Here is a 95052-nt window from a genome sequence, read left to right as displayed (position 1 = left end):
TTAAAAATTAAATAAAAACCAAATTCTCGTCATGCTGAATTTATTTCAGCATCGCATCAACAGGAGAACTACGGCAAATCAGGATGCGAACCTGAACTAAATTCAGGTTGACGGATTCGATTTTTCAACTATAAAATATTTTAAAATAAAAAAACAATAAAAACTTGCAATAATCAAAAAAAAGGTTGTAAATTTGCAACCGCTAACAACTAATACTTGTTTAGCAGGTCTGGAGAAATGGCAGAGTGGTCGAATGCGGCGGTCTTGAAAACCGTTGTACTGCAAGGTACCGGGGGTTCGAATCCCTCTTTCTCCGCAAAAACCGAAACATTTAGTTGTTTCGGTTTTTTTTTGTGCTTATTTTATATAGAATTTAAACCAAAAAAAAACGCTATCAATATAATTGACAACGTTTTGTTTTTCTTTTTCAAATTTCATGCGCTCTTTACATAGCAATATTCTCTTTTTACATAGCAATTTTTTTCTTCTTCAGAAATAGCAAATTTCCCCCGATTATTCGTGTATTCGTAATTTTCAGATTACTCTATTCCGTATAACCTTTTATACAAAAAAATATTCATTTTAATTCTCTTATTTTCTAACGCAAAATAATGAACAAGTGGTTTCAACAAAATGATTAAGTAAACGATAAAAATCCCTATTGTTAATTCTCCTTTCTGAATTTGCCCCAAAATAAACAACGTAAAGAATATTGCTAAAAAATAATTTATTCGATAAAACATACGTCTTGGCTTTTTTTCTTCCCAATCGTCAGGATTTTCTATAAATAATCGGTCTTCTTTACCTAAAAGAAATGCCTTTAAAACTTGGATTTTTGTTAAAAAATTTTCTTCTATAAATTTTTGTGTAAACATATTTTTAAAATTCTAAAGTGCCTCCATTAAGTAAATCATCAACGTCTTGACTGGTTACTTCTGTAGTAGCATTTGGGTTATGAAATTCATTTATTTGATTAGCCAATTGTCCTAAAGACATATTGTCAACATTATTTTTTAAGGCTAAAAAATCATCTTTATTTTTCTTAATTTCTTGCTTTAAATTTTCAAGTTTTTGGTCGTAATTTTTCAAAAACAAATCCATTACTTGTTTATTTTGTTTTTGAAGAAAATTCTTTTTTCTAGTTAAATCGTATGTTTTGATAACATCCGACAAACAAGCCAATCCTGTTAAAGCAATTTTTTGTTTTATATGAGCATCAATGGTATCAAAACGCTTGTCTTTATCCATTTTACCAACAAGCGATTTAATTATTTTTTGATGATTTTCAGCATTATTTAAAATTAATTCATCATAAATTGTATGAATATTTTCTGTTAAAAAAACCTTATTTACAACAGCGCTCATTTGATTCAGCCCTGCTTGTGTGATTAGTTGATTTTCCATATTTAAACAAGTTCTTTTGATATGTTTACTTCAAGAACTCCTTTTGATGAAATTGTAAAATCCCTAATTTGAGTTAATAAATCTTTTAAAACACTTTTATTTCCTGCTTGTTCGAAAACAGTTTTTATTTTTTTAGAATTTTGTTTTAACTCTTGTTCAACACTAGCTTGTCTGTTGGTTAATTGTTCAACAATGGTAATTTTATCTTCTTTTATTTTAGTTTCTTCAACAAGATTAGCTTGTAAATTTTTAAAATTTTCGATAAATGGCTTACAAAAAGCTGTCCAATTTTCTATTGTATGATTGTACAGTTTTTTTGATTTACTAGGAGATATTATTTTATAAACAGGATTTGGTTCAATAGGCTGTAAAGACATTAAAAAACTACGTTCTCCTTGTTGATTTCTAATGGTTTCTTTTAAATATTCTTCTTCCTGTTCGTGAAGTTCAATTTGTTCGTTTTGATCGGCTAATTCTGCTTGAATCGTTCGATGTTCTGTCATTAAATTTTGGTTGCTGTCTCTTAAATTTTTTATTTCTGTATTCGAAATAATTTGTTTGTATAAAGGAGCAATATCATTGGTTAATTTATTAACCGTTACCTGGCTGAATAATTGCAATTGAGGAATTAATTTATCTTTTAATTCTGAATAAAAATATCCTAATTTTAAAATATCATCTAAAATTATTTGAACATCGCCTTGCATTCCTTCTTTCAATTTTTCAATATCGAAATCTATTTGAGCAATTGTTTTTTTGGCTTCAGTTCTTGATTTTGCAATAGATAAACCACCTTCTATTAAAAACCCAACTGCGGCAACTCCAGCAGCAGCTTTTATATCTTGAGATTTTAAACTTCCTTTATTTGATAATTTAGTAGTTTGATCCATAAAACTATTAAATTGATTTTTCCCTGATTGAGAAATATCCGCCATATGTTGTTGATGAGAACCTTTAAAGGTTTCAACATTTTGGTCAATACAAGCAAAAAAAGTATCTAATTTAGCGTAGCTATCTTCAAAGTTTTCCCAATTAATACCAGAAACATCAAATAATTCAGGTTCTGTTACTTTTATTTGGTCTCCAAATAAATCAATTAAAAGATTTAATAAATCTTCTCGAACTAATTTTAATTTGTTTCTAGTTTTATCAAAATCATCAACTAAATTCAGATTGATGTCTTTTACAACTTCATGAGTTTCGATTATTTTAGCATATTCTTGCTTGATGTTGAAAGCGTGTTTTCTCTTCGCCTCAACTTTAGATTTCCCTGTTAAAGAAAATTCTTTTGTGGGTTTTAATGTTTCAATATTCGATTGAATAGCCTGAATATCAGAAGTTCCATCAAATTGTTTTACCAGTTGAGTTCCGTGTTCAATTAATTTAAAATCATCTAAATCTATTTCAGGATTTTGAATATCTAAAGCAGTTACACGTTGCGCGACACGGTTAGGATTAAAAACTTTATTTCGCCCATCGTTATCGTAAATATTATTTACAATCGCATTTTGAATACTAGAAGAATACGATGCTTTTACATACGCATCTTCTAAAAGTTGTTTAATATGAAGCCCTTCTTTTAAATTAATTTGTAATGTATAATTTAAATAATCAACAAGCATTCTTCTATTGATAACCTGTGAATCTACATGTAATTTCTGCGCTTTTTTTATAATCGCATCCACTATTTTAGCTTGTAGCTTATCAAGATTTGGTTTTATAATTTCTTTATGTGTCATCTATATTATATGTGTTTTAATTTTAATAAACGCCTATTTTAAACTAAAACAGGCGTTAAAATTGCTTTCATTTTAAAGATTAATTTACACTAAAAGTATTCATAGAAACATCTCCAGGTGAAATTGTAAGCCCATACATTCTACTAAAAGCGTTGATAATTTGTTGTTTTCCATCGGTTGTCCAAACCATTGTTCCAGGAGTTACCACGGTTACAGAAATTCCTGGTTCAACCCATTGCTGATCGATGTATAATTTTCTTTTTAATGTAATTTGAAATGTTGCCATAATATTTAGTTTTAATTAAGTTTATTGATTTTTAGATTTAAATTATATAATTCAGGTTTATACGTTGTTAATATTAAGTACGCACTTTTGTAGTTCTTTTTTTCCATATAATAATTATATGCTTGTCTGATAATCGTATTAATAGCCAATCCGCCAACAGTAATTTCCATATCAGTATTTTGATTTAGGAAAATTGTCAATGCTATTTTATCTGTTTTTTTCGATATCATAAGAATTGAATGACGCAATACGGCTTGATATACTTTTATCATCTTTTTTAATTTATTGGCTCACCAAATAAGTTTAGTTTTATATTTAAGTAGAATTTCCGAAAAAAGATATATTCAAAATTTTACACCGTTTTTCGGAATCTAACTCAACTTTTATTGTTTAGAACTTTTGAATAATTCAACTGCTCCCCAAATAGCTAATCCAACACCAGCTCCAATAGCTAGTGGTGCTGCTAAAGTTGTTCCTATCACAGCTGTTGCAACTGCTCCTACTGCTCCCGTAACTGCTACTCCATTGTTCATTTTGTTTTCTGCCATTTTTTTCAATTTAATTGTTTAACTTAAATTCATTACATCTTAATAACACTACAAAGATGCAACATACAAATACCTTAAAAACAATGTGTTCAGGGCTGAACAGAAAATAATTTTGTACTTAAATTTGAGGCATAAAAAAACTCCTAAGTGTATTACTTAGGAGTTTTTTTAAATAGACAATCGTCATGCTGAATTTAGTTCAGCATCGCATCAATAGGAGATCTATCGTAAATTAATGACTATATTTAAGTTCAATAATTTGATTATCAATCGTAAAATGACAATATTTATTAGAGTCCATTTTTAATTTTTTCAGATGATTTTCAGCTAATTTTGGAAATTGCAAATCATTAATAGTTAATACATTGTCTTTCACTTTAAAATAATTCGGATTTACAAAACAAGATAATTTCTTTTTAACATTATTATCAATAAAAACACTCGATTCCACTAAAGTGTTTTCAGTCAAGTATTTATTAGTGATACTTTTAATATAAACTTCTTTATCAAGGGCAGTTCTTAATGTTAAATAATAGTAATACTCTGAATTTTTAGCTAATTTTAAAGCGTTTGTTACAATACCGTCTTTGATAATAAAAGGATACGCACTTTTACCCGAAATTAAAATAAAAGCAATATTTTGTATTTCCTGATATTTATTTCCAGCAAATTTCCCAGCATCATTAACGCTTTCAACGCTTCTATTATTGATTAATAATTTAATATTTTCCGTTTCTTTTTTAAGAATAATATCCGATTTAATTTTATAATCTATTTTAAAAACTTTGTTACAAAAATCTTTTAAAAAATCACACGATTTACTACAACTAACTGATGGCAATATATTAATGTGTGAATTTGAAGAAATAATCATATTTATTTCCTTAAAATATTTATGAAAATACAAATCAACAATCGCTGAAGTATCGGCTTGTATTTTGAAGATAATTTCTTTGGTTTCTTCTTCAAAATAGAGTAAAAATTCACAATTATCATGTTCGATAAAACAGTAAATTCCGTTTACATATTTTGTAAAAGAAGGCATTTTTAAAAAATACTTAGAAAATTCATATTGAATCTGTTCAAGTATTATTTTTACAGGAAATTTATTTTCTTGCCATTTAATTTCGATAAAATCATTTAAATTACTTGAATTATTTATTTTTTTTAATTTTGATGCACTTAAAAACTCTTCATAATCATGCCCAACAAGAAGATCAATGCCTTCTAAAAAATGCTGTACGTTTTTCAAACAATTTGGATGTTCATAATCGCCAAAAAGCTCAGAAGGGATTCCTTTTTTTTCATTATCAAGTAATTCTAAACTCTCTAGATTCGGGAAAATCTCTAAAATTAAATGTAATATAGAGGCTGTAATAATTAGTTCATTATTATTTAACAGTAAATATTTTACTTTTTTATGTACTGCCTTTTGATTAAAAAAATCGTTAGTAATTAAATTATTTGACAGCTCTAAATATCCTAAGTTTTCAGGTAAATCACTAATATCAAAATATTTAATTAGATTATTACTTACATCTAAACCTTCAAGAGTGCTTGGTAAAGTATGTAAAGTATCTAATGTATTAAGTGCATTTCCGCTTACATTTAAGTCAATTAAATTTGGAAGATTAAGGTTTATTTCAGATAATTTTTGAATTGTAGTTCCAAATATTTGTAGATCCTTCAAGTTTTTTGGCAAGTATTTTATGGCATCATTATAACAATATAAAATACTTAAACTTTCCAATTGGTTTAATTTTGAAAGTATTTTAAAATCCAATTCTGAGAAATACGCCCAACCAATTGTAAACTCGGTAATGTTGGATACTTCTATTTTCTGAAATAATGTTGTCAGCCCAAAATCAGCAATATATGAGGGAAGCTTAGCGTATAGTTTTCTGATTTCATTTTCCATCAAAATCCTTTCTGAAATATTTTCATTAAAAGGATATAATCGGATATAATTCATTATCGTTTTCCATAAAGCATCGCCTTTGGGAGTTTTCCCCATTTGCAAAGGCATTAAATCTCCGCCTTGAAAGACTAAAGCGGTAACTTTTTCAGGAAGTTTTATGTTCGCAATTAACTCCATAGGAACGCCTGTAAAACTAACAACTTCTGCGGTAGTATCTATTTTAAAATTTTCAGGATTTAAATTTTTATCTAGTATTTTTTTATCTGATACATCATATAAATAATAATGATCTTTATCTTTTAGCGGATATATAAATTTTTCAGTAGATAAAATATCTTCTAATACATCTTGATTTTCTTCAATATCCATCTGAAAAGCATCATGAAATGTTGCTTTGTGAATAGAAATATTTTTTAACATGCAATGTTTTTTTTTATTGATAGCAATTATCCTTCAAATATAACTAAAATAAATTTTTGATAATTGAGTTTACTTTCTAACATCTTTTAAAATACTACGAGCGTTAAATAAAAAATCAAAACTATTTATTAACCCCTTATTTTCTTTACTTTAGAGATTCTAAACATTTATATTATGGAAATTTTATTGATTATTTTCTTATTATTTATAATATCTCTCTTTTTTGCTATTAAATTAAAAGCATCAGCAGCTAGTATTATTAGTGCTATCATTCATTTAATTACTTTTATTCCTTTTTTGTTTTGCTTGCTAGTTAGTGCTGAACATAACATAGCCATAGATCCAATGGACCAAGGCTACACTCCTCTTGGACAAAAACATATGCTCACTGTTTTTGTATTTTACATATTGTATATTATTTCTAAAATTTTAATTTGGAAGAAAAGTAAAACACTACCACCACTTACTTGGGCTATTACAAGTGTTTTTGTCGTTATTGGTATTATTTTAAATATTTTTATCATCCTTCAAACATCGTATTCAAATGATATGTTTGAATTCAATTCCGCCTCGCTTATTAATACCTCAACAAATAACAATACAATAACGTTGTTTTTATTTTATCCGCTAATATCTAGTATTAGTGCTATTTACATATTGGCTAAAAGCTTTAATATTGTTGCTAATCATTTTAAGGAGTATCAATACAAAAACTCCACGTTAAATTATTTACATAAAATACTCTTCAAAATAAAATCATATCCTTTACTAATACTAGTATTAATTTTTCCTGTTTTTTGTGTGATAACCATCATTTTAATGCTATTCGGACAAGACTCTGACAGCATGATAAAAGTATTTACTGATACTACAACTTGGCGTTTTTCTCAACAATCACATCCACCAGCACTAGACCATAAAGGGCACTATTTATGTACTGTTGCAGCGCGAGGAAATCCAACAATTGTAAAACCGATAAGAATAGGAAAAAGACACGGAAAACCAATTGTAATAAATAGGCAATTAATGATTGCCAATGCTTTTGAAGATTTAATTCAAGTTAATTACCCGAAAATACATCATTTTATTCGTAAAAATTATGATACTTACGGCTATAATTTATCCAAAGTTATAAATACGCCTTTCAAATCTGATGTAACATACATAATAATGAAACCGCTCGAATGGTTCTTTATTATTTTTCTATATCTATTTTGCACGAAACCTGAAAAATTAATCAAAAGACAATACAGATAACATTTTATAAAAACCCAGTACTTTTACATACTAATTATCAATAATTTAATATGAAAACATACCTGAAATTAATATGCTACATATCATTAATAACCGTTTTATATAGTTGTAAAACCACAAAACCCATAGTAAAAGAAGTAATAGAAAAAGAAGTAGAAGAAGTAGAAGAAGTAGAAACTAATATTACATTTAAAAACTCATTAAATATTTCGCTTAAAAACTCAAATAATGAATTTATAATAGAAAATAATCTTATAAATAAATTATCCGAAGAATTGATTTTTAAAGATATTGCCCCAAGTTATTATATGAATATTGAAGGTGTTTATACTATTCCTAAAAATATTAGGCAGATTACTTCTTCAACAAAATATGAGTTATACGATTACTATTTTGATAAAAAAGGCAGATTAGACTCTTTATATTCTAAAAGAAATGGCTCGTATAAAATTATTTATAATCGGAATGGTTTAATTGACTACATTAAAAAAACCAAAACATACAAAAATTCTAAAAGGATAAAATCAACAAAATATCTAACATACTTTGCTACAGATAAAAACACGATTACAAAATATGAAACTAATAATAAGAACTTAATAGTATCTAATAATACATTTAGTCATAAATTCAGTTATAATAATCAAGGCGAAATTATTAAAACAAATTATAATGAACTTCTTGAAGGTAACTTTATTGAATATTATACATTTAATAAAAATCTGTCAACTATAAAATTAATAAAAGCAAGAGCTGGTACATATTTCTTTATCAAAGGATATAAATTAGATAATAATGGTAAAATTATAAATACTTATTTTACCAATTATCGTATGGATTTAAATTCCAATTCGGTAAAATTAGATAAAATTTTATACAAAGATGACACTCCTCCTTTACTCACTAAATACGATAAAAATAAACGTGTTTTAGTAATCGAAAATGACAAAGTTAAACACATATATAAATATTATTAATCATTTATTCTTTCAAAAAACGCATAAAAAAAAGCTACATTACTTAGGTAATATAGCTTTTAAAATAAATGATATTTTTGGGTTACTGCTTACTTCTTAAAAAGTTTAGCCGCCCCTTTAAAACCTTTTAATTCTATTGTAGGTTCGCCATATATTGCTACTTCACTTTTACCTTCGGCATATAAAATTAAATTTTTTCCTGCATAGATAGAAGCATCTGCACTCCCTGAAGTATATACATCTAGCTCAGAAATTTTCATTTCCTTTGCTTTCATATCAGCAGCTTCTTTTAAACTAAAGCTTGCTTTTTTAGCTTCTCCTTCTAAACTTAAATCGACTGAATTCATTAATTTAGCGGTAACATTATCGGCTAAAACATGAGCCTCTAGCCTTGCTTTATCCGACATTAAAAAAGTGGTGTTCGTTGCTTTTATTTTTAACGTTCCTTTTGATTTTCCAAGCATATTTACAGTAACTTCTTCCGCTTTTAAATCTAATTCAAACTCACTTGAGTTATAGCAATCAATATGCATTACTTTTGAGTTGAATATTCCGTCTCCTTTTATTTTAGCACCATTTTTTAAGGTGATTTTTTCAAGTTTTACAAAATCTAATACTATTTTAAGTTTTTTACTCCTTGCTATTTTATGTGTTGTTGCAATTTTAAGAACACTGTCTATTACTACAAAATTAATAACTTCGTGTAAATTTTTATCCGTAGTTAATACATAACTGTTTTTAGCAGCCTGATTTATACTTAATTCTAAAGCATCGTCAATTTCAATTTTATAAAATGCTTTATCAATAGATTTACTCGTTGTTATTACTTGTTTATTTCCTTTAATTTTCTGTTTATCCTGAGCAAGTACTACGGTACTAATCATTACTGAAAATACGACTAAAATTATTTTTTTCATGGTATTAATTTTAAATTATAGTTAACGGTTATTAAACCATATTTAAGACCCCTAAACCATCAGTAAGTCACTAGTTATATATTAAACCTCACAAAAAAAACCTAGTGCTTTTACACACTAGGTTTATATTGACTTTAAATATTTTTTACGCTTTCAAAAACAAATTTACCTTCTCCTTTTTTTGTTTTTAGGAGCGCTGTATTTTTTAGTTTCTTTCGCTTCCGTTTTAGAACCACCGTTATTTTGGCTTTCTTTTGCGTTTACTCTAGGCGCTCTATAATTTTTATTTTTACGTTGATTAAAAGGCACTTTTTCATCCAATTGATTTTTAGTACTTTTTGTATCTCTTGTATTTTTTACAGCTGTTTTAGGCGATCGGTAATTTTTACTTTTTCGCTTGTTAAAAGGTACTGCATCATCAAAGGTGTTTTTAGCATCTGTTGCTGTCGTATTCTTTTTCCACGAATTATTTTCAGGCAATAATTTTTTAAGTAAATCTGTTCGCCCTACTTTATTCAGTGTATTGCGAATCCAATCTTTATTTTCTTTTTTATACCAAAAGAAAAATTTATGTTGATCTTCTTTTTCCTTCGCTGTTTTAGGTGTTTTTGTCGGTTTTAAAGTATAAGGATGAAATCCACTATAATAAATTACCGTAGCCACCGTCATTGGCGTAGGCGTAAACCCTTGCACTTGCTCTAGCTGAAACCCCATATCTTTTGTTTCGGCAGCCAAATTTGCCATATCTTCTTTTTCACAGGCTGGGTGATTCGAAATAAAATAAGGAATTAACTGAAGCTTTAATTTTTTCTTGATATTAATGCGGTCAAATCGTTCTTTAAACATGTGAAAATATTTAAATGACGGCTTACGCATTAACTTTAAAACAGGGTCAGAAGTATGTTCTGGCGCTACTTTTAAACGCCCTGAAATATGATTTGTCATCACCTCTTCGGTGTAGGCATCTAACTCTTTTGGGTCGGCATTTTTATTGAATTCTGGCACCAACATATCATGCCTGATACCACTTCCAATAAATGATTTTTTTATCTTCGGATGCGCATCAACAGCTTTATAAAGATCTGTTAATGGTTTGTGCGAAGTATCTAAATTACTACAAATTACTGGCGAAATACAAGAAGGCGCCACACATTTATCACAAATAGATTGGATTTTTCCTTTCATCTGATACATATTCGCAGAAGGTCCACCAATATCAGATAAATATCCTTTAAAATCGTCCATTTTAGTAACCGTATCGACTTCTTTTAATACCGATTCTTGACTACGACTAGCAATAAATTTTCCTTGATGTGCAGAAATTGTACAAAAACTACATCCTCCAAAACATCCACGGTGAATATTTATCGAAAATTTAATCATTTCAAACGCAGGAATTGGTCCACGTTTATCGTATTTTGGATGCGGTAATCGTGTAAAAGGCAAATCAAAAGAAGCATCAATTTCTCCTTCGGTCATTGTTGCACACGGTGGATTAATCATCAATTTTTTATTTCCTACCTTTTGAAAAATACGACGTGCATATAATTTATTCGACTCCTGCTCTATTACCTTAAAGTTCGATGCAAATGTTTTTTTATCCTTTAAACAAGCCTCGTGAGAATTAATTTCTACATCCTCCCAATTTTTATTCTTCGGAACATTTTCATGTTCATCAATAAGAACAGCGGTTTGTTTTATCGTTTTTAAACTCGAAAACGGCACCCCTTTTTGTAACAGCTCTACAATTTCTCGTAAAGGTTGTTCCCCCATTCCGTACACCAACATATCTGCTTTAGAAGTTTCTAAAATAGTTGGTAATAATTTATCTGACCAATAATCGTAATGGGTAACACGACGCAATGAAGCCTCAATACCACCAATTAAAACTGGAGTGTCAGGGAATTTTTCTTTTAATATTTTTGAATATACCGATGTTGCATAATCAGGTCGAAACCCTTTATCACCATTTGGTGTATATGCGTCTTTATCACGACGGCGTTTACTTGCCGTATAATTACTCACCATCGGATCCATACATCCGCCCGTTACTCCGAAGAATAAGCGGGGTTTTCCTAATTTCTCAAAATCTTGTAAATTATCATTTACACTAGGTTGTGGTACAATTGCTACTCGCAAACCATAACTTTCTAGTATTCGTCCTATTACTGCCGGACCAAATGATGGGTGATCTACATATGCATCTCCACTGAAGAGAATTACATCTAATTCTTCCCATCCTCTTAACTTAACCTCCTTATTTGTAGTCGGTAACCAATCTGAAACTCGTCTTATTCCCATGCCGCTGCAAAGGTACAACGTTTTAGTTGATATTACCAAGCTTAAAAAAAGATGTTAAATTTAGTAATAAAAAATGTAACTTATCCTATTTTTAGGATACTAATTATACCTAACAAAATATTCTCATGAAAAAAATTATACTTGGAATTGTTTCCTTAGCTTTATTCGCTAGCTGTTCTACCTATAAATCGGTGCAAAAAAACAACCAAACCATTGCGGTAAATATCGATTTAAATACGGTTGTTGATGATAAAATAATGGTCGCTATAAATCCACAGAAAATAAAAGAAGAAACTGTAATTTATAACATTCCTGCAATTGTTCCAGGAACCTATACCATGAGTAATTATGGGAAGTTTGTTTCAAATTTTAAAGCTTTTGATTATAACGGAAAAGAATTAGCGATTCAAAAATTATCAGAAAACTCTTGGCAAATTAACAATGCCAAAAACATGGATAAAATATCGTATTGGGTTGATGATACTTTCGATTCAAAAAAAGACCACAATATCTATGTAATGGCAGGTACAAATATTGAAGAAGACAAAAATTTCTTATTAAATTTACCTGGATTTATCGGTTATTTTAATGATAAAAAAGAGTTGCCGTATCAAATTTCAATAACGCATCCTACACATTTATATGAAACCTCATCATTAATCAATAAAAATACGTCAAAAACAGATAATAGTAAAGATGTGTTTTTAGCACCTCGATATGATGAAATTTCAGACAATCCGATTATGTATGCACCGCTTAATAACGTGAGTTTTACGGTGAACGGAATTGAAGTGAATTTAGCTATTTACTCGCCTAACAACGCACACAAAGCAACCGATTTAAAGGACGCTTTAAAAACCATGATGACGGCTCAAACCAACTTTTTAAAGGGTTTTGAAACTACAAACGAATACAATGTTTTAGTCTATTTATTTGATCCTGAAATGTATAAATTTCAAGGATATGGCGCTTTAGAACACCGTTCATCTACTACAGTAGTGTATCCTGAAACCATGAGCAAAGAACAATTTGCAAGTAATATGATTAACGGAACAGTATCCCACGAGTTTTTCCATATTGTATCGCCGTTATCGGTTCATTCTGAAGAAATTCATTCTTTTGATTTTAACCAAGCAAAAATGTCGGAGCATTTATGGATGTACGAAGGAATGACCGAATATTTTGCCAATCTTTTTCAGGTAAATCAAGGTTTAATTTCTGAGGATGAATTTATCAATGAAATGAATTCAAAAATTGCTGGGTCATTAAATTATAACGATGCCATGTCTTTTACCAAAATGAGTAAAAACATCTTAGAACCTAAATATGCTAAAAACTACAATAATGTATATCAAAAAGGCGCATTAATAGGTATGTGTTTAGATATTATTTTAAGAGAAGAAAGCAACGGAACCTACGGAGTTCGAAACTTAATGCTTGATTTATCTAAAAAATACGGAAAAAATAAGGCATTTAAAGATGAAAATATTATTGCTGAAATTGTAAAAATGACCTACCCTTCTGTTGGCGAATTTTTCAAAAACCATGTACAAGGCGCTACGCCAATTAACTACGCTACTTATTTTGAAAAAGTGGGGGTTAAAAACCAAACAAAAACAGAAAATTCAGCCTATTTTATCGACTCAAAAGGACAGCCTTTTATTTCTGTAAATAGTACTAAAAAAGTGTTTTTTACTATCAGAACAAACTCGGCATTAACTGCTTTAGGTATTAAAGCTGGCGATGTTTTAGAAAGTGTTAATAATGAAAAAATATCATTAGAAAACATCCGTTCTATTTTAGGAAAAACAATGCAATGGAAACAAGGCGATATTATAAAAATGGACGTTACTAGAAACGGAAAACTTTTAAAATTATCAGCAAATTACACACAACCAACTACTAAAAGTACTGGTTTAGTTCTTGAAAAATTATCTGCGGATAACAAAAAAGTAGTTTTAAGAAACGCTTGGTTAAAAAACTAAATTATTAGAACCTCTTTAAATTCTAAACAAAGTGTTTTTTAAAAGAAATAAACGTCCTGCTGAATTTATTTCAGCATCGCATCAATAAGTGAACTACAGCAAATCAGGATGCGATTTCTTATTTTTCTGCTATATTTTTTTTAGATAAAATTTAAACAGTTCACAAAAAAGACAGCCAATTAGCTGTCTTTTTTATTTAAAATACCATTTACTTTAACATTTAATTAATATTTTACAAATAGCAATTTAATAATTTCGATAAATTTTTTTAAAACCCTTTATTTATGATAAAAAAAATATTCTTCCAGCTACTTCTTGTAGTTTTTTGCATCAGCTTTTCATCCAAAGCAAATGCACAATGGTTCAAAAAGAAAAAAAACAAGAAAGAAATAAGCAAGGCAAAACCAAAGCCTGATAAAAATGCGATAAAACCCTATAGCAAAGTGGTTACTGAAAAATTCAGTACCGACAACGGGTTATTTAAAGTACATCAAAAAGAACAGCAATTTTTATTTGAAATTCCTGATTCGTTACTTAACCGTGAAATGCTAATGGTTACTAGAATTGCTAAAACAGCCAGTGGTGTTGGTTTTGGTGGCGGAAAACAAAACACACAAGTATTGCGTTGGCAAAAAAAGCAAAAAAATATTTTACTAAAAGTAGTTTCTTATAATGTGGTTGCCGACAGCCTGCTTCCTGTTCATAAAGCCGTGGTAAACTCTAATTTTGAGCCAATTTTATACTCTTTTCCTATAAAAGCATTTAGCAAAGATTCAACAGCTACAGTTATTGATGTTTCTTCTTTATTTAAAACCGATGTAAAAGCGATTGGCTTCCCTCAAAGAAGCAGAAAAGAATACAAAATTTCTAAAATGGATGCAAAGCGCTCTTATATTGAACGCATTAGCAGTTATCCTAAAAATATTGAAGTTCGACACGTAAAAACCTACGTTTCTAGCGCCGCACCTGCTAATAAAAGTGTTGGTGCTATTTCAATGGAATTGAGTAATTCAATGATTTTATTACCTAAAAAACCAATGAAACGCCGTTATTTTGATCAGCGTGTAGGATGGTTTGCCAGGTCGCAAACTGATTACGGTTTAGACGCTCAAAAAAGTAAATCTGTAAAATATCTTGACAGATGGCGTTTAGAAGTTAAAGAACAAGACCTTGAAAAATTTAACAACGGAGAATTGGTTGAACCTAAAAAACAAATTGTTTATTATATTGATGATGCCACTCCAAAACAATGGCGTAAATACATCAAACAAGGAATAAATGATTGGCAAGTAGCCTTTGAAGCCGCTGGTTTTAAAAATGCAATTATTGCAAAAGATGCGCCTACAAAGCAAGAAAACCCAGATTGGAGCCCTGAAGATGTACGTTATTCTGTAGTACGTTATTTAGCCTCGCCAATTCCGAATGCCAACGGTCCTCACGTAAGCGATCCTCGTTCTGGAGAAATTTTAGAATCGGATGTTAACTGGTATCATAATGTAATGACTTTACTGCACGATTGGTATTTTATTCAAACTGCCGCTATAAATCCTGATGCTAGAAGCATGGAATTTAAAGAAGAAACTATGGGACGTTTAATTCGTTTTGTTTCGTCTCACGAAGTTGGGCATACCCTTGGATTGCCTCATAATATGGGAAGTTCAGTAGCCTATCCTGTAGACTCTTTACGTTCGGCAACTTTTACTAAAAAATACGGAACAGCGCCATCAATTATGGATTATGCGCGTTTTAATTACATCGCACAGCCTGAAGATAAAGGCGTTGCTTTAATGCCAAATATTGGACTTTACGATAAATATGCTATCAGTTGGGGATACCGTCCGATAGTAAATACATCGGCTAAAGATGAAAAGAAAATCTTAAATAAATGGATTCTTGACAAAGCAGATAATCCTATTTATAGATTCGGACATCAGCAAGTTGTAAATGTTATCGACCCAAGTTCACAAACAGAAGATTTAGGTGATGATGCTATAAAAGCAAGTGCGTACGGAATTAAAAACCTTCAGCGTATTTTACCAAATTTAGAAAAATGGACGACTAAAGATGGCGAAAATTACGACGAATTAAAAACCATGTACGGGCAATTACTAGGGCAATTTAATCGCTATATGGGGCATGTAAGTTCTAATATTGGTGGTGTTTACGAAAATTACAAAACCGCAAATCAAAATGGCGCTGTATATACCCATGTTTCTAAAAATCATCAGAAAAATGCCTTGAAATTTGTAAACGAGCAATTATTTAAAACACCAAACTGGTTATTAGATAAAAATATTTTTGATAAAATACAATTTTCAGGTGCCGATCAGCGTATTAGAAAATTACAAACAAGAACCTTAAATCGTATTTTAAAAACCGGTAGAATGACGCGTTTAATTGAAAACGAAACCTTAAACGGTGCAAAAGCCTACACCCTTGTAAATATGATGCAAGATTTGCGCAAAGGAATTTGGAGCGAATTATACAGCCGTAAAACCATTGATGCGTACCGTAGAAATTTACAACGTGCCCATTTAGATCGCTTAGATTTTTTATTAAACAAAGCTAAAAATCAAAAAGGACATAATAACGGCGGATATTTTAAACAAACCGCGGTAAACATTAGCCAATCGGATATTAAATCGGTTGTTAGAGGCGAATTAAAACGTTTAAAAACAGATGCTAAAAGAGCGTTAAGTATTGCTAAAAACAATATTTCTCGTTATCATTTACAAGATGTTTTAGATAGAATAAATACTATTTTAGAACCTAAATAAGCTGTTTTTATCTTTTAAAATTATTTGAAGCTATTTCCCGCTTTCCGCACTCGCTTTTTTTATTTTTTGAAAAGAAAAAACAAAAAAGAGCTCAAACAATTGCTCAATCGGGGCTAGGGATTTTTAGATACTTTTAAAATATAGAAGATAATATATAAAGTTTTTAGAGCCTATTTTAATTTTATTGCAAAAACCAATAAAGAAACTGTCAGTTCGAGTGATTTTTTTCCTTCAAAAAAATTGTATCGAGAACTTTTTTAGTATAAAATTCATCAAAAAAAAGCTAAAAAACACGGCAAATCAGGATGCGAACCTGAACTAAATTCAGGTTGACGAATGCGATTCCTTATTTTTCTGTGATATTTTTTTCAGATGAATTAAACAGGTTCTAAAACCTTTCCTAGAAGTTGTATCGAAGCTGATTTTTAAAATCGGTTTCAATACAACTTCTTTTATTTATATTTACTCCCTAAATAACAAAACTGCATGAAACTACTCCTTAAATTCTCCATCATTTTAGTATTGCTAATTACTAGCTGTACACCAAAAAATGCTGTAAAAAAAGCAACATCCGAAGTAAAAACATCCGAAGCAAAAAAAGCGGTTAAAAATACTTACGTAAAAGACAACTTTACCAAAAAAGAAGTAAAAATTACCATGCGTGATGGTGCAAAATTACACACCACTATTTACACGCCAAAAGACAGCTCAAAAACATATCCTATTTTATTACAACGAACGCCGTATAGTTGTCGTCCTTACGGAAAAGACACTTTCAAAACCCGAATTGCCCCCAATCCTATTTTAATGAAACAAGGGAATATTGTGGTATATCAAGATGTTCGTGGTCGTTGGATGAGCGAAGGCGTTTACGACAATATGCGTGCGTACATTCCTAATAAAAAAGCCAAACAAACCGATGAAACCAGCGATACTTTTGATACAATTGATTGGTTAGTTAAAAACACGCCAAACAATAATGGAAATGTTGGAACTTGGGGAACTTCCTACCCTGGTCATTACGCCACTATTTCAGCAATTGATGCACATCCTGCTTTAAAAGCAGCATCTCCACAGGCTTGTATTGGCGATTTCTTTTTTGATGATTTTCATCATAATGGCGCATTTATGCTAAGTTATTTTAACGCAATTCCATTATTCGGAACGTATAAAGACCAACCTACAGATTCCTCTTGGTATTCTTTTCCGAAGATGAAAACAAAAGACCAATATCAGTTTTTTTTAGACAAAGGACCTTTAAAAAACTTAAACGAATATTTTCAATATGATACATTAGATGCTACAATTGCCTCTAAAATTACTGCGGATAAAAAAACCAATAAAGTAGCTGATTTTTTCTGGAAAGAAATCGTTGAACATCCTAATTACGATAGCGTTTGGCAAAGCAAAGGAATTATTCAACATTTAAACAAAGTTCCTTCAACAGTAGCCACGATGATTGTTGGTGGATTATTTGATGCCGAAGATTTATACGGTCCTTTAGAAACGTATAAAAATATTGAAAAACACCAACCTAACAATTACAATACTTTAGTTTTTGGTCCTTGGGATCACGGCGGATGGTCTCGAAATAAAGTAGCCAATAAAGTTGGGAATTACTATTTTGGAGATTCTATTTCACTTAATTTTCAGAAAAATATCGAAACGAAGTTTTTCAATCATTTCTTAAAAGGAAACGGTTCAAAAAATAGTGGATTACCAGAAGCTTATGTTTTTGATTCAGGAAAAAAACAATGGAAATCATACGATGTTTGGCCTCCAAAAAACACGAAAAAGCAGTCATTTTTCTTATCAGAAAATCAAGAATTAACTACCAATAAAAAGAAAACTAAAAAAGGGAATTCAAAAACAACATTTGTAAGTGATTTGAAACATCCTGTTCCGTATTCACAAGATATAAAAACTGTTTTCACACCAAGAAAATACATGACCGACGATCAGCGTTTTGCGGCACGAAGACCCGATGTATTGGTTTTTCAAACCGATATTTTATCCGAAGATTTTACTTTAGCGGGAGATATTTTAGCTAAACTAAAAGTAGCCACCACAGGTTCAGCAGCCGATTGGATTGTAAAAGTTATTGATGTGCATCCTTCGGATATCAAAAATGATAATAAAGATATGCAAACGCATTTAAAGCTGAGTAATTATCATATGATGGTTCGTAGTGAGGTGATGCGTGGGCGTTTTAGAAACAGTTTTTCGAAGCCTGAACCGTTTACTCCAAACAAAAAAACGGAAGTAAATATTAAATTACAAGATGTTTTTCACACCTTTAAAAAAGGGCATAAATTACAAATTCAAGTGCAAAGTACCTGGTTTCCTTTAATCGATTTGAATCCGCAAACCTATGTAGATAATATTTATAAAGCTGATAAAAAAGATTTCAAAAACCAAACACATACTGTTTTTTCAGATTCTAGTATTGAGTTTTCTGTGTTGGAATAATCTACTTTAAAACATTCATTTTATATAAACCTCGTGATGAAAATTATGGGGTTTTTGTGTTTAAATTAGCTTGATTATTGACTCAAAAACAGCTAAATACCTTGTCATAAGATATACATCATTAAAACAATGAAAATATTAACAGTTAGAAGTCTATATTCAACAACTTAAGAAACAAAACAGCTACTTAGACATAAAAAACACAACTAAAAACACTTTTAATATCTCATTATATGATATGTTTTTATATGTTTGCAGTAAGACTTGTAAGTAAATGAATCGAATTAAAGAGATATTAAAAGAAAAAGGCATTAAACAAACTTGGTTAGCTGAAAAATTAAACAAAAGCTACAATATGATTAATGCGTATGTTCAAAATAGGAGACAACCAAATTTAGAAGATTTGTTTAAAATTGCCAAAATTCTAGATGTTGATGTTAGACTATTAATTACATCTACAAAAAAACAATAAAATATGAAATTTGAAATTTATTGTGATGAAAGTGGCTTAGAAGCTCTTGTTGACAAACAAGCTCATGATTATACTGCAATTGGCGGAATATGGATGACTTCAAGTTATAGAGATATTTTTAAATATAAAATAAAAGAAATAAAAGAAAAACATAAAGTATATGGAGAATTAAAATGGAATAAAGTTTCTCCAAAATTCTATGACTTATATAAGGATATTTTAGATTATTTTTTTCAAACACCACAATTAAGATTTAGAACTATAATTATAGATATTTCGAAAGTTGATAATTATAACTTTAGTAATAATGATGTAGAATTAGGTTTTTATAAATTTTATTACCAACTTCTTCATCATTGGATATTTGACTTTAATGAATACTCTATATTTTTAGACCATAAAATTAATAGAGATAAAAACAGGTTAAAAGATTTAAAAAATGTTCTTGATTTATCTAATTTAACTTCAAGTATTCCTACTCTTCAAGCACTACCTTCAGATGAATCGGTAGCTATTCAACTTGCTGACATTTTAACAGGTTTGACAAATGCAAAATTCAACAATAAGACTACAAGTAAAGCAAAAATAGAATTAACAAAATACATTGAAGAAACATATTTAGGAAAAGAAATTAGGTCTACGCCTAAATTTCAAGAAAAATTTAATGTGTTTTTAATCAATTTAAATGGTGGTTGGTAATGTCGTACAAAAAACTAAAACCACATAAGATTGAAAAAGAAGAATTAGAGATCAAAATGAGAAACCAATGGAAAGATGTTTATTGTTTGTGTGGAATCAAAACTTTTGACGGAATTGTTGTTAAGTTTTATGAAGATATGTTCGACCATTGTTTTTATGAAAGTAGAGACAGAAAACATAAAGATAAATCTATTTTATCTTTAAATCGTCTTGAGAAAATGTTATGGATTAAAGACACCTTACAAGATGAGAATGCAATTTTAAAAAAAGGTTGGGATACTCAACGAAAAGAATACTATAAAAATAGACGTGTTGCAGTTGTAAAAGGAAACTATGTTGTTATTGTAATGTTTACGGCTTTACTCAAAGCTAAATTTATTACAGCATATGAAAAAAATGATATTGATAACATTTTGAATAGTCCAGATTTTGAGAAAAGTGAAAAATACTTTGGAAAAAATTAAGCACAAAAAAAACGTTGATTCGGGTTCAACGTTTAAGACCTTTGTAAATTCCATACCCAAGGTAAAGAACAATGCAAATCTACAACTTATTTTAAACAATGAAAATTTTCAAGCAGAAAACTTGCATATATGATAGCACAACAACAATGCCAGATACTGAACAAAGTGTATCGTTATTGGTATTTCTAGCTAAACCAAAAGTAAGTAGGTTTTTATAAAATACGATAACGAAACCCTACAACAACGCCAAAAAATCATTCCTATCAATTTCACGAGCACCTAAACTTTCTAGGTGTTCGTTATGAACTTGGCAATCTATTAATGTATATCCGCAGTTTTTAGCCAAATGAATAAACGCTACTTTACTCATATTACTTGCTTTGCTGAACATACTTTCGCCACAAAAAACACCATTTTTTAAATCGATACCGTATAAACCAGCGACTAAAATATCATCTTGCCAAACTTCTATCGATTTTGCAATTCCTTTATCATGTAAATTAATATAGGCATTTTCCATATCATCAGTAATCCACGTTCCTAATTGGTCGTTTCTGTCGATATGACGGCAATTAAAAATTACCTCTCGAAATGCTTTATTTTCTGTAATTACAAAATTTTCTTTGCGTAAAACTTGTTTCATCGATTTTGAAACTCTTACCTGATCAGGAAATAAAACCATACGTTCTGGTGGCGCATACCAAACAATTGGCTCGCCTTCATTAAACCATGGAAAAATTCCATTTTTGTAAGCAAACTCCAAACGCTCTGCCGATAAATCGCCTCCAAATGCCAAAACACCTTCTTCATTTGCAAATTCATAGGGCGGAAATACTATTTCTTCAGGTAACCAAATCATCTAAAAAAAATTATAACGATTAATAAACAGCACAAATATAGTGTAGTTATCAGCAGTAAAAATAAAAAAACAAGAACCTTAGGATGATTTTTTTTATTTTTTAAACAAGCCCTTATCAAAATAAGAAGCTATCTATTAAAATCTATATTATTTTGCATAATTTTGCAAAATGGTAAAAGAACTTCAACTACGCGTTAATTTAATAGAAGAAAAGAAAGCTGATATTTTAAAACAGAAAGCTTCTAGAAAATTAGGAATCGCGATTTCAGATATAACTACGGTAAAAGTATTGCGTAAATCAATCGATGCACGTAAAAAAGACGTGATTTTTAATTATAAAGTAGCCGTTTATGTAAACGAGCCTTTGCCTGATACGCCTGATTATGTTTTTGAATATCAAGATGTTTCTAACGCTAAGGAAATACATATTATTGGTTTTGGCCCTGCGGGAATGTACGCTGCGCTTCGTTGTATTGAATTAGGCTACAAGCCGATTGTGTTAGAACGTGGAAAAAATGTACAAGATCGTCGTAGAGATTTACGTGCTATTAATCAAGAGCATTTTGTAAATGAAGATTCTAATTACTGTTTTGGCGAAGGTGGTGCAGGAACGTATTCTGACGGAAAATTATATACCAGAAGTTTAAAACGTGGCGATGTTCGCCGAATATTTGAGAATTTAGTATATCATGGAGCTGCACAAGATATTTTAATTGATGCACATCCGCATATTGGAACCAATAAATTGCCTAAAATTATTGAAAACATCCGTGAGAATATTATAAAATACGGTGGCGAAGTTCATTTTGAAACTCGTGTTACCGATTTTGTGATTAAAAATAGTAAATTACAGGCTATTCGATTAAAAAACGGCAATGAAATGACGGTTAATTCGGTTATTTTAGCAACTGGTCATTCTGCAAGAGATATTTACGAGTTATTAGATAAAAAAGATATTTTATTAAAAGCAAAATCATTTGCTATGGGGGTTCGTGTTGAGCATCCGCAGGAAATTATTGACCAAATTCAATACAGTTGTGATGGTCAAAGAGATGAATTATTACCTGCTGCGGCTTATAGTTTGGTACACCAAGTAAACGAAAGAGGTGTGTATTCATTTTGTATGTGTCCTGGTGGATTTATTGTACCAGCAGCTACTGCAAATGGTGAAGTTGTTGTAAACGGAATGTCGCCATCTCGAAGAAATAATAAATTTGCAAACTCAGGAATTGTTGTTGAAATTAATATTGATAAAGACCTTTATAAATACGAAAAATTCGGTGCTTTAAAAGGTTTAGAATATCAAAAAGATTTAGAAAAATTAGCGTTTAATGCTGGTGGAAAAACACAGGCTGCCCCTGCACAACGTTTAACCGATTTTGTAGAAGGTAAATTATCATCAAGCTTAAATGAAACTTCGTATCAGCCAGGTTTAACCTCAGCGCCAATGCATTCATTACTTCCTAAATTTATCGGAAGCAGATTGCGTAAAGGTTTTGATGCTTTTGGTAGAAAAATGCACGGATATTATACAGCCGAAGCAAATATTATAGGGGTTGAGTCTCGTACTTCATCGCCTGTAAATATCCCTAGAAAAGAAAATTTAGAACATCCACAATTAGACGGTTTATATCCTTGTGGTGAAGGTGGTGGTTATGCTGGTGGAATTATCTCTGCGGCTATGGATGGCGAGCGTTGTGCTGAAGCTGCTATTGCTAACTTATAATTAACAATATTTCTGTTGATTTATCTGTAATTACCTTGTATTTTTGTAATCTAAAAAGGCTTAGAGAATTAAGGAACTATAAAGTGAAGAAAAAAAGAATCATAAAAAATAAAAAACCACACGTAAAGCGTTTGCATATTTATTATCAACGCACTGGTTTTTATATGTTTATTTGGGAAAGTTTAAAGGCAGCTTTTTTACCAATAGTACTTGCTGTTGTAGGCGTATTTTTATTTAATAAATATGTTTATAACATTAATGACGGCTTACAAATAGTAACCGAAACATTTTCTAGGATTGGTATTTTAACGACTTTTTTCATTTCTGAAACAATTTTAGGGTTAATTCCACCTGAAATTTTTATTGCTTGGTCAAAGAAAACAGCCGATCCGTTGTTAAACTTATCGCTATTAGCAACCTTGTCATATTTAGGAGGTTTAACGGCGTATTTTATAGGAAGATCAGCTTTAAAAATTAAGTCAATAAAAAATTATCTGGAAGTTAAAATGGCTAAAAACCTCAAAAACACCAGTAAATGGGGAGGTATTTTAATTTTAGTGGGCGCATTATTACCCTTGCCGTTTGCTATTAGCTGTTTAACAGCCGGTATGATTAAGTATCCGTTTAAAAAAGTAGTCTTTTTTGGGCTATTTCGTTTTTTACGTTTTGCTATTTATGCTTGGGCTATTTTCAGTATGGTTAATTAAATTAATATTATTAAAAACAACATTATGGGAGGCTTATCAAACAACGATATATTTAAAAAATTAAGAGTAGCACACAAATTACGTGATACTGATATTGTTGAAATTTGTGCTTTAGTAGATTTTAAAGTTTCTAAAGGAGAATTAGGGGCACTTTTCAGAAATGAAGAGCATCCTAAATATATGGAATGTGGTGATCAAATTCTTAGAAATTTTTTAAACGGATTGGTAATTCATTTAAGAGGACCGATGCCGGCAAAGAAAAAAGTAGAACCTGCTAAATAAATAGCAACATAATAAATCACAAAAAACCTTCTGAGAAATTAGAAGGTTTTTTGGTTTTGTAATATCTATTCTGATTATTTTTTTGCTAATTTTTTATTTTAATCAAAACAGTCGAATTATTTTGACATATTGTTTCAAAATCATTTTCGAAAGATTTAAACATCGAAATGAAATTTTTAAAACCATGTTTTTTTACATTAAAACCAGTATCTAAACGTCTGATTTCATTAGATATATGACTTAATTGAACTTTTCCATTTTCTTGATGCGCCATTAAAAAAGCTTTTCGAAGGAAATTAGCATCAATTTTATTATTCTTTTTTAATTTTGATTTTTTTTTATTCTTTTTTGATTTACCTTTCTCTCTATCTTTCTCTTTAACCTTGTCTTTTTTATCCTTTTTATCTACTGCTATTGAAGTTTCTTTTTCGGTACTTTTTATCGAAGTTGGTTTTTCTTCTAATAGTTTTTCAAGTTTTTCTATTGAAATTTCTTGTTTAAAATCTTCTGTAAAAATAAATGTATCACAGGCATTTACAAATGATTTTGGTGTTTGATTTTTACCAATTCCAAGAACTACTCGCCCACTTTCTCGCACTCTATTGGCTAATCCTGTAAAATCACTATCGCTTGAAACAATACAAAAAATAGCTATTTCTTGTTGATGTAAAATATCCATCGCATCAATAACAAGTGCAATATCAGTGGCATTTTTACCCGTTGTATATGCAAATTCTTGCATTGGTTTTATCGAAAAAGTACTCAGTTTTTTTTTCCAACTTTTCATAAACTCGCTAGACCAATCGCCGTAAATTCTCTTAATAATTATGCGACCGTGTTTAGATGTTTCTTCCATAATATTTTTTAAATATTTTGGTTGCGCATTATCACCATCAATTAACATCGCTATATTTTTATTTTGCATAAATAATTCTTATTAATTTTGAATCAATCTACAAATCAACACTTTAAAGTTCTTTAAGTTTAAATCATCATATTGTTAAAAATATGAATAAAAGATAAAAAATTTCCCACAAAAAAAGAGCACATATAGCGCTCTTTTATCATATTTATAAACCTTTGATTAAAAAGGTAAATCGTCTGGCTCGTTTGCAGATAAGTCTGGTGCTTGTTGAAAACTATCAACAGGTGGTATATTTTGAGGTGCCGCTTGTGCTAAACTCTCAATTCTCCATCCTTGAATAGCATTGAAATATTTCGCTACTCCTTCTGGGTTAATCCACTCTCTACCTCTTAAATTAATAGATACTTTTACTTCTTGCCCAACAGCATAACTATTTAAAAGATCACATTTATCCTGTACAAACTCAATAAGTATCATTTGTGGATACTGCTCATCTGTAGTTACCACTAAATCACGTTTTCTAAATCCGCTAGCTCCAAATGTTTGCGCTTCGTTAATTAATTTAATCTTTCCAATAATTTCCATATTCTTATCTATTTAATTAAAAGTACTTTCCAAGCACTTTCTACATCATTATTCTTTAAATACTGCTGTGCAAATGTATGTTTTTTTTCAATTGTAAGCGAAAAATATTTGGGATGTTCTTGCGCAAAGTTATTAACAGCTTCCTGATTAGGTAATTCTGCTACGTTGGCTAACATTCCTAAATTATTCCCTGTTAAAATGCTACTATTTCTAATTTCTGTAGGTATTTTATCAACCCCAATTCCTACTTCCGAAATTGGCTTTGGTATTTCAAAAAAACCATCTCTAGCACGGGTATAATAACCTCCTCCTGCCCTAGCCACTACATCTATTTTATGCTGATCTATACTTCCATCTTCGGCTAATACATTTTCGTTTATATGTAACTTAACGACTTCACAAATAATTAAATTCCCTGCACCTCCTTGCGTTCCTGTATAAATTATATCGGTTACTTTACATTCCAATTGTACGGGCGATTCAGCAACCCTAAAAGGCGCTATTTTATCCGAAGGTAACATCGTGAAACCTGCTTTTTCAAACTCATTTACACCTTTAGGATACATAGCACTACTTAATGACATTTGCTGTACCATATTGTAATTAACCACATTTATAACGACTTCTTTGGTTTGTTCAGCGTTTTCTAAAGTATGTTTTTTACTATTATCTCTTACGCTTCTTGCTGGCGAAAAAATTAACATCGGCGGATTTGCACCAAAAACATTAAAAAAACTAAAAGGCGATAAATTAGGGTTTCCATCGGCATCTACAGTACTTGCAAAAGCAATTGGTCGGGGTGCTATGGCACCTAATAAATAACTATGTAATTTTACTACAGGCAATTCTTTAGGATCTAATGACAACATATTTAAATTATTTTTTACTGTAAATATACTACGCTTTCACAAATGAAGTTATTCTCTTATAGTAATTTATGAATAGTTTATATTTGATCCATGATTTTTTTTAAAAACACCTATTGGGCAAAACGAATTAGCGTTTTCATATCTTTATTAATAGTCTCTTTTATTTTATGGAATACCTACGTGTTTTTTCAAAAATTTAAAGAAGAAGAACGTGGTAAAATTGAAATATTTGCAGCCGCTTTTAAAGAACTAGCAGCAAATATTGATTTAAACGAAAACACCAATTTAATCAATAAAATATATCAAACTATTGAAGATATTCCTACTATTTTGGTCAATGAAAATGGCGGTATTGATTTGTATCGAAATTTAGATACGCTAAAATCTAAAAACCCAAAATATCTGGAAGCACAATTGGCAATTATGAAAAGGCAAAACGCCCCTATTATGATTGAATATTTTGGAATTACCCAATATCTTTATTACCGAAATTCCGATTTATTATGCCAGTTAAAATACTATCCGCTTGCCTTGCTGTTAATTTTAGGACTTTTTTTAACCATCGTTTACATGATGTACACATCAAACAAAATAGCCGATCAAAACAAACTTTGGACAGGTATGGCAAAGGAAACAGCGCATCAAATTGGCACGCCATTATCATCCTTATTAGGGTGGATAGCTATTTTAAGATCTGAAGATGTAAATGAAGACTATATTCTTGAAATTGAAAAAGATGTTGACCGATTAAATACTATTGCCAATCGTTTTTCTAAAATTGGTTCTTTACCAAAATTAAAAATACACAATATTGTTTTAGAAACCCAAACGGCATTTAATTATTTAAAATCTCGAAGCTCTAAGAAGGTACATTTTTCTTTTTCTTCGGATAAAAAAAACATCTCAACCCTTTTAAATATTGAATTATACGGCTGGGTTATTGAAAACTTACTAAAAAATGCTATTGATGCCATGCAAGGAAAAGGCGATCTTTCATTAGCAATTACAGAAACGCCAAAACAGGTAAAAATCAGCATTACCGATTCAGGAAAAGGACTTCAAAAAAAGTTATTTAAACAAATTTTTGAACCTGGTTTTACCACAAAAAAACGTGGTTGGGGCTTGGGTTTATCACTTTCAAAACGTATTGTTGAAGAATACCATAACGGAAAAATAGTCGTTCAAAAATCAACCATTAATAAAGGAACAACTTTTGAAATTTCACTTGATAAAATTTAGATTCTAAATTTTATTTTCACTTAAAATACTAAAAACAAGGGATTAAAACCCCTTGTTAAAGCAAAATAAAAATAATAAATTACTCAAAATTACTTGATATCTTTTCTGTTAAAGCTAAAAACTCTTCTTCCGATAATTTTACTTTTTCTTTAAACTGAATATCTGCCATAGCATTTAAAGGAATCAAATGTACATGAACATGTGGCACTTCTAAACCAATTACACTCATTCCAACACGTTTACAAGGAACGGCTTTTTCAATAGCTTTTGCCACACGATACGAAAAATCCATTAACTCAGTATATTCTTGTTTCGATAAATCAAAAATTTTATTTTCTTCTTTTTTAGGAACAACTAAAGTATGCCCTTTTGCATTCGGATTGATATCTAAAAAAGCAATGAAATTATCATTTTCTGCTACTTTATAAGAAGGAATTTCTCCTGAAATTATTTTGGTAAAAATACTTGCCATGGTTTATTTAATTTAATGGTTATCATCTTTTTCATCAAAATGATGATTAAAAATATGCTTGTAAAAATAAAAAAAGCGCTGCTAGATGCAACGCTTTTATCAAAAAAAATAAGTTTTAAAATTTTATCTAGAAATTTCCATAATTTCAAACTTCATTATACCATTAGGCACTTTAATTTCGGCTATATCGCCTAATTTTTTCCCTAACAATCCTTTTCCGATAGGTGAATTTACTGATAATTTACCATTTTTAATATCCGTTTCAGAATCAGCAACTAACCTGTAAGAAAACTCCATATTATTGGTTGTGTTCTTTATTTTAACCACTGAATGAATTAATATTTTAGATAAATCTAACTGACTTTCATCAATAATACGAGCATTTGCAACTACATTTTTAAGCTTCGCAATCTTAGTTTCTAATAAAGACTGCTCTTCTTTTGCGGCATGATACTCTGCATTTTCACTTAAATCTCCTTTATCTATAGCTTCACCAATTTCTTGAGAAACTCTTGGTCTTTCAACATGCTCTAGCTGTGATAACTCGTCTTTTAATTTTTTTAATCCTTCTGCACTATAATATGATACTTCACTCATAATTTTTAATTTAAAAATCTCATACCGATAGGAATGAGATTGCTTTACAAATATACAAAATATTTGTAAATTCGTAACCTTGCTTAGGCAACTCAATTTTTAAATAATGAAAAATATTTTTTACCTATTAGTTTTAATAATCGGCATAAATACAACAATTAGTTGTACTGATAATGTGCCTGTAAACAACTGTTTTAGAAGTGTTGAAATAAATGCTATTATTGATTTAACATTGCCTGAATTTCAAGGATTATTAGTGCCTGGCGGACAATCTGAAAACACTATACAGGGGCGTAATCTTGTTATTTTTAGAACAGGAACCAACGGTTATAAAGCCTTTGACCAGCAGTGTCCTGAAAATACTTGTAACGCTTTAATGTATTTTGATGGAATTCATATTAACTGCCCCTGCGATGCTAAAAAGTATAATTATTTAGCCAATGGCGCTTCTATTGATAACCAAGGCTGCAATGCTTTACTGTATTTTGTAACGCCAATTAACAGCTCGCAATTAAGAGTATCTCGTTAAATACATGCTTTTTAAATATACGCTTATATATAATTATTCTATCCTTTAGAGTGTTATTTTTGTGCTAACAACATTTTAAACTATTTATCTTGACAAATTATTTTTCTTCAGACTTTAAATTAGGTGTTCTCGGTGGCGGACAATTAGGACGAATGCTACTTAGCGAAACCCAAAAATTTGATATTTACACCGTTATTTTAGGTGATAACCAACAAGCTCCTTGCGCACAAATTTGCAATGAATTTCATCAAGGCGATTTATTCGATTTTGATACCGTTTATAATTTCGGTAAAAAAGTTGATGTCTTAACTATTGAAATAGAAAATGTAAATATTGATGCCTTAGACAAATTAGAAGCAGAAGGATTGACCATTTATCCGAAGCCCGCTAGTTTAAGAATTATTCAAAACAAAGCGCATCAGAAATCATTTTATAAAGAACATCAAATTCCTACTGCTGATTTTTCTCATTTTGCTTTTTTAGACGAATTAAAACATTCGTATGAAAACAAGCTTATTGAATTTCCTTTTGTTTGGAAAGCGGCACAATTTGGCTATGATGGTACTGGTGTAAAGGTCGTTCGTAATTATAACGACTTACAATCTTTACCTGAAGGCGAATGTATTGCCGAAAAATTAATCCCATTTAAAAACGAATTAGCCGTAATTGTTGCTAGGAATGCTGATGGCGATATTAAAACGTATCCTGTAGTTGAAATGGAGTTTCATCCAGAAGCAAATCAGGTAGAATATGTTATTTGCCCTGCAAGAATTGAAGATTCTGTAGCTAAAAAAGCACAAGAAATTGCGTTAAAAATTGCAAAAACATTAGATTTTGTTGGTTTATTAGCTGTTGAAATGTTTCAAACTCAAAACGATGAAATTTTAGTAAATGAAGTTGCACCACGTACTCATAATTCTGGGCATTATTCAATTGAAGCAAGTTATACCAATCAATTTGAGCAGCATTTACGTAGTATTTTAAACCTTCCTTTAGGAAATACCGATAGTAAAGTTGCTGGAATTATGGTGAATTTAGTAGGCGAAGAAGGTTTTACTGGTGATGTTGTCTACGAAAACATGGATGCAATTTTAAAAATTGATGGTGTTACACCACATATCTACGGAAAAAAAATAACCAAACCTTTCCGAAAAATGGGACATGTAACTATTGTTAATCAAGATATTGATATCGCCAGAAAAGTTGCACAGCAAGTAAAAGAAACGATTAGAGTTATTAGTAAATAATATTTTTATTCAACTCCAAAAATGAAGATTTCAAAATTAAAAATAGCACAATATAAACACCTAGAAAACCTAGATTTTGATTTTACGTATCAAAGTGGAAAACGAAAAGGTGAGCCTTTAGATAAAATCTGTTTTATTGGGCAAAGTGCTACTGGAAAAACTAATTTATTGGAGTTGTTATTTTCGAAGATAAAAAAAGCTTTAAATCAAGAGGTAGTTGGTGAGATTCTTTATCCTAATAATAATTTCACAGAACAATTAAAAGGTGAATTAATTATAAATTTCAAAAATGATATTTATAAAATTAATAATGAAGTAACTACTTATAAAGAACTTGAATATAAACAGATTATGGGAGATGGAGGCGGAATGGTAGGTTCTTTAATTCCAAATGATAAAAAATCAAATCTCTTATTTTTCAAAGCTAATATTATTTCAGATGAAAATATTAAGGTGTTTACAGAGAATCCAATAGACTTAATTGAAAAACTTCCTAATATATTAAATGACAATGAAATCAGTAACGGAATAACAACCATTTTTGGCAGTAACGTACCAAAAGAAACATGGCTATTTCTTATAAAAGACATTCTTGATTATCGAAAGAAGTTTACTCAAAAAATGTCAGAATTGATTCATAAAGGTTTATTAAACGACCCAAAAAAATTACAAGCTGAATTTTCAAAATGGCAACAAGAAAATCCTAATAAATTAATGGATTTTGCTGATAAATTTAATCCGTTATTAGAAAAATTAAATTTAGAAGTTGATTTAGTAAATACAGAATATTCCATTCCTATCATCAATAAAAGAAACGAAGAAATAATTCCGATACAACACACAAGTACCGGAACGAAAGGATTATTGCTTTCTTTTTTGCCGTTATTCAAATTAAATACCAAAGATGCCATTATATTAATGGATGAACCTGAGCGTTCTTTATATCCTGATATGCAAATGTCTTTGATGGAAAATTATCAAAACCTTGCGCCCGATGCTCAATTTATTATAGCAACGCATTCTCCTTTTATTGCTGCTTCTTTTGAACCTGAAGAACGCTTTATTTTATATTTTGATACCGATGGTAAAGTTGCCGTTAAAAGAGGAAGTTCTCCAATTGGCGATGATCCAAACGACATGTTAAAAAATGATTTCGGTGTTAACTATTACAATAAACACGGACAAAACGCTTACAAAAAATACCTAAATTTAAAACAGGCTATTCCAAAGGAAAAAGATACTGAAAAGAAGAAAAAGATGCTTTTTGAATTTATGAAATTAGGAGATACTTATAATTTTTAGGTATGAAAAGAAGTATCAAAAAAGTAGACTCTAAAATTATAAAAGAAAACTTAAATTATATTGTTGGAAATTCTGCAAATAATAAAAAGATTTCGAAGATTCTATACAAAGAGCAAAAAGGATTTTGTGCTTATACCCAAGAATATATTAGCAGAACAGATGCGAAAGATATCGAACATTTTAATCCGACATTAAAAGGAAAAGAAGCGGATTCTTATCAAAATTGGTTTTTAGTAAAACATCAATGGAATAAAGAAAAATCTTCTAAATGGGAGAATTTTCAGCCTATTTTACATCCAACAGATGCCACTTTTGAAAATAGAGTTTTATACGAATATGGCGATTATTTTTTAGCTAATTCAAACGATATTGAAGCTAAAAATCTAATTAATTTACTCAAATTAGATGACCTTATGCTAGCTGATAATCGAAAAAAATATATCAAGAGGACAAAAAAATACATGAAACTTTCTGGTGAATCTGCTGATAATTTCTTTAAAACATTAATTAATGACCATATTAATGGAGTTCATTATTTAAGAGCGATTAACGAAGAATTTAACATCAATATTTGGGAGTTACTTCCTGAAATTCAATAAAATAATAACAACACACACAAATAATAAAACATAAAATTATGGTAGGTATTATAATGGGAAGCGATTCAGATCTTCCAATCATGCAAGAAGCAATTGATATTTTAGAGAGTTTTGATATCAAAATAGAAGTAGATATTGTTTCTGCTCACAGAACTCCTGAAAAATTAGTTGATTATTCTAAAAATGCTCACAAACGTGGTATTCAAGTAATTATTGCAGGTGCTGGTGGAGCAGCTCATTTACCAGGAATGGTAGCATCTATGAGTCCGTTGCCTATTATTGGAGTTCCTGTAAAAAGCAGAAATTCTATTGATGGTTGGGATTCTGTTTTATCAATATTACAAATGCCAGGAGGTGTTCCCGTGGCAACTGTAGCTTTAGATGGTGCAAAAAATGCAGGTATTTTAGCAGCCCAAATTATTGGTGCTTCGGATGCTACAATTTTAGATAAAATTATCGCCTACAAAGAAGAATTAAAACTAAAGGTTGAAAAAGCGTCTGAAAGAGTTCGTAAATAAAATTCTATTCTATAAAATTATCAAACCTCATCAATTTTAAAAATTGGTGAGGTTTTTTTATGAAGTACTTTTTTTAAACCTTATTTGCTACAAGTAATTTCGTTATTTTTACTTTTTATTCATTTTTATTATTCATTTTAAAACGCACCTATTTAATGAATCCTTTATTACACCATTTTAAAACACCTCCTTTTTCTCAAATAGAAGAAAAACACTATAAACCCGCTATTGAAAAAGCAATCGAATTAGCAAAAGAAGAAATTAAAAGTATTATTGAAAATTCTGATACGCCTTCTTTTGAAAATACAACTGTTGCCTTAGATTTTGCAGGGGAAAAATTAAATAGAATTACCTCAATTTTTTTCAACTTAAATTCTGCTGAAACGAATGATGAAATTCAAAAAATAGCCAAAGAACTTTCTCCATTGTTAAGTGAATTCAGAAATGACATCACTTTAAACGAAGCACTTTTTAATAGAGTAAAAGCAGTTTATCAAAAAAAAGATTCTTTAAATTTAACACCTGAACAGACTACTTTATTAGATAAACAATACAAAAGTTTTGCTAGAAATGGTGCGAATTTAAATGATGCTGATAAAACTGAATTACGTAAAATTGATACCGAATTATCAAAATTATCATTGCAATTTGGCGAAAATGTATTAGCAGAAACCAATGCTTTTGAAATGCATTTAACTGATGAAAATGAGTTGTCAGGATTACCAGAAAGTGTAAAAGAAGCGGCTAAAGAAATTGCTAAATCAAAAGAAAAAGAAGGTTGGATTTTTACCTTAGATTATCCGAGTTATATTCCTTTTATGACTTATGCTGATAATAGAGAATTACGTAAAAAATTCGCTATTTCGGCTGGTAAAAAAGCCTTTCAAGATAATAAATACAATAATGAACAAATCGTTTTAGATATTGTAAATCTTCGTTATAAAAGAGCTAATATTTTAGGATATAAAACCCACGCTCATTTTGTTTTAGAAGAACGAATGGCGGAAACCCCTGAAAAAGTATTGTCATTTTCTAACGATTTATTGAAAAAAGCAAAACCTGCCGCAAAACGTGAATTTGATAACTTAGAAGCCTACGCCAAAAAATTAGATGGTATCGACCAACTTCAAAAATGGGATGGCGCTTATTATTCTGAAAAATTAAAAAAAGAACTTTTTTCTTTAGATCAAGAATTATTGAAGCCATATTTTAAATTAGAAAATGTAATTGATGGTGCTTTTGAAATAGCCAATAAATTATTCGATTTAAAATTTGAAGAAATTACATCGATAGATACATATCATAAAGATGTAAAAACATACAACGTTACCGATACAAACGGAAATTTTGTATCGCATTTTTATGCTGATTTTCACCCAAGAAAAGGAAAAAGAAATGGTGCTTGGATGACTTCTTATAAATCGCAATATGTTAAAAATGATGTTAACGAGCGTCCGCAAGTTTCTATTGTTTGTAATTTTACCAAACCAACCGAAACAAAACCTTCTTTGTTAACTTTTAACGAGGTTACTACCCTATTCCATGAATTTGGGCACGCACTTCACGGAATGTTAGCAAACACAAGGTATACAAGCTTATCAGGAACTTCGGTTTCTTGGGATTTCGTAGAATTACCAAGTCAGGTTTTAGAAAATTGGTGTTACGAAAAAGAAGCTTTAGAGTTATTTGCAAAACACTATGAAACTGGGGAAACAATTCCAATGGAATATGTGGAGAAAATTAAAGAATCAGCTAGTTTTCACGAAGGAATGCAAACTTTACGTCAGTTAAGTTTTGGATTATTAGACATGCAATGGCATGGTAACGAATCGCCAGAAACAATTAAATCAGTTAAAGAATTTGAAAATAACGCCTTTGCGGATACTAAATTATATCCTGAAGTTGATGAAAATTGTATGAGTACTGCTTTTTCTCATATTTTTCAAGGAGGATATTCTGCTGGATATTATTCATATAAATGGGCGGAAGTTTTAGATGCCGATGCTTTTGAATATTTCTTAGAAAAAGGAATTTTCAACAAAGAAGTAGCTACGAAATTTAAAGAAAACGTACTTTCAAAAGGTGGAACTGAAAAACCAATGGAATTATACAAACGCTTCCGAGGAAAAGAACCAAAACCAGATGCGCTTTTAAAACGTGCTGGATTAATTTCATAAAAAGCAATTAATAATTACGGATTATAAAATTATAATCCGTAATTATTGATTTTACACATCTCCTAAAAAAACACAAATTTTAACAGAACTATTTACTCCATTTTTAATTTAAAACTTACCTTTGCTTTTTTTCAATAAATAAATGGTCGTAAAACAACATAGTTTCTTAAGTAAAATCACCGCTATATTTTTGGTGTTTCTTCTTATGCTTCCTAGTATTGTTAAAGCAAGCCATCATCATGAGAATGACCAGCACCATGATTGTAAAGAAAAATTAACACACTTACACGAGTCTGTAAATGATCATTGTGATGTATGTTACTTTGCGTTTTCTTCGTTTAATTTTTCATCGAATATTTTTACCGAAGCAGTAACTTTTACTGCTAATAAAATTGTTATTGAAAATTATAAATCAATAACCTTATCTTTTTGTTATTCTTCTATTAAAAGATTAAGAGCACCGCCTACTATTTCTTAAATATTTATGCTTTTTATTTAGCTATTATACAAACATCAACCTAAATTAAATTAGTTGATGCTGTTTTTTGTATGATTTATTTATCGGTATAAATAGCCATTCTTCAATCTGTTTTAGCATTAAATACCCGTTTAAAAAACCGTATTTAACTATAAAACAATCACTTACTTTTTATTATTTTTTAGATCATTATGACAAAACGAAGCTTCAGCGCTTTATTTTGTGTATTGTTTCATCTTCTATTTTTTAGTCAAAAAATGCTTTCTCAAAAAAAGCAGGATCTTACTATAACTATAATTGATAAAACAACACATAAAGTGCTACCTAATGCTCATGTGAGCATCGGGAGGAAACACGCCTACACAAACCTTAACGGAAATGCTATTTTTCATCAAATATTTAACCAAATATCTGAGGAAATATCCGAAGAAAAAAGCCCTAGAAAACTGCTTAAAATTACGCACATAGGCTATGTTAATTATCAGAAAACAGTTGATTTTTCTAAAAAAAATGCCCTACTAATCATTGCGATTACACCAGATAACGCCATATTAAACGAGGTTATTATTACACAAAAACCTGTAAAAAATTTTATTAAATACAGTGGTAATAAGCAAAAAATTAACACGGAATTTTTAGCTCAAAACAGGGATAATAGCCTAATGCAAACGCTTCAAAATATACCAGGGGTTAGTGCGATAACTATCGGTTCGGGGCAGTCAAAACCTACTATAAGAGGGCTTGGTTTTAACAGGGTTGTAGTGGTTGAAAATGGCATAAAACACGAAGCGCAACAATGGGGTGCCGATCATGGTTTAGAAATTGATCAATACAATGTTGAAAGTATTGAAATTACCAAAGGAGCAGCTTCGTTAATGTACGGTTCTGATGCTATTGCGGGGGTTATTAATATCAAAAATAATACCCTACCCAATGTAAATTCTTTAGCAGGAGAAATGAATATCACTCATAAAAACAACAATAATTTATATGGAATTTCATTCGGTGTAAAGCAACGCTACAAACATTGGTATTATAAAACTCGAATTACACATCAGCAATACGGCGATTACAAAGTGCCTGTTCGTAAGATAACCTACGACAATTATATTTTTGATTTACATCAAAATTATTTGCGAAATACCGCAGGAAAAAATCATAATATCGGTTTTAGTTTAGGATATACCGATGATGCCCTGAACTCCACCACTTACATTAGCAATGTTCATGCTAAAAATGGTTTTTTTGCCAATGCACACGGGTTAGAAGTGCGAACTTCTAAAATTAATTACGATAAAAGTAGCAACGATATTGATTTACCGCTTCATAAAGTAAATCATTTTAAAATAAATAACAATACTCATTTTTCGCTCAAAAACAACACGCTAGCTATCGAAATTGGTTTTCAAAAAAATGATAGAGAAGAACATTCTGAGCCTATTGCACACGGGTATATGTCAAAACCGACAGGCACTATGGAGCGTCGTTTTACTAAAAACACCTATAATTTTAACATCAAAAATGAGAATTATTATTTTGATGATTATAAAATAGCCACAGGAATTAATGTAGAATATCAGCATAATAAAATTGCGGGTTGGGGTTTTCTTATTCCTGAATATACCCGTTTTACTGTGGGAGCTTTTGTCTATAATCAACTAAAAGTTAATACCAATTTACATATTGATGCTGGTATTCGTTACGATTACGGAAACCTAAAAACACAACCCTATTACGAATCATTTGTATCGCCTGTTAATAAAAATGGTATTATTTCGATGCAAAAACTACAGCGTGCCACAAAAAACAACTTGCATTTTGATAATTTTAGTGCATCCGCAGGAATTAGTTATTCATTAAAAAACACGCTTTATAAAATAAATATTGGTAAAAGTTTTCGAATTCCGCTAGCCAATGAGCTTGCTTCTAATGGTGTAAATTATCATATGTACCGATATGAGCAAGGAAAAATTGATTTAAAACCCGAAAGTTCGTATCAAATAGATGCAGAATTTAAAGCTGATTTTTCTGAATTTAATAATTTTAAAAAAGCAAGTATTCAACTAACGCCTTTTGCTAATTATTTTGATAATTATATTTATTTAACCCCAACTTCTGGCTATTATGAAACGCTTCAGAAATATAAATATACTCAAAATAAGGTTTTTAGATATGGTGGCGAAATTACCTTAGAATATAATCCTATTAAAAAAATAGCCTTTACTGCTTCTTTAGAATACGTAAAATCGAGACAATTAAACGGCGAAAAAAAGAATTTTTCACTGCCGTTTTCGCCGCCATTAACAGGTGTTTTTTCTTTTGAATACACCTTTAACGATTGGGTGTTTTTTGAAAAAACCAAGTTTTTTTCGAACCTGAGAAGCACGGCAAATCAAAATGACATCGTGCCGCCCGAAAAACCAACCAACGGAGCTACGGTAATTAACGCAGGATTACACACTAATATTTCGGTGTTTTCGAAAAAAAATCCGATGAAAATTCAAGGGAAATTAAATAATATTTTCAATAAAACGGTTTTTAACCACACCAGTTTTTATCGGTTAATTGAAGTTCCTGAGCCTAATAGAAATTTTTCAATAAGTATTATACAAACATTTTAAACAACTTAATTATAATCACTTTTTTATTCAAACATTTTAATTTTTATACCATGAAAAACACGCTTTTTTTTATCACTTATTACAATAATAAAGATCCTATATTTTTTAGGATAAAAAACAATAATTAAAAACAATTTATTTACAATTACAAATAGCATAAAACCAATTAAAATGAATTACAAAAAAATTTTAAACATCTTTATTTTAGCAACTGTATTTGCAATAACCATGATTTCTTGTACAAAAGAAGAAATTATAGTAGCACCCGCTTTAGGAATTATTAATTTAGAATTTGGCGCTGGGCATAGTAGCGATAAAACCATAAAACAAGGAGGAAATATCCATATCGGAGCAGGAATTTTTGCCGATGAAAAAATTAAAAATATTCTTGTTGAAATTTATTTAAAAGATAGCGTAAAAGGCGATTGGAAACTAAAAGAACTATTTACAGAAGGTTATCAAGGCGCCAAAGAAGTAAATTTTCATAAACATGTCGATATTTCTTACGATGCCAAAGCTACCGATTATATTTTTTCAATAACTGTTGAAGATGAAAAAGGGAAAAAGAAAACAAGAGAAGATGTTTTAAAAGTAATGCCTTATGATATTTTACTAAAAGATATTACATACGGAACTGCTAGTAACAATGATAAAATAGCCATTATAGGTGAAAACTTAAACATTCAAGGGCTTATAAAATCAAGAGAATCTATAAAAAATGTAGTAGTATCAGTTTCAGAATTTATAGAAGGAGAAGGTTGGAAATATCATATCGAAAAAGAATTTAATTATTCTGATAAAAATATTAAAGAAATCAACCTAAACGAAAAATTAATGATTACCAATGCTTTAAAATCAAATAAAACATACGATTTAGATATTATTGTTCAAGATAAAAACAAGGAACGAGTAATTAAATCGTACGCATTAACAGTAAAATAAGCAGCAAGTAATAAACATTAAAAAAGCCTACTTGAATTTCTTTCTTGTAGGCTTTGTTATAATAATTATATAAAATGACTTTATTAAAATCAACCATCAAATCAACAGCGATTTTATTGTTTTTAAGCTTATTTCTGATAAGTTGTAACGATACATCTGAAGAAATTGACAAAGAAAAACCAAGTATTAGCATTAATTATACTGGTGGATTTCCACAATCGTGTAGCATATTAAAAAAAGGCGAAAAATACATTCTAAAAGTAAAGGTTTCCGACAACATCGGTTTGGCTTCCTATGCCATTGATATTCATAATAATTTCGATCATCATACACACGATGACCAAGGGAGTTTGTGCGATTTAAGCCCTATAAAAACGCCTGTTTCTCCGCTTATTTTTATGGAAAATTATGAGATTACAAACAATCCTAAAACCTATGAAATTTCACAAGAAATTTCAATTCCTACAAATATTGATTCAGGCGATTATCATTGTCAAATTTCAGTAATTGATATTACAGGTTGGCAAAGTAGAACATCGGTTGATATTAAAATTCTTTAAATTAACCCTATAAATTCAAAAAAACATGGCAATTATTAATTACGGATTATAAGGTTATAATTCGTAATTAATAATTTATGACTACACTTTGACAACATAACATACATTGTTTTTTTTTAGAAAACCATTATAATATTGTGTATAATAATAACTATTTTTATCAAATATTAATAAAAATAGTTATTATTATGAAAAATTTACTTTTAGGAAGTTTACTAGTTTTAACTTCTTTAACATTTGCAAACGAAAAAAAAGATACTAAGGTTGAAAAAAAGGAAATTGTAAAAAATATTATTAAGGAAACAAAAGATAATAATGTTAAACCTTTCTGTACTCTGAAAAGAAGAAGAACTTCTATGAGAGGAAAAGGAATATCAATAGTTACAATGGTAACCAATTGTACTACAGGAGAAGTATGGTTTCTTTAAAACAAAAATTTATGAATTCATCAATTAAAGTTTCGATATTATTATTTTTAGTTACATCATTTTGTAATGCTCAAGGTATCAATTATAAAATTACTTATAAAGAAACTATTGGAGAAAATGTTGTTTATGGCACAAAAGAAGGTGTTATTCATGATTCAATTATAGTACCTAAATCAACTCAAAATGGTTTTTTAATAGGTAATACTAAAAGAGCTACTTATCATTCAGATTTTCTGCTTATTTCTACTAAAAAAAATAAATTACCTAATGGTGCCACTTCTGTAGATACAAGATATAATTTAGCCGTATGTGTTTTTAAAGATTTTATCACTAAAAAACAAATTTTTGAATCATTAGGTCATCCCGATTTTGATGAACCTAATTATGTAGTATTTAGAGATTTAAATTATTACAAGTGGACATTAAAAAATGAAACACGAAAAATAGGAAAATTCAATTGTAAAAAAGCTGTAGGTATTAATCAACTTAATGAAAAAGCTACTTGTTGGTACACCGATGAATTAGGTATTATTGGAGCACCTAAGTGTTTTGATGGCATACCAGGCTTGGCTATACAAGTTAAAAGTGAGTATGAAAACACACTCTTTGAATTAATTAAAATTGAATATCCAAAAACAATTAAGTTTAAAAAAAGAAGTAAAGACTTTGAAATAGTTTCAGAGCAAAAGTATCGCAATCCTCCTATAATAATAAGTGAAGAAATTACACAAATGCATTAATATAATGAGCCTTATTTATTACATTTCAGGGCTTATAACTCAATAATAATTATGAGATTAGTGTACTTTTTTATAGTGTTTAACGCTATTCAACTTTACAGTCAAACAAAAATTAACGGCGTTGTTGTAAATAAAATCAACAACGCTATTAGTTTTGCTTCTGTTCAATTAGTAGATAAACAAACAGATTTAACTCAAAACTATACTACTACTAATGAAAAAGGTGTTTTTTCTTTAGAAATACCATCGATTAAAAAACAATATTATTTAAAAGTTAGGCTTCTAGGTTATCAGCCAAAAAACATACAACTTACAAACTTTAATAAACTTAATATAACACTTCAAGAAAATACTAATGAATTAGAGGAAGTTGTAGTTAAAGGGTACTTAAGTGATTTTAAAATATCAAAAGATAGTATTACTTATAACCTTTCTAAAATTATTGATAGTACAGAAATCAACCTAAAAGATATTATAGAAAAGCTTCCAGGTTTATCTATCGATGACCAAAAAAAAATAAAATTCCAAGGAAATAGAATAGAAAAAGTAACTATTGATGGGCAAGATTTTTTTGGTAAAAAGCACGAAATGGCTACTGAAAATTTAAGTGCAGAAGCAATTAAAGGGATACAGTTATTAAAGAATCATAAAGATTTTGATGATATTTCTACAAAAAAAACAGGTAAAATTGTATTAAATATTACACTTAATAAAAAATACAAAAATAAAATTGTTGGTAATATAGCAGGTAAATTAGGGGTACTTGAAAAACATCAAGCACATTTAAATCTTTTTAAATTTTTAAATAAAGGTAATTTTGCCCTTATTTCGGAAGCTAATAATATTGGTGAAACCGCTATAAATATGATTGATTATATTGAAATGAGAGGCGGTATAAAAAATTTCACTAAAAATAATTTATCAGATGGCTCAGGCATCCTCGAAATAGACCATTCTAAAACACCCCGTTTTGTATTTGTAAATAAAAATGTAGATGAAAGAAAAACACTTTTTAATTCGATAAATTTCACAAATACCTTATCAGAAAAAGCAAAAATTAATGGTTATATAACTGTCGATAAAACAAAAATAGAAGAGTTTCAGAGCGGTACAAAAAAATATATTTCCCAAGATGTTATTACGATTAATGAAGATAAAAAAAACAGTTCTAACAGTTATTTAGGTAATTCATTTTTTAATTTTTCATACAAAAAGAATAAAAAGGAAGTTATTTCTTACAACTTAAAATTTAATATAATTGATGACAAATCAATTAGCACTATTAATCAATTATTTAATATAAAATCAAGAAATAAAAATAAAGGATTTTCTATTGGTCATAATTTATCTTATAAAAAACAATTTAACTCTAAATATTATACAGAAATAGCTGTTTATCACGATATAAAAAACATCGAAAACAACCTATTTATAATTGCAAATAAACCTTTTTTAGGTTTGAATTTCACGAATAAATATTCACTAAAAAATGTAGAAAATGATAAATTAAATAGCTTAAATCTTGATTTTTTGAATTATTATAAATTTAGCAGAAAAACAAATTTAGCATCAAAAATATCTTATGTTTATAGTGATAAGAATATCTTAAATACATCTACACAAAATAATTTAAGCTTCCATTTAAAAAATACAAAGAAGCATTTTAGGCTAAAAAACACCATTAACCATCGAATTAATAGACACTTTTACACAAAACTTAGCCTAAATTATCTTATTAATGACATAACTGTAAACTCAAAAAATAAAAAACAATATTGGCTACTCCCCTACATATTATTAAAATACAAGCATAATAATCAGAAATCTATAAATTTTAGTTTTTTTCAAAACAAACAAAATATTCCTGTTTTTCAAACCAATACAAATCAAACTATACTTGATTTTCAAACAAAAATAAATTCAAATACTGCTGTTTTTACGCCAATTAGTAAGCAACATTTTAATTTAAACTATAATAACTATACCCCACTAACAAATAGTATGTTTAGTATAAAAGGTACATATTCTATTTCTAAAAATAATATCAGTTTCAACACATTGTTTAAAGATAATTATATTGAACAAAGTTATATTAGAGTTCCCGAAAAAGGTTTTGGGCTTGATTTTTCATATCATAAAACTATAAAATATTTAAAACTTAAATATAATTTATCAAGCATTTATAATCATATAAATACTATTTCATATTTTAATGGTGATAAAAACATAAAAAATAACACTTCTTACCAATTAAGATTAAACTTAAATTCAATTTTAAAAAAAAATAGTGTACAAGCTAAATGTAAACTACAATATACAACTATAATCGATAAAAATAATTTTTATGAATTAGATTATGCTATTCATAAAATAAATATTTCTCCTGAAATATATGGAAAACACCATGAAATTCGTTGGAATATTGGAAACTCATACACAAACACTATTTCTAATGATGAAAAACAGCATATTAATTCTTTAAACTTTTCTTTATCTTATAAACTCAATAAAAAAATTGAACTGTTTTGTAAAGGAAATAATATTTTGAATCTTAAAAGTAATCAAATTATCAGTTATCTTAACACAAGGTATTTTTATCAATTTACAAAATCTGAACAATTAGAAGGAAATATTTTAGCTGGTTTACGATATCATTTTTAAAAACCAAAAATAATTACACCTTATTCTTCGCCTCAATCCATTTGCTCATATATTTTGTGGCTTGCATCGTTTGATGCTGTAATAAACTTCCAAGGAAATTTTGTGTGCGATATTCCGCTAAATTTTCTTGGATTTTTTTTAGCTGATTTATAAAAGGAACTTCAATTTGTTGTTTATCATAAATAGTATTGATAATTTCTATGCCGTTTTCTTGGTGTTTTTTCCACAGATTTTCATCCGAATAAATTACTACCGCTTTATTGGCAAATTCTTCAAAATCATCTTCAACAAAACCATTCCAAGGCAAAGTATCGTGCATTCCTTCTGCGCCAATAGTTGTAGTAACACTTGGCGTTCCGCAAATCATCGCTTCGGTTAATTTCCCTTTTATTCCTGCTCCAAAACGTATCGGAGCTAAAACAACTTTTGCGTTTTTTACAACTTCTAGGGCATCCGTAGCAAAACCTTTTACCAAAAACCCTTCTTTTTTATTGTGTAATTGATTTATTTGCTGAGTTGCATACGCGCCATAAATATGAATTTCTGCTTTTGGTAATTGTTTGCGAATTTGTTTCCAAATATGATTTTTTAAGGTTAAAACTGCATCCACATTTGGAGCGTGAAAAAAGTTTCCGATAAATATAAAATGTGCTCGCTCATTAAAAGATTTCCAATTATTGATGATTTTATCATCAATTTTAGCTAATAAAAAAGGCAAATGATACAGTAAATTTTCATCAATTTTAAAAACATCTTGAAGCAATTTCATTTCATACGTAGAAATTATCAAACTCAAATCACATCTTAAAATTGAGGCTATTTCTCGTTTTGCATCCACAGATTTTAACAACGCATCCGTAGAAAAATTTTGACCTTTTTTTAATTGCTGATGACGGGTTTTACGCAAAAAATGTAAATCTTCGGTATCTAAAATACGTATCGCATCAGGGCAATTTTCGGCAACACGCCAACCAAATTGCTCTTCCATCATAAAACGATCAAAAAGCACAATTTCAGGATTTAATTCTTCAATAAAACCATCAAAAGAAGCCGAATTTAATGCAATTGACGCTTCATTTACACCAATTTCTGATAAATTAAACGCCTTTTCGCCTTTTTGTGCTGGCGATGCAAAGGTTATTTTGTAATTATTCTTTTTAAATAATTCAATTAATTGTAACATTCTGCTTCCTGCCGCAGAAGAATTTGGTTCTACCCAAACATATCCGATAATTAATAATTGCTTCATAAGCTCCAAAGTTAGGATATTTAATGTTATTTTTTGGTAAAAACTAATCGAATACATACTTCAGCAAATCAACTTTTATATGTAATTTTGCAAGTATTACTCTATAAAATTAAATATAAATTGATAAAATAAGCTTTTTTATCAGCTATACATAAATATTAAAAATACGACTTATGAAATATGATTTAATCGTTATTGGTTCTGGTCCTGGTGGATATATTGCAGCTATTAGAGCAGCACAATTAGGGTCAAAAGTAGCTATTATCGAAAAATACTCGACTTTAGGAGGAACTTGTTTAAATGTTGGATGTATTCCTTCAAAAGCATTGTTAGATTCTTCGCATCATTATTACGATGCTGTTCATCATTTTGATGCTCATGGAATTACCGTTGAAAAACCTTCTTTCGATTTCACAAAAATGGTAGACCGTAAAGCAAATATTGTGGAAACGACTACTGGTGGAATTAAATATTTAATGGACAAAAATCAAATTACTGTTCATGAAGGTTTGGGTTCTTTTGAAGATGCTACACACGTAAAAGTTACTAAAAATGATGGAACTTCTGAAGTAATTGAAGGAACAAATATCATTATTGCTACAGGTTCTAAGCCGAGTACATTGCCTTTTATCAAATTAGATAAAGAACGTGTTATTACTTCTACGGAAGCGTTGAAATTGAAAGAAGTTCCTAAGCATTTATTAGTTATCGGTGGTGGAGTTATTGGATTGGAATTAGGTTCTGTTTACAAGCGTTTAGGTGCTGATGTAACGGTAATTGAATATGCTCCAAAAATCACCCCTACTATGGATGCTGATGTTTCTAAAGAACTTACTAAAGTTTTAAAGAAACAAGGAATGAAAATTAACGCCAATCACGGTGTTACTTCTGTTGAAAGAAATGGCGATGAAGTTATCGTAAAAGCGACTAACAAAAAAGGCGAAGAAGTTACTTTTACTGGTGATTATTGTTTAGTTGCTGTTGGGCGTAAAGCGTTTACAAAAGGCTTAGATTTAGAAAAAGCAGGTGTAAAACTTACCGATAGAGGAATGATTGATGTAAACGATCATTTACAAACAAGTGCTTCGAATATTTATGCAATTGGTGATGTTGTTCGTGGAGCAATGTTAGCGCATAAAGCCGAAGAAGAAGGTGTTGTTGTTGCGGAGTTTTTAGCAGGGCAGAAACCTCATATTGATTATAATTTAATTCCTGGTATTGTTTATACTTGGCCAGAAGTTGCGGCTGTTGGTAAAACAGAACAAGAATTAAAAGATGCTGATGTTGCTTATAAAGTGGGTAAATTTTCAATGCGTGCTTTGGGTCGTTCTAGAGCAAGTGGCGATTTAGACGGTTTTGTAAAAGTTTTAGCCGATAAAAATACCGATGAAGTATTAGGAGTTCATATGGTTGGTGCACGTGTTGCCGATTTAATTATGGAAGCTGCCGTTGCTATGGAATTCAGAGCATCTGCTGAAGATTTAGCAAGAATTTGTCATGGTCACCCAACTTATTCGGAGGCTATAAAAGAAGCTGCAAAAGGTGCCTGGGATGGTAAGCCTTTAAATGCTTAGAATATTTTAAAATACATTTTTTTAAAAGGCAATCTCGTTTTGAGATTGTCTTTTTTTTTGGAGCTATTTCCCGCTTTCCGCACTCGCTTTTTTTATTTTTTTAAAGAAAAAAACAAAAAAGAGCTCAAACAATTGCTTCAATCGGGGCTAGGATTCGAGTTCGTCAATCTTAATTTAGCTAATTTGCCGTAGTTCTCCTTTTTTTTGATGATTTTTGTCAATTCGAGTGATTTTAATGACTAAAAGGAATTAAAATTGTATCGAGAATTTGAGTTCTTTGATGTTGATGAATTTTATACTAAAAAAGTTCTCGATACAACTTTTTTGAAGGAAAAAAATCACTCGAACTGACAGTTTATTTAATTTTTAAACAGGCTCTAAAAATAATTAGAAGAAAAAAAGCAACCTCATTTTGAGATTGCTTTTTGTATATATAAATTTTAATTTTATCTAAAATAATTTATTTTTTTAAAAAAATTATTCAATTCTAACCGTTACTAAAAGCACCTGTTCATTTTCAGGATTAGTTATCGATACATAATAATTACCCGACTTTAGTGTTTTTACGCTAAATTTAGCAGCATCGCCAGTAATCTCTCCACGGTCTGACCCATAACCTGAAGCATCTACGGTGCAATTATCAATAGTATTATTTAAAATTTCAAAATCAACAGTAGTACCTAATGCTACATAAACATCATAACTTTTTTCTTGATTTGCTGTAAAATAAGGTGTCGCCATACCATATTCTGAAGTTTCTTTCTGAATAACATCCACACCATTTATTTTTATAGCAGCTGATATTAGCGTTTTATATTTTACGGTAAAACTTTTTGAATCAGTAGCATCATCTTTTCTTGATACCGTAACAACTACCTCACCACCTTTTCTAACAGAAAAATTACGGTTTAATTTTAAATGATACTTGCTATCATCTAAAGGTGATTGTTGTATTTCATCAAAAGTTAAAATATTTTCTTTACTAAAAGTAACATTATATTCGCCAATACCTCCTTGAAGAACTAAACCTAAAGACCCTAACTCATAAACAGTTGTAGTGTTTACTTCAACATCATCATTAAAAATAGCTAACTGGCTTGGTGAAATAACAGTTACCGTTACTTTTTGTGTGGTAACCCCATCGGTAAAAGTTAATTCTGCCGAACCAACTTGAGCTGTTTTTATAATTACTGTACGACTGCTTGAACCGTATTCATCTTTTATTTCAGCAGTTGCAGCATCTGAATTTGTTGAACTTACTTCAATTGCATCTATTTTACCTTCTAAATTTATTTCAACTGATTTTCCTTTTGGAATTTCTAATGCGGTTTCCGATACACTTAATGCCTTAAATACCTTTACATCTAAATCTATTTCTTTTGATTTAGCATCGGTAATAACATAACTATCTGAAGCTGTTTTGGTACTATCAAAAACGATAATATTTCCATTAACATCTTCTTCACCCTCTTTATTTACAATTTTATAGGTTGATTCTGCTTTACTCCAAGTATATTTATCTGTTAAAATATAAGGAGCTGTTCCTGTTAAAATAGTTACGGTTCCTGTTTGCGTTAAAATAAACTCCACTTTTTCTTTATCAAGAGTTAATTCAGGTGCTGGTGTAATTTTAACGGTTATTACAGCGGTTTTTTTAGTTTTAACATCAGTTAAAGTTACTTCAGATTCTCCTAATACTTTCCCTGTAATTTTAATATCCATACCCACTATTTCGGCAGTTGCATTGCTATTATTTACACTTATTTCATACTCGCTAGAACCTGCTAAAATTTTAACAGTAGCAACTTCATCTATTAAAAGATTTACTAATGATTTTTCAATAGCCACATCAGGAGTTTTTACCAATACCGTAATTTCCGATTTTTTATCGGCAGCATCAACAAGCGTAATGGTCGCTGTTCCTGCGCTTACAGGTGTTACTGAAATTGTTGTTTTTTGGGTTTCTTTATCAGTAATTATACTAGCGGTCGCTATTTTTTTATCTGATGAAGTTACACTATAAGCTCCATTTCCTTTTAAAACATTGATAATTCCTGATGTTCCTTTTTCGGTAAGCGTTAATTCTTTACTGTTTAATTCGATATCTACTATAGGAATCGGATCGTCATCAGAACAAGAAACCATAGTGAATAGGGTTAAAAACCCTAGTAGTAGTACACTAAAAATTAAATTACTTTTTTTCATTTTCTTTGATTTTTACTTTACTTATTTTTATTAAATCTTAATAAGACGCGAAACTACTATTTTAATTATAATCAAGCAATAGTCAATCCTTTTAAATTTAAAAAAAATGCAAAAAAAAAGCCAAACGAAGTCGTTTGGCTTTTTAATATATTTTATTTAGTTTTTAGATTCCGTAAAAAGAAGTCATATTGTCTTCAATGTTTGATACTTTTTTAATCGCTTCATACATTTGGAATGTTTTATTTTTTCGTTCGTTTACTAAACGCTTTCTAAAAGAATCGTAATTTGGTAATGCTGTTGGTAATTTTTTAGCTGTTACCTGAAAAGCAAACACACCTTTGTCACCTACTACATTTTTAATTACCTTGTTTTGCTTAGCGTTAAGCATTGCACCTATTATTTTTGGCTCATATCCTACTCCTGAAATTGTTGGCGATTGTAAATTTACATCCGTAGCATTTTTAACTGTTACAGAAACTGATTTTGCTATTTCAGCTAAAGTAGTTCCAGTAATTTTAGCTTCAATTAATTTCGCTTTTTTAAAGTTTGTTAAAATAGGGCGTACTTGTGCTGTTGCTTTTTCAGCCGACATTAAACCTTTTGCTGTTTTACCAGTTAAAGTTGCCACGACATAACCACCTTCAATATCAAAACGTTTAGAAGCGCCTTTTTTAGTTTCTTTGTTAAAAGACCAGGTAATAATTTCTCTTTCTTTTCCAATACCTGCTACTGTTTCATCTAAAGGTTTTAAACCAATTGCTGGCTGAGAAGTTAATTTTTGTGCTTTTACTACTTCGTCAAAACTTTTACCGTTTGATAATGCTAAAGCAAATGTTTCGGCATTTTTAAAAACAGCATCTTCAGTTGCTTCAGAAGCTTCAATTTTACGAGAAAATGTTGCTAATTTAACCACTGGCTGAAAATTCTTTTGACCATCAATTTTAATTACATGGAATCCAAATTGAGATTTTACAACCCCTACAGCATCTTTTTTTCCTTCAAAAACGAAATCCCTAAAAGAAGGCACCATTCTGTTATAACCAAACCAGTCATAAAAACCACCTTTTTCAGCAGAACCTTTATCCGAAGAAAACTCTTTTGCTAAAGCAGCAAATTTAGCACTACTCCCTTTTACAATTGCCAATAAACTATCAGCAGTTTGTTTTGCTTGTTCTTCTGTTTGGGTAACCGTAGCATCTGCGCTTGCAGCTCCAACAAAAGGAATTAAAATATGACTTGCCTTAGCAGAGTCTGGTAATTGAGTTACCGTTGTTATTTTTGATAATTTAAAATAATTTGCATCTTTATAAGGACCAAAAACATCACCTTGTTTACCATTAAAAATAGCTTTTGCTACTGCTTGTGGTACTTGAGATTTGAATTTGTAATTGTTATCAAGTGTTGTGTCAGAATTATTTTCTGATAAAAATACTGCATAATCAGTCGTATTTTTTAATCCTTTTACAGCAACACTTCCTTTAGTTTCTGAATCTTCAATTAAGCTAGCAACTTGTGCTTTAATTAAAGTTTCGTCTTGAGTTGTTGCTTTAATATCAAACTTTACAAAGTTGATGTCTCTTGAAGCAGCCACTTGAAATTCTGCTGAATGCTTGCTAATGTAATTTTTAATATCGCTTGCAGCTATTTTTACCTGATCATCTTTAATTGAAGTATAAGGAACATATACATATTTACCTGAAATTTTTGTATTTGCAGTTAAATATTGCGCTTCACCTTCTTTTAACGATGCACCTAAACCTGCAGCAACAAGATTGTCGTACGCTGTTTTTTCAAGGTTGTTTTTTAAAGAAGACATATAATTTTGCCAATTTCTCCAATCAGCACCATTTTCTTCTTTAATTGTAGCTAAATAACTTTTTAGTTTATTTTTATCTAAAATATTTGAAGTTTGAAACCTTGGATCGTTTTGTATGAATTCTGTTTCATATAAACTATTCATAATATCAGCATCGCCCACAGTAATTCCTGCTTCTTCTAACTGAGTTTTATAAATTTTTTGTCTAACAATATTTCCCCAAACAGTTTTAGCTGCTTGCATTTCAGAAACACGGTTACCTGTTTGTGTTTTATATGCCTCTAAAGCTTCTGCAAATTCTTGACGAGAGATGACTTCTCCATTTACTTCGCCAATTTCATTTACTTTACTTGCATTAAAAAAGTCTGATATTGTAGAAGGGTCTAATACAAAAGCAAAAAGTGCTAAACCAATTACAAGAATTAAGAACATTGAACGTTCTCTAATTTTCGATAAGATTGCCATACGTTATTTATTTTATTAACAGTGAGCGAAAATACAATTTCACTTTAAATAAAACAATGTTTTTTGAAGCTGTTTTTTTTAAGCTTCTTTATCGGTAATTTTTAAATACAAATCATCAATTTTTGTAGCGCTTACTTTTAGTATTTTTATGTAGAGTTTATCTAGCTGTAAAATAGTGCCTTGCTCGGGTATTGTTTCGGTGTAATTTATAATAAAACCACCTAAAGTTTCGTAAGCTTCTTCTTTAGGAATGTTTAAATCGTATTCTTCATTTAAATAATCAACCTCTAAACGTGCCGAAAAATTAAATTCAGTAGCGTTTATTTTTTCTTCTAATAATTCTTGATTATCATGCTCATCCTCAATTTCACCAAACAATTCTTCTACCACGTCTTCTACAGTAATAATACCTGAAGTACCGCCATATTCATCAACAACCACCGCAATGCTTTTGCGCTTTTTCATTAAACTATTTAAAACATCGTTAATTATCATTGATTCTGGCACAAATTCAACAGGCAATAATATTGATTTAATAGATGTAGGATTTTTAAATAACTCAAAGGCATTTACATAGCCTAAAATATCGTCTAACGAGTTTTTATATACCAATATTTTAGACAAACCTGTTGTTATAAATATATTTTTTAGGTTTTCTACTGATTCGTGCATCTCAATAGCCATTATTTCGGTACGAGGCACCATTATTTCACGAGCTTTTACCTTGTGAAACTCTAAAGCATTTTGAAAAATTTGAATTTCCGAATCAATAGCATCGGCATCATTTCCTCTATCTAATTGTTCTACAATATAATTTCCTAGCTCTTCTTTGCTAAACTCTGTTTTAGTTTCGTTTTCTTTTATTTGGAAGATAAGAAAGAGGAAAAAATCTGAAATTTTGGTAATAACCCATGTAATTCCATAAAATAACAAGTAAAAAAAATAGGCAGGAACCACAAAAAATTTGAGCATTTCATTGGCATAAATCCGAAACATTGTTTTGGGTAAAAATTCTGCTGTTACTAAAATAACAATGGTCGATATTACTGTTTGGGTTAACAAACTTAAATCGTCTAACAAATAATTTACAAAGGTAATAGTACTTGGTAATGCTAATTGAAACCAGTGCATTAGCAAACGCCCCATAAAATAACTATAAATAACCAACGCTACATTATTACCAACCAACATTGTGGTGATAAATTTTGAAGATTTTTCGGTTAATATCGCTAAAATTTTAGGCAAAAAACCTACCCTATTTTTCTCTAATTCAATATGTAATTTATTCGCCGAAATAAAGGCGATTTCCATGCCTGAAAAAAAGGCTGAAAATAGTATTGAGGCAAAAATTACAATGATTTCAAATTCCATTATTGTTGTTGATTTCTCTTCGCTAGTTTTCTTCTAAAATGACGTTTAAAAAAGAAAATTAAAGTAATAAAGATACCAAAACCAAACATAATAAATGCTTCTTCTTTATCTGAATTAAATTTTAAAATCCCTTCAATAAAAAAAAGTGCGCCAATAACTAAGTACCCGTATTGTAAATATTTCCAAAAAGTGTTCATATTATTATCTTTCTATTTATACTTGTATGTTATTTTTCTGCTTTATTTTTGGTTGGCTTGTAAATTCCCTGTTATATCTTTGGCAATCCATTTGGTTAAGTTTTCTTTTGATTCAAAACCAAAACCATTAATCGTGTCTTGCAATGTTGTTAATCTAAAACCATCTTCGGTAAAAAAATAATGTTCTTTTTGATCCCAAAATAACTGATTGGTTTCTAATTTTGTATTTTCTTTATAATTTAAAATAACCACATTTCCTTTAATTTCAGAAATTGCAGTTTTGGTATATGTTATGGCATAATCCCCTGTAATACTTGTTGAATCACGTTGGGTTTTATCAATAGAAACAATTTTAATTCCTTTTGGAAACTCCGTATAAGGGTGGTCTTTACGGTTAGAAAAGTCATGAAAAATAGGCGCTTTTGTTTTCGAGGTTATTTTCCCTGAATCTTTTTTAACATGGTAGATATTTTTAGCCATTCCTACGGGCATATTTTTATCCGCTAAAAAATCTCGTACTTCTTTTTTAGAATTTACGCATGAAAAAAGCATTGTTACCATAAAAATGGCAACAATGCTTTTGTATGTATTTGTGATATTTTGTTTCATCAAAATTTATTATGGAATACGAACAGTTTCACCAATCCAACATCCAATTTTATGCGTTGCTCCTGAAGCAACCCCTTTTTGGAATACTAATTTTTTTGATGGCATATTTTTTCTATAACTAGCAATATATCTACCAGCACCACATCCCGGATCTACTTTACTTGCTTTTAAAGCTTTGTTTAAAGCAGCTACATATACCATTCTTTTTTCAAATTCATCAGCACCACAAGAATTGGCACTTCTTTGATATAAACTTGCGATAAATAAATATGCTTTCCCCATATTTGGGTTATATTTTAACGCTTCATATGCTAAAGCTCTTGCTCTGCTTCCTCCTGCACTTTGTGCTTCTCTTAATTTATACTTCGCCTTTTTAAACGGATCTGTTTCTAAATCAAAAGCTTTCTTTTTCATTTGAGTAGCACCACTTTTATCACCATTTTTAGCTAAAACTCCCGCTAAGAAATTGTATGCATCTGACGACTGTGTTGTTTCAGCATAGGCATTTGCTAACTTTTCAAATAAAGGGTCTGTTTGACATCCTTTATTATACATTCTTGAAACCGCTCTTTTTAACCAAACTCCGTCAGTTTTCTTTCCTTCAAAATCTCTAGTATAAATAGGAATTAATCGCTCACAAGTTGCTATTTTAGAAATCATCGCATCTAAACCTCCTTCTACTTGTCCTAAAGAAGTAGAGTTAATTGTATACGCTTTTAAATTTCTTTTTTCTCTAGCACCAATAGTACCTAAAGAATCTTTTAATTGCAGTTTAGCTACTTTCTTATTATAGTCTTCTAATTTTTCATTAACAGACTCCATTACATCATCATAAGTATCAAAAACTTTTTGAGGATTGCTATCTTTATTAGCATCTGCTGTTGATTGAAAATATCTGAAAATATTTTTAACACTCATATCTTTAGGTGAAATATCGTATGCCTTTTTTAAGTATACAAAAACCTCTTGATCGGTTGCTAATTTATTTTTCAGCAAATACGTTGCGTAGTTACTATGTGCTTTTGCAGCACCTTTTACAGGAAAATTAACAAATCTAGCTTCATAAATTCTTTTTGCTAAAACAGGGTCTTTTGTTTTTTGTGCAATTTTAGACCCATATTTATAAATGTTAACTGATAATTTTGGGCAGTTAGCTAATAAATACTCTAAGTTTATTTTGGCAGCATCATACTTACCTGTTTTTGTGTCTCCTTTAAAAAGATTGTACTTCATGTTACACTCTTGACTTGCTTGCGCCTTGACACCGTTTACTGCCACAAACAAAAATAATCCTGTTAGCAAATACGTAATTTTCTTCATCCTATTGATTGTTTTGTTGTTTTGTTAATCTATTTTTCTTTTATGAAACCACTTAGTACTATTCAAAGATAAACTTAATCGAACATTAAAATATTTTTCTTTTATTAAGTTATTACTAACCGTTCCTTTTTGCCCATACTCTAAGCCGATGTTTACATTCGATAATTGTCTTGGCAATGGCAATCCTAACCCAACATTTATGCCAAAGTCTTTTATTTCTGTAAAATCAGTACCCGTTTGTATTAACAATCCGGTATCTTCAAAACGCATACCAGCCCTATAGGTAACTCTTTTCCAATAATTTGAAATCGAATTTATTTTAGGAATATAATACCCTCCTATCGACAACCTATTTGAGTCATCATATTTATATCCGTTACCATTGACAGCTAAGTTACTATTGGTATTTAAAGCACTTTTGAATTCTTGATTAACCCCTAGGTACCATTTATTTTCTTTTCCGAAACCAAAACCAAAAACACTTTTCATTGGTATTGTTATATCTCCATTAACAGCCCTAGTAAAAAACTGCTTTTTTTCTGTTTCTTGCCCTGAAAGATTTAAAATAATTGAAGACATTTTTTTGTTTCCTTTAGTCGATAAATCATTTTTAAAACTAAAAGAAGCTCCTGTATATAAATTTATTTTATCATTCAAAAGAGTTTTATATTGTGCTCCAAATTTCAAAAGACCACCTCTTACATCTACTTTATCTTGATATTTTGTAGCTAAATGAATTCCGTTTTTTTGATGTATTACATTGTTTTCTAGGTTTCCAAAAATATACCCCGCTTCTAGCCCTACTGAAAGCCCTTTAACGATATAGGTACCAAAACTTGCATATATTTTATTTGTTCCTCCCTCACCTTTAAAAGAGGTTATTTCATCTTTAATTTGAGTATCTAACAAAGAATACCCTACAGATGTAAATGGCTGTAAACCGACCGACAACCCTGCTTTTTTACCTAAAGGAAACCCTAAAGAAACATATCTTAAACTTGTTGAACTCCCAGAATTAGACGTATTTTCTTTTTCTAATGTTAAAAAATTTGAACTAGCACCAATACCATAAGTAGCAACTCTTAAAGATGCGTTTGCTGCCGGATTTACAAAGTTTAAATGATGCGTATCATTTAAAGCAACTCCAATCCCTCCCATAGAAGCGTTCTCTACAGTCGCTGCTTCAAAAGTTTCACCAATTCCAAAATAAGAATAAGGCGAAGCACTATTTCTCTGTGCAAACGTTGTTATTGCACTTAATACAAGTAATACTAATATAAGTTTCTTAATCATTTGTTAAATTATATGTCAAAACGGTATGTAATCCTTCCAAAACAAAATTTGGATGGGCAAATATGCCACTTTTTAATTGTTTAGCCAAGAAAAAGGTGTCGCCTCCTGTTAAAACAACTGTTAAATCGCTAAACTTTTTTTGATATTGCTCAATAACGCCATTTATTTCATTGCAAACACCATTTACAATTCCTGAATGTATAGACGTATTTGTATTAACTCCAATAAAATTATCAACTTCTTTTGCTTCTAATAACGGTAATTTTGACGTAAAATGATGCAGGGCTTTGTAGCGCATGGCAATACCTGGCGAAATTGCACCTCCTAAATATTCTTTTTTATGATTGATAAAATCAAACGTAATACAAGTTCCGGCATCAATTACTAAAATATTTTTCTTCGGATAAATTTTCACGGCGGCAGCTGCGAGCGCAATTCTATCTACCCCTAAAGTTTTTGGCGTTCCATAAAGATTTTTAAAAGGCACTTTTGTTTGATTTGTTAGATAAATAGGATTTAATATTTTTTTTATTTCTTCGGATGTTTTTTCTGAAATACTAGCTACTGAAGCTATAATACTTGCTGAAACAAAATATTTTGAAATTATTTTTTCGATAACTTTTATAATTTCGGAAGCATTAAAAACAACAACTTCTACAATTATATCATCCTGAAAAACAGCTATTTTACCCCTTGTATTCCCGATATCGATACTCAAATTCATGCTTATATTTTTTTAGATTTCAAAGTTACATTAGATTTTTTTAATAAAAATATCATCAAAAAGTTTGGATAAGTAAAAAAGAGTTGTATATTTGCACCCGCTAAACGAAAGTAGCAAACTGGTGCCTTAGCTCAGTTGGTAGAGCAAAGGACTGAAAATCCTTGTGTCCCTGGTTCGATTCCTGGAGGCACCACAATAATTTTTTCAATTGCAAAATTGCTAAACTTATTTGTTACTTTTATATAAGCACAACGGTGCCTTAGCTCAGTTGGTAGAGCAAAGGACTGAAAATCCTTGTGTCCCTGGTTCGATTCCTGGAGGCACCACCGCTAAAACCTGAACATTTATTTGTTCAGGTTTTTTTGTTTTAAAGCGTTTATATATCTGAAAATAACTAACGCATTCTTAGCCAGCCTAAAATTTGATTATTTTCAATTTTCCATTTATTATTTTCTTTTTTCAAGCCAAATTCCACTCTTGATTTACCTAAAACACCTGGGTTTTGCTGTATGATTTCAATTTTACCTTTCGTTACTTTTGATACAATTGAAACATGCCCATACCGATTAAAAATAGTTCCTCCGTAAACTAGTAAATCGTTCGCTTTAGGTTTCGATTTACTCGCATTGGTATATTGTATTAAATTTCGGTCTTTATTTAATGTTCCGTCTTTTAAGTTCGTATTAAAAAAACTTTTTGCGTGCCCGTAACTATTAGGCATTTTATGTTTGAAATATTCATAGTAATACCGTTTTACAAATTCTACACATTGATATTTTAATCCAATATTATAGCCGTCTTTAGCTCGATTTCGCCCTTTTACAGTTCCTACCTGTCCGTTGTAATAGACCACAACGCCGTTTAAACTATCTATTTTATCGCCAAATACAGGAGCGAGTTGTGAACGAGGTGTTTTCATTGTGTAAAAAACACCAATAAACGCGGCTAAAACTGCTATAATTAGGATGTTAATTTTTGTCATTTTAGATTTTATTTTTAAAAATAGATAAACATCATACTAAATTTAGTTCAGCAATACATCAAAAGTAAAAACACCGTAAGGACGTGATTTCTTTTTTTAGATGAAGTTAAAACAGGCTTTTAATAGCTGAAAATATTATTAAATAGCACAAATGCCTAGCCCCGATTGTAGCAATTGTTTGAGCTCTTTTTTTTGATTTTTTTCAAAAAAAAAGCGAGTGCGGAAAGCGAGAAATTGCTTCTAATAATCATTTTTAAAAAATTACTTTAACTTAAATTTCATTTCTATCGGTAAATGATCGGAAGCTTGCCCAAAACTATTTAGTACTTTTCCGCTTATATATTCTATGGTTTTTTCGGTATAAAAAATATAATCGATGCGTTCGTATAAATCTTTGGTATCGAAAGTATTTGCGGGATTATTTGCCGTAAAAGCAGCGTTTCCAATTCCTTTCATTGTAATTAATTGCTGAATAATCGCCGTATTATCTCTTGCTTTCGAATTAAAATCGCCTAATAATATGGTTGGATATTTGTCTTTATAAGAATTAAAAACAGCTAAAACCTGTTCAAATTGTGCCATACGAGTTTTGGTGTCAAACGCCTCTAAATGCACATTTAAAACAACCACTTCTTTGCCGTTAATTAACACCTTTACAACTTGTAAAAGCCTGTCTAAATACAGGGCGTCTCTATAAAAAGGGCTATCAGGAACACGTGCTAAAACGATACGTTCATAATTTTTTAATTCATATTTACTAAGAATTGATTGCCCTGAAACAATCTGCCCAAAGTGCATGCTTGGCGGCCAATATGGAAACGGCACGTAGGTTTCGTCCCAATTAACGCCTCTTGCGGCATATTTATAGCCTAATTTCATAAATTCGGCTTCTTGATTTACTTTGTAAGACCTTGAAGCCTTGTAATCAATTTCTTGAAAAGCGATAATATCAGGGGTTATTTTTTGAAGCTCAGTTTTAACTTTATTAAAATTATCGTCAAATAATTTTTTTGATTTTGCTACGGGTAAATTATTGGTCATTCCGCTTAAATACCCAACATTATAAGTAATAATGCTATATATAGAGTCGTTATTTTGATTCGTATTTACATTATTATTTTCTAATCTGATCAATTTAGCATATTCTTCTTTATTAATTGTTGGGGATGATGCCCAGTAAAAAAACAAGAAAAAAGCGACTATTAATACCGATATTAGCTTAAAAAAAAGGGATATTATATTTTTCATAAAACGTTAAAGAATGTTAAAATTATAGTCAAATTTAAACTTTTTAAAAGAAGTGCAGTCATAGATATATAATTAAAAACTTAAATTTTTATGAAGATGAAAAAAATAATAACCGTATTGGTTTTAGCCCTTGGATTTACTTTAACAACTCAGGCTCAAAAAGGAAAGCATCATAATTTAGAACAATTCACCGTAGCACAACAAACAGAACTTGCAGTTAAAAAAATGACTTTAAAGCTAGATTTAACCACTACGCAGCAAGGTCAAATAAAGCCTTTATTAGCTGATAAGATTGCAAAACGTAAAGTTATGCATCAAAAGAGAAAAGCACTAAAAGAAGCTGGTAAAAAGAAAGGTAAATTATCAGCAAACGAACGTTTTGATAGAGAAATGAAAATACTAGATGCTAAAATTGCTTTTAAAGCCAACATGAAACGTATTTTAAATGAAAAACAATACGATCGATTTGAAAAAATGAGTGATAGAATGATGCAAAAAAAGCATAAAAAACATAGTAAAAATGGCAAAAAAGAAAAAAGAGACAAGAAAAGAAGAAAGTAAACAGCAAGGAAAATAATGGTTTTATATAAGAAAATCCTGATTCTAAAAATAGAATCAGGATTTTTTACGGCTATTATTTAGCGAAATATCTAGTATTTAAAATACGGATTAAAAGCTATAAATTAACTATTCATCCTCTTTAAACCAACTAGAATATTCTACATAATTATTAGCGATTCTATCAATTTCACCTGAAATTAATTCTTTCGAAATATCTTTTACTTTTTTAGCAGGAACACCCGCATAAATACTACCACTTTCTACACGAGTATTTTTAGTAACCACAGCACCCGCAGCAATAATTGAGTTTGATTCGACAACACAATCATCCATAATAATACTTCCCATACCGATTAAAACATTGTCGTGGATTGTACAGCCATGCACAATCGCATTATGCCCAACCGATACATTATTTCCTATGGTAGTTGGCGATTTTTGATATGTTGCATGAATTATTGCCCCATCTTGAATATTCACTTTATCGCCCATTTTAATATAATGTACATCGCCTCTAATAACGGCGTTAAACCACACACTACACTCTTTTCCCATTTGCACATCGCCCACAATTGTAGCATTTTCGGCAACATAACAATCCGCAGGGATTTGAGGTGTTTTTCCGTTTATCGTTTTTATAATTTTCATCTGTTTATCTTATTTTAAAAAACATAATTTTACAGCTTTTTGATTAAATAACAATCAAAAAAAGTCGTTATTCTGAGAAATATCCCGAATAACGACTTTTTAAAGCACTCTAAAATACTAAAAAACAGTATTTTTAATTCACTATTAATTTTTCACCAATACTAATGCTGTTGTTAATAAGGCTGTTAAATTTTTTCAAATCACCTACCGATATTTGATATTTTCTTGCAATTGAATACAAGGTATCGCCTTTTTGTACTTGGTGATGCAGCGTTTTAATACTTGTTTGTTTTTTAGGCTTAATTCGATCGTATTTCGTTAAATTGTATTTATTGATAATCGAAATTAATTTCTGCGGATAGCGTTTATCGGTTGCATAGCCTGCTTTTCTTAATCCGTACGCCCAACCTTTATAATTGGTATGTCCTAGTTTAAATAAACTTGCATAACGACTTCTCGAAATTAAAAACTGCGAATGATCTTCGTACGAGGTTTGCGGATATTTATATTTTCTGAAACACTCTCCTATTTCGTCATCGTCGTGGGTTACACTTTTTCCTTGCCAACCTTTATGGCATTTAATTCCGAAATGATTATTCGAACGAATAGCCAAGGCACTTCTTCCACTTCCAGATTCTAAAACACCTTGCGCCAAGGTAATACTAGCCGGAATTTTATGTTCGTGCATTTTTGTAACGGCAATAGGTGCAAATTTTTGAATATAGGCTTCGGTATGATTTTTAGTTGTTTTACTTGTTGTTTTTACCTGTTCTAACTGATAAACTTCAGGAGCAACTTCTTCTTCTTGCTCAAGAATTACTTTTTGTTTAACAAGCACTTTTTTTCGAGGCTTAGAAACGATATTTTTATTTGAACCACAACTTATTAAAAAAGTGGCACTTAGTACGATGTAAAAAACAGACTGTATTCTCATTAAAGTATAATTAATTCTTGGTTTTTATGTTTTAATTTTTTGTTAACCCCAGTAATTCCTTGTAAACCTCCGGTGTGAATTGCTAAAATACGGCTGTTTTTTTCAAAATAATCTTCTTGAATCATTGCTAAAATTCCAAACAACATTTTCCCGGTATAAATAGGATCTAACGGGATATTTGTTACGGCTTTAAACTCGTTTATAAAACGAATTAATTCTTGATTATATTTTGCGTAACCACCAAAATGATAATCAGTTATTAACTGCCATTTTTTGTTGGTATCAGCAATTAAATTTTCTATTTCTTTTTGTAAAAAATCACCTTTTAAGGCAGGGAAACCAAGTGTTTTTTGATGTTTTTCTGTTGAATTTATCAATCCTGAAATTGTTCCTCCCGTTCCTATAGCGCTGCAAATATAATCGAATTTATGGTCTTGTTCGCTTAGTATTTCTTGACAGCCTTTAATTGCCAAATTATTTGTGCCGCCTTCGGGGATTAAGTAAAAATTTCCAAACTCCTCTTTCAAGCTTTCTATAAATGCTTCGGATGTTTTATTTCGATAAACCTCTCTTGAAACAAACTTAAATTCCATGCCATTTTGATGGGCTTCTTTTAAACTTGAATTTCCTGCTAATGTTTTTTCAAAATCTTTTGCTAATTCATCGCCTCGGATAATTCCAATGGTTTTAAAACCTGTCAAATTACCTGCTACAGCAGTGGCTACAATATGATTTGAAAATGCACCTCCAAAAGTTAACAAAGTATTTTTTTGCTGATTTTTGGCTTCAATAATATTGTGTTTTAATTTTCTAAATTTATTTCCTGATACAAATGGATGAATTTTATCTTCTCGTTTAATATATAATTCAATATTTTTTTCCTTTAAAATAGGAAGCTGTATTTGTTGGTTTTCGGCAACAAAAACCTGATTAAAAAAAGAAGTATCTTTCGTATTCAAAACCGTAAAATTATTTCGGCAAAAATACTAGAATTATCTAGTAAGTAGCTTGTATTTTAAACTTGATTTTACAATTAAAAAACACGAACTTGTTTGCTTTATAATTCAAATTGCTAAAGATCTTAATATATGGAAAATAAATTTAATATTGCAGTACTAATAGATGGTGACAACGCGCAACCAAAGTTATTAAAAGAAATTATTGAAGAAGTTTCTAAATACGGGAAGGCGACTATCCGAAGAATTTATGGTGATTGGACAACGCCACAAATGAATAGCTGGAAGGCAATTATCAATCAACATTCGATCAGCCCGATTCAAAAATTTTCATACACCACAGGAAAAAATTCTACCGATGGCTCCTTAATTATTGATGCTATGGATATTTTACACGGAAAAAATACCCAAGGTTTTTGCATTGTTTCAAGTGATAGCGATTATACTGGGCTTGCAAAAAGAATTAGAGAAGAAGGGCTTTTTGTAATGGGAATTGGGGAGAAAAAAACACCCGAAGCTTTTGTAAAATCGTGCGAAGTTTTCACGTTTACCGAAAACTTAAGAAACGAGCAACTAAATCAAAACCAATCGAATAACCAAAACGAAACAGTGAAATCAAAATCTGTAAAACCATATCAGAATCAAAGAAATAAAGAGGTTGTTGAAAAAGTAAGATTATCAAGAGCAGATTTAAAAACAATTGATAAGGCTTTTGATATTTCTACAAACGAAGAAGAAAACGCCTATATTTCTACCTTAGGGTTAAATATTAGAAAAATTGATCCAAGTTTTGATCCTAGAAGTTACGGTTTTAAAAACCTTACCAGACTTTTTGAAAATATTGATAAATATGAAGTTATCAAAAATGAAGTTGGTGGCTTAAATCATCCGTTGTTGCGAATTAGGTAGGTTAGTTTTTATATTTTTAAACTAAAAAAAATCCTACATATTAAACTCATTGCTGATTTCAATACGTAGGATTTTTAATTATTTTTTATCTTCCGCTAAATTTACAAAATTTATAGACGGTAACATTATTGGTTCAAAACCAGATTGTAATGTTAAATTAGATATATATGCTCTCAAATAAGGAAAAGCAATTGCTGGAGCATTTATTTTAGGAAAATTTGATAATTTAAACTCTTCTGAAATATTTTTATCTAATTTAAACATAAAAACAGTTTCAATATTTAAATCAAACCTTTTATCATTTATTTCGATTTCAAAACCTATGCCAAAAGTATCAAGTTCATCTTCAGGATAAAAATGACCTGTCTTTAAATCAAAAGAATTTTCTTTTGTATTAACTTCTTCATTAGAAGTGAAATTCAATTTAAGGACTTTCCAATTTTCTAACTGTATTTTCATATTACGCAGCTAAAGATATTGAATTAATACTATTTACCTCCATACTATTATCATTACTAGAGGTATAGCTTATTTTTTAACTATATCAAAAGATTGATTATCAATATTTTCTTTAAATCCATATTTATTAACAACAACACGACAAAGCTCTTCAGCTGTAATGTTTTGAAAATAATTATCAATTTTATCTTTTATTTTTTTATTTAGTTTCATCTTTTATATCTCCTGTTATTATTATAGTAGAATCTACTATATTTTCATTAGGTTTAAAAACTGTACAAATAGTACAATTAGGAGTTCTTAAGTTAATTCTTTTTTTTCTTTCTTTTGCAAATTTAATGTAAAAATTACCTTTTACTACATCAATAGGTAAAATACCTTCTCCTCTAGCTAAATTAATCAATAAGCCATCAATAAAATCAAAATTTTTATTAAGTTTTTTAATTTTCTCTTCAAAACATTCAAGAAAATATGCTAAAATTTCAACGCCTTCCTCTTTTGTTAAGTCTAATAAATTATCTTCATTTACGTCAAAATTAGATTTTATAACACAATATTCTTTATATTTATGCTCCTGTTTTATATTATCCCAAGATTGTGTAATAGCCCAATTTTTAGCTTGCTCATTAGGTTTTGAACTGATACCTTCAATAAAAAAATAAACTCCGTTTCCCAACCATTCTTTATCTCCTATAGATAAATCATAATTCGATTTAATTATTTCTTTAGCTGAAGAAATACTTGTTCCGTGATATCCCTTAATTCTCATCAATAACTTTTAAATAAACTTAAAAAACAAAAACTACTATTAACTAAAATAGTAGTTTATAATAACTAATTTTTAAAAATTAGAAACCTGTTCTTCTATTTTTTCCCAATTAGCCATTAAAGTGTCTAATGATGCTTTTTTTGCTTTGTATTTTTCAAAGAAATTAGGACGCGCAGAAACTTCGTCATAATTATTTGCTAATTCTAAATCTATTTTAGCAATTTCAGTTTCTAAATCAGCAATTTCAGTTTCTGTTTTAGATAATTTATTTTTAAGTTTTTTCAACTCTTTTTCTTGCTCTCTCGATAATTGATGTGCTTCTTTTTTAGCTGTTGGTTTTTCAACTTTAACAACTGTTCTTTTTTCAGCTTCTCTAAGATTTTCCATCTTATGTTGTTCTAAGAAATAATCAATATCTCCTAAATACTCTTTAATTACCTTGTCTTTAAATCCGTAAACTGTTGATGTTAATCCTTGTAAGAAATCTCTATCGTGAGATACAACAATTAATGTTCCCTCAAAGTTTTTTAAAGCAGTTTTTAATACTGTTTTCGAAGCTATATCCAAGTGATTTGTAGGCTCATCCATTACCAACACGTTAAATGGTGATAATAATAATTTACATAACGCTAATCGGTTACGCTCTCCTCCTGATAATACTTTTGCTTTTTTATCAACAGCATCTCCGCCAAATAAGAAAGAACCTAACATATCTCTAACACGCATTCTGTTCGTGTCAGAAGCGGCATCTTCCATAATTTCTAACACTGTTTTTTCTGGAGGTAATTCTTCGGATTGATTTTGAGCAAAATATCCTATTTCAACATTATGCCCTAATTTTAGGTTTCCTTCAAACGGAATTTCACCAACCATCATTTTTGCCAACGTAGATTTCCCTTGTCCGTTCTGCCCAACAAAAGCAATTTTACTGTTACGTTCAATCATTAAATCAACGTCTTGTAAAACATGCTTATCGCCATAACTTTTACATAAACTATCCGCTTCAACAATAATTCTACCTGGTTCTTTTGATATGGCAAACTTTACATTCATTGCTGCGTTATCATCGCCATCAACCTCAATAAGTTGTACTTTATCAAGTTGCTTCATTAACGATTGCGCCATCGAAGCTTTACTTGCTTTTGCCTTAAATTTATTGATTAAGTGTTGTTTTTGCTTAATCTCTTTTTCTTGATTTTTCTGAGCTTGTAACTGCTTTTCCTTAATTTCGGCTCTTAAAACTAAAAATTGAGAATAGGGTTTTTTATAATCGTAAATCTGCCCTAATGAAATTTCAATAGTTCTGTTCGTTACGTTATCTAAAAACATTTTATCATGCGAAACCAATACAATTGCACCAGAATATGAACGTAAAAAATTCTCTAACCAAATAATAGATTCAATATCTAAGTGATTGGTAGGCTCATCTAACAGTAAAATATCGTTGTCTTGCAATAATAATTTAGCTAACTCGATACGCATTCTCCATCCTCCTGAAAACGTACTGGTTAATTTGTCGAAATCTTCACGCTGAAATCCTAAACCTTGTAAAATTTTCTCGGTATCACCTTGATAATTATATCCTCCTAAAAGCTCATAACGTTCGGTTAAATCGGTTAAATCAATAATTAATTGACTATATTCTTCACTTTCATAATCGGTTCTAGTAGCTAGTTGCTCGTTAATTTCATCTAACTTTACTTCAATTTCTTTAATTTCAACAAAAGCTTGATATGCTTCTTCTAAAATGGTTCTTCCTTCAACAAAATCGATATCTTGACGTAAAAATCCCATGCGGATATCTTTATCAAAAGCCATCGTACCTCCGCTGGTTTCAATATCTTTAGAAAGTACTTTTAATAAGGTTGATTTTCCTGCCCCATTTTTTCCTATCAGTCCAATTCTATCTCCCTTATTTAACTTAAAAGTAATTCCTGAAAACAAATCAGTTCCCATAAAAGAAACCGATAAATTGTGTACGTTTAACATATATGTAATAATTGTTACTTATGGTGAATGATAAAAAAATTATCTTTGCAAAAGTATATAAATTTATAATTGATTATGTTTAAAAAAGGAAGCAAATTATATAGTATTTTCAAAGGGAAATGTCCACAATGTCATCAAGGTGAATTCTTCAAATATAAAATGACACTTAATCCTAAAAAAATTACTAAATTACACGATAATTGCCCAAAATGTGATTTAAAATACATGATGGAACCTTCTTTTTTCTTTGGAGCGATGTATGTAAATTATGGCTTATCAGTTGCCTTATTTGTAGCTATTTTTATCATTTCAAAAGTATTTATCGGTTTAACTATTTTACAAAGTTTTATTGCAATTATAGTTGTTTCATTACTTCTTACGCCATTTACCTTGCGTTTATCTAGAATTATTTGGATAAATATTTTTATTGCTTATGATAAAAATATTAAGAAAATTTCAAAGAAATAATTACTCGTCAAATCGTTTAATATCAATATCAGCATCTAATTCACTTCCATTTTCTAGGTGATTAAATAAATTGTTAGCAATCGTTGGTCCAATCATAACGCCACGTGTTCCTAAACCGTTTAAAACCACTAATGATTTGTGCTTTGGATGTATTCCTACCATAGGTCTTCGGTCGTTTACTGTGGGTCTAATTCCTGCGGTGTGTCCTGTTATGGTGTAAGGAACTGTAAGTACTTTTTTTAGTTTTTCTACTAATTCTTGTTTTGCTTCTTCTGTTGGATTACAAGTTTTGTCTGTCCAATTAAAAGTAGCGCCTACTTTATAATAATCATTTCCTAAAGGCATTACAAAAGCACTTGATTTTAATAAAAAATCAATTTTTAAATCGGGTGCGTGTATTGTTATGGTTTCTCCTTTTGCTTCGTTTAATGGTAAGTGATTAAAAAATGGATTTTCAGTAATACCAAAACCTTCGCAAAAAACTATTTTTTTAGCCGTTATATTTTGATATTGAATCCCATCTTCTAAAATAGTTATTGCTGAATAATCAAAAGAAGCCGTTATTAATCTATTTGAATTTTGAATATAATCTCTATATGATTTTACTAGCAAAGCAGTATCTATACGCCCTGTTCCTGTTAACTCTCCAAAACCAAAATCACCAAGAAGCCCTGCAACTTTTGCTTTACTAATTGTAGGATTCATGTAATTTAATAATGTTGGTTTATCTAAAGCTAAAAACCAATTATTTTCATCACCAATACTGGTAAATGCTTTTTTAATAGAAAATTTATAATCTAATTTTATATTTAATTTCTCTTCTATATTCTTATAAAAAGGTAAAGCTGTTTGTATTTGTTGATGCCCATTCCAAACGGCATTAAAACGTTTTAAAATAACGGGATTATAAACCCCTCCTGCAACCAAAGAAGAAGTTTGTGAGTTGTCTTCAAAAATTACAAATGATTTATTTGCCTTTAACAATTCTTCTGTAAAAGCAATCCCTGCTAAGCCTAAACCTACTATAATATAATCTACATTAATATCCATACTACAAAAATAGTACTATTTATTGCAAAAAAAAAGAGCTTACAAATGTAAGCTCTTTTTAATTTTTATGAAATATGAATTTAATAATTCCACATATCCATTTCACGATTACGAATACCTTCTTTAATTCTGTCGGCTTCTAATAATTGAAATAATGAGTTTCCTCGAACATAGTCTTTAATATTTCTATCTCCGTAAATATTCTCTTCTTTTATTATTGTTGAATTAAACCTTCTAGCATTTAATAAGTTATCGTACGATAATGGTTTCGAGGAATTTACAGGATTAAATACCTTAGATTTATGCAATGTTTCTCTTGCATCTGGAAAAAACACCCAAAACAATTCATACGCAGTATCTTTGTCATCAATTCCTTCCACTCCAAGAACCTGAACATCAGGACCCATTGGCGCTAAAGCCAACATACGGTACTTTAATTCACCTCCTCGCTTATCGAAATACCAAATTCCTTTTAACATATATCCTTTAATATCAGCAGATTGCACTGAGTAAGGATCCATGTTTCCGTAACCATCGTCACGTTCGTTGAAGATCATTGATTTAATTTCCTCCATTCCTACTTTTGTTGTAAAGTAAGAATCACTATATACTTCTGTAATTTCGCCATTACTAATACCTTTTAGTAAGCTATCAAATAATGAACGTCTTGTTAAACCTGCATTTGTAGTATCAACCGGATAATAATAAGGTAAATTGATCTTTTGATTTATATCTACATATTCCCATACCACTTTAGACCACAATACATCTCTATCGCTAATATAACCATAAGGAAGTGGTTTGTCATCTTCCGAAGCAATTTGGGCTTCAGATTTAAATCCAATCTCTTCGACCTTTTTAGAATTTAAAAGGTTCGCCTGAGCAGCTACATAACTTGTAGTTGCAAGGGCAAATAAAACCATATAAAAACGCTTCCAATTCATACTTTAAATTTTTTACTTATTAATTAGTAATCTCAATACTTACAGGTAACACTTTTTTAAGCTTGTAATTAGACCCAGAAACAGATGCTTTAATGTCATAAATAACAATGATATCATTTCTTCGGGCTTTAGCAAGTGCCTTTTTTGCTCTAGCATTTAAGTTTCTACCGTTTACAGGAATAGTTACCTGTCCTGGAACTTTAACTTTAAAGCTAGATACATTTAATTTTAAATCGAATAAGAAGTCAGGTAAACCAGCAGCTACATTAATTCTAGCTAAACTTGCTTTTGGCATTTTTACCGTACCATATTGATTTCTTACCATACCAACAGCTGGTGGTATATCTTTAATTCTATATTTTTTAGGAGTACTAATTTTTCCTCCTCCTGGTAATGTTGCAGAAACTCTAATAGTTACTTCACTTCCTTTACCTGGGTTCATTACGTATTTATCTCCTTTAATTCTTCTTAAACCTGGTGCCGATGCAGAAACTTTATTTCCTGATACTCCTGGTACAGATATCGTTAATGGATTTGATAAACCACGGTACACAACATTCATTTTATCAGCAGAAACAACTGCTTCATTTGGTTTAGGAATTACTGAATACCCTCCTAAAATAGGAATAGTAACGATAGAATCTCCTTGTTTAAATTGAAATTCTCCTTTTAATTCTTTATCACCTACCGAACCTGCCGGCCCGTCTAAAATAACCTGTCCTGCTTGAATTTTATCAGCAGCCATTTCCTTACCGTTTAAGATAACTTTTTCAGCTGTTAAATTCGGATCATTTTTACCTAAAACGATTTTTCCTGATAATTTCTCACCTGGATAATATGCGTTTTTTTCAAAAACAATCATTGCATCATAATTACTCATAGATACAGCACTTTCTAACTGCCCTTGTAATAAAGCTGTTAAAGCATCTGCTTCTGTGTTTTTAATATCTGCCTGAATCTGTGTTAATTTAGTTAAAGATGCAATTAAAGGAAATCCTTCATAATTGTATTTTAACCAATTTTTAACCAATCCGTCTTTAGCACTTTTAACATCTTTTGTACTGAAACGAACTGCTATCACTTTAGATAAATCTGGTTCATTTTTCAATACAACTAATGATTCTTCTCTAAATTGGTTCATTTTATCCATGAACTCTTTTCCTTTTGGAGAAATTTTTCCACTAGCAAAAAAGTACTGATCTAAAAACCCTGATTTGTCCATAGACTCATAGTTTCTGATATCTTCTTTTTTTACCTCACTAGTCATCTTTGTTTTCAAATCTGAAATGTAAGTAAAAAGACCATCTGCCATTACTCTAAGCTTGTCAGTATCTTCCTTCGCTTTACCGTATTGCTTTGCTTGTTCCGTTGCTTTTTGAGCTAAGGTTGCATATGCTGCGGTATTTTTTTCGGTCGCTCTAACATTAGATTCCGAAAGTTTTTCATTCATTAACCCAAAGGCTGATAAAACTTCTTTACTCATATTCATCGCTAACATCGATATGAATACAAGGTACATTAAGTTTACCATCATTTGCCTTGGTGACTGTTTTCCTCCTGCCATTTTAATTAGTTTGTTTAGTTAATAAAATTAGTTAAACTAATTAATTATTTAGTTGACATTGCCGTTAACATTCCTCCATATACTCCATTTAAAGAAGATAAATTGGTTGCTAATGATTGCATTTGCTCTTGTAAACGTTGAGAATTTTCAACTAAAGAAGAGTTTAATTCCGATTGCTTTGCAGCGTTTTCAACTTGCGTAGTATATAATCCGTTTAAAGATTCTAATTTAGCAGCAGCCATTGACATTTGCTCATTATACTGATTTGTTGAAGATACTGTTGTTGAAGTAGCTGTTAAACCTTCGGCAGCTCCTTGAAAACCTTTAATACTATCTCCTAAGCTTGAAATTAAATTTGCATCTAACTTCGCTTCTTTTAAAATAGTATCTAATTTTTCAGATAACATACTTTGTGCTTGGTCAGGTGCAGCTTCAACATTCTTAGTCTTTTTACCTAAAGCTTGTCCTCCTGCTAATTCTGGATACACTTTTGACCAGTCTAATTCTTCTTCAATTGGTTCAAATGCCGACATTGCAAAAATAAGTGCCTCTACAACTAAACCAGCTGTTAACATTACTCCACCTGTTAATGGTCCGATTTTAAAGTGCATAATTTTGAATAAAGCTCCTAATATTACTACAGATGCTCCTAAACCATACGCCATGTTGGTTAATTTCTTTTTTGTTCTTGACTGTGCCATAATTGTTTGTTTGTTGGGGATTATTATATTTATTACTGTTATTAATTCTTGTTTACTTGCTTTTGTTTGTACCTAAATAATCTTGTACTGTTCTAAAGCCGATGTAACTTCTTGCTGTATCGGCATATTCCCAATCACGAGAACCTACTTCTAAGAAATACGCTACATCTTTCCATGAACCACCACGGATAATTTTTCTTCGGTTTTCTTTAATTTCTACATTAGGATTCATTGTTGATCCCATGTAGTAAGACATTTGATTATACGCAGTGTTTGTCCATTCTGAAACATTACCCGACATATTAAACAAACCATACTCGTTAGCATTATATGAATTTGCTTCTACTGTATATAAAGCGCCATCGGCAGCATAATCTCCACGTACAGGTTTAAAGTTTGCTAAAAAACAACCTCTATCACTTGTTGTACTAGGACCACCCCAAGGATATTTCCCAAAGTTCAATCCACCACGAGCAGCATATTCCCATTCTGCTTCTGTAGGTAATCTAAAAGAAGGAACTAATCCTAATTTCTTTTTAGATCGTTGGAAATTATTTTTAGTTTGTGTTCTCCAGTGACAAAAAGCTTTTGCTTGATTCCAAGTAACTCCAACTACAGGATAGTCTTCATATGCCTTGTGTGCAAAATATTCCTGGTGCATTGGATCATTATAAGAATAATTAAAATCTTTAATCCAAACCGTGGTGTCAGGATATACATCAACAACCTCATCTTTCAAAAAGTCTTTTCTATTTTTACCTGTTTTAGCTGCTTGCTCATTATCAAACCAATAATACCTATATTTTAAAAACTTGGTATTAAAAGTTCTTATTCCATTTAAAGATTCATCTTTTTTAAGATATAATGAATCCATAACCTCCACATAATCAGCATCAGGATATTCTTGCTGTTCCCAAGCAAGATCTTCTTGCCAATTTAAAGGCTTTAAAGAATCTAATCCTTCTCCTAATTCGTAGTAATTTTCACGCATATATTTTGCATATGGTGATTCATTTAAAGTATCTGTTGAAGCAAATGCGTACAATTGAATGCCTTTTGCATTTTTACCTCCTCCTTCTTCTTCACCTTCTCCTCCTGAAGCAAACTCAGCCTGATACGCTAATTTTGTTCGAGTAATAGAATCACGTACCCAAAATACAAACTGCTTATATTCGCTATTTGTTATTTCAGTTTCATCCATATAAAAGGGTTGTACTGTTACTGTTTTTGTTGGTGCATTCATAGCTCCTAAAGGATCTTCGTCTTGCTTACCCATTGTAAAAGAGCCTCCAGGGATTTTAGCCATTCCAAATGGTTTTTCTGCAAACCACTTTCTGTTAGACTTATCTCCAACTAACTCTCCTCTATCACTACTTGAACCACAAGCGTAAATTAGAGACACTAACAATGCAAATATTACTACTTTTTTCATATTATATCTTTCTTATAATGGGGATGGTAAACCTATTATTTTTTTCATTAAAAAACAATAACGTATTCTACTTTTTTATATACAAATACAACTTATTCTTAAACAAGTTTTTGCAATGCTTTATACCACCTGTCTGGCATTTTTCCTTTTAATGCTTGTTCATAATCTTTATAGTTACACGGTACTAACGCATGCCTTTTGTGTTTAGTATTCGAAATCATGTTTATTTCCATCCACCAACGACCAGTTTTATCACTTTTGTAAAAATTTATAGGATCATCATCTGCTAATAATACGGTGAACTTATGGTAATTATCTTTAGACACAAACGGGTAATCGTTAGCCCTAGCATTAACCCCTTCAATAAAAAACCAAATCATTTGCGCTATTAAACTTGCCGTCTGATTGTTTGAATCAAATAGGCTGTTATATTCATAGACACCAAAAGAGGTTACTTTGTCACTTATTCCTGCATATCTTGTAATAGCACAAATTTCTTCACCATAAAAACCATTAGGTGAAGCATTCTTATTTGCCGGTGCCTCGCTTTGACGCACAGCACCAATATCTATACTAACAATATCAGCATCTCTCATTATAGGCTCTACAAGCTTTACGTCTTTGACCTCACCTAATCTAAAGGCATCAAAATAGAGTTTGTCTAGCAATTCTATTTCTTCTTGAGAGTTAAAATAAGTTTGGTACCCAATATTACTATAGTTAAATAAATTATTAGGCTGATCCATAATAATTTTACTTAAAAAAGAACTAGAACGAAAACTTTCATTCATTGCACCTAAATCAAACTTGCTATCTACCGACACCAAATTAACTGTTTGTCCCAAAGAATCATACCCACGGTAATTTGCGTAGGTCATATCTTGACTGCCGCCTATTAATATAGGAATTATTTTTTTACTAAGCAAATACTCAATAGAAGAACTTACAGCAAAATAAGTATCTTTAAGCGTATTGCCTTGTGCTATATTACCTAAATCAGCAATTTTAGTTTGCCAATTACCAGGAAATAATTTATATAATTTTTCACGAATAGCTTCTAAATTTTCTCCACAACCTTCGTTATCGGGAGCTCCTCTACCATCTTTTATCCCTATAATAGCAATAGTTACGCCCGATAAATCAGGCAAACCATTTGCCTTTGTATGTATTGCAATATTTCTACCTAAAGACTTCATAGACTGCGACATTAAATGCGCCACTAAGGTGTCTTTTATGGGGATAAAAAAATTAAAATCCATTATTATTATAATTATTATTAGGGGCCTTTAATATGCTTGCAATATACTAAACTATTTTTTTTGAGCGCTGTTTTATTTCTTTTTCACTACTTTCTTTTTTACCACCTTTTTTACAGCCTTCTTTTTTGCTACTTTCTTTTTTGGTGTTTTTGCTTCAATGATTTTTACAGCCTCTTCTTTGGTCATATTTTCAATATCAGTAGTTTTAGGCATTTCTACCTTAATTTTACCTTTAATAACATTAAAACGACCCCAGCGTGCTTTTTCTACTCGAATTTCAACATCTTCCCAGTTATGTAGTACTTTATCGATTTCTTTCTGTTTTTTAACCTCAATTAATTCAATAATATCGGCATCAGTTAAGTTGTCAAAATCGTACTTTTTACTAACATTGATAAATATCGAGTTCCATTTTAAGAAAGGACCGAAACGACCAACACCTTTTTGTACAGGTAATTCTTCATAAAAATAAATTGGCGCATCTGCTTTTTGCTTTGCTACAATTAATTCTTCAGCTCTTGGTAAATCTACTTCCATCGGATTCTCTCCTTTATCTAAAGAAACAAACATTGCTCCAAATTTGATATAAGGTCCAAAACGTCCGTTAGAAACAATTACCTCTTCATCTTCATAAGTTCCTAAGGTTTTCGGAAGCAAGAACAACTCTAATGCTTCTTCCATTGTTATAGTTCCTAAGTTTTGATTTTTATTTAAACTAGCAAACTGCTTTTCTTCATCTTCAGGAGCTCCAATTTGTGCAATTGGTCCAAACTTTCCTAAACGAACTAACACTGTTTTTCCTGACTCTGGATGTTTCCCTAAAATACGTTCACCACTTTCTCTTTCAGCATTTTCTTGTACATCTACTACCGTTTTATGAAAATCACCATAAAAACCTTTAATCATTTCTATCCAATCTTCATTTCCTTCTGAAATATCATCAAAAGAATTTTCAACTCTAGCTGTAAAACCAAAATCTAAAATATTTGAAAAATTTGCCACTAAAAAATCATTGACAATATTTCCAATATCAGTAGGTACTAATTTATTTTTATTTGACCCTGTTTTTTCGGTCAATAATTCACTTTCAATAACGCTATTAGACAGAATCATCTGTTCATAATTTCGTTCTAAGCCTTCATTTTCTCCTTTTTCAACATAGCCTCTACGTTGTACTGTTGAAATTGTTGGCGCATACGTTGATGGTCTTCCAATACCTAATTCCTCTAATTGTTTTACTAAAGATGCTTCTGTAAAACGGTATGGCGGACTTGTAAAACGCTGTGTTGCGTTGATAAAATTATAATTTAAAGTTTCACCAGTAGTTAAGTTTGGTAACATTCCTGCTTGCTCTTCCTCTTCATTATCTGTTCCTTCTAAATATACTTTTAAGAAACCATCAAACTTAATCATTTCACCGTTTGCCGTAAATATTTTGGTGTTTTCAGAATTGGCTATTTTCACATTGGTACGCTCTAATTGCGCATCACTCATTTGCGAAGCTAAGGTTCTTTTCCAAATTAAATCGTACAATCTGGTTTGATCGTATTCGGTATCAATAGCGTGCATTTTCATGCTTGTAGGACGAATTGCCTCATGCGCCTCCTGTGCACCTTTCGCTTTGGTTCTAAAAACACGTTGCTTGCTATATTCTTTTCCGTAATAATTACTAATTTCTTCTTCGGCTGCATTTCTTGCATCTTCGGATAAATTAACACTATCGGTTCTCATGTAGGTTATTAAACCCGCTTCGTACAAACGCTGTGCAACCTGCATTGTTTTACCTACCGGAAAGCCTAATTTACGAGAAGCTTCTTGTTGTAAAGTTGATGTAGTAAATGGTGCTGCTGGCGATTTTTTTGCTGGTTTTTTAGTTAAATCAGCAATAGAAAAACTAGCATCTGCACATGATTTTAAGAAGTTTTCAGCTGTTTTTTTAGTAGGAAAATTCTTCGGAATCGTTGCTTTAAATGTTTTTCCGCTAGTATTCGAAAACTTTGCAATAACCTTATAATGTGTTTCTGATGTAAAATCAAGAATACTTCGTTCTCTTTCTACAATTAAACGAACCGCTACCGATTGCACTCTTCCTGCTGATAAACCTCCTTTTACTTTTCGCCATAAAACTGGTGATAATTCATAACCAACAAGCCTATCTAAAACCCTACGAGCTTGTTGCGCATTGACCATATTGTAGTCAATATCTCTTGGATTATCAACCGCTTTTAAAATAGCATTTTTGGTAATTTCATGAAAAACAATACGTTTTGTATTATCGTCATTCAATTTTAATTGCTCTTTTAAATGCCAAGCAATTGCTTCCCCTTCTCTATCCTCATCACTTGCTAACCAAACAGTTTCTGCTTTTTTAGCCAACGCTATTAATTTCTTAACAACTGGTTTTTTATCATCAGAAACAATGTATTTTGGGCTAAAATCGCCATCAACATTAATCCCTAACTCCTTCGATGGCAAATCTGCAATATGACCATAACTAGATTCTACTTGAAAATCTTTTCCTAGGAATTTTTCAATCGTTTTTGCCTTTGCAGGTGACTCAACTATAACTAAATTCTTTGCCATATCTCTGTTAAATTATCTCTTTTTACATCCTATATTATAACGATGCTTTGAGTTTGCAAAAGTAGAATGTTTTTTTTAAAAAAAAACTTTTTGTTGAACTTTCCCGCTAAAAATAGCGATAAATCAATAATAAATTTCTGCCAATTTGTCATAAACCTTATATTTTGGTTGTATATTTGCCATCATTTTTATTATGAATATGGAGCACACAGAGAAGGTTATCGATGAAAAAGTACAAGGGCAATCACTTGTAACAACACATAAAAAGGAAAACTCAAAAAAATTATTTATAGAAAGTTACGGTTGTCAAATGAACATGAACGACAGCGAAATTGTTGCTGCTATTTTAGCAGAACAAGGCTTTAATACTACGCAAGTTTTAGAAGAAGCCGATTTAGTTTTAGTAAATACCTGTTCTATTAGAGAAAAAGCGGAAACAACTATTCGCAAACGTTTGCAAAAATACAATGCTGTTAAAAAAACAAATCCAACCATGAAAGTGGGGGTTTTAGGCTGTATGGCAGAACGTCTAAAAGAAAAGTTTTTAGAGGAAGAAAAAATAGTTGATTTAGTTGTAGGGCCAGATGCTTACAGAGATTTACCAAATTTATTACAAGAAATCGACGCTGGTAGAGACGCTATAAATGTTATTTTATCTAAAGAAGAAACCTATGGTGATGTTGCTCCTGTGCGTTTAAATTCAAACGGAGTATCGGCATTTGTATCAATAACTCGTGGCTGCGATAATATGTGTACTTTTTGCGTAGTTCCGTTTACTCGTGGACGCGAAAGAAGTAGAGATCCGAAGAGTGTTTTAGAAGAAATTAGATCAATGCACGATCAGAATTTTAAAGAAATTACGTTATTAGGTCAAAACGTAGATAGTTATTTATGGTACGGTGGCGGATTGAAAAAAGATTTCAAAAAATCTTCAGAAATGGCGCAAGCTACTGCCGTAGATTTTGCTCAATTATTAGACATGGCTGCTACTGAATTTCCTAAAATGAGATTCCGTTTTGCAACATCGAACCCTCAAGATATGAGTTTAGATGTAATTCATACCATGGCAAAACATAAAAACATTTGTAAATATCTTCACTTGCCAGTACAAAGTGGAAGTAACAATATGTTAAAAGCCATGAACCGTCAGCATACTCGTGAAGAATATAAAGAATTGGTGGATAATATTTTCAAAATAATTCCTGAAATGTCTTTATCGCAAGATATCATTGTTGGTTTTTGTGGTGAAACAGAACAAGATCATCAAGATACGTTAGATTTAATGCGCTATGTAAAATATGACTTCGGTTTTATGTTTGCATATTCTGAAAGACCAGGAACTTTGGCTGCTAAAAAAATGCCAGATGATGTTCCTTTTGATGTAAAGAAAAGACGTTTACAAGAAATTATCGATTTACAACAAGAACACGCCTTATACAGAACACAACAACATTTAGGTAAAATTGAAGAATTTTTAATTGAAGGAACTTCTAAGAAAAACCCGAATGAATGGAAGGCTAGAAATACACAAAATACCGTTGCTGTTTTTCCTAAGGAAAATTACAAGCTAGGTGAATTTGTAATGATTAAAATAGAAGATTGTACCTCAGCAACCTTAAAAGGAACTGTTATTGGGTATTCTGATAATAATTAACAAAATATATTTAAAAAGCTTTAAGGTTGATAAAAAATCATCAACCCTAAAGCTTCCAATAATCAAACCACCAAAAAACCTTCAAATTAAAAACTTTGCAACTACATCATAAAATATGGAAAACTTACAAGCTATAAAACAACGTTTTGGAATTATTGGTAACGATACCCAGCTAAATCGTGCTATTGAAAAAGCTATTCGAGTTGCGCCTACTGATATTTCTGTGTTGGTTATAGGTGAAAGTGGTGTTGGTAAAGAAAGTATTCCTAAAATAATACATCAATTATCACACCGAAAACACGCTAAATATATTGCGGTAAATTGTGGTGCAATTCCTGAAGGAACTATTGATAGTGAATTATTTGGGCATGAAAAAGGTGCTTTTACAGGCGCAACAGCTGCACGTAAAGGGTATTTTGAAGTTGCCGATGGTGGAACTATTTTTTTAGATGAAGTTGGTGAATTACCCCTAACCACTCAAGTGCGTTTATTACGTGTTTTAGAAAATGGCGAGTTCATCAAGGTAGGATCATCGCAAGTGCAAAAAACAAATGTGCGTATTGTTGCTGCTACCAACATAAATATGCAACAGGCAATATCTAAAGAAAAATTTAGAGAAGATTTATATTACCGATTAAGTACTATTGAAATTGAATTACCGCCTTTGCGAGAACGAGAAGATGATATTCACTTATTATTTAGAAAATTTGCTTCAGATTTTGCTCAAAAATATCGAATGCCAACCATTCGCTTAGAAGACAATGCTGTCAAAATTTTATTAAACTATCGTTTTCCAGGTAATATTCGTCAGTTAAGAAACTTAGCAGAACAAATTTCTGTAGTTGAAGAAAGTCGTTTAATTACTGCTGAAAAATTAATTCAATATCTTCCAAAAAACAAAGGAAATTTACCCGCAGTAATTGGATCACAATCTAATAATTCTGATTTTGCCAACGAACGAGATATTATGTACAAAATATTGTTTGATATGCGTAACGATATCAACGATTTGAAAAAATTGACATTAGATTTAATGCAAAGTGGCGATACAGAACAAGTAAAAGAAGAAAATCACGGCTTAATAGAACGTATTTATCAAGAGAAAAAACAACCCGAAACAGAAAATATAGAAGTTGTTCAAATTGGACAATCAGCATCTTCTCCTTCAATAGCAAATCAGAATAATTACGAATACGCCGAAACTATTGAAGAAGACGAAAATTTATCATTACAAGAAAAAGAAATTGAAATGATTCGAAAATCCTTAGAAAAAAATAGCAATAAACGAAAGTTAGCCGCTAAAGAATTAGGGATTTCTGAACGAACTTTATACCGTAAAATAAAACAATACGATTTATAAAATATTAGCAACAACAATATTCTTAAAATTATGAAAAACCGTATAAACATCTTTTTAGTTTCTATCGGCACACTATTTATACTAATAGGTTGCGGTGCATATTCATTTACAGGAGGAAACACAGGAGAAGCGAAAACAATTCAAATTGATTTCTTCCAAAATCAAGCACCTTTAATTGAACCTACTTTAAGCCAAAAATTCACCCAAGATTTACAAGAGTTATTTACCCGTCAAACAAACTTAACTTTAGTAAATAATAACGGTCAATTGCATTTTTCTGGCGAAATTGTAGATTACAGAATTAATCCGATGAGTGCTACCGCCGATCAAAAAGCCGCACAAAACAGGTTAACAATTACCGTGAATGTTATTTTTGAAAACAGCTTAAATGAAAAAGATAATTTTGAAAAACGTTTTTCTTTTTATCATGATTATCAGGCTACTCAACAATTAACAGGCGGTGTATTAGAAACTGCTTTAAATAAAACTTTAGAAAGAATAACACAAGATATTTTTAATGCTTCTGTAGCTAAATGGTAAAATTTCAAAAAAATTAACTGAAAATTTCAAAAAAAAGTAGTTACTTTGCAGACCATTAAAGAATGCGAAATCAAGAAAAAATAAATTAAAAAAAAATAAATAATGACAACATATACTTTACTTTTAGTATTAATATTGATTGTTGCAATAGCATTAATCTTAATTGTAATGGTGCAAAACCCTAAAGGTGGCGGATTATCTTCTTCTCTTGGTGGTGGTGGTGCTCAAAACATTGGTGGTGTACAAAATACCAACTCTTTTTTAGATAAAAGTACTTGGACTTTATCAATTGCAATGTTTGCTTTAATTTTAATTTCAAATTTTGCAATCCCTAGAGGAACAGCAACCGATGCTCCACAATTAGAGAGTACTTTAAAAGGTATCGAAGCTACAATTCCTGCTGCACCTGCAACAACTACTACTACAAAAGATAGCGTAAAGTAATCTTATAAAACATACAAAAAAAATGCCAACGTTAATGACACGTTGGCATTTTTTTTATACGCAATTTTCAAGGATTTAGAAAAAGTGGCATACATTTTTTAATGGCATAATTTCTGCCTATTTTTAACGCATAGAAACAAAAATACTTAATCATAATTTATATAAAATGGGATTAAAAATAAAACCTTTAGCAGATAGAGTTCTTATAAAACCTGCTGCTGCAGAAACGACTACCGCATCTGGACTTATCATACCTGATAACGCAAAAGAAAAACCTCAAAAAGGAACTGTTGTTGCCGTTGGAAAGGGAACAAAAAAAGAACCTTTAACTGTTAAAGTTGGTGATACTGTTTTATACGGAAAGTATGCAGGTACCGATTTAAAACACAAAGAAAAAGATTATTTAATTATGAGAGAAAGCGACATTTTCGCAATCATTTAATTTTCTCTTACACTTTAAAAATTCATAAAAAATAGATCTAAAAATGGCAAAAGATATAAAATTTGATGTAGACGCTCGTAACGGCTTAAAACGTGGAGTTGACGCATTAGCAAATGCAGTAAAAGTAACGTTAGGTCCTAAAGGACGTAACGTAATTATTTCGAAAGCTTTCGGTGCGCCTCACGTTACAAAAGATGGTGTTACGGTTGCTAAAGAAATTGAATTAGAGGATCCTTTAGAAAATATGGGAGCTCAAATGGTAAAAGAAGTAGCCTCTAAAACCAACGATTTAGCTGGTGATGGAACTACAACGGCAACTGTATTAGCTCAAGCGATTGTACAAGAAGGTTTAAAAAATGTTGCTGCGGGTGCAAATCCAATGGATTTAAAACGTGGTATTGATAAAGCTGTAAAGGCTATTACTGAAGATTTAGCCAAACAAGCGAAAGAAGTTGGTGATTCATCAGAAAAAATACAACAAGTAGCTTCTATTTCTGCTAATAACGATAAAGTTATTGGAGATTTAATTGCAACTGCTTTTGGTAAAGTTGGTAAAGAAGGGGTTATTACTGTTGAAGAAGCTAAAGGAATGGAAACTTATGTTGACGTTGTGGAAGGTATGCAATTCGATAGAGGTTATTTATCGCCTTACTTTGTTACCGATGCTGATAAAATGATTGCTACTTTAGAGAATCCTTATATTTTATTATTTGATAAAAAGATTTCTAACTTACAAGAAATTCTTCCAATATTAGAGCCTGTTTCTCAAGCTGGAAGACCTTTATTAATTATTGCTGAAGATGTTGACGGTCAAGCATTGGCTACTTTAGTGGTTAATAAATTACGTGGTGGTTTAAAAATTGCTGCTGTAAAAGCGCCAGGTTTTGGTGACCGTAGAAAAGCAATGTTAGAAGATATTGCTATCTTAACTGGTGGAACTGTTATTTCTGAAGAAAGAGGTTTTTCATTAGAAAACGCTACGTTAGATTTATTAGGTACTGCTGAAACAGTTACTATTGATAAAGATAATACCACTGTAATCAATGGTGCTGGTGATGATACACAAATTAAAGCGCGTGTAAATCAAATTAAAGCTCAAATTGAAACTACTACTTCTGATTACGATAAAGAAAAATTACAAGAACGTTTAGCCAAGTTAGCTGGAGGTGTTGCAGTTTTATATGTTGGTGCTGCTTCTGAAGTAGAAATGAAAGAAAAGAAAGACCGTGTTGATGATGCTTTACATGCAACCCGTGCGGCTGTAGAAGAAGGTATTGTTGCTGGTGGTGGTGTTGCTTTAGTACGTGCTAAGAAAGTTTTAAAATTAATTACGACTGAAAACTTAGACGAAACTACAGGAATCCAAATTGTAAATAAAGCAATTGAAGCACCTTTAAGAACGATTGTTGAAAATGCAGGTGGTGAAGGATCAGTTGTTATCAATAAAGTTTTAGAGGGTAAAAAAGGTTTTGGTTATGATGCTAAATCTGAAGTATATGTTGATATGCTAGAGGCTGGTATTATCGATCCTAAAAAAGTAACTCGTGTTGCTTTAGAAAATGCAGCATCTGTTGCAGGGATGATTTTAACTACCGAATGTGCTTTAATTGATATTAAAGAAGAAGCTGCTGCTATGCCTCCAATGGGTGGTGGTATGCCAGGAATGATGTAATGGTGGCGAGTCGCCACAGACAAGTATAAAAAAACCTCGAAAATTAATTTTTTCGAGGTTTTTGCTTTATGTAAATTATAGTAAATTTTAATGAATCCGTCAACCTGAAATTTAGTTCAGGTTCGCATCCTGATTTGCCGTTTCTCCTATTGATGCGATGCTGAAATAAATTCAGCATGAAGATAATAGATAAGACGTATTATCTCATTATATTTTTCGTTCAACAACGTAATCAATCATTAATCTTAAAGAATCTTTATAATCTGATTCAGGAAAATTTTCGAGTATCGCTAAGGCTTTATTTTTATAACCGTGCATTTTTTGAGTTGCATACTCTAATCCACCGTTTTTATTGACAAAACTAATAACTTCTTTGACGCGTTTTTTATCGGTATTGTGTTTTTTTACCGAATTAATCAACCAAGATTTCTCTTTTTTAGAACAGTTATTTAAGGTGTAAATTAACGGAAGTGTCATTTTTTGCTCTTTAATGTCAATTCCTGTTGGTTTTCCTATTTTATCTTCGGTATAATCAAATAAATCATCTTTAATTTGAAAAGCAATTCCAATATACTCGCCAAATTTTCGCATTTTTTGAACCGTTTCATTATTCGCTCCTACCGATGCCGCTCCAATTCCACAACAAGCAGCAATTAAAGTGGCGGTTTTTTGACGGATAATATCAAAATAAATTTCTTCGGTAATATCTAATTTTCGGGCTTTTTCTATTTGTAATAATTCCCCTTCGCTCATTTCACGAACAGCGATAGAAATCAATTTTAAAATATCAAAATCTTCGTTATCAATAGAAAGTAATAATCCTTTTGATAGTAAAAAATCACCTACTAAAACGGCAATTTTATTTTTCCAAAGGGCATTTACAGAGAAAAATCCACGGCGGCGATTGCTATCGTCTACCACATCATCATGCACTAAAGTTGCCGTATGAATTAATTCAACTACCGATGCACCTCTGTAAGTTCGTTCGTCAAAACCACCATCAGAAACCATTTTAGCAACTAAAAAAACAAACATCGGACGCATTTGTTTTCCTTTTCTACGAACGATATAATACGTAATTCGGTTTAATAACGGAACTTTTGATAACATCGAATCTTTGAACTTTTTTTCAAAGAGTTCCATTTCATTTTGAATAGGAAGTTTAATTTGTTCTACTGGCTTCATGTTCAACAAAAAAATTAATTTAAAGGTAAAAGTACTAGATTATTAATAATAAAAACAATAATTTTACTATCAATAATTTATTTTTTTTATTACTAAAACGCTATGAATAAAGCCCTCAGCCTCTTACTTATTTTTTTTATCTATCAAAATGTAGTTTTCTCTCAACAAACAATGCTTTGGAGAGATGTTGATATTCAAAAATTTGGTAAAGAAACTATTTACAAGAATTTAAAAGGCGAAAAATTAACAGGTTTATTTAAAATAGCAGACCGTAATGGTGCTTATTCTAAAATTACATTTTCGGATGGTTTTATTTCAGATTCAAAATTTAATTACAATGCTGATGGCGTTTTATATTCAAAAATAAACTACAAAAACAGCCTTAAAGATGGGCATTTTACGGTTTATTATACTGATGAATCAATCAAAAGAAAGGGTTTTTATATTGCTGGAAAAAAAAATGGAAAATGGGTTACCTATAATAAAGAAGGTGATGAAATTGCAGTAGAAAATTATAAAAATGATGTTAAAGATGGCTTGTTTTGGGAACATTCTAAATCTAGAATAGATCAAGATAAAATTATTGTAACTCAAAAAGAATATAAAGATGGACTTCCTAAAGGAACTTGGTTCTCTAAAGATAATGGCAATTTTATTTGGAAGAAAAAATATATAACACCTAAAACATATACACTAAAAAATTACCATAAAAATGGTGCTATTAAAAACCGTAAAGAATATAAAAATGGTAACTATTTTGGTTCTTGGTTTCAAAAAGATGAAGAAGGTAATTTAAAATGGGAAAAAGAATATTATTCAAATAACGATTATACCGAAAAACGATACCACGAAAACAACACTATAAAGTATCAAAAAAACTATAAAAATGGACGTATTGATGGCGACTATATTCGATATAATAAAGAAGGTGAAAAAACAATCGTAGAATTTTATAAAGACAATAAAAAGCACGGTAAATGGTTTCGAAAATATAGTGATGGAAATATTGTATTAGAAGAGTATAATGCAGGTAAACCTAGTGGAAACTGGTATAAAAAAGATAAAAATGGAAGTGTATTTTTTGAAAAATCATATGTAAACTCAGAAAAATATAATTACAAAAAATACTATATAAACGAAAATATTAAAGAATCTGGAACGTATAATAAAGGTAAATTAGATGGAAATTATCTTAAATATAATTTAAATAAAGTCCTTTTAGTAAAGCAATTTTATGAAAATGGAAAACTGATTAACTCAGCATTATATTTTGAAAATGGGAATAAAAAACAAATTATCAAACAAATTGGAAAAACAAACAATGCCACTGTTGAAATATATAGCAAAGATGGTTTTTTAATTAAAAAAGGGCGTTATTTAAAAAGATATAAAAATGGTTTATGGCAATTTTTTGAACCTAAAAAAGGACGTTTAGTAGAGGAAATAACCTATGCAAACAATGCTAAACACGGACTTTACAAAAAATACAACGCTGCTAATATAATATCTATAGAAGGTAATTATATCAATAATAACAAAGATGCTGTTTGGAAACACTACAATTTAGACGGCAGTATAAGAAAAGAGGTTACTTATAAATTAGGTAAAAAAATAGCTACTAAAACTTTTGATTAGCATAAAAAAACGTCTTAGTTATTATAAATAACAAGACGTTTTTATTAAATTTTCAACTAAAAACAGCAATATTTACTATTCTTTATTTGCTAATTGACCACAAGCAGCATCAATATCTTTTCCTCGTGAACGACGAACGTTTACGTTAATATCGTGCATTTCTAAATTTGAAATATAATTATTAATTGCCTCTGGGCTTGCTTGTTTAAATTCAGGATCGCCAATAGGATTATATTCAATTAAATTCACCTTACAAGGTACGTGTTTACAAAACTGAATTAAGGCGTTAATATCTTCTTTTTTATCATTAATACCTCCCCAAACTACATATTCGTAAGTAATTACACGTTCTGTTTTTTCATACCAATACTCCAAAGCTTCTTTTAAATCTTTTAAAGGAAAGGTAGCATTAAAAGGCATTATTGAAGTACGAACCTCATCAATAGCCGAGTGTAAAGAAACTGCTAAATTGAATTTCACTTCATCATCAGCCATTTTTTTGATGATTTTTGGCACACCTGAAGTAGAAACTGTAATACGCTTAGGCGACATTCCTAAACCTTCTGGAGATGTAATTTTTTCTATCGATTTAATTACGTTTTTGTAATTCATTAAAGGCTCTCCCATCCCCATAAAAACAACATTTGAAAGCTTTTTATTGTAATACAATAAACTTTCTTTGTTGATAGCCGCTACCTGATCAAAAATTTCATCAGGGTTTAAGTTACGCATTCTTTTTAAACGTGCTGTTGCACAAAATCTACAATCTAGACTACAACCTACCTGGCTCGAAACACAAGCAGTTGTTCTTGTTTTTGTAGGTATCAAAACCGATTCTACTACCAAACCATCGTGTAAACGTACCGCATTTTTTACCGTTCCGTCTTTACTACGTTGCATGGTATCTACTTTAATGTGATTAATCACAAAGTTTTCTTCCAGCATTTGACGCGTGTTTTTTGACAAACTCGTCATGTCATCAAAACAATGTGCCGATTTACTCCACAACCATTCATATACTTGATTCCCTCTAAATGATTTATCTCCGTTGCTTACAAAAAAATCACGAAGTTCTTCTTTTGATAATGCGCGTATATCTTTCTTCTTTACTTCCATCGGGTACAAAAATACATAAAACCTCACAAGTATCCTTGTGAGGTTTTATATTAATAAAATTTATGTGTTATTATAAAATTAACATCGCATCTCCATACGAGTGAAATTTATATTTTTCTTTAATTGCTTCTTCATACGCTTCCATCATAAAATCATGACCAGCAAAGGCTGAAACGGTCATCATTAAAGTAGATTTTGGTGAATGAAAATTGGTAACCATACAGTTTGCTACACTAAAATCAAAAGGAGGGAAAATAAATTTATTGGTCCAACCTTCAAACTCTTTTAACTTTCGCTTAGAGGTAATTGCCGACTCTACAGTTCTCATAACCGTAGTACCAACCGCACAAACTCTTTTCTTTTTAGCAATGGCATTGTTTACCATATCCGCAGTTTCTTGCGTTACCTTTATTTTTTCAGAATCCATTTTATGTTTCGATAAATCTTCTACCTCAACTGGATTAAAAGTACCTAAACCTACATGTAAAGTAGTTTCTGCAAAATCAACACCTTTAATTTCTAAACGCTTCATTAAATGCTTAGAAAAGTGTAAACCTGCCGCTGGAGCTGCTACTGCACCTTCATGTTTTGCGTAAATTGTTTGGTAACGGTCTTCATCAGAACTTTCAACGTCACGCTTAATATACTTAGGCAATGGTGTTTCTCCTAACTTTACTAATTTTTCTCTAAACTCTTCGTAAGGACCATCATATAAGAAACGTAATGTTCTACCGCGCGATGTTGTGTTATCAATAACCTCAGCTACTAAGCTTTCATCCTCTCCGAAAAACAACTTGTTTCCGATACGGATTTTCCTTGCAGGGTCTACTAATACATCCCACAAACGATTTTCAGCATTTAGTTCACGTAATAAAAATACTTCAATACGCGCACCCGTTTTTTCTTTATTCCCGTACATACGAGCAGGAAAAACTTTGGTATTGTTTAACATTAACACATCTCCTTCATCAAAATAATTGATTAAATCTTTAAACAATTTATGTTCAATTTTTTGAGTATCTCTATGCAACACCATTAAACGTGCTTCATCTCTATGCTCTGAAGGATATTCAGCTAATAATTCTTCTGGTAATTCAAAACTAAAATTTGATAATTTCATTTATATTTTTTTCTTACGTTGGCAAATATACAATTTCGAGATAGGCCTTGTCAAGTGATTTGCCTTTTATTTTACTTTAATCGTTTCTAAACCTACTTGTTGCATGTCTTCCCAAAAATTAAGGTACGATTTACTTACCACTTGGGCATCGGCAATAATAATGGTCGTTTTTAATGCTAAAGGTGCAAAAGACATTGCCATTCGGTGGTCGTTATAGGTCGCAATTGTAATATTTCTATTAATACTATTTGCCACCTTTAAATGTAAACTTTGGCTGGTAATACTAATATTTGCACCAAGTTTTGTCAGCTCTTTTTTTAATGCTTCTAACCGATCGGTTTCTTTAATTTTTAAAGTGTGAAGCCCTGTTAAATCACACGCAATTCCTAAACCAAAGCAAGTAACAGCAATGGTTTGAGCAATATCGGGCGCATTTTTTAAATCTTCGGATAAAATAGCCGTACTATGCTTTTCTTGCTTGGTTAAAACAATCGTATTATCTTTAAAAACAGTCGAAACACCAAAATTCTTGTAAATAGTCGCCAAGCAACTATCCCCCTGTAAACTATCTTTTTGATAAGCCGTTAAAGTTACCGTAGCTCCTATTTTACTCAGGGCAATTAATGAATAAAAATAAGAAGCAGAACTCCAGTCAGACTCTACAATAATATTTTTAGAAGCAACCTCTTTTAAGGCTTCAATTTTTATACTATCTTTTATAAAAGTAGCAGAAACACCTGCTTTATGCAATAAAGATAGCGTCATTTCAATATATGAAACCGAAGTAACAATGCCATTTAGTTGAATTGTTAACCCATTTTTTAAACTAGGTGCAATTAACATTAATGCCGAAATATACTGACTGCTTACATTTCCATCAATAGCAACTGTATTTTTTACGATATTTTTACCCGTAATTTTTATGGGTGGATACCCTTGTTTTTCTAAATATTCAATACTAACATCTAAATCACGAAGCGCATTTACTAAAATTTCAATAGGACGATTGTGCATACGTTCAGACCCTTGTAAAATTTTTGTAACACCTTCTTGGGTAGCAAAAAAAGCCGTTAAAAAACGCATTGCCGTACCTGCATGACCAATATCTGCTATTTCATTTTTTTTATTTTCTTCCGATAAAGCTTCCTGTAAATGATGCGTATCATCAGAATCTGATAAATTTTGAATAGTTATGCTTGGAAATAATTGTTGTAAAATTAACAATCGATTCGATTCACTTTTTGATCCAGAAATAACAACCTCCGAACTAATTGTTTGATCTCTACGACTCGCTAGTTGTAAGTTCATTCTTTATATTCTTTTTTTTAAAAATACTATTTATTTTGTTTTTTTATTCACTACATAAATAGCATATAAAACACTAACAGTTACCTTGGTTAACCAAAAACGCTGCCATTTTCCTTCTGAAAAATTAATCGTATTAACAGCGTCAAAATCAGCAGAAAATAACGCACTTCCACTATTTACCAATAACGAAAAGATGGTTACAAAAATTAAATATGGCACACTAACTTTTAGCACGTTAATCCAAAAACTCCCTTGCTGTATATTTTTACTAAAACTCATTTATATTACCTTATTTTAATTTTTCGTTATTGTGATGACGGTCATGATCTCGCTTTGTTTTGATGTCTAATTTTTTATCAAAAGCATCCTGTAAATTAATCCCTGTTTGATTTGCCAAACACAATACCACAAACATTACATCGGCTAATTCTTCGCCTAAATCTTTATTTTTATCACTTTCTTTTTCGCTTTGTTCACCATAACGACGGGCAATAATTCGAGCCACCTCTCCTACTTCTTCGGTTAATTGCGCCATGTTTGTTAGCTCGTTAAAATAACGAACTCCATGATTTTTAATCCAATTATCTACTTCCTTTTGGGCGTTTTGTATATCCATTTTTACATTAATCTTTTAAAACTTCAAATATAAATATTTCTTTTCGGCTAAGTAATTTGCAAAGGCAGGTTTTTACTATTCATATCAACTTTAAACAACTTTTAAACACCTTAAAATTATTTTTTTGTTGAAGCTATTTCCCGCTTTCCGCACTCGCTTTTTTTATTTTTTTAAAAAGAAAAAACAAAAAAGAGCTCAAACAATTGCTACAATCGGGGCTAGAATTACTTGCGCCATTTTAACTAGTGTACCATTACTATTTTGTTCTTTCTGACCTATTCAACTAAAAAAAGCCCTATTTAAACATTATGCTTTTTCTTTTTTCACCATACGCATCAACAGTAAAAAAATAACCAAGCCAACAACAGCCGTAATAGTTACAATACTCCAAGTGGTATCAAAACCATAAGCATCAATTAATCGCATTCCTGAATTGTGTCCAAAAATATGTGCCAACGAAAATGCGATGCTATAATATGCCATATATTCTCCTTGATTTCCTTTTTTAGCCCTATTAATTACAAAAGCATTCGAAAACGGAAGCGCAATCATTTCACCAAAAGTCATAAAAAACATTCCTAGAATTAAAATACCTGACCAACTTGTTAAATTTAGTACAAAAAAACTTAATCCCATTAAAAATAAGCCTATAAATATTAAAAATTCTTTCGAATACTTACTTTCTTCTAGCCATTTAATTAGTGGCATTTCTAAAGAAAAAATAATAAAGCCATTCATTGCCATTAACAAACCAATTTGTAATTCCGACAAATGATGCGCCTGTTTATAATACAACGGAATTGTTGAAAACAACTGCAAAAATACCAATGCAAAAATAAACATCCCTACAAAAAATAGCCAAAAAGCAGTATCTTTAAAAATAGAAATAGGGTTTACGACTTTTAGTTCATCTAAAGTTCTTGCTTTCTTCGGGTTTAAAACATTCATCAATAAAAAAGTGGCAGAAATACAGGTAATTCCATCTACCCAAAACAAACCGCTGTAACTTAACGAAGTAATAATTAACCCGCCTAAAGCAGGCCCTGCGGAAAATCCTAAATTAATTGCCAAACGAATTAAAGTTACCGAACGGGTTTTATTTTCGGGTTTGCTATAGGTGCTTAACGCTACAAACATAGCAGGCCTAAAAGTATCAGCAACCAACATTACTAAAAAAATACCGATGCAAAACCCCACAAAAGACGTTACAAATTGCAAGGCAATAAATAATAAACCTGTTAAAAACAAACTTGCTTTCATCACTTTATAAAAGCCTATTTTATCGGTTAATTTTCCGCCAATCCAAGATCCAAGCACAGAACCTAGCCCAAAACAGGTCATAATCCAACCGACATCTTTTAAGGTAAAATTTAAACTTTTAATTAAATACAACGACAAAAACGGAATAACCATTGTACCCGCTCTGTTAATTAAGGTAATTAAAGCCAACCACCAAACCTCTCTCGAGAGTCCTTTAAAAGTATTCAAGTAATTAAAATATAATTTTTTCATAAATGCTAGTTTTGTTTTTTTGAATTTGATATAAAAACAAAAAATCCGACGCTAAGGTCGGACTTTTTATTATTGATCTATTTTATACTTAAATAATCACACAACACAAAAAGTCCTAAACACACCAATAGTATCAGCATATTCATAGGCTTTATAAGTTGTATAAATTTTCATATTTGTAGGAATTCTATTCTTAATTAAGACTGTAAATCTATAAAAAAAAGAATACTTTTTCTAATAACACTTGTTTAATTATTGTTAAAAAAATTAGTATTTAATTTTATACAAAATAGGCTTGCTTGGCGTAGCATCGTTTTCAAAAGGCGCTATCATTAAATTTAAAAAGTAAGCGCCATCTTTTATGGAATCTTCTACATAAATAAACTCTGTAATTGTGGCATCAAAACGAATTTCACTTGCTGTATTCCAAAAAGCATTATGCGACACTAATTTCCCGTCGTCCTTTTCTTTATCCACCGAAGGCAAATCAATTAATAAATGCTTAATTCCTATTTCTTTTAAATAAGTAGCACCTTCTTCTAATAAATACGGCGGATTTGTATTCGAATATCTGCGGTGTTTTTTATCAGCTATATTTGGCAGCGTTCTAATAACAACCGCTTCGTTATTTTTCGCTTTTAAAGCCGTTTTTAACTGCTTTTTTGTAATAGCAAAATCACCATTTTCTAATTTCTTTGGGTTTATCGTAATTACCTCAGCCAAAAAGAAAAAGTTGTTTAAATGTTCATTTACAGAATGCACTTTTTTAGTAATATGCCCTACACATTCGGTATGTGTAATGTGTGAATGCGGGTTAAAAGAGATATTATTAAAATTCACCACCGCCCCTTTAGCCACACTTCCAACCCAATTTTCAGCCACCACAGGTGTAATTGTAGGATCGTTAATATACCAGGCATTTACACTTTCTTTTGACACGTCAATTGCTATTGAAATATCTAAAGGATTTGCTAAATCTATTTTATATTTCGCTGAATTATGTTGTATTTCTGCAATCATATTTTTTATTTAATTCGAAACAATTCCGAAGCTAAACCATCGGCTAAAAACTTTCCTTTTGGAGTTGTTTTAAGCGTATTCTTTTCAATAATTAATAATCCTTCTGCTATAAATTTTTGGGATGATTTTAATAAATCATCTTTAAAACATGCTTTAAAATTTGCTTGAATTTCAGCTAATGAAACGCCCCAAATAGTACGTAAACCTGTCATTAAATATTCATTAAACTGGTCTTCTTCGGATAATTCTTCTTGTTCATTCGGAAGTTTTCCTTCTTGTAATTCCTTTATATATTTTGTATTATTGGCTACATTCCAACTACGATGCGTTTTACTAAACGAATGTGCCGACGGGCCAATTCCGATATATTTTTTACCCAACCAATACGAGGTATTATGTTTTGAAAAATAAGCAGGCTTCCCAAAATTTGATATTTCGTAATGTACAAATCCGTTTTTAGCGGTTTCTGCTACTAAAATATCAAAATGTTCTTTAGCTTCTGTTTCGTCAGGTTCAGGATATTTTCCGTTTTTAACAAAGCTATCTAACACTGTTTTTGGCTCAACAGTTAAGGCGTAACTCGAAATATGATTTACACCAAAATCAAACGCAATTTGTAAATTTTCTTTCCATCGCTCGTTACTCATATTCGGAACGCCATAAATTAAATCGACGGTAATATTATCAAAATAACGAGTTGCTATTGACAAACATTCTTTCGCTTCTTTTGAATTATGCGCTCGATTCATACTTTTTAAATCTTCTTCAAAAAAAGATTGCACGCCAATACTTAATCTGTTTATTGGCGAATTTGCGAGTTCTAAAATTTTTTCTTCGGATAAATCATCAGGATTTGCTTCTAAAGTAATTTCAGGATTTTCGATAACTTTATAATGCTTATAAATCGCATTTAATAAACTTGTTATTTCTTCGGATGATAATAATGATGGAGTTCCACCACCAAAATATATGGTTTCAATTAGTTCGTTTTGTAATTCATTTTTTCGGATTTCTAATTCTGTTATTAAACACGAAATTAGCACGTCTTTCTTTTTTAAAGAAGTCGAAAAATGAAAATCGCAATAAAAACATGCTTGTTTACAAAAAGGTATATGTATGTAGATTCCTGCCAAATTAGTTTACTTTTTAACACGTTTTTCATTCTGACTCACAAACGAAGCCCAGCCTGTATAATTTTTACCGCCTACCACTCTTCCTGAATTATAATGATGACAAACTGCGGCGGCTAAACCATCGGTTGCATCTAGGTTTTTGGGTAAAGTTTTTAAGTTTAATAACGATTTTAACATTAAAGCAACTTGCTCTTTACTTGCTTTTCCGCTTCCTGTAACTGCCATTTTTATTTTTAATGGTGCATATTCTGTAACAGGAATATCTCGTGATAATGCTGCCGCCATCGCCACACCTTGCGCACGACCTAACTTTAACATCGATTGTACATTTTTACCGAAAAAAGGTGCTTCTAATGCAATTTCATCAGGATGATACGTGTCTATTAATTCGAGGGTTCGCTCAAAAATTAATTTTAATTTGATATAATGATTGTCGTATTTTTTTAAAATCAACTCATTCATTTGAACAAATTCCATCTTTTTTCCTACCACTTTTATAATTCCAAAACCCATGATACTCGTTCCGGGATCAACTCCTAATATTATTTTTTCTGTCTTCAAATTTTATAGCGATTTCTGTAAATACAAAACTAATCAATTATTACTAGGGTACAGACGCGATAAATCGCGTCTCTTATCCATCGCTCCTCTCTATTTATAAAGGCTTTTATTAATCGTGTTTGTTTTTTATATTATGCTGTATTGTTGTTCTTACATTCTTGTTGCAGACGCGATAAATCGCGTCTCTACGGGGAATTTACCCAACTTCCAACGACGTAAATTGAAAGGTATTTCCATCAAAAAGTCCTTTGTCTGATAATTTTAACGACGGAATAACCAACAATGCCATAAACGATAAACTCATATAAGGCGCTCTTAATTTACTTCCCATTTGTTTTGCCATCGCATCTAATTCGGCATACGATTTTCCAATTTCTTGGGCTGATTTATCTGACATAATTCCTGCCACAGGTAAGGAAACTATTTTTTCTTCGGATGTTGTTACTGCACAAATTCCGCCTTTATTTTCGATTAATAAATTTACCGCCTTGCAAATTGCTTGATCAGAAACACCGATGGCTATAATATTATGCGAATCGTGCCCTACCGAACTTGCAATTGCGCCTTCTTTTAATCCGAAGTTTTTAATAAAAGCAATTGATGGCGTTGCATTTTTATAACGATTTACAACCGTCATTTTTAACACATCATTTTGAGTATTCGAAACTAAATTTCCATCTTTTATTAACGCATCTGCTTCAATTTGATTGGTTACCAATTCGCCATCTAAAGCTTCAATAACTCTAATTTTTTCTGCGGATGATTCAAACTTAAAATCAGCAATATTTTTTTTATCAGTATTAAAATTATTCAACACCTCAAAAGCTACTGATTTTACAAACGATTTTCCGTTTTCAGCAACCAATTCACCATTTATATAGGTTTGTAAAACTTTGAATTTTTCTAAATTTTCAACAACAATAAAATCGGCAGCATCGCCTTTTTGTAATAAACCAACGTCTAAATTATAATGTTTTACAGGATTTACACAAGCTGCTTTTAATACTTTAAAAACATCAATTCCTTTTGAAACGGCACGCTCACATAATTCATTTATATGTCCTACTAATAAATCATCAGGGTGTTTATCATCAGAACAAAACATCATGTTTTCAAAATGATTTGGTAATAAATCAATTAAAGCCTCAAAATTTTTAGCAGCACTTCCTTCACGGATAATTACTTTCATGCCTTTTTGAAGCTTCTCTAAAGCTTCATCATAAGAAAAACATTCGTGGTCGGTTGAAATTCCTGCCCCAATATATTTTGAAATATCATCACCTCGTAAACCAGGCGCATGACCATCAACAGGTTTATTATTATCTTTAGCATGCTGAATTTTTTTCAAAACCTCAGCATCATCAAATAAAACACCAGGATAATTCATCATTTCAGCCAAATATTTGATGTCGGGGTTTTGCATCATCAATTTAATATCTTCCGAATCGATAATTGCTCCTGCACTTTCAAAAGATGTTGCAGGCACACAACTTGGCGCTCCGAAATTAAATTTAAACGGTACTTTTTTCCCGTTTTCAATCATAAAATCAACACCTTTTACCCCCAATACATTTGCGATTTCATGCGGATCTGAAACTGTTGCAACCGTTCCGTGTATCACTGCAATTTTCGCAAATTCTGATGGCACCAACATCGAGCTTTCAATATGAATATGAGCATCTACAAAACCAGGAATAATATAATTTTCTACAGTATTATTTACCTCTCGAATGGTTTTAATTTTACCATTTACAATGGTAACTTCTCCTTTATAGATTCGTTTATTTTCTATATCAACAATATTTCCTTGTACCTTCAT

General features: G+C 30.6%; 87 protein-coding genes and 3 tRNA genes. 39 read left to right on the top strand and 51 right to left on the bottom strand.

The window, feature by feature from the left end:
• The first annotated feature begins 231 nt into the window (after positions 1 to 231).
• Positions 232 to 316, top strand: a tRNA-Ser gene (locus AQ1689_RS07425).
• A 223-nt stretch (positions 317 to 539) separates the two neighbouring features.
• Here the strand turns inward: AQ1689_RS07425 and AQ1689_RS07420 are convergent.
• The 7 genes from AQ1689_RS07420 to AQ1689_RS07390 form a co-directional block, all read right to left on the bottom strand.
• A complete protein-coding gene (locus tag AQ1689_RS07420; protein WP_101955665.1) occupies positions 540 to 875 on the bottom strand; it encodes a hypothetical protein in 336 nt (111 codons plus the stop codon).
• 4 nt (positions 876 to 879) lie between these two features.
• Complete coding sequence (locus AQ1689_RS07415; protein WP_101914845.1) at positions 880 to 1404, bottom strand: hypothetical protein; 525 nt, start codon at positions 1402 to 1404, stop codon at positions 880 to 882.
• Between the two features lie 2 nt (positions 1405 to 1406).
• Positions 1407 to 3143, bottom strand: coding sequence for a hypothetical protein (locus AQ1689_RS07410; RefSeq protein WP_101955664.1), 1737 nt, complete (start codon positions 3141 to 3143; stop codon positions 1407 to 1409).
• Positions 3144 to 3222: 79 nt separating this feature from the next.
• Positions 3223 to 3429, bottom strand: a complete 207-nt coding sequence (locus AQ1689_RS07405) for a DUF6140 family protein (RefSeq protein WP_101955663.1) — start codon at positions 3427 to 3429, stop codon at positions 3223 to 3225.
• Between the two features lie 11 nt (positions 3430 to 3440).
• On the bottom strand, positions 3441 to 3701 hold the full coding sequence (locus AQ1689_RS07400; RefSeq protein ID WP_101955662.1) for a hypothetical protein: 261 nt from the start codon (positions 3699 to 3701) through the stop codon (positions 3441 to 3443).
• 111 nt (positions 3702 to 3812) lie between these two features.
• A complete protein-coding gene (locus AQ1689_RS07395) occupies positions 3813 to 3977 on the bottom strand; it encodes a hypothetical protein (protein WP_180947552.1) in 165 nt (54 codons plus the stop codon).
• Positions 3978 to 4209: 232 nt separating this feature from the next.
• On the bottom strand, positions 4210 to 6315 hold the full coding sequence (locus tag AQ1689_RS07390) for a hypothetical protein (RefSeq protein WP_101955661.1): 2106 nt from the start codon (positions 6313 to 6315) through the stop codon (positions 4210 to 4212).
• Positions 6316 to 6489: 174 nt separating this feature from the next.
• Here AQ1689_RS07390 and AQ1689_RS07385 point away from each other — a divergent pair, with 174 nt between their 5' ends.
• Together AQ1689_RS07385 and AQ1689_RS07380 are read left to right on the top strand one after the other, a co-directional pair.
• Entirely contained in the window at positions 6490 to 7572 is a 1083-nt protein-coding gene (locus AQ1689_RS07385) for a DUF6688 domain-containing protein (RefSeq protein ID WP_101955660.1), read from the top strand.
• A 50-nt stretch (positions 7573 to 7622) separates the two neighbouring features.
• On the top strand, positions 7623 to 8549 hold the full coding sequence (locus AQ1689_RS07380; protein ID WP_101955659.1) for a hypothetical protein: 927 nt from the start codon (positions 7623 to 7625) through the stop codon (positions 8547 to 8549).
• Between the two features lie 89 nt (positions 8550 to 8638).
• Here AQ1689_RS07380 and AQ1689_RS07375 read toward each other — a convergent pair whose 3' ends face one another.
• Complete coding sequence (locus tag AQ1689_RS07375; RefSeq protein ID WP_101955658.1) at positions 8639 to 9466, bottom strand: GIN domain-containing protein; 828 nt, start codon at positions 9464 to 9466, stop codon at positions 8639 to 8641.
• Positions 9467 to 9631: 165 nt separating this feature from the next.
• Positions 9632 to 11767 carry a YgiQ family radical SAM protein gene (locus AQ1689_RS07370; protein ID WP_232120368.1) on the bottom strand — a complete coding sequence of 712 codons (2136 nt, stop codon included), beginning with the start codon at positions 11765 to 11767 and terminating at the stop codon, positions 9632 to 9634.
• A gap of 125 nt (positions 11768 to 11892) precedes the next feature.
• Between AQ1689_RS07370 and AQ1689_RS07365 the strand changes: the two genes are divergently transcribed.
• The 6 genes from AQ1689_RS07365 (at position 11893) to AQ1689_RS07340 (ending at position 20633) form a co-directional block, all read left to right on the top strand.
• Positions 11893 to 13752 carry a M61 family metallopeptidase gene (locus tag AQ1689_RS07365; protein ID WP_101955657.1) on the top strand — a complete coding sequence of 620 codons (1860 nt, stop codon included), beginning with the start codon at positions 11893 to 11895 and terminating at the stop codon, positions 13750 to 13752.
• A 284-nt stretch (positions 13753 to 14036) separates the two neighbouring features.
• Positions 14037 to 16529: a zinc-dependent metalloprotease gene (locus AQ1689_RS07360; RefSeq protein WP_101955656.1), complete on the top strand. Its 2493-nt coding sequence runs from the start codon at positions 14037 to 14039 to the stop codon at positions 16527 to 16529.
• A 486-nt stretch (positions 16530 to 17015) separates the two neighbouring features.
• On the top strand, positions 17016 to 18998 hold the full coding sequence (locus AQ1689_RS07355) for a CocE/NonD family hydrolase (RefSeq protein ID WP_101955655.1): 1983 nt from the start codon (positions 17016 to 17018) through the stop codon (positions 18996 to 18998).
• A gap of 274 nt (positions 18999 to 19272) precedes the next feature.
• Entirely contained in the window at positions 19273 to 19470 is a 198-nt protein-coding gene (locus AQ1689_RS07350) for a helix-turn-helix domain-containing protein (protein WP_101955654.1), read from the top strand.
• Positions 19471 to 19473: 3 nt separating this feature from the next.
• On the top strand, positions 19474 to 20169 hold the full coding sequence (locus tag AQ1689_RS07345; protein ID WP_101955653.1) for a DUF3800 domain-containing protein: 696 nt from the start codon (positions 19474 to 19476) through the stop codon (positions 20167 to 20169).
• Positions 20169 to 20633: a hypothetical protein gene (locus tag AQ1689_RS07340; protein WP_101955652.1), complete on the top strand. Its 465-nt coding sequence runs from the start codon at positions 20169 to 20171 to the stop codon at positions 20631 to 20633. Before AQ1689_RS07345 ends, AQ1689_RS07340 begins: the two co-directional genes overlap by 1 nt.
• Before the next feature lie 235 nt (positions 20634 to 20868).
• Here the strand turns inward: AQ1689_RS07340 and aat are convergent, their stop codons facing one another.
• Entirely contained in the window at positions 20869 to 21492 is a 624-nt protein-coding gene (gene aat / locus AQ1689_RS07335; RefSeq protein WP_101955651.1) for a leucyl/phenylalanyl-tRNA--protein transferase, read from the bottom strand.
• 169 nt (positions 21493 to 21661) lie between these two features.
• Here aat and AQ1689_RS07330 point away from each other — a divergent pair, with 169 nt between their 5' ends.
• The 3 genes from AQ1689_RS07330 (at position 21662) to AQ1689_RS07320 (ending at position 24207) form a co-directional block, all read left to right on the top strand.
• Positions 21662 to 23218 carry an NAD(P)/FAD-dependent oxidoreductase gene (locus tag AQ1689_RS07330; RefSeq protein ID WP_101914830.1) on the top strand — a complete coding sequence of 519 codons (1557 nt, stop codon included), beginning with the start codon at positions 21662 to 21664 and terminating at the stop codon, positions 23216 to 23218.
• A gap of 83 nt (positions 23219 to 23301) precedes the next feature.
• Positions 23302 to 23925: a YqaA family protein gene (locus tag AQ1689_RS07325; protein ID WP_101914829.1), complete on the top strand. Its 624-nt coding sequence runs from the start codon at positions 23302 to 23304 to the stop codon at positions 23923 to 23925.
• A 24-nt stretch (positions 23926 to 23949) separates the two neighbouring features.
• Entirely contained in the window at positions 23950 to 24207 is a 258-nt protein-coding gene (locus tag AQ1689_RS07320; RefSeq protein WP_058885723.1) for a DUF1456 family protein, read from the top strand.
• An 85-nt stretch (positions 24208 to 24292) separates the two neighbouring features.
• Here the strand turns inward: AQ1689_RS07320 and AQ1689_RS07315 are convergent, their stop codons facing one another.
• From AQ1689_RS07315 to AQ1689_RS07305, 3 genes are all read right to left on the bottom strand, one after another.
• Positions 24293 to 25132 carry an NYN domain-containing protein gene (locus AQ1689_RS07315; RefSeq protein ID WP_101955650.1) on the bottom strand — a complete coding sequence of 280 codons (840 nt, stop codon included), beginning with the start codon at positions 25130 to 25132 and terminating at the stop codon, positions 24293 to 24295.
• A gap of 159 nt (positions 25133 to 25291) precedes the next feature.
• Positions 25292 to 25657: a DUF3127 domain-containing protein gene (locus AQ1689_RS07310; RefSeq protein ID WP_101955649.1), complete on the bottom strand. Its 366-nt coding sequence runs from the start codon at positions 25655 to 25657 to the stop codon at positions 25292 to 25294.
• Positions 25658 to 25665: 8 nt separating this feature from the next.
• Positions 25666 to 26526: a flavin reductase family protein gene (locus AQ1689_RS07305; protein WP_101955648.1), complete on the bottom strand. Its 861-nt coding sequence runs from the start codon at positions 26524 to 26526 to the stop codon at positions 25666 to 25668.
• 90 nt (positions 26527 to 26616) lie between these two features.
• On the opposite strand from AQ1689_RS07305, the gene AQ1689_RS07300 reads away from it, so the two are divergent.
• A complete protein-coding gene (locus AQ1689_RS07300) occupies positions 26617 to 27765 on the top strand; it encodes a sensor histidine kinase (protein WP_058885727.1) in 1149 nt (382 codons plus the stop codon).
• A 79-nt stretch (positions 27766 to 27844) separates the two neighbouring features.
• Here AQ1689_RS07300 and AQ1689_RS07295 read toward each other — a convergent pair whose 3' ends face one another.
• Together AQ1689_RS07295 and greA are read right to left on the bottom strand one after the other, a co-directional pair.
• A complete protein-coding gene (locus AQ1689_RS07295; protein ID WP_058885728.1) occupies positions 27845 to 28237 on the bottom strand; it encodes an HIT family protein in 393 nt (130 codons plus the stop codon).
• Positions 28238 to 28360: 123 nt separating this feature from the next.
• Positions 28361 to 28834: a transcription elongation factor GreA gene (gene greA, locus AQ1689_RS07290; protein ID WP_101914825.1), complete on the bottom strand. Its 474-nt coding sequence runs from the start codon at positions 28832 to 28834 to the stop codon at positions 28361 to 28363.
• 106 nt (positions 28835 to 28940) lie between these two features.
• Between greA and AQ1689_RS07285 the strand changes: the two genes are divergently transcribed.
• The 13 genes from AQ1689_RS07285 to AQ1689_RS07225 all read left to right on the top strand — a co-directional run bounded on the left by AQ1689_RS07285 (position 28941) and on the right by AQ1689_RS07225 (position 43636).
• The gene (locus AQ1689_RS07285; protein WP_101914824.1) at positions 28941 to 29363 is read left to right on the top strand and encodes a Rieske 2Fe-2S domain-containing protein; all 423 of its coding nucleotides are present in this window, start codon (positions 28941 to 28943) and stop codon (positions 29361 to 29363) included.
• Positions 29364 to 29452: 89 nt separating this feature from the next.
• Entirely contained in the window at positions 29453 to 30610 is a 1158-nt protein-coding gene (locus AQ1689_RS07280) for a 5-(carboxyamino)imidazole ribonucleotide synthase (protein ID WP_101955647.1), read from the top strand.
• A 21-nt stretch (positions 30611 to 30631) separates the two neighbouring features.
• Positions 30632 to 31912: an AAA family ATPase gene (locus AQ1689_RS07275; RefSeq protein WP_101955646.1), complete on the top strand. Its 1281-nt coding sequence runs from the start codon at positions 30632 to 30634 to the stop codon at positions 31910 to 31912.
• A 2-nt stretch (positions 31913 to 31914) separates the two neighbouring features.
• The gene (locus tag AQ1689_RS07270; protein ID WP_101955645.1) at positions 31915 to 32511 is read left to right on the top strand and encodes an HNH endonuclease domain-containing protein; all 597 of its coding nucleotides are present in this window, start codon (positions 31915 to 31917) and stop codon (positions 32509 to 32511) included.
• Between the two features lie 38 nt (positions 32512 to 32549).
• On the top strand, positions 32550 to 33029 hold the full coding sequence (gene purE / locus AQ1689_RS07265) for a 5-(carboxyamino)imidazole ribonucleotide mutase (RefSeq protein ID WP_101903055.1): 480 nt from the start codon (positions 32550 to 32552) through the stop codon (positions 33027 to 33029).
• Between the two features lie 155 nt (positions 33030 to 33184).
• Entirely contained in the window at positions 33185 to 35206 is a 2022-nt protein-coding gene (locus AQ1689_RS07260) for a M3 family metallopeptidase (RefSeq protein ID WP_101955644.1), read from the top strand.
• Positions 35207 to 35348: 142 nt separating this feature from the next.
• On the top strand, positions 35349 to 35684 hold the full coding sequence (locus AQ1689_RS07255; RefSeq protein WP_101917948.1) for a hypothetical protein: 336 nt from the start codon (positions 35349 to 35351) through the stop codon (positions 35682 to 35684).
• 257 nt (positions 35685 to 35941) lie between these two features.
• A complete protein-coding gene (locus tag AQ1689_RS07250) occupies positions 35942 to 38305 on the top strand; it encodes a TonB-dependent receptor (RefSeq protein WP_180947551.1) in 2364 nt (787 codons plus the stop codon).
• A gap of 171 nt (positions 38306 to 38476) precedes the next feature.
• Complete coding sequence (locus tag AQ1689_RS07245; protein ID WP_101917951.1) at positions 38477 to 39247, top strand: DUF4625 domain-containing protein; 771 nt, start codon at positions 38477 to 38479, stop codon at positions 39245 to 39247.
• A gap of 74 nt (positions 39248 to 39321) precedes the next feature.
• Complete coding sequence (locus tag AQ1689_RS07240) at positions 39322 to 39807, top strand: DUF4625 domain-containing protein (protein WP_101955641.1); 486 nt, start codon at positions 39322 to 39324, stop codon at positions 39805 to 39807.
• Between the two features lie 188 nt (positions 39808 to 39995).
• Positions 39996 to 40235, top strand: a complete 240-nt coding sequence (locus AQ1689_RS07235) for a hypothetical protein (RefSeq protein WP_101914815.1) — start codon at positions 39996 to 39998, stop codon at positions 40233 to 40235.
• Positions 40236 to 40246: 11 nt separating this feature from the next.
• On the top strand, positions 40247 to 40975 hold the full coding sequence (locus AQ1689_RS07230; protein WP_180947550.1) for a GLPGLI family protein: 729 nt from the start codon (positions 40247 to 40249) through the stop codon (positions 40973 to 40975).
• A gap of 51 nt (positions 40976 to 41026) precedes the next feature.
• Positions 41027 to 43636 carry a carboxypeptidase-like regulatory domain-containing protein gene (locus AQ1689_RS07225; protein ID WP_101955639.1) on the top strand — a complete coding sequence of 870 codons (2610 nt, stop codon included), beginning with the start codon at positions 41027 to 41029 and terminating at the stop codon, positions 43634 to 43636.
• A gap of 13 nt (positions 43637 to 43649) precedes the next feature.
• On the opposite strand, the gene AQ1689_RS07220 is transcribed toward AQ1689_RS07225, so the two are convergent.
• The gene (locus tag AQ1689_RS07220; RefSeq protein WP_180947549.1) at positions 43650 to 44885 is read right to left on the bottom strand and encodes a glycosyltransferase; all 1236 of its coding nucleotides are present in this window, start codon (positions 44883 to 44885) and stop codon (positions 43650 to 43652) included.
• Between the two features lie 173 nt (positions 44886 to 45058).
• Between AQ1689_RS07220 and lpdA the strand changes: the two genes are divergently transcribed.
• Positions 45059 to 46459 carry a dihydrolipoyl dehydrogenase gene (lpdA, locus tag AQ1689_RS07215; protein ID WP_101955638.1) on the top strand — a complete coding sequence of 467 codons (1401 nt, stop codon included), beginning with the start codon at positions 45059 to 45061 and terminating at the stop codon, positions 46457 to 46459.
• A gap of 477 nt (positions 46460 to 46936) precedes the next feature.
• Here the strand turns inward: lpdA and AQ1689_RS07210 are convergent, their stop codons facing one another.
• The 8 genes from AQ1689_RS07210 to AQ1689_RS07175 form a co-directional block, all read right to left on the bottom strand.
• Positions 46937 to 48664 (bottom strand): hypothetical protein, encoded by a 1728-nt coding sequence (locus AQ1689_RS07210; RefSeq protein ID WP_145993740.1) that lies wholly within the window; start codon positions 48662 to 48664, stop codon positions 46937 to 46939.
• 163 nt (positions 48665 to 48827) lie between these two features.
• On the bottom strand, positions 48828 to 50945 hold the full coding sequence (locus AQ1689_RS07205; protein ID WP_101955636.1) for a peptidylprolyl isomerase: 2118 nt from the start codon (positions 50943 to 50945) through the stop codon (positions 48828 to 48830).
• Positions 50946 to 51023: 78 nt separating this feature from the next.
• A complete protein-coding gene (locus AQ1689_RS07200; RefSeq protein ID WP_101955635.1) occupies positions 51024 to 52316 on the bottom strand; it encodes a hemolysin family protein in 1293 nt (430 codons plus the stop codon).
• Positions 52316 to 52513, bottom strand: a complete 198-nt coding sequence (locus tag AQ1689_RS07195; RefSeq protein ID WP_058885745.1) for a hypothetical protein — start codon at positions 52511 to 52513, stop codon at positions 52316 to 52318. Before AQ1689_RS07195 ends, AQ1689_RS07200 begins: the two co-directional genes overlap by 1 nt.
• Before the next feature lie 42 nt (positions 52514 to 52555).
• Positions 52556 to 53122, bottom strand: a complete 567-nt coding sequence (gene lptC, locus AQ1689_RS07190) for an LPS export ABC transporter periplasmic protein LptC (RefSeq protein WP_101955634.1) — start codon at positions 53120 to 53122, stop codon at positions 52556 to 52558.
• 9 nt (positions 53123 to 53131) lie between these two features.
• Positions 53132 to 54442, bottom strand: a complete 1311-nt coding sequence (locus AQ1689_RS07185) for a hypothetical protein (protein ID WP_101914807.1) — start codon at positions 54440 to 54442, stop codon at positions 53132 to 53134.
• 24 nt (positions 54443 to 54466) lie between these two features.
• A complete protein-coding gene (locus AQ1689_RS07180; protein WP_101955633.1) occupies positions 54467 to 55735 on the bottom strand; it encodes a hypothetical protein in 1269 nt (422 codons plus the stop codon).
• Positions 55728 to 56459 carry a type III pantothenate kinase gene (locus AQ1689_RS07175; protein ID WP_101955632.1) on the bottom strand — a complete coding sequence of 244 codons (732 nt, stop codon included), beginning with the start codon at positions 56457 to 56459 and terminating at the stop codon, positions 55728 to 55730. Before AQ1689_RS07175 ends, AQ1689_RS07180 begins: the two co-directional genes overlap by 8 nt.
• 120 nt (positions 56460 to 56579) lie before the next feature.
• On the opposite strand from AQ1689_RS07175, the gene AQ1689_RS07170 reads away from it, so the two are divergent.
• Positions 56580 to 56652 (top strand) — tRNA-Phe (locus tag AQ1689_RS07170).
• A gap of 60 nt (positions 56653 to 56712) precedes the next feature.
• Positions 56713 to 56785 (top strand) — tRNA-Phe (locus AQ1689_RS07165).
• Positions 56786 to 56853: 68 nt separating this feature from the next.
• Here AQ1689_RS07165 and AQ1689_RS07160 read toward each other — a convergent pair.
• Both AQ1689_RS07160 and AQ1689_RS07155 read right to left on the bottom strand, forming a co-directional pair.
• The gene (locus AQ1689_RS07160) at positions 56854 to 57441 is read right to left on the bottom strand and encodes a CHAP domain-containing protein (protein ID WP_101955631.1); all 588 of its coding nucleotides are present in this window, start codon (positions 57439 to 57441) and stop codon (positions 56854 to 56856) included.
• Between the two features lie 261 nt (positions 57442 to 57702).
• Positions 57703 to 58689 (bottom strand): endonuclease/exonuclease/phosphatase family protein, encoded by a 987-nt coding sequence (locus AQ1689_RS07155; protein ID WP_101955630.1) that lies wholly within the window; start codon positions 58687 to 58689, stop codon positions 57703 to 57705.
• 96 nt (positions 58690 to 58785) lie between these two features.
• Between AQ1689_RS07155 and AQ1689_RS07150 the strand changes: the two genes are divergently transcribed.
• Positions 58786 to 59250, top strand: a complete 465-nt coding sequence (locus AQ1689_RS07150; RefSeq protein WP_180947548.1) for a hypothetical protein — start codon at positions 58786 to 58788, stop codon at positions 59248 to 59250.
• A gap of 126 nt (positions 59251 to 59376) precedes the next feature.
• On the opposite strand, the gene AQ1689_RS07145 is transcribed toward AQ1689_RS07150, so the two are convergent.
• The 3 genes from AQ1689_RS07145 to AQ1689_RS07135 all read right to left on the bottom strand — a co-directional run bounded on the left by AQ1689_RS07145 (position 59377) and on the right by AQ1689_RS07135 (position 61791).
• Positions 59377 to 59898 (bottom strand): gamma carbonic anhydrase family protein, encoded by a 522-nt coding sequence (locus tag AQ1689_RS07145; protein ID WP_101914802.1) that lies wholly within the window; start codon positions 59896 to 59898, stop codon positions 59377 to 59379.
• A gap of 133 nt (positions 59899 to 60031) precedes the next feature.
• Positions 60032 to 60832: a glucosaminidase domain-containing protein gene (locus AQ1689_RS07140; RefSeq protein ID WP_101955629.1), complete on the bottom strand. Its 801-nt coding sequence runs from the start codon at positions 60830 to 60832 to the stop codon at positions 60032 to 60034.
• Complete coding sequence (locus AQ1689_RS07135) at positions 60832 to 61791, bottom strand: 1-aminocyclopropane-1-carboxylate deaminase/D-cysteine desulfhydrase (RefSeq protein ID WP_101955628.1); 960 nt, start codon at positions 61789 to 61791, stop codon at positions 60832 to 60834. The genes AQ1689_RS07140 and AQ1689_RS07135 overlap by 1 nt, the downstream gene beginning before the upstream one ends.
• Positions 61792 to 61920: 129 nt before the next feature.
• Between AQ1689_RS07135 and AQ1689_RS07130 the strand changes: the two genes are divergently transcribed.
• On the top strand, positions 61921 to 62697 hold the full coding sequence (locus AQ1689_RS07130) for an NYN domain-containing protein (RefSeq protein ID WP_101914799.1): 777 nt from the start codon (positions 61921 to 61923) through the stop codon (positions 62695 to 62697).
• Between the two features lie 78 nt (positions 62698 to 62775).
• Here the strand turns inward: AQ1689_RS07130 and AQ1689_RS07125 are convergent, their stop codons facing one another.
• The 4 genes from AQ1689_RS07125 to AQ1689_RS07110 all read right to left on the bottom strand — a co-directional run bounded on the left by AQ1689_RS07125 (position 62776) and on the right by AQ1689_RS07110 (position 65914).
• A complete protein-coding gene (locus AQ1689_RS07125; protein ID WP_101914798.1) occupies positions 62776 to 63156 on the bottom strand; it encodes a protein-export chaperone SecB in 381 nt (126 codons plus the stop codon).
• Between the two features lie 69 nt (positions 63157 to 63225).
• Positions 63226 to 63369 carry a hypothetical protein gene (locus tag AQ1689_RS07120; protein ID WP_180947547.1) on the bottom strand — a complete coding sequence of 48 codons (144 nt, stop codon included), beginning with the start codon at positions 63367 to 63369 and terminating at the stop codon, positions 63226 to 63228.
• Positions 63356 to 63925 (bottom strand): hypothetical protein, encoded by a 570-nt coding sequence (locus tag AQ1689_RS07115; RefSeq protein WP_101914796.1) that lies wholly within the window; start codon positions 63923 to 63925, stop codon positions 63356 to 63358. Before AQ1689_RS07115 ends, AQ1689_RS07120 begins: the two co-directional genes overlap by 14 nt.
• Positions 63926 to 63997: 72 nt before the next feature.
• Positions 63998 to 65914, bottom strand: coding sequence for an ABC-F family ATP-binding cassette domain-containing protein (locus AQ1689_RS07110; RefSeq protein WP_101914795.1), 1917 nt, complete (start codon positions 65912 to 65914; stop codon positions 63998 to 64000).
• Between the two features lie 75 nt (positions 65915 to 65989).
• Here AQ1689_RS07110 and AQ1689_RS07105 point away from each other — a divergent pair, with 75 nt between their 5' ends.
• Positions 65990 to 66382: a DUF983 domain-containing protein gene (locus AQ1689_RS07105; RefSeq protein ID WP_101914794.1), complete on the top strand. Its 393-nt coding sequence runs from the start codon at positions 65990 to 65992 to the stop codon at positions 66380 to 66382.
• Here AQ1689_RS07105 and AQ1689_RS07100 read toward each other — a convergent pair whose 3' ends face one another.
• The 7 genes from AQ1689_RS07100 to topA form a co-directional block, all read right to left on the bottom strand.
• Positions 66383 to 67426 carry an NAD(P)/FAD-dependent oxidoreductase gene (locus tag AQ1689_RS07100; RefSeq protein ID WP_101955685.1) on the bottom strand — a complete coding sequence of 348 codons (1044 nt, stop codon included), beginning with the start codon at positions 67424 to 67426 and terminating at the stop codon, positions 66383 to 66385. It abuts the gene before it with no gap.
• An 86-nt stretch (positions 67427 to 67512) separates the two neighbouring features.
• Positions 67513 to 68376, bottom strand: a complete 864-nt coding sequence (porN, locus tag AQ1689_RS07095) for a type IX secretion system ring subunit PorN/GldN (protein ID WP_101955627.1) — start codon at positions 68374 to 68376, stop codon at positions 67513 to 67515.
• A 19-nt stretch (positions 68377 to 68395) separates the two neighbouring features.
• The gene (porM, locus tag AQ1689_RS07090; RefSeq protein ID WP_101914792.1) at positions 68396 to 69940 is read right to left on the bottom strand and encodes a type IX secretion system motor protein PorM/GldM; all 1545 of its coding nucleotides are present in this window, start codon (positions 69938 to 69940) and stop codon (positions 68396 to 68398) included.
• A gap of 44 nt (positions 69941 to 69984) precedes the next feature.
• Positions 69985 to 70641, bottom strand: coding sequence for a type IX secretion system motor protein PorL/GldL (porL, locus tag AQ1689_RS07085; RefSeq protein WP_101955626.1), 657 nt, complete (start codon positions 70639 to 70641; stop codon positions 69985 to 69987).
• Between the two features lie 52 nt (positions 70642 to 70693).
• On the bottom strand, positions 70694 to 72073 hold the full coding sequence (porK, locus tag AQ1689_RS07080; protein WP_101955625.1) for a T9SS ring complex lipoprotein PorK/GldK: 1380 nt from the start codon (positions 72071 to 72073) through the stop codon (positions 70694 to 70696).
• Between the two features lie 98 nt (positions 72074 to 72171).
• A complete protein-coding gene (locus AQ1689_RS07075; protein WP_101955624.1) occupies positions 72172 to 73332 on the bottom strand; it encodes a formimidoylglutamase in 1161 nt (386 codons plus the stop codon).
• 72 nt (positions 73333 to 73404) lie between these two features.
• Complete coding sequence (gene topA / locus AQ1689_RS07070) at positions 73405 to 75915, bottom strand: type I DNA topoisomerase (RefSeq protein ID WP_101955623.1); 2511 nt, start codon at positions 75913 to 75915, stop codon at positions 73405 to 73407.
• 199 nt (positions 75916 to 76114) lie between these two features.
• On the opposite strand from topA, the gene miaB reads away from it, so the two are divergent.
• The 6 genes from miaB to groL all read left to right on the top strand — a co-directional run bounded on the left by miaB (position 76115) and on the right by groL (position 82027).
• Positions 76115 to 77569, top strand: a complete 1455-nt coding sequence (gene miaB / locus AQ1689_RS07065) for a tRNA (N6-isopentenyl adenosine(37)-C2)-methylthiotransferase MiaB (RefSeq protein WP_101955622.1) — start codon at positions 76115 to 76117, stop codon at positions 77567 to 77569.
• A gap of 115 nt (positions 77570 to 77684) precedes the next feature.
• Positions 77685 to 78929, top strand: coding sequence for a sigma 54-interacting transcriptional regulator (locus tag AQ1689_RS07060; protein WP_101914786.1), 1245 nt, complete (start codon positions 77685 to 77687; stop codon positions 78927 to 78929).
• 30 nt (positions 78930 to 78959) lie between these two features.
• On the top strand, positions 78960 to 79469 hold the full coding sequence (locus AQ1689_RS07055) for an LptE family protein (protein WP_101955621.1): 510 nt from the start codon (positions 78960 to 78962) through the stop codon (positions 79467 to 79469).
• Between the two features lie 102 nt (positions 79470 to 79571).
• Positions 79572 to 79913 carry a preprotein translocase subunit SecG gene (gene secG, locus AQ1689_RS07050; RefSeq protein ID WP_101914784.1) on the top strand — a complete coding sequence of 114 codons (342 nt, stop codon included), beginning with the start codon at positions 79572 to 79574 and terminating at the stop codon, positions 79911 to 79913.
• Positions 79914 to 80079: 166 nt separating this feature from the next.
• A complete protein-coding gene (locus AQ1689_RS07045) occupies positions 80080 to 80355 on the top strand; it encodes a co-chaperone GroES (RefSeq protein ID WP_058885769.1) in 276 nt (91 codons plus the stop codon).
• Positions 80356 to 80398: 43 nt separating this feature from the next.
• A complete protein-coding gene (gene groL / locus AQ1689_RS07040; protein ID WP_101955620.1) occupies positions 80399 to 82027 on the top strand; it encodes a chaperonin GroEL in 1629 nt (542 codons plus the stop codon).
• Between the two features lie 207 nt (positions 82028 to 82234).
• On the opposite strand, the gene AQ1689_RS07035 is transcribed toward groL, so the two are convergent.
• On the bottom strand, positions 82235 to 83212 hold the full coding sequence (locus AQ1689_RS07035) for a polyprenyl synthetase family protein (RefSeq protein ID WP_101955619.1): 978 nt from the start codon (positions 83210 to 83212) through the stop codon (positions 82235 to 82237).
• A 171-nt stretch (positions 83213 to 83383) separates the two neighbouring features.
• On the opposite strand from AQ1689_RS07035, the gene AQ1689_RS07030 reads away from it, so the two are divergent.
• Entirely contained in the window at positions 83384 to 84847 is a 1464-nt protein-coding gene (locus AQ1689_RS07030) for a toxin-antitoxin system YwqK family antitoxin (protein ID WP_101955618.1), read from the top strand.
• A 75-nt stretch (positions 84848 to 84922) separates the two neighbouring features.
• On the opposite strand, the gene rlmN is transcribed toward AQ1689_RS07030, so the two are convergent.
• The 10 genes from rlmN to ade form a co-directional block, all read right to left on the bottom strand.
• Positions 84923 to 85963 (bottom strand): 23S rRNA (adenine(2503)-C(2))-methyltransferase RlmN, encoded by a 1041-nt coding sequence (gene rlmN, locus AQ1689_RS07025; RefSeq protein WP_101914779.1) that lies wholly within the window; start codon positions 85961 to 85963, stop codon positions 84923 to 84925.
• Positions 85964 to 86033: 70 nt separating this feature from the next.
• Positions 86034 to 87083 carry a tRNA preQ1(34) S-adenosylmethionine ribosyltransferase-isomerase QueA gene (queA, locus tag AQ1689_RS07020; RefSeq protein WP_101914778.1) on the bottom strand — a complete coding sequence of 350 codons (1050 nt, stop codon included), beginning with the start codon at positions 87081 to 87083 and terminating at the stop codon, positions 86034 to 86036.
• A 66-nt stretch (positions 87084 to 87149) separates the two neighbouring features.
• Positions 87150 to 88391: a 3-phosphoshikimate 1-carboxyvinyltransferase gene (locus tag AQ1689_RS07015; RefSeq protein ID WP_058885775.1), complete on the bottom strand. Its 1242-nt coding sequence runs from the start codon at positions 88389 to 88391 to the stop codon at positions 87150 to 87152.
• A gap of 30 nt (positions 88392 to 88421) precedes the next feature.
• The gene (locus tag AQ1689_RS07010) at positions 88422 to 88670 is read right to left on the bottom strand and encodes a hypothetical protein (protein ID WP_101955617.1); all 249 of its coding nucleotides are present in this window, start codon (positions 88668 to 88670) and stop codon (positions 88422 to 88424) included.
• A gap of 10 nt (positions 88671 to 88680) precedes the next feature.
• Positions 88681 to 89007, bottom strand: a complete 327-nt coding sequence (locus tag AQ1689_RS07005; protein ID WP_058885777.1) for a nucleotide pyrophosphohydrolase — start codon at positions 89005 to 89007, stop codon at positions 88681 to 88683.
• Positions 89008 to 89313: 306 nt separating this feature from the next.
• Complete coding sequence (locus AQ1689_RS07000; RefSeq protein WP_101955616.1) at positions 89314 to 90519, bottom strand: MDR family MFS transporter; 1206 nt, start codon at positions 90517 to 90519, stop codon at positions 89314 to 89316.
• Between the two features lie 267 nt (positions 90520 to 90786).
• Entirely contained in the window at positions 90787 to 91539 is a 753-nt protein-coding gene (locus tag AQ1689_RS06995) for a cyclase family protein (protein ID WP_101955615.1), read from the bottom strand.
• A gap of 5 nt (positions 91540 to 91544) precedes the next feature.
• Complete coding sequence (gene hemW, locus AQ1689_RS06990; protein ID WP_101955614.1) at positions 91545 to 92672, bottom strand: radical SAM family heme chaperone HemW; 1128 nt, start codon at positions 92670 to 92672, stop codon at positions 91545 to 91547.
• Positions 92673 to 92678: 6 nt separating this feature from the next.
• Positions 92679 to 93233: a crossover junction endodeoxyribonuclease RuvC gene (gene ruvC / locus AQ1689_RS06985; RefSeq protein ID WP_058885782.1), complete on the bottom strand. Its 555-nt coding sequence runs from the start codon at positions 93231 to 93233 to the stop codon at positions 92679 to 92681.
• Between the two features lie 196 nt (positions 93234 to 93429).
• Positions 93430 to 95052 carry an adenine deaminase gene (gene ade / locus AQ1689_RS06980; protein ID WP_101955613.1) on the bottom strand — a complete coding sequence of 541 codons (1623 nt, stop codon included), beginning with the start codon at positions 95050 to 95052 and terminating at the stop codon, positions 93430 to 93432.

This window comes from Tenacibaculum finnmarkense, from assembly GCF_900239185.1.
In the GTDB taxonomy this organism is placed as follows: Bacteria; Bacteroidota; Bacteroidia; order Flavobacteriales; family Flavobacteriaceae; genus Polaribacter; species Polaribacter finnmarkensis.
Note: the sequence above shows the minus strand (reverse complement) of the source record. Positions and strands in the feature narration are given on the sequence as shown.

Bases quoted from the DNA above. Each gene is read 5' to 3' on its own strand.
- AQ1689_RS07345 (WP_101955653.1), top strand. From the start codon at position 19,474: ATGAAATTTGAAATTTATTGTGATGAAAGTGGCTTAGAAGCTCTTGTT.
- AQ1689_RS07055 (WP_101955621.1), top strand. From the start codon at position 78,960: ATGAAAAACCGTATAAACATCTTTTTAGTTTCTATCGGCACACTATTT.
- AQ1689_RS07285 (WP_101914824.1), top strand. From the start codon at position 28,941: ATGAAAAATATTTTTTACCTATTAGTTTTAATAATCGGCATAAATACA.
- AQ1689_RS07310 (WP_101955649.1), bottom strand. From the start codon at position 25,657: ATGGAAATTATTGGAAAGATTAAATTAATTAACGAAGCGCAAACATTT.
- AQ1689_RS07180 (WP_101955633.1), bottom strand. From the start codon at position 55,735: ATGATTAAGAAACTTATATTAGTATTACTTGTATTAAGTGCAATAACA.
- purE (WP_101903055.1), top strand. From the start codon at position 32,550: ATGGTAGGTATTATAATGGGAAGCGATTCAGATCTTCCAATCATGCAA.
- AQ1689_RS07320 (WP_058885723.1), top strand. From the start codon at position 23,950: ATGGGAGGCTTATCAAACAACGATATATTTAAAAAATTAAGAGTAGCA.
- AQ1689_RS07200 (WP_101955635.1), bottom strand. From the start codon at position 52,316: ATGGAATTTGAAATCATTGTAATTTTTGCCTCAATACTATTTTCAGCC.
- AQ1689_RS07220 (WP_180947549.1), bottom strand. From the start codon at position 44,885: ATGAAGCAATTATTAATTATCGGATATGTTTGGGTAGAACCAAATTCT.
- AQ1689_RS07340 (WP_101955652.1), top strand. From the start codon at position 20,169: ATGTCGTACAAAAAACTAAAACCACATAAGATTGAAAAAGAAGAATTA.
- secG (WP_101914784.1), top strand. From the start codon at position 79,572: ATGACAACATATACTTTACTTTTAGTATTAATATTGATTGTTGCAATA.
- AQ1689_RS07305 (WP_101955648.1), bottom strand. From the start codon at position 26,526: ATGTTGTCATTAGATCCTAAAGAATTGCCTGTAGTAAAATTACATAGT.
- miaB (WP_101955622.1), top strand. From the start codon at position 76,115: ATGGAGCACACAGAGAAGGTTATCGATGAAAAAGTACAAGGGCAATCA.
- AQ1689_RS07255 (WP_101917948.1), top strand. From the start codon at position 35,349: ATGGTCGTAAAACAACATAGTTTCTTAAGTAAAATCACCGCTATATTT.
- porM (WP_101914792.1), bottom strand. From the start codon at position 69,940: ATGGCAGGAGGAAAACAGTCACCAAGGCAAATGATGGTAAACTTAATG.
- AQ1689_RS07015 (WP_058885775.1), bottom strand. From the start codon at position 88,391: ATGAACTTACAACTAGCGAGTCGTAGAGATCAAACAATTAGTTCGGAG.
- AQ1689_RS07275 (WP_101955646.1), top strand. From the start codon at position 30,632: ATGAAGATTTCAAAATTAAAAATAGCACAATATAAACACCTAGAAAAC.
- AQ1689_RS07210 (WP_145993740.1), bottom strand. From the start codon at position 48,664: ATGAAAAAAAGTAATTTAATTTTTAGTGTACTACTACTAGGGTTTTTA.
- AQ1689_RS07240 (WP_101955641.1), top strand. From the start codon at position 39,322: ATGACTTTATTAAAATCAACCATCAAATCAACAGCGATTTTATTGTTT.
- AQ1689_RS07150 (WP_180947548.1), top strand. From the start codon at position 58,786: ATGAAAAAAATAATAACCGTATTGGTTTTAGCCCTTGGATTTACTTTA.
- AQ1689_RS07370 (WP_232120368.1), bottom strand. From the start codon at position 11,767: ATGGGAATAAGACGAGTTTCAGATTGGTTACCGACTACAAATAAGGAG.
- AQ1689_RS07410 (WP_101955664.1), bottom strand. From the start codon at position 3,143: ATGACACATAAAGAAATTATAAAACCAAATCTTGATAAGCTACAAGCT.
- AQ1689_RS07375 (WP_101955658.1), bottom strand. From the start codon at position 9,466: ATGAAAAAAATAATTTTAGTCGTATTTTCAGTAATGATTAGTACCGTA.
- ade (WP_101955613.1), bottom strand. From the start codon at position 95,052: ATGAAGGTACAAGGAAATATTGTTGATATAGAAAATAAACGAATCTAT.
- AQ1689_RS07380 (WP_101955659.1), top strand. From the start codon at position 7,623: ATGAAAACATACCTGAAATTAATATGCTACATATCATTAATAACCGTT.
- AQ1689_RS07400 (WP_101955662.1), bottom strand. From the start codon at position 3,701: ATGATAAAAGTATATCAAGCCGTATTGCGTCATTCAATTCTTATGATA.
- lptC (WP_101955634.1), bottom strand. From the start codon at position 53,122: ATGAAACAAAATATCACAAATACATACAAAAGCATTGTTGCCATTTTT.
- AQ1689_RS07420 (WP_101955665.1), bottom strand. From the start codon at position 875: ATGTTTACACAAAAATTTATAGAAGAAAATTTTTTAACAAAAATCCAA.
- AQ1689_RS07060 (WP_101914786.1), top strand. From the start codon at position 77,685: ATGGAAAACTTACAAGCTATAAAACAACGTTTTGGAATTATTGGTAAC.
- AQ1689_RS06995 (WP_101955615.1), bottom strand. From the start codon at position 91,539: ATGATTGCAGAAATACAACATAATTCAGCGAAATATAAAATAGATTTA.
- AQ1689_RS07005 (WP_058885777.1), bottom strand. From the start codon at position 89,007: ATGGATATACAAAACGCCCAAAAGGAAGTAGATAATTGGATTAAAAAT.
- AQ1689_RS07415 (WP_101914845.1), bottom strand. From the start codon at position 1,404: ATGGAAAATCAACTAATCACACAAGCAGGGCTGAATCAAATGAGCGCT.
- lpdA (WP_101955638.1), top strand. From the start codon at position 45,059: ATGAAATATGATTTAATCGTTATTGGTTCTGGTCCTGGTGGATATATT.
- greA (WP_101914825.1), bottom strand. From the start codon at position 28,834: ATGAGTGAAGTATCATATTATAGTGCAGAAGGATTAAAAAAATTAAAA.
- AQ1689_RS07355 (WP_101955655.1), top strand. From the start codon at position 17,016: ATGAAACTACTCCTTAAATTCTCCATCATTTTAGTATTGCTAATTACT.
- AQ1689_RS07205 (WP_101955636.1), bottom strand. From the start codon at position 50,945: ATGGCAATCTTATCGAAAATTAGAGAACGTTCAATGTTCTTAATTCTT.
- porK (WP_101955625.1), bottom strand. From the start codon at position 72,073: ATGAAAAAAGTAGTAATATTTGCATTGTTAGTGTCTCTAATTTACGCT.
- AQ1689_RS07360 (WP_101955656.1), top strand. From the start codon at position 14,037: ATGATAAAAAAAATATTCTTCCAGCTACTTCTTGTAGTTTTTTGCATC.
- AQ1689_RS07245 (WP_101917951.1), top strand. From the start codon at position 38,477: ATGAATTACAAAAAAATTTTAAACATCTTTATTTTAGCAACTGTATTT.
- aat (WP_101955651.1), bottom strand. From the start codon at position 21,492: ATGATTTGGTTACCTGAAGAAATAGTATTTCCGCCCTATGAATTTGCA.
- AQ1689_RS07350 (WP_101955654.1), top strand. From the start codon at position 19,273: ATGAATCGAATTAAAGAGATATTAAAAGAAAAAGGCATTAAACAAACT.
- AQ1689_RS07120 (WP_180947547.1), bottom strand. From the start codon at position 63,369: ATGAAACTAAATAAAAAAATAAAAGATAAAATTGATAATTATTTTCAA.
- porN (WP_101955627.1), bottom strand. From the start codon at position 68,376: ATGAATTGGAAGCGTTTTTATATGGTTTTATTTGCCCTTGCAACTACA.
- queA (WP_101914778.1), bottom strand. From the start codon at position 87,083: ATGAAATTATCAAATTTTAGTTTTGAATTACCAGAAGAATTATTAGCT.
- rlmN (WP_101914779.1), bottom strand. From the start codon at position 85,963: ATGGAAGTAAAGAAGAAAGATATACGCGCATTATCAAAAGAAGAACTT.
- AQ1689_RS07115 (WP_101914796.1), bottom strand. From the start codon at position 63,925: ATGAGAATTAAGGGATATCACGGAACAAGTATTTCTTCAGCTAAAGAA.
- topA (WP_101955623.1), bottom strand. From the start codon at position 75,915: ATGGCAAAGAATTTAGTTATAGTTGAGTCACCTGCAAAGGCAAAAACG.
- AQ1689_RS07385 (WP_101955660.1), top strand. From the start codon at position 6,490: ATGGAAATTTTATTGATTATTTTCTTATTATTTATAATATCTCTCTTT.
- AQ1689_RS07155 (WP_101955630.1), bottom strand. From the start codon at position 58,689: ATGAAAAATATAATATCCCTTTTTTTTAAGCTAATATCGGTATTAATA.
- AQ1689_RS07195 (WP_058885745.1), bottom strand. From the start codon at position 52,513: ATGAACACTTTTTGGAAATATTTACAATACGGGTACTTAGTTATTGGC.
- AQ1689_RS07175 (WP_101955632.1), bottom strand. From the start codon at position 56,459: ATGAATTTGAGTATCGATATCGGGAATACAAGGGGTAAAATAGCTGTT.
- groL (WP_101955620.1), top strand. From the start codon at position 80,399: ATGGCAAAAGATATAAAATTTGATGTAGACGCTCGTAACGGCTTAAAA.
- AQ1689_RS07045 (WP_058885769.1), top strand. From the start codon at position 80,080: ATGGGATTAAAAATAAAACCTTTAGCAGATAGAGTTCTTATAAAACCT.
- AQ1689_RS07075 (WP_101955624.1), bottom strand. From the start codon at position 73,332: ATGGATTTTAATTTTTTTATCCCCATAAAAGACACCTTAGTGGCGCAT.
- AQ1689_RS07145 (WP_101914802.1), bottom strand. From the start codon at position 59,898: ATGAAAATTATAAAAACGATAAACGGAAAAACACCTCAAATCCCTGCG.
- AQ1689_RS07185 (WP_101914807.1), bottom strand. From the start codon at position 54,442: ATGAAGAAAATTACGTATTTGCTAACAGGATTATTTTTGTTTGTGGCA.
- AQ1689_RS07270 (WP_101955645.1), top strand. From the start codon at position 31,915: ATGAAAAGAAGTATCAAAAAAGTAGACTCTAAAATTATAAAAGAAAAC.
- AQ1689_RS07390 (WP_101955661.1), bottom strand. From the start codon at position 6,315: ATGTTAAAAAATATTTCTATTCACAAAGCAACATTTCATGATGCTTTT.
- AQ1689_RS07105 (WP_101914794.1), top strand. From the start codon at position 65,990: ATGTTTAAAAAAGGAAGCAAATTATATAGTATTTTCAAAGGGAAATGT.
- AQ1689_RS07260 (WP_101955644.1), top strand. From the start codon at position 33,185: ATGAATCCTTTATTACACCATTTTAAAACACCTCCTTTTTCTCAAATA.
- AQ1689_RS07395 (WP_180947552.1), bottom strand. From the start codon at position 3,977: ATGGCAGAAAACAAAATGAACAATGGAGTAGCAGTTACGGGAGCAGTA.
- AQ1689_RS07125 (WP_101914798.1), bottom strand. From the start codon at position 63,156: ATGAAAATACAGTTAGAAAATTGGAAAGTCCTTAAATTGAATTTCACT.
- porL (WP_101955626.1), bottom strand. From the start codon at position 70,641: ATGGCACAGTCAAGAACAAAAAAGAAATTAACCAACATGGCGTATGGT.
- AQ1689_RS07300 (WP_058885727.1), top strand. From the start codon at position 26,617: ATGATTTTTTTTAAAAACACCTATTGGGCAAAACGAATTAGCGTTTTC.
- AQ1689_RS07010 (WP_101955617.1), bottom strand. From the start codon at position 88,670: ATGAGTTTTAGTAAAAATATACAGCAAGGGAGTTTTTGGATTAACGTG.
- AQ1689_RS07295 (WP_058885728.1), bottom strand. From the start codon at position 28,237: ATGGCAAGTATTTTTACCAAAATAATTTCAGGAGAAATTCCTTCTTAT.
- AQ1689_RS07230 (WP_180947550.1), top strand. From the start codon at position 40,247: ATGAATTCATCAATTAAAGTTTCGATATTATTATTTTTAGTTACATCA.
- AQ1689_RS07225 (WP_101955639.1), top strand. From the start codon at position 41,027: ATGAGATTAGTGTACTTTTTTATAGTGTTTAACGCTATTCAACTTTAC.
- AQ1689_RS07130 (WP_101914799.1), top strand. From the start codon at position 61,921: ATGGAAAATAAATTTAATATTGCAGTACTAATAGATGGTGACAACGCG.
- AQ1689_RS07110 (WP_101914795.1), bottom strand. From the start codon at position 65,914: ATGTTAAACGTACACAATTTATCGGTTTCTTTTATGGGAACTGATTTG.
- AQ1689_RS07250 (WP_180947551.1), top strand. From the start codon at position 35,942: ATGCTTTCTCAAAAAAAGCAGGATCTTACTATAACTATAATTGATAAA.
- AQ1689_RS07030 (WP_101955618.1), top strand. From the start codon at position 83,384: ATGCTTTGGAGAGATGTTGATATTCAAAAATTTGGTAAAGAAACTATT.
- AQ1689_RS07000 (WP_101955616.1), bottom strand. From the start codon at position 90,519: ATGAAAAAATTATATTTTAATTACTTGAATACTTTTAAAGGACTCTCG.
- AQ1689_RS07365 (WP_101955657.1), top strand. From the start codon at position 11,893: ATGAAAAAAATTATACTTGGAATTGTTTCCTTAGCTTTATTCGCTAGC.
- AQ1689_RS07330 (WP_101914830.1), top strand. From the start codon at position 21,662: ATGGTAAAAGAACTTCAACTACGCGTTAATTTAATAGAAGAAAAGAAA.
- AQ1689_RS07160 (WP_101955631.1), bottom strand. From the start codon at position 57,441: ATGACAAAAATTAACATCCTAATTATAGCAGTTTTAGCCGCGTTTATT.
- AQ1689_RS07235 (WP_101914815.1), top strand. From the start codon at position 39,996: ATGAAAAATTTACTTTTAGGAAGTTTACTAGTTTTAACTTCTTTAACA.
- AQ1689_RS07140 (WP_101955629.1), bottom strand. From the start codon at position 60,832: ATGAGAATACAGTCTGTTTTTTACATCGTACTAAGTGCCACTTTTTTA.
- AQ1689_RS07315 (WP_101955650.1), bottom strand. From the start codon at position 25,132: ATGCAAAATAAAAATATAGCGATGTTAATTGATGGTGATAATGCGCAA.
- AQ1689_RS07035 (WP_101955619.1), bottom strand. From the start codon at position 83,212: ATGAAGCCAGTAGAACAAATTAAACTTCCTATTCAAAATGAAATGGAA.
- AQ1689_RS07405 (WP_101955663.1), bottom strand. From the start codon at position 3,429: ATGGCAACATTTCAAATTACATTAAAAAGAAAATTATACATCGATCAG.